The 115343-nt window shown below is 45.5% G+C and carries 94 protein-coding genes and 1 pseudogene (2 of these 95 running past the window's edge); 52 read left to right on the top strand and 43 right to left on the bottom strand.

What is annotated here, in order from left to right:
* The 7 genes from C1T21_RS11810 to C1T21_RS11840 all read left to right on the top strand — a co-directional run.
* A protein-coding gene (locus C1T21_RS11810) for a phosphoketolase family protein (RefSeq protein ID WP_103048385.1) crosses the window boundary here: on the top strand, nucleotides 1-2348 show its 3' portion. The gene continues 37 nt to the left of window position 1, outside the view; 2348 of the gene's 2385 nt are visible here — the last part of the coding sequence; its start codon lies off the left edge, out of view; it ends in the stop codon at nucleotides 2346-2348.
* 285 nt (nucleotides 2349-2633) lie between these two features.
* On the top strand, nucleotides 2634-3476 hold the full coding sequence (locus C1T21_RS11815) for an aldo/keto reductase (RefSeq protein ID WP_103048386.1): 843 nt from the start codon (nucleotides 2634-2636) through the stop codon (nucleotides 3474-3476).
* Nucleotides 3477-3660: 184 nt separating this feature from the next.
* Nucleotides 3661-4320 carry a PspA/IM30 family protein gene (locus C1T21_RS11820; protein ID WP_103048387.1) on the top strand — a complete coding sequence of 220 codons (660 nt, stop codon included), beginning with the start codon at nucleotides 3661-3663 and terminating at the stop codon, nucleotides 4318-4320.
* Nucleotides 4321-4346: 26 nt separating this feature from the next.
* Nucleotides 4347-5381, top strand: coding sequence for a TFIIB-type zinc ribbon-containing protein (locus tag C1T21_RS11825; protein ID WP_103048388.1), 1035 nt, complete (start codon nucleotides 4347-4349; stop codon nucleotides 5379-5381).
* Nucleotides 5378-6172, top strand: coding sequence for a TPM domain-containing protein (locus tag C1T21_RS11830; protein ID WP_103048389.1), 795 nt, complete (start codon nucleotides 5378-5380; stop codon nucleotides 6170-6172). Before C1T21_RS11825 ends, C1T21_RS11830 begins: the two co-directional genes overlap by 4 nt.
* A gap of 141 nt (nucleotides 6173-6313) precedes the next feature.
* The gene (locus tag C1T21_RS11835; RefSeq protein ID WP_103048390.1) at nucleotides 6314-7306 is read left to right on the top strand and encodes an SPFH domain-containing protein; all 993 of its coding nucleotides are present in this window, start codon (nucleotides 6314-6316) and stop codon (nucleotides 7304-7306) included.
* A 259-nt stretch (nucleotides 7307-7565) separates the two neighbouring features.
* Complete coding sequence (locus C1T21_RS11840; protein ID WP_103048391.1) at nucleotides 7566-11315, top strand: alpha-L-arabinofuranosidase C-terminal domain-containing protein; 3750 nt, start codon at nucleotides 7566-7568, stop codon at nucleotides 11313-11315.
* Nucleotides 11316-11417: 102 nt separating this feature from the next.
* Here the strand turns inward: C1T21_RS11840 and C1T21_RS11845 are convergent, their stop codons facing one another.
* Both C1T21_RS11845 and C1T21_RS11850 read right to left on the bottom strand, forming a co-directional pair.
* Complete coding sequence (locus C1T21_RS11845; RefSeq protein WP_103048392.1) at nucleotides 11418-12815, bottom strand: phytase; 1398 nt, start codon at nucleotides 12813-12815, stop codon at nucleotides 11418-11420.
* A gap of 110 nt (nucleotides 12816-12925) precedes the next feature.
* Nucleotides 12926-13801 carry a helix-turn-helix transcriptional regulator gene (locus C1T21_RS11850; RefSeq protein WP_103048393.1) on the bottom strand — a complete coding sequence of 292 codons (876 nt, stop codon included), beginning with the start codon at nucleotides 13799-13801 and terminating at the stop codon, nucleotides 12926-12928.
* 193 nt (nucleotides 13802-13994) lie between these two features.
* Between C1T21_RS11850 and C1T21_RS11855 the strand changes: the two genes are divergently transcribed.
* From C1T21_RS11855 to C1T21_RS11865, 3 genes are all read left to right on the top strand, one after another.
* On the top strand, nucleotides 13995-15938 hold the full coding sequence (locus C1T21_RS11855; RefSeq protein WP_103048394.1) for a glycoside hydrolase family 127 protein: 1944 nt from the start codon (nucleotides 13995-13997) through the stop codon (nucleotides 15936-15938).
* A 27-nt stretch (nucleotides 15939-15965) separates the two neighbouring features.
* Nucleotides 15966-17336 (top strand): glycoside-pentoside-hexuronide (GPH):cation symporter, encoded by a 1371-nt coding sequence (locus C1T21_RS11860; RefSeq protein WP_076295711.1) that lies wholly within the window; start codon nucleotides 15966-15968, stop codon nucleotides 17334-17336.
* A gap of 273 nt (nucleotides 17337-17609) precedes the next feature.
* On the top strand, nucleotides 17610-19001 hold the full coding sequence (locus tag C1T21_RS11865; RefSeq protein WP_103048395.1) for an MATE family efflux transporter: 1392 nt from the start codon (nucleotides 17610-17612) through the stop codon (nucleotides 18999-19001).
* A gap of 88 nt (nucleotides 19002-19089) precedes the next feature.
* Here C1T21_RS11865 and C1T21_RS11870 read toward each other — a convergent pair whose 3' ends face one another.
* A complete protein-coding gene (locus C1T21_RS11870; RefSeq protein ID WP_103048396.1) occupies nucleotides 19090-20079 on the bottom strand; it encodes a zinc-binding dehydrogenase in 990 nt (329 codons plus the stop codon).
* 135 nt (nucleotides 20080-20214) lie between these two features.
* On the opposite strand from C1T21_RS11870, the gene C1T21_RS11875 reads away from it, so the two are divergent.
* Together C1T21_RS11875 and C1T21_RS11880 are read left to right on the top strand one after the other, a co-directional pair.
* The gene (locus C1T21_RS11875; RefSeq protein ID WP_103048488.1) at nucleotides 20215-21087 is read left to right on the top strand and encodes a LysR family transcriptional regulator; all 873 of its coding nucleotides are present in this window, start codon (nucleotides 20215-20217) and stop codon (nucleotides 21085-21087) included.
* Nucleotides 21065-22213, top strand: coding sequence for an RDD family protein (locus tag C1T21_RS11880; RefSeq protein ID WP_103048397.1), 1149 nt, complete (start codon nucleotides 21065-21067; stop codon nucleotides 22211-22213). Before C1T21_RS11875 ends, C1T21_RS11880 begins: the two co-directional genes overlap by 23 nt.
* A gap of 141 nt (nucleotides 22214-22354) precedes the next feature.
* On the opposite strand, the gene C1T21_RS11885 is transcribed toward C1T21_RS11880, so the two are convergent.
* A complete protein-coding gene (locus C1T21_RS11885) occupies nucleotides 22355-24610 on the bottom strand; it encodes a glycoside hydrolase family 127 protein (protein WP_103048398.1) in 2256 nt (751 codons plus the stop codon).
* A gap of 130 nt (nucleotides 24611-24740) precedes the next feature.
* Here C1T21_RS11885 and C1T21_RS11890 point away from each other — a divergent pair, with 130 nt between their 5' ends.
* From C1T21_RS11890 to C1T21_RS11900, 3 genes are all read left to right on the top strand, one after another.
* The gene (locus tag C1T21_RS11890) at nucleotides 24741-25634 is read left to right on the top strand and encodes an AraC family transcriptional regulator (RefSeq protein WP_103048399.1); all 894 of its coding nucleotides are present in this window, start codon (nucleotides 24741-24743) and stop codon (nucleotides 25632-25634) included.
* A gap of 153 nt (nucleotides 25635-25787) precedes the next feature.
* Nucleotides 25788-26726: a YwqG family protein gene (locus C1T21_RS11895; protein WP_103048489.1), complete on the top strand. Its 939-nt coding sequence runs from the start codon at nucleotides 25788-25790 to the stop codon at nucleotides 26724-26726.
* Between the two features lie 229 nt (nucleotides 26727-26955).
* The gene (locus tag C1T21_RS11900) at nucleotides 26956-27774 is read left to right on the top strand and encodes an alpha/beta fold hydrolase (protein ID WP_103048400.1); all 819 of its coding nucleotides are present in this window, start codon (nucleotides 26956-26958) and stop codon (nucleotides 27772-27774) included.
* A gap of 181 nt (nucleotides 27775-27955) precedes the next feature.
* Here C1T21_RS11900 and lacZ read toward each other — a convergent pair whose 3' ends face one another.
* The 8 genes from lacZ to C1T21_RS11940 all read right to left on the bottom strand — a co-directional run bounded on the left by lacZ (nucleotide 27956) and on the right by C1T21_RS11940 (nucleotide 39469).
* Nucleotides 27956-31000: a beta-galactosidase, LacZ type gene (gene lacZ / locus C1T21_RS11905; RefSeq protein ID WP_103048401.1), complete on the bottom strand. Its 3045-nt coding sequence runs from the start codon at nucleotides 30998-31000 to the stop codon at nucleotides 27956-27958.
* Nucleotides 31001-31052: 52 nt separating this feature from the next.
* Nucleotides 31053-31877, bottom strand: coding sequence for a carbohydrate ABC transporter permease (locus C1T21_RS11910; protein ID WP_025722097.1), 825 nt, complete (start codon nucleotides 31875-31877; stop codon nucleotides 31053-31055).
* Complete coding sequence (locus C1T21_RS11915; RefSeq protein WP_013308301.1) at nucleotides 31874-32770, bottom strand: carbohydrate ABC transporter permease; 897 nt, start codon at nucleotides 32768-32770, stop codon at nucleotides 31874-31876. The genes C1T21_RS11910 and C1T21_RS11915 overlap by 4 nt, the downstream gene beginning before the upstream one ends.
* A 101-nt stretch (nucleotides 32771-32871) precedes the next feature.
* Nucleotides 32872-34161: an ABC transporter substrate-binding protein gene (locus C1T21_RS11920; RefSeq protein ID WP_103048402.1), complete on the bottom strand. Its 1290-nt coding sequence runs from the start codon at nucleotides 34159-34161 to the stop codon at nucleotides 32872-32874.
* A 404-nt stretch (nucleotides 34162-34565) separates the two neighbouring features.
* Nucleotides 34566-36380 (bottom strand): cache domain-containing sensor histidine kinase, encoded by a 1815-nt coding sequence (locus C1T21_RS11925; RefSeq protein ID WP_103048403.1) that lies wholly within the window; start codon nucleotides 36378-36380, stop codon nucleotides 34566-34568.
* A gap of 37 nt (nucleotides 36381-36417) precedes the next feature.
* Nucleotides 36418-37977 (bottom strand): response regulator transcription factor, encoded by a 1560-nt coding sequence (locus C1T21_RS11930; protein WP_103048404.1) that lies wholly within the window; start codon nucleotides 37975-37977, stop codon nucleotides 36418-36420.
* 259 nt (nucleotides 37978-38236) lie between these two features.
* Nucleotides 38237-38872, bottom strand: a complete 636-nt coding sequence (gene udk, locus C1T21_RS11935; protein WP_013308305.1) for a uridine kinase — start codon at nucleotides 38870-38872, stop codon at nucleotides 38237-38239.
* A gap of 75 nt (nucleotides 38873-38947) precedes the next feature.
* Entirely contained in the window at nucleotides 38948-39469 is a 522-nt protein-coding gene (locus C1T21_RS11940; RefSeq protein WP_103048405.1) for a ClbS/DfsB family four-helix bundle protein, read from the bottom strand.
* Between the two features lie 374 nt (nucleotides 39470-39843).
* Between C1T21_RS11940 and C1T21_RS11945 the strand changes: the two genes are divergently transcribed.
* Nucleotides 39844-41937, top strand: a complete 2094-nt coding sequence (locus C1T21_RS11945) for a pectate lyase family protein (protein ID WP_103048406.1) — start codon at nucleotides 39844-39846, stop codon at nucleotides 41935-41937.
* Between the two features lie 91 nt (nucleotides 41938-42028).
* Here C1T21_RS11945 and C1T21_RS11950 read toward each other — a convergent pair whose 3' ends face one another.
* The 9 genes from C1T21_RS11950 to C1T21_RS11990 form a co-directional block, all read right to left on the bottom strand.
* A complete protein-coding gene (locus tag C1T21_RS11950) occupies nucleotides 42029-42373 on the bottom strand; it encodes a hypothetical protein (RefSeq protein ID WP_023986544.1) in 345 nt (114 codons plus the stop codon).
* 147 nt (nucleotides 42374-42520) lie between these two features.
* Nucleotides 42521-45481: a DEAD/DEAH box helicase gene (locus C1T21_RS11955; RefSeq protein ID WP_103048407.1), complete on the bottom strand. Its 2961-nt coding sequence runs from the start codon at nucleotides 45479-45481 to the stop codon at nucleotides 42521-42523.
* Nucleotides 45478-47133, bottom strand: coding sequence for an SWIM zinc finger family protein (locus C1T21_RS11960; RefSeq protein ID WP_103048408.1), 1656 nt, complete (start codon nucleotides 47131-47133; stop codon nucleotides 45478-45480). The genes C1T21_RS11955 and C1T21_RS11960 overlap by 4 nt, the downstream gene beginning before the upstream one ends.
* Nucleotides 47134-47331: 198 nt before the next feature.
* Nucleotides 47332-48432 (bottom strand): GerAB/ArcD/ProY family transporter, encoded by a 1101-nt coding sequence (locus tag C1T21_RS11965; protein WP_258012437.1) that lies wholly within the window; start codon nucleotides 48430-48432, stop codon nucleotides 47332-47334.
* 17 nt (nucleotides 48433-48449) lie between these two features.
* Entirely contained in the window at nucleotides 48450-49604 is a 1155-nt protein-coding gene (locus C1T21_RS11970) for a Ger(x)C family spore germination protein (protein ID WP_103048410.1), read from the bottom strand.
* Between the two features lie 4 nt (nucleotides 49605-49608).
* Nucleotides 49609-51087: a spore germination protein gene (locus C1T21_RS11975; protein ID WP_103048411.1), complete on the bottom strand. Its 1479-nt coding sequence runs from the start codon at nucleotides 51085-51087 to the stop codon at nucleotides 49609-49611.
* 249 nt (nucleotides 51088-51336) lie between these two features.
* On the bottom strand, nucleotides 51337-52002 hold the full coding sequence (pgmB, locus tag C1T21_RS11980) for a beta-phosphoglucomutase (RefSeq protein ID WP_103048412.1): 666 nt from the start codon (nucleotides 52000-52002) through the stop codon (nucleotides 51337-51339).
* 25 nt (nucleotides 52003-52027) lie between these two features.
* Complete coding sequence (locus tag C1T21_RS11985) at nucleotides 52028-54310, bottom strand: glycoside hydrolase family 65 protein (RefSeq protein ID WP_103048413.1); 2283 nt, start codon at nucleotides 54308-54310, stop codon at nucleotides 52028-52030.
* Nucleotides 54311-54464: 154 nt separating this feature from the next.
* Nucleotides 54465-55472: a LacI family DNA-binding transcriptional regulator gene (locus C1T21_RS11990; RefSeq protein ID WP_103048414.1), complete on the bottom strand. Its 1008-nt coding sequence runs from the start codon at nucleotides 55470-55472 to the stop codon at nucleotides 54465-54467.
* A 242-nt stretch (nucleotides 55473-55714) separates the two neighbouring features.
* Here C1T21_RS11990 and C1T21_RS11995 point away from each other — a divergent pair, with 242 nt between their 5' ends.
* Together C1T21_RS11995 and C1T21_RS12000 are read left to right on the top strand one after the other, a co-directional pair.
* Nucleotides 55715-57379, top strand: a complete 1665-nt coding sequence (locus tag C1T21_RS11995) for a PTS transporter subunit IIBC (RefSeq protein WP_103048415.1) — start codon at nucleotides 55715-55717, stop codon at nucleotides 57377-57379.
* Between the two features lie 5 nt (nucleotides 57380-57384).
* Nucleotides 57385-58206, top strand: a complete 822-nt coding sequence (locus tag C1T21_RS12000; protein ID WP_103048416.1) for an endonuclease/exonuclease/phosphatase family protein — start codon at nucleotides 57385-57387, stop codon at nucleotides 58204-58206.
* A gap of 21 nt (nucleotides 58207-58227) precedes the next feature.
* Here the strand turns inward: C1T21_RS12000 and C1T21_RS12005 are convergent, their stop codons facing one another.
* Together C1T21_RS12005 and C1T21_RS12010 are read right to left on the bottom strand one after the other, a co-directional pair.
* On the bottom strand, nucleotides 58228-59427 hold the full coding sequence (locus C1T21_RS12005; protein ID WP_103048417.1) for an MFS transporter: 1200 nt from the start codon (nucleotides 59425-59427) through the stop codon (nucleotides 58228-58230).
* A gap of 204 nt (nucleotides 59428-59631) precedes the next feature.
* Complete coding sequence (locus C1T21_RS12010; RefSeq protein ID WP_103048418.1) at nucleotides 59632-60129, bottom strand: DinB family protein; 498 nt, start codon at nucleotides 60127-60129, stop codon at nucleotides 59632-59634.
* Nucleotides 60130-60441: 312 nt separating this feature from the next.
* Between C1T21_RS12010 and C1T21_RS12015 the strand changes: the two genes are divergently transcribed.
* Nucleotides 60442-61941, top strand: coding sequence for a monooxygenase (locus C1T21_RS12015; protein ID WP_103048419.1), 1500 nt, complete (start codon nucleotides 60442-60444; stop codon nucleotides 61939-61941).
* A 103-nt stretch (nucleotides 61942-62044) separates the two neighbouring features.
* Entirely contained in the window at nucleotides 62045-62548 is a 504-nt protein-coding gene (locus C1T21_RS12020) for a MarR family transcriptional regulator (RefSeq protein WP_103048420.1), read from the top strand.
* Between the two features lie 202 nt (nucleotides 62549-62750).
* Here the strand turns inward: C1T21_RS12020 and C1T21_RS12025 are convergent, their stop codons facing one another.
* Entirely contained in the window at nucleotides 62751-63680 is a 930-nt protein-coding gene (locus C1T21_RS12025; protein ID WP_103048421.1) for a response regulator, read from the bottom strand.
* A gap of 5 nt (nucleotides 63681-63685) precedes the next feature.
* A complete protein-coding gene (locus C1T21_RS12030; RefSeq protein WP_103048422.1) occupies nucleotides 63686-64990 on the bottom strand; it encodes a sensor histidine kinase in 1305 nt (434 codons plus the stop codon).
* Between the two features lie 211 nt (nucleotides 64991-65201).
* On the opposite strand from C1T21_RS12030, the gene C1T21_RS12035 reads away from it, so the two are divergent.
* The 10 genes from C1T21_RS12035 to C1T21_RS12080 all read left to right on the top strand — a co-directional run bounded on the left by C1T21_RS12035 (nucleotide 65202) and on the right by C1T21_RS12080 (nucleotide 76250).
* Nucleotides 65202-66455 carry a cation:dicarboxylate symporter family transporter gene (locus C1T21_RS12035; RefSeq protein WP_061831913.1) on the top strand — a complete coding sequence of 418 codons (1254 nt, stop codon included), beginning with the start codon at nucleotides 65202-65204 and terminating at the stop codon, nucleotides 66453-66455.
* 257 nt (nucleotides 66456-66712) lie between these two features.
* Nucleotides 66713-68224: a methyl-accepting chemotaxis protein gene (locus C1T21_RS28325; protein WP_103048423.1), complete on the top strand. Its 1512-nt coding sequence runs from the start codon at nucleotides 66713-66715 to the stop codon at nucleotides 68222-68224.
* Nucleotides 68225-68354: 130 nt separating this feature from the next.
* Nucleotides 68355-68717 carry a DUF1304 domain-containing protein gene (locus C1T21_RS12045; protein WP_103048424.1) on the top strand — a complete coding sequence of 121 codons (363 nt, stop codon included), beginning with the start codon at nucleotides 68355-68357 and terminating at the stop codon, nucleotides 68715-68717.
* Nucleotides 68718-68874: 157 nt separating this feature from the next.
* Nucleotides 68875-70494 carry an ABC transporter substrate-binding protein gene (locus C1T21_RS12050; RefSeq protein WP_103048425.1) on the top strand — a complete coding sequence of 540 codons (1620 nt, stop codon included), beginning with the start codon at nucleotides 68875-68877 and terminating at the stop codon, nucleotides 70492-70494.
* Between the two features lie 72 nt (nucleotides 70495-70566).
* On the top strand, nucleotides 70567-71517 hold the full coding sequence (locus tag C1T21_RS12055) for an ABC transporter permease (protein ID WP_023986565.1): 951 nt from the start codon (nucleotides 70567-70569) through the stop codon (nucleotides 71515-71517).
* Nucleotides 71518-71521: 4 nt separating this feature from the next.
* Entirely contained in the window at nucleotides 71522-72367 is an 846-nt protein-coding gene (locus C1T21_RS12060) for an ABC transporter permease (protein ID WP_103048426.1), read from the top strand.
* A gap of 59 nt (nucleotides 72368-72426) precedes the next feature.
* Entirely contained in the window at nucleotides 72427-73464 is a 1038-nt protein-coding gene (locus C1T21_RS12065) for an ABC transporter ATP-binding protein (RefSeq protein WP_103048427.1), read from the top strand.
* Nucleotides 73457-74419 (top strand): ABC transporter ATP-binding protein, encoded by a 963-nt coding sequence (locus C1T21_RS12070; protein ID WP_103048428.1) that lies wholly within the window; start codon nucleotides 73457-73459, stop codon nucleotides 74417-74419. Before C1T21_RS12065 ends, C1T21_RS12070 begins: the two co-directional genes overlap by 8 nt.
* Nucleotides 74420-74468: 49 nt before the next feature.
* Nucleotides 74469-74930, top strand: coding sequence for a hypothetical protein (locus C1T21_RS12075; RefSeq protein WP_103048429.1), 462 nt, complete (start codon nucleotides 74469-74471; stop codon nucleotides 74928-74930).
* Nucleotides 74931-75419: 489 nt separating this feature from the next.
* A complete protein-coding gene (locus C1T21_RS12080; RefSeq protein WP_103048430.1) occupies nucleotides 75420-76250 on the top strand; it encodes a TolB-like translocation protein in 831 nt (276 codons plus the stop codon).
* A gap of 39 nt (nucleotides 76251-76289) precedes the next feature.
* Here C1T21_RS12080 and C1T21_RS12085 read toward each other — a convergent pair whose 3' ends face one another.
* From C1T21_RS12085 to C1T21_RS12095, 3 genes are all read right to left on the bottom strand, one after another.
* Nucleotides 76290-76766 carry a L,D-transpeptidase gene (locus tag C1T21_RS12085; RefSeq protein WP_023986571.1) on the bottom strand — a complete coding sequence of 159 codons (477 nt, stop codon included), beginning with the start codon at nucleotides 76764-76766 and terminating at the stop codon, nucleotides 76290-76292.
* Nucleotides 76767-77224: 458 nt separating this feature from the next.
* On the bottom strand, nucleotides 77225-77440 hold the full coding sequence (locus C1T21_RS12090; RefSeq protein ID WP_258012438.1) for a helix-turn-helix domain-containing protein: 216 nt from the start codon (nucleotides 77438-77440) through the stop codon (nucleotides 77225-77227).
* Entirely contained in the window at nucleotides 77392-77724 is a 333-nt protein-coding gene (locus tag C1T21_RS12095; protein ID WP_103048432.1) for a hypothetical protein, read from the bottom strand. Before C1T21_RS12095 ends, C1T21_RS12090 begins: the two co-directional genes overlap by 49 nt.
* Before the next feature lie 1621 nt (nucleotides 77725-79345).
* Between C1T21_RS12095 and C1T21_RS12105 the strand changes: the two genes are divergently transcribed.
* The gene (locus tag C1T21_RS12105; protein ID WP_103048434.1) at nucleotides 79346-79837 is read left to right on the top strand and encodes a hypothetical protein; all 492 of its coding nucleotides are present in this window, start codon (nucleotides 79346-79348) and stop codon (nucleotides 79835-79837) included.
* A gap of 70 nt (nucleotides 79838-79907) precedes the next feature.
* On the opposite strand, the gene C1T21_RS12110 is transcribed toward C1T21_RS12105, so the two are convergent.
* From C1T21_RS12110 to C1T21_RS12120, 3 genes are all read right to left on the bottom strand, one after another.
* On the bottom strand, nucleotides 79908-80372 hold the full coding sequence (locus C1T21_RS12110) for a hypothetical protein (RefSeq protein ID WP_103048435.1): 465 nt from the start codon (nucleotides 80370-80372) through the stop codon (nucleotides 79908-79910).
* 408 nt (nucleotides 80373-80780) lie between these two features.
* Nucleotides 80781-81050, bottom strand: a complete 270-nt coding sequence (locus C1T21_RS12115; protein WP_258012439.1) for a helix-turn-helix domain-containing protein — start codon at nucleotides 81048-81050, stop codon at nucleotides 80781-80783.
* Entirely contained in the window at nucleotides 81002-81334 is a 333-nt protein-coding gene (locus C1T21_RS12120; RefSeq protein WP_039275274.1) for a hypothetical protein, read from the bottom strand. Before C1T21_RS12120 ends, C1T21_RS12115 begins: the two co-directional genes overlap by 49 nt.
* A gap of 280 nt (nucleotides 81335-81614) precedes the next feature.
* On the opposite strand from C1T21_RS12120, the gene C1T21_RS12125 reads away from it, so the two are divergent.
* The 4 genes from C1T21_RS12125 (at nucleotide 81615) to C1T21_RS12140 (ending at nucleotide 85454) form a co-directional block, all read left to right on the top strand.
* Nucleotides 81615-82172, top strand: coding sequence for a GNAT family N-acetyltransferase (locus C1T21_RS12125; RefSeq protein WP_103048437.1), 558 nt, complete (start codon nucleotides 81615-81617; stop codon nucleotides 82170-82172).
* A 252-nt stretch (nucleotides 82173-82424) separates the two neighbouring features.
* Nucleotides 82425-83723 (top strand): ABC transporter substrate-binding protein, encoded by a 1299-nt coding sequence (locus tag C1T21_RS12130; protein WP_103048438.1) that lies wholly within the window; start codon nucleotides 82425-82427, stop codon nucleotides 83721-83723.
* 38 nt (nucleotides 83724-83761) lie between these two features.
* Entirely contained in the window at nucleotides 83762-84634 is an 873-nt protein-coding gene (locus C1T21_RS12135; RefSeq protein ID WP_103048439.1) for a carbohydrate ABC transporter permease, read from the top strand.
* Nucleotides 84624-85454: a carbohydrate ABC transporter permease gene (locus tag C1T21_RS12140; RefSeq protein WP_103048440.1), complete on the top strand. Its 831-nt coding sequence runs from the start codon at nucleotides 84624-84626 to the stop codon at nucleotides 85452-85454. The genes C1T21_RS12135 and C1T21_RS12140 overlap by 11 nt, the downstream gene beginning before the upstream one ends.
* Before the next feature lie 10 nt (nucleotides 85455-85464).
* Here the strand turns inward: C1T21_RS12140 and C1T21_RS12145 are convergent, their stop codons facing one another.
* Nucleotides 85465-86295, bottom strand: coding sequence for a helix-turn-helix transcriptional regulator (locus C1T21_RS12145; RefSeq protein ID WP_103048441.1), 831 nt, complete (start codon nucleotides 86293-86295; stop codon nucleotides 85465-85467).
* A 138-nt stretch (nucleotides 86296-86433) separates the two neighbouring features.
* Between C1T21_RS12145 and C1T21_RS12150 the strand changes: the two genes are divergently transcribed.
* Entirely contained in the window at nucleotides 86434-87720 is a 1287-nt protein-coding gene (locus C1T21_RS12150; protein WP_061830753.1) for a Gfo/Idh/MocA family protein, read from the top strand.
* Nucleotides 87721-87831: 111 nt separating this feature from the next.
* Here C1T21_RS12150 and C1T21_RS12155 read toward each other — a convergent pair whose 3' ends face one another.
* A complete protein-coding gene (locus tag C1T21_RS12155; RefSeq protein ID WP_103048442.1) occupies nucleotides 87832-88671 on the bottom strand; it encodes a carbonic anhydrase in 840 nt (279 codons plus the stop codon).
* Nucleotides 88672-88888: 217 nt separating this feature from the next.
* Here C1T21_RS12155 and adhP point away from each other — a divergent pair, with 217 nt between their 5' ends.
* Nucleotides 88889-89905, top strand: a complete 1017-nt coding sequence (adhP, locus tag C1T21_RS12160; RefSeq protein WP_061830749.1) for an alcohol dehydrogenase AdhP — start codon at nucleotides 88889-88891, stop codon at nucleotides 89903-89905.
* Nucleotides 89906-89983: 78 nt separating this feature from the next.
* Here adhP and C1T21_RS12165 read toward each other — a convergent pair whose 3' ends face one another.
* Entirely contained in the window at nucleotides 89984-90349 is a 366-nt protein-coding gene (locus C1T21_RS12165; RefSeq protein ID WP_069292048.1) for a winged helix-turn-helix transcriptional regulator, read from the bottom strand.
* A gap of 187 nt (nucleotides 90350-90536) precedes the next feature.
* Between C1T21_RS12165 and C1T21_RS12170 the strand changes: the two genes are divergently transcribed.
* The 5 genes from C1T21_RS12170 to C1T21_RS12190 all read left to right on the top strand — a co-directional run bounded on the left by C1T21_RS12170 (nucleotide 90537) and on the right by C1T21_RS12190 (nucleotide 96940).
* A complete protein-coding gene (locus C1T21_RS12170) occupies nucleotides 90537-91733 on the top strand; it encodes an MFS transporter (protein WP_061830747.1) in 1197 nt (398 codons plus the stop codon).
* Nucleotides 91734-91764: 31 nt separating this feature from the next.
* Nucleotides 91765-92607 carry an aldo/keto reductase gene (locus C1T21_RS12175; protein WP_103048443.1) on the top strand — a complete coding sequence of 281 codons (843 nt, stop codon included), beginning with the start codon at nucleotides 91765-91767 and terminating at the stop codon, nucleotides 92605-92607.
* 168 nt (nucleotides 92608-92775) lie between these two features.
* Nucleotides 92776-93798 (top strand): LacI family DNA-binding transcriptional regulator, encoded by a 1023-nt coding sequence (locus C1T21_RS12180; RefSeq protein WP_103048444.1) that lies wholly within the window; start codon nucleotides 92776-92778, stop codon nucleotides 93796-93798.
* A gap of 180 nt (nucleotides 93799-93978) precedes the next feature.
* A complete protein-coding gene (locus C1T21_RS12185) occupies nucleotides 93979-95454 on the top strand; it encodes a glycoside hydrolase family 32 protein (RefSeq protein ID WP_103048445.1) in 1476 nt (491 codons plus the stop codon).
* A gap of 67 nt (nucleotides 95455-95521) precedes the next feature.
* Nucleotides 95522-96940, top strand: a complete 1419-nt coding sequence (locus C1T21_RS12190; protein WP_013308350.1) for a sucrose-specific PTS transporter subunit IIBC — start codon at nucleotides 95522-95524, stop codon at nucleotides 96938-96940.
* A gap of 193 nt (nucleotides 96941-97133) precedes the next feature.
* On the opposite strand, the gene C1T21_RS12195 is transcribed toward C1T21_RS12190, so the two are convergent.
* Nucleotides 97134-97922: a helix-turn-helix domain-containing protein gene (locus C1T21_RS12195; protein WP_103048446.1), complete on the bottom strand. Its 789-nt coding sequence runs from the start codon at nucleotides 97920-97922 to the stop codon at nucleotides 97134-97136.
* Nucleotides 97923-98101: 179 nt separating this feature from the next.
* Between C1T21_RS12195 and pyk the strand changes: the two genes are divergently transcribed.
* Nucleotides 98102-99517, top strand: coding sequence for a pyruvate kinase (pyk, locus tag C1T21_RS12200; RefSeq protein ID WP_013308352.1), 1416 nt, complete (start codon nucleotides 98102-98104; stop codon nucleotides 99515-99517).
* Nucleotides 99518-99598: 81 nt separating this feature from the next.
* On the opposite strand, the gene C1T21_RS12205 is transcribed toward pyk, so the two are convergent.
* The 5 genes from C1T21_RS12205 to C1T21_RS12230 all read right to left on the bottom strand — a co-directional run bounded on the left by C1T21_RS12205 (nucleotide 99599) and on the right by C1T21_RS12230 (nucleotide 105000).
* Entirely contained in the window at nucleotides 99599-99997 is a 399-nt protein-coding gene (locus C1T21_RS12205; protein WP_103048447.1) for a hypothetical protein, read from the bottom strand.
* Nucleotides 99998-100239: 242 nt separating this feature from the next.
* Nucleotides 100240-101361: a GerAB/ArcD/ProY family transporter gene (locus C1T21_RS12210; protein WP_103048448.1), complete on the bottom strand. Its 1122-nt coding sequence runs from the start codon at nucleotides 101359-101361 to the stop codon at nucleotides 100240-100242.
* A 303-nt stretch (nucleotides 101362-101664) separates the two neighbouring features.
* Nucleotides 101665-102870, bottom strand: coding sequence for a Ger(x)C family spore germination protein (locus C1T21_RS12220; protein WP_103048449.1), 1206 nt, complete (start codon nucleotides 102868-102870; stop codon nucleotides 101665-101667).
* A 36-nt stretch (nucleotides 102871-102906) separates the two neighbouring features.
* The gene (locus tag C1T21_RS12225) at nucleotides 102907-104502 is read right to left on the bottom strand and encodes a spore germination protein (protein ID WP_103048450.1); all 1596 of its coding nucleotides are present in this window, start codon (nucleotides 104500-104502) and stop codon (nucleotides 102907-102909) included.
* A gap of 153 nt (nucleotides 104503-104655) precedes the next feature.
* Nucleotides 104656-105000: a DUF805 domain-containing protein gene (locus tag C1T21_RS12230; protein WP_103048451.1), complete on the bottom strand. Its 345-nt coding sequence runs from the start codon at nucleotides 104998-105000 to the stop codon at nucleotides 104656-104658.
* Between the two features lie 424 nt (nucleotides 105001-105424).
* Between C1T21_RS12230 and abnB the strand changes: the two genes are divergently transcribed.
* The 3 genes from abnB (at nucleotide 105425) to C1T21_RS12245 (ending at nucleotide 108794) form a co-directional block, all read left to right on the top strand.
* Entirely contained in the window at nucleotides 105425-107860 is a 2436-nt protein-coding gene (gene abnB / locus C1T21_RS12235) for an arabinan endo-1,5-alpha-L-arabinosidase AbnB (protein WP_103048452.1), read from the top strand.
* A 386-nt stretch (nucleotides 107861-108246) separates the two neighbouring features.
* Entirely contained in the window at nucleotides 108247-108447 is a 201-nt protein-coding gene (locus C1T21_RS12240; RefSeq protein ID WP_007428290.1) for a cold-shock protein, read from the top strand.
* 131 nt (nucleotides 108448-108578) lie between these two features.
* Nucleotides 108579-108794, top strand: coding sequence for a cold-shock protein (locus C1T21_RS12245; protein WP_013308357.1), 216 nt, complete (start codon nucleotides 108579-108581; stop codon nucleotides 108792-108794).
* Between the two features lie 105 nt (nucleotides 108795-108899).
* Here C1T21_RS12245 and C1T21_RS12250 read toward each other — a convergent pair whose 3' ends face one another.
* Complete coding sequence (locus tag C1T21_RS12250; protein WP_103048453.1) at nucleotides 108900-109721, bottom strand: alpha/beta fold hydrolase; 822 nt, start codon at nucleotides 109719-109721, stop codon at nucleotides 108900-108902.
* A 188-nt stretch (nucleotides 109722-109909) separates the two neighbouring features.
* Here C1T21_RS12250 and C1T21_RS12255 point away from each other — a divergent pair, with 188 nt between their 5' ends.
* Nucleotides 109910-110254 (top strand): hypothetical protein, encoded by a 345-nt coding sequence (locus tag C1T21_RS12255; RefSeq protein WP_103048454.1) that lies wholly within the window; start codon nucleotides 109910-109912, stop codon nucleotides 110252-110254.
* A 51-nt stretch (nucleotides 110255-110305) separates the two neighbouring features.
* Here C1T21_RS12255 and C1T21_RS12260 read toward each other — a convergent pair.
* Together C1T21_RS12260 and C1T21_RS12265 are read right to left on the bottom strand one after the other, a co-directional pair.
* A pseudogene (locus C1T21_RS12260) lies at nucleotides 110306-110720 on the bottom strand (N-acetyltransferase family protein).
* Between the two features lie 207 nt (nucleotides 110721-110927).
* Nucleotides 110928-111497 (bottom strand): hypothetical protein, encoded by a 570-nt coding sequence (locus C1T21_RS12265; RefSeq protein ID WP_103048455.1) that lies wholly within the window; start codon nucleotides 111495-111497, stop codon nucleotides 110928-110930.
* Between the two features lie 213 nt (nucleotides 111498-111710).
* Between C1T21_RS12265 and C1T21_RS12270 the strand changes: the two genes are divergently transcribed.
* From C1T21_RS12270 to C1T21_RS12290, 5 genes are all read left to right on the top strand, one after another.
* Nucleotides 111711-112124: a GntR family transcriptional regulator gene (locus C1T21_RS12270; RefSeq protein ID WP_103048456.1), complete on the top strand. Its 414-nt coding sequence runs from the start codon at nucleotides 111711-111713 to the stop codon at nucleotides 112122-112124.
* Entirely contained in the window at nucleotides 112121-112834 is a 714-nt protein-coding gene (locus tag C1T21_RS12275; protein ID WP_103048457.1) for an ABC transporter ATP-binding protein, read from the top strand. The genes C1T21_RS12270 and C1T21_RS12275 overlap by 4 nt, the downstream gene beginning before the upstream one ends.
* On the top strand, nucleotides 112831-113598 hold the full coding sequence (locus C1T21_RS12280; protein ID WP_103048458.1) for an ABC transporter permease subunit: 768 nt from the start codon (nucleotides 112831-112833) through the stop codon (nucleotides 113596-113598). The genes C1T21_RS12275 and C1T21_RS12280 overlap by 4 nt, the downstream gene beginning before the upstream one ends.
* Nucleotides 113599-113638: 40 nt before the next feature.
* Nucleotides 113639-114124: a CcdC protein domain-containing protein gene (locus C1T21_RS12285; RefSeq protein ID WP_103048459.1), complete on the top strand. Its 486-nt coding sequence runs from the start codon at nucleotides 113639-113641 to the stop codon at nucleotides 114122-114124.
* Between the two features lie 352 nt (nucleotides 114125-114476).
* Nucleotides 114477-115343: the 5' portion of a stalk domain-containing protein gene (locus C1T21_RS12290; protein ID WP_103048460.1), read on the top strand. Its footprint extends 354 nt past the window's final position; 867 of the gene's 1221 nt are visible here — the first part of the coding sequence; it begins with the start codon at nucleotides 114477-114479; its stop codon lies off the right edge, out of view.

The raw sequence follows: 115343 nt of genomic DNA on the forward strand, positions 1-115343 counted from the left end.
AAACATATTTGAAAAAACTTGATGCATATTGGCGTGCAACGAACTACATTTCGGTAGGTCAGCTTTATTTAAAAGATAATCCTTTGTTGAGAGAGCCTTTAAAAGATTCAGATGTGAAGGTTAAGCCTATTGGACACTGGGGCACAATTCCGGGTCAAAACTTTATTTATGCACATCTAAATCGTGTTATTAATAAATATGATTTGAGCATGCTTTACATTGAAGGTCCTGGTCACGGCGGCCAGGTTATGGTTTCAAATTCTTATCTGGATGGAAGTTACACTGAAATCTATCCGCAAATTACGCAAGATATCCCAGGCATGAAGAAATTGTTCAAACAATTCTCTTTCCCTGGCGGTATTGCTTCACATGCTGCTCCTGAAACACCTGGATCTATCCATGAAGGTGGAGAATTAGGCTACTCTCTTTCTCATGGTGTAGGTGCCATTTTGGATAATCCTGATCTGATTTCGGCTGTTGTTATTGGTGATGGCGAAGCTGAAACTGGCCCATTAGCCGCTTCGTGGTTCTCTAACCGATTTATCAACCCCATCACGGATGGTGCAGTGCTGCCAATCTTGCACTTGAATGGCTTTAAGATTAGTAATCCAACGATTATGTCTCGTCAATCAAAAGAAGAATTGACCTCATACTTTAAAGGTTTAGGTTGGGAGCCGTTCTTTGTTGAAGGTGAAAATCCGGATCACATGCATCCAGAAATGGCGAAAGTATTGGATACGGCCATCGAGAAGATTGAAGCTATTCAAAAGAATGCGCGTGAAAATAATGATCTTACTCGTCCGGCTTGGCCGATGATTGTATTCCGTTCACCTAAAGGCTGGACGGGTCCGAAGGAATGGGACAACGTGCCGAATGAAAATTCATTCCGTGCCCATCAGGTTCCAATTCCGGTTGATCAAAAAAATATGCAGCACGCACCTGCTTTGTTAGAATGGCTGAATAGCTATAGACCAGAGGAATTGTTCGACGAAAACGGTCGTTTAAACTCTGAGCTTGCTGAAATTCTGCCTACAGGCGATAAACGTATGGGAATGAACCCTGCTGCGAATGCGGGTAACCTCATTAAAGACTTGAAATTACCGGATTTCCGTAACTATACGCTGGATAATTCCGTACCTGGTAAAGTGATTGCGCAAGATATGTCGGTTTTAGGGAAATACGTTAAAGATGTGGTTCTTTTAAATGAAGAAAATCGTAATTTCAGAATCTTCGGACCGGATGAAACGATGTCTAATCGCTTGGCTCCTGTTTTTGAAGTAACCAAACGCCAATGGATGGACCAAATTATTGAACCTAATGATGAATTCTTATCATCCTATGGCCGCGTAATTGATTCTCAATTATCCGAACACCAAGCTGAAGGATTGCTGGAAGGTTATGTATTAACAGGTCGCCATGGTTTCTTTGCAAGTTACGAAGCCTTCCTGCGTGTGGTTGACTCGATGATCACCCAGCACTTTAAGTGGCTGCGTAAAGCAACGGATCAAGGATGGCGTGCAGATATCCCATCACTGAATGTCGTAGCAACTTCAACAGTGTTCCAACAGGATCATAATGGGTATACACACCAAGATCCAGGTTTGTTAGGTCATTTGGCTGATAAAAAACCAGAATTTATTCGGGAGTATCTGCCAGCGGATGCCAATTCATTGTTGGCTGTTTTCGACACCATTTTAAACGACCGTCAAAAGATCAATTTGATTGTTTCGTCTAAACACCCACGTCCACAATGGTTTACTGCTGATGAAGCGAAGGAATTGGTGGATAAAGGGTTGAAGATTATTGACTGGGCAAGTACAGATCAAGGTGGAGAACCTGACCTTGTCATTGCTTCTGCGGGTACAGAGCCAACGATTGAAAGTTTAGCTGCGATTTCCATTTTGCATGAAAAACTGCCTGACTTGAAGATTCGGTACATCAACGTAGTAGATTTGCTGAAACTGAGAAGTCAAAAACTAGACCCGCGTGGATTATCCGACGCCGAGTTTGATCATTTTTTCACAAAAGACAAGCCAGTTGTTTTCGCTTTCCATGGTTACGAAGGTCTGATCAAAGATCTGTTCTTTGATCGTCACAATCATAACTTGCACGTGCATGGTTACCGTGAGAACGGAGATATTACGACACCATTTGATATGCGTGTATTGAATCAAATGGATCGTTTTGACTTAGTGAAGGAAGCTGTTCTAAATTTACCTGACGCTAGCAAGTACACGAATATTGTGGATGAAATGGATGCTACGATTAAGAAACATCATCAATTCATTCGCGAAGAAGGCATTGACTTACCTGAGGTAGAGAACTGGGTATGGAAAGGCTTGAAATAAAAATAAAGACGCTTCAACTTTGTGTTGGACAACCAAGCAATTCAGCATGAAGTGGATTATATGATTTGGTAGTGGTATACAAGTGCCTGACCCCTTGACTTCAAGTATGATTTCAATGGGGATCAGGCGCTTTTTGATTTAGCACACAGAGAACTTGGTAGGGAAGTTACGAGCTAGTGGGTATATACATATATAGGGAACGGAATGTATTGTATTGGATTGCTATATTTTGCCGGAGCTTTGAAGAGGTGTTACGTTTATGAGAATAGTAAAGGAGGCTGTAATATGAACCAACAAATTCCGGAGAAGGTATTGAATGATGGCGTTAAAGTGCCCGTCATTGGATTTGGGACAGCTGGATTGAAGGGTGCAGACGGAGTGAGGGCGATTACCAGCGCGATTGATGCAGGTTACCGTCTGATCGACACAGCGTTCAACTATGAAAATGAGGGTGCTGTTGGGAAAGCGGTCCAGCAGAGCTCTGTGCCCAGAGAAGAATTGTTGATTTGCTCCAAACTACCGGGTCGCCGACATGCTTACCAAGAAGCCATTGTAACGATCGAAGAGTCATTATATAGAGGAGGACTGGACTATTATGATCTTTATCTGATCCATTGGCCGAATCCCCAAATTGATCGATATGTTGAAGCCTGGCAGGCGTTGATTGAGGCAAAGAAAAGGGGCTATATCCGTTCCATTGGGGTCTGCAATTTCTTGCCCGAGCATAATGAACGTTTAATTCGGGAAACAGGTGTCACGCCGAGCTTAAATCAAGTTGAATTGCATCCATTATTTAATCAGGAACATCAGCGTGCAAAAGATGCTGAACAGGGCATCGTGACGGAATCATGGAGCCCCTTGGGTCGCGGTCACAGCATGCTGGAGAATGAAGAGATTGGGAAAATTGCTGCTGCTCATGGTAAAACGACTACACAAGCGATTTTACGTTGGCATATCCAACTTGGAGCAATCCCGATCCCTAAGGCCTCTTCTGTAAAACACCAAACGGAGAATCTAGATATTTTTGATTTTGAGTTGTCTCCAGAGGAAATGAACGTGATTTCGGCATTTAGCAGTGAGGATGGACGGATATGGGGGCAGGACCCCAAGTCCTATGAAGAACTATAATCAGGAACAATAAAATAAAGGGGTTCAAAAATCTGTCGCGGGTTTTTGGACCCTTTGCTTTTATAATAAAACGAACACACATCCGAAAGTGATCAGTGGGCCAGTATATAGAGCTATGATGAACATTTTTTACCGGATTTGATGTATGATATGGTGGAATGTAGTCCTTTCGAAGGAGGTCATCATGGGAATTTTGTCGAGGTTTAGGGATATTATGAAAATGAATATTAACGCCTTAGTGGATAAGGTGGGAGATCCGGAGAAGACCATTGACGATTATATGCGGAATTTGAACAGTGATCTAGGCAAGGTGAAAGCGGAGACGGCTTCAGTGTTGGCTGATGAGAGAAGGACGAAAAGAGCATTGGATGAATGCAAAGCCGAAATCAAAAAGCTCCAGCATTATGCCAGTAAGTCTGTGGAAACTGGTAATGAAGAGGAAGCTCGAAAGTTTCTGGAGAGGAAAGGTTTGCAGGCGGAGAAATTGGAACAATTACAAACATCCTATGATGTAGCTTCGACAAACGCCGTAAATATGAAACAAATGCAGGAGAAGTTGGTGTCCGATATGGGGCAACTAGAAGCGCGGCACGCTGAACTTAAAGGGAAGATGGCGGTTGCCAAAGCACAGCAAGCCTTGAACTCTATGGGCAGCAAGAATTCTGCTTTCGAAGTTATGGAAGAGCAGGTGAACAGAGCGTATGATGAAGCGATGGCTATAGCCGAGCTTCGGGCAGGAACGAAGGACGACATGGATGCCTTATTTGCACAATACGAGAAGAGTACGAATACAGAAGATGAATTGGCTGCAATCAAAGAAAAAATCAACCCTAAGGAATCATAACAGTATCTACATGAAGAGGTGAGCAGATGCCGGTTATCGAATACAAATGCCCCAACTGCGGCAGCGGCATGGTCTTTGACAGTGAGACAGGGAGGTTATCCTGTCATAGTTGCGGAAGAGAGGACAATATTGAATCTATTCCTGATCCTCTGATAAATCGTATTTTTTCAGAAGATGAGGCCCATGAGTATTATTGTAATAACTGCGGAGCAGTGATTATGACCGAAGTGGAGACGAGTGCAACGGTGTGCAGTTTTTGTGGTTCTGCCGTGGTTCTTGGAGACCGACTGACCGGGAAGCTGGCTCCGACGCAGGTTATTCCTTTTTCAATCAGTAAGGAAGAGGCCATAGTTGCTTTCAAAAAATGGTGCAAGAACGGCCGTCTGACGCCGAATCGGTTCATGATAGCAGACCGAATCAAGGGAATAACCGGGATGTATGTGCCCTTCTGGTTATATGAATTACATAATAAAATTGAGGTTCAAGGTGAAGGTACCCAAGTGAGAACCTATACGAGCGGAGACTACGAATATACGGAAACGAAGCATTTTGATGTATATCGGAAAATCCGTTTGAATTATGTAAAGGTTCCGATTGATGCTGCGGAGAAAATGAACGACGAGCTGATGGATAAATTGGAGCCTTTTCCATACGATCAGCTAAAACCCTTTAAAACGCCATATCTAGCAGGTTATATTGCGGAGAAGTACAGTTATAACGAAGAAGAACTCTTCCCGCGAGTTAAAGAGAAAGTGAAGGAATATATTGATGCTTATATTCATTCTACGGTGTCAGAGTATACGTCCGTGAGTTATACGGAAAAGCAAATTGATACTACATTAAAACAAGCGGATTATGTTCTGCTCCCGGTATGGGTCATACACTATGACTACAATCAATTGGAGCATACGTTTGCTATGAACGGACAGACGGGCAAGGTAGTCGGTAAGCCTCCGATCAGTAAGTTCAAAGTAACAGCTTGGTTTGCAGGCATTTTCGGCATTACTCTCTTCTCATTAAGATTAATCACTTGGCTGATGATGGGAGGGGAATTCTATTGAAAAAGCATAGAGCGATTATAGCCGTTTTGTTGTTCTTTGCTGTTTTTCTGGCGCTTCCTATGGAAATGAAGGGCGAACCAGCAACGATAGAAATGAAGCCATTGATTTATGATGAAGCGGGTCTGCTCAATCAGGAAGAGTATGATGTGTTGAACGCTATGGCTAATCAATACGGAGCGGAAAGAGAAACGGACATTATTATTTATACTACCCTTAATCCCGACAATATGGATGTTATGAAAATGACGCAGGACTTTTATGATGACCATGGCCCTGGGTATGACAGATCTCATGGGAACGCGGTCATTTTAACGATGGATATGAGAAATAGAGAGGTGTACTTGGCCGGATTTTATAAGGCAGAACGGTATCTGGATGATGACAGGCTTACTAAAATACGCCATGAGATTAGCCCGGATTTGACGAACGGCAACTATGGGCTGGCATTTCAAAAGTATATTCTAAGCGCGCACAAATATTTGGCCATCCGTCCAGGGGTGAATCCAGACAGCATATTTTTTAAAGGCTGGCTTCATTTGGCGGTTGCACTGGGATTGGCGGCGATGATCGTGGGTAAAATGGTTTCCAATTCTGGCGGTCGGGTTACGGTAAATCGACAGACCTACGAGGATGCGAACGCTTCAGGAGTTCTGGAGCATCGAGATCTGTACCTTCACACAACGACAACGAAGCGGAAGATTGAAAAGAGCAGCAGTAGCAGCAGCTCAGGCGGTGGTGGCGGAACTACCAGCGGCGGTCATTCGCATAGCGGCAGCAGAGGATCATTTTAACTGAGGATTTTGTAAAAATCCAATAAGCGACTTTCAATAAATAATATATAGATCGAAATGGTCTAGTTCGTCTATATATTGCACTTTGGAGCGACTGGAATCGAATTTTGCAAAATCCTAAACTGAAAGGATGGATACAGTATGGGGTTCTTCAGAAATCAATTTGCAAATGTTGTAGAATGGGAAGAATTTAGAGATGATATGATTTTCTGGAAGTGGAGCAATCGTGAAATTAAAAAAGGCAGTAAATTAATCATCCGCTCCGGTCAAGATGCGATTTTTGTAAATAACGGCAAGATAGAGGGTATTTTTGAGAATGAAGGGTCGTATAACATGGACTCTGACATTATTCCATTTCTATCCACCTTAAAAGGGTTTAAATTTGGTTTTAACAGCGGCATGAGGGTAGAGGTCTTATTCGTTAATACGAAGGAGTTTACGGTCAAATGGGGGACGCAGAATCCAGTGCTGATCCCGACCCCCCAGCTGCCAGGCGGTATGCCGATCCGTGCCAATGGCACATTTAATTTTAAAGTGAACGATTATGTTACGCTCATCGATAAGATTGCCGGAGTGAAGGACAGTTATCTCGTTGAGGATGTGAAAATACGGATTACTTCGGTGTTGGATCAGTTATTGATGAAGTGGATCAGCAGAGAAGGAAAGGACATGTTCAATCTGCAGGCGAATGCTTCTGACATTTCAAAAGGTATTCAAGAAGATCTGGATATGCAAGTGATGGACAATGGTATGACGATTACTGGCTTTCATGTGATGAGCTTCAATTATCCTCAAGAAATCCAAGATATGATTACGAAGACAGCTTCTCATGAAATGATCGGTAATCTGCAAAAGTACCAACAAGTGACGATGACGGACGGGATTGCATCGGGTAATGTAAAAGGCGGCGGTGCAGCTTCGGATATGGCGAGTATGATGATGGGGATGAATATAGCAAATGAAATGATGAAAAATTTAAACCCGAACCCAAAGCCTTCGGCTGAGACTCAGCCTACACCTGCTGCCCCCTCTCCATCTGGAGACGGTAAAAAGCCCAATTTTTGTCCGAATTGCGGTACAAAAAACGAAGGAGCTAACTTCTGTCCGAATTGTGGACAAAAATTGAACGGATAACCATAGCTACGACCAAGCTTCTTTATTTCGGAAAAGTTCCGACTAGGCCAAGTAATCCTGTAAGCCAAAAGGCAGTTGTCGCAGAGTATCTTCTGTGATGGCTGCCTTTTTATGTAGTTCGTTCAAGGATTTTCTTCATAAATCCGATTTATTGGATTGAAAAAGGTACTCAGGATAAGGTACTATAGCTATATAGTATGCATTTATATTAACTAATTAGTTATTACATTAATAAACTATAGGTATAGGAGCAACGAAGATGACCAAATTCCAAGATCAAATCATTGCGCGTTACAAGTTTGATGATGCAGAGAACGTCGGCAAAGATAGCTCAGGGCAAGGTAACGATGGGGTTGCTTCAGGCACAGTAACACCTACGATTTCCCATGCTACCGGTAGAGCAGCTTTGACGCTTGAGGGAGGCCCCAACGGTACATCGTATATCCAGCTTCCTTCCGATCTATTCAAAGATGTAAGCGATAACACCGGTGTGACGGTTACTGCTTGGGTCAACTTCGGCAGATTCACAGATATGTGGGAACGTGTCTTTGACTTTGGTAAAGCCCATACAGGGCCCTATATGTTCATGACACGGAATCTGCGCGGAACCCTTTTCACCGAGGCAGATTTGTCCGTAGACCCGGGAAGAGGTTTTGTCAGGGATGAGTGGATGCACATAGCCCTGTCTGTGATCGGCACGGAAGGCGGCACATTAAGCAGTGCGGGTCCGGTGGTATATGTCAATGGTGAGGTAGTAGCGGACGGTTCCATCAGTCAAACTTCCAGCGGTAACTATGCCAAGTTGCGTAAATGGTTCGAAACGTTTACAGACTCGTCCAACTACAGCAACAATTTCATCGGTCGCTCCCAGCATGCAGCGGATGTAGACTTTGCGGGCTCCGTTTCAGACTTTCGAATTTATAAAGCAGGCTTGTCGGCAGATGAAGTCATTGAGGTCATGTGCGATTCGTTGACAGATGAAGAGATCGTGAAGCTTGCCAGAGATAAATATTTGTCCTTTCCGACGACGATTGTAACCAAGGACATAACTCTGCCAACCGTTCTGATGGGCGGTAGAGTAGAAGTGACCTGGAAATCCAGCCAACCTAGTATACTCTCTGACAATGGGCAGGTGCAGGCGATTACCTCCGCACAAGGGGTTACCGTCACAGCTTTATTGACGAAGGGCTTAAGCCAGATTGAAGAGAGCTTTGAAGTATCCGTTCTTCCTGAACAGCTGCCTCCGTACACGCTGACCATTCATGGAAATAAGGAAGTACTGGATGTCAGCGAAGTGATGTACGGCTTGTTCTATGAAGATATCAATAACGCGGCAGATGGCGGGATTTATGCAGAACTCGTTCAGAATCGCTCCTTTGAATCTTTCGAGTTTGATACGTATTCCCATGCTTCCGGTGAATGCGGCTGCTCTACAGGACGGAACCGCAACCCGTTGTTTGCCTGGTCTGGTGATACGGATAAGATGACTCCACAACATAGCGGTGGATTAAATGAGTTTTTAGGCGCAAAAGACAAAGAAGTGAACTCTTATTATGTGACGGTAGCGGATGGTGCAACGATTCGGAACAAGGGCTTTTCCGATTCTAACCAGAATTGTGCCATGTCCATCCAAGAGGGCGCCAAGTATGAGCTTACCATCTGGGCGAAGGCCGATTCAGCGGGCACAATCACACTGCAACTGCAAGACTCAAATGAAAAGGCTATTAGTGATTCGGTTACGATACAGGTGGAAGGCGGCAACACGTGGAAGAAGTACGGCATCGATTCCAAGCTTGTACTGACAGGCTCAGCTACGGTTCTCGGGCAGCTGGCGCTTACATTTGAAGGGGACATTTCGGTTGATATGGTTTCCTTATTCCCACAAGATGTATGGGGCGCAGGAGAGGAAGAGCAATCCCCATCGGCACATGCTAACTTCCAGGGTAATCCTAACTACCGACTGAGAAAAGATCTGGTGAACGCACTGGTTGGCATGCATCCGAAGTTTTTGCGGTTTCCAGGTGGTTGTATTTCCGAGGGTTCATTTATATGGGAAAACGTATACGATTGGAAGGAATCGATTGGGGATATCGAGCTGCGCAAGGAAAACTTTAATGTATGGGGCTATATGATGACCATGGGTCTTGGTTATATGGAATATTTCCAGTTGGCAGAAGACCTGAATGCAGCTCCGCTTCCGGTTATGGCCTGCGGCGTTCTCTGCCAAGCCCGCTCGGATTATGCTCATCCCGCTGGAGGCGCATTGAGAGAATACTATATTAAGAACTTTACGGATCTGATCGACTTTGCGATTAGTGTGGATTTTGAACATAATGAATGGGCTGCTATGCGTAAAAAAATGGGCCATGAAGCTCCGTTCGATCTGCGTTATTTGGGGGTAGGTAACGAGAACTGGGGCACAGAATTCTTTGCCAACTTTGAAGTGTTCAAAACGTCGATTGATGAGTACATGGAGAAAAACTATCCGGGTTATGAGCTACACATCATCTCCACGGTTGGCGCTCAAGCAGACGACGATGCCTATCAGCAGGGCTGGAAGTTCTTAAGCGGTAATATGACCGGTTCGGCTAAGGTTGCTTTTGCAGATGGTAACCAGGTGACGGAGGAAACGGTAACCTGGTATGAGAAGCAAAAAGACTATATGGACACCATTGCAGACGAGCACTATTATCGTTCTAACGAGTACCTGCTGAATAACGTGGACCGCTATAACTACTACTACAGAGCTTATAACGTGGACGGCAGTATAAATTGGAAAGCAACATCAAAGGTTTTTGTCGGGGAGTACGCCTCAACGGATAAGAATACATTAGCAGGCGCTGTAGCAGAGGCAGCGGTGATGACGGGCTTCGAAAATAATGCCGATGTCGTTCGGTTGGCTGCCTATGCACCGCTGTTTAACAAGGTGCTGACAGATGGAACCTACAGATGGACGCCAGACTGCATCTGGTTCGATGACGAAACGGTATGGTTTACGCCGAACTACTATGTACAGCAAATGTATGCTAAATATTTGGGGAATAAAGTATTGAGCACTTCTTTCTCTACTTACAAAAACGGCAAGCCAACGGACCTCATTCCTCAGGGTGGAATTGAAATTGCAACAGGCAACGCTGAGGTTATGATTAAGCGTGTGACCGTTACTTCCAACCAGAACGGCAGTGTGCTGCTGGATCAAGACTTTACCCAGGAATTGAATTCGGCCTGGCAGGTCATTCCCGGTTCCGTGGGCTCAATAGTAGAGGAAGGCAAGGGGCTTGTGCTCAAAGCTCAGGATAGTGGTCTGAATGGTCTGTACATCTTGAACGACAGCTGGAGCAATTACAAGGTAGAGGTGGTCGCTTCCCGTATTTCCGGCACGGACGGTTTTTATGTGGGTGCGGGTCTCACGGATATTTCTGCGGAGAAAAAGGACGTTGTCGAATACGCGATCGGCTATGGCGGCAAGGCTACTGGCGTGAAGGTTTACAAGCAAGGCATAGAAGGCTACACATTGGGTGACTACTCTTCCAGTACAGCGGCAGGTAACTTGAGAGCAGCTAGCTATGAAGAGTTGGCTGACAACACGGACTACACCATAACAGTGAACTACGGCGGTGAAACGGGCAGCAATCTGATTTGCTCATACACCGACGGCGAGACAACCAGCAAAGTGCTGGACTACAAGCTGGAGGCCTACAACAGAGACGTGTTCAACTCGGTAACCCAAGATGCTGAGCATGTATATGTGAAGCTGGTGAATGCCGACAACGTGGATAAGGTAACACAGCTGAATCTACAAGATTTGAATGTTGAGTCCATCGCTAAGCTGATTACACTAACCGGCGATTCCTCGCTTGTTCATGTACCTAACGTGAACAAGAAGAATGATGAGAAGGTAGTGCCTACCGAACAACAGATCACGCTTCATTCGGATTCTGTCCTCTTAGACTTACCGGCCAACTCGGTAAATGTGCTGGTGCTGGATCTTAAACCTTTTCTCGCTTAAAAACAAAAAGGGGTGTCCCAAGTAGCCGTTTTATGGCTTTTGGAACACCTCTTTTTTTCTATGAATAGGGTCGGAATGTTGAGTTGATTTCCCCGAGGGGCATTACTTCGTGCTTCTGTTTACCAATTCACGCGGGTTGATGCCATCGTCTATCGTTAGCGGGGTAGGGGCTCCCGTAGCGATTCGCTCCCAAGGCACCATTTTAAAGTTCTGATTTAACTTTTTGCCGTTTTGAAGATTTTCGTCATCTTGTGCAACGAAGATACCATGAGGGAAATTCTTGCCTAATCCGTAGCCAAGAACATCAATACCGTCTGTGACAGACGTACCGTCAACAGTAGGGCTAGCGCTGATCGTAAAGTTGCTTATATATGCATTGTCGCCTTGTCGTTCATAGATCGCATAGCTGCTGTTTCCTTGACTGGAGGCCATGAGATACCCCTTGCCATCTTTACCGTAATACAAAGTAAGTCCTTCTATGTCATCGTGAAGCCTGCGCCCATCTGCAATATCAACACGTCGCAGCGGCTCGGATGAACCGTCTGGCTCGGCACTATACTTCCAAATGGCGTAATCCTCTTCAGCGATGTAGATCGTACCATATTCATCATCAGCAACCATGCCTTCGGATTGCGTATTCAGCTTGAACTGGCGGACAAGCTTACCTGCAATTTTGCCGCTTCCGTCATCAGTCAGCTCATATTGCTCAAATTCACCCTCTTTGCCCAACACGAGCGCGTAAAATTTATCTGTCTTGAGGCTATGGTATAAGCTGAATCCGTACACTTCTTTCATAGATGCTTTAATAGGTTTGCCAACCACGTTGGTCAGCTTTCCTGATGCACCGTCAATGGCAAAGATATCGATCGTGTTGTTGGTTCGATTGGTTGCCCCTGCGATATCAATTTTTTTGCCGCCCAACGTGAAACCGTAACGAAGATCCACGTTATTCATTTTTCCGACCTTCATGTTTTGCAGTTGTTTGCCTTCCAGATCATAGACTAAAATCCCGCCGCCTTTATTGGTTGCTAAAATTCTACTTTTCTCCGGATCGACCGGGTTGAGCCAGATTGCAGGGTCGTCGGCTGCGTCTTCTCCATCTTCCACAGCTTCTGTTTCGGCAGAGGGGATTACTTTATAGGTGGGAACTGCGTCCTTAGGATCTGCATATTTGCTGTTCTCTGCTTCAAGCGCTGTAAGAAGTTTTGTAGGAAGATATACATTTCCATTCACTATTTTAATTTCCCGGTCCGCTTTTCCGGTTAGTCCAGCTAAACGATATTGCTTCTCACCAACTGTAAAGGTCCCAACAATGCCATTTTTCAGTTTGACCAAAACAGACTGGTCATCACTGTCCCATGTAATTGTCGCCCCCATTTTATCTGCCTGTGTTCGTAGTGGTGCATACCCGGATGGCTGAATGTCTGCCGCATGGGTCAGTTCTGGTGATACCAGAATCCCCGTTAACATGGCTAATAATGCTAGTTTAGTTGACTTCATATGTATGCCCCTTTTCTGAAGTGAAAATGATATAACCGACTCAGTATAAAGCGAGAATATCAAAAGGATACAATGAAAATGTAAAAGGAATGTAAAGGCGATGTAAGCATTCAATGGACTGGTTTCCAGTATTGTTGTCTGTAATTCTTTGGAGACATTCCGAATTTTTCTTTAAAACATTTGGAGAAATAGCTTGCTTGGGAGAATCCCGTTTCCTCGGTGATTTGTTGGACAGACCAGTCGGTTTGTAGCAAAAGACTACGCCCTTGATCCAGTCGATAATCCATTAAATACTCAAGCGGTGTGCGCTGGAAGGCGACCTTCATACATCTGGCGAGATAGTTCTGATGTACGTGAAAATGGGTCTCCAAATCTTTATTGGTGATTGTATTTTTGTAATTCTGTTTTAGGTATATTTCGATCTGTTCCGCCAACTTAGAGGAGCTGTCTTTATTATTCTGATCATACTCCAAACTCTGAAAAACATTCACAAACGTCTGTTGGGCCTCCCATAGTGCCAGTTTTCTAGGTTTTAAAGTAGAGGCTAGTAAATAGTCTAATTTCGAAAATAGCTCATGTGGATTCACCACTTTTTGAATTTTGGGCAAATGAATGGTCGTATGTTCTGAATGAAAATGCAGCTCGGGAATGGGGGTACTGGGTATAATTGGATTGGGCGAGGATTGGGCGCACCACATGCTATTGGTTTGAAAATGGAACCAGTAAAAGGAGGTTTGTTCTGTACATGCCTCAATGGGAAAATGATGTTTATCCGGTTCAAGAATGAGCGCGTAATTTTCAGTTACCTTCCACACTTCGTTCTCTTCGCCAATGTGTAGCAATCCTTCTTTAATGATTATTACGTCAAAATAACCCAGATTATACCGATTCGGGTGCCAATCCCCTTTTTGATATGTAGTAAAATTCCCTTCAATGAAATAAGGCAGTGGAGGGACAAGGAATGATAGAAAGTCTGTTTTGCTCATGGAAGCCAGCTCCTTTGTGTGTGAAATCGTATAAGTTTTAGTTAAAGATCGCGATTTTTTTTATAAATTCAGGTTGATAAAATAAGGACTGTAGCAAGGGGAGATCAGGTTAGCTTGTACGATATTATCATTACTTTATCCTTATTTTTTCAAAAATGAAAGCGTTCTATTTCCAGGAAGGGATGTTTATCCAATGAAAACGGCAAAGCCAGTTAAGCATGTCATCGTTGACGATTTATTTTGGAAAAAGTATAAGCAGGTTGTGGCGGAAGAGGTTATTCCTTATCAGTGGAAAGCATTAAATGATGAATTACCAGATACAGAACCCAGTCATGCGATTGAAAACTTTAGGATTGCAGCCGGGGAATCCAGTGGGGAGTACTATGGAACCGTTTTCCAGGACAGTGATCTTGCCAAATGGCTGGAGACGGTTGCCTTCAGCTTAAGGGATCATCCGAATCCTGCGCTTGAAGAGCGGGCTGATGAAGTGATTGAATTGTTGGGCAGAGCTCAAGCTGAGGATGGGTATCTGAATACGTACTATCTGCTCAAGGAACCCAATAATCGCTGGACCAACTTAAGAGACAATCATGAGCTGTATTGTGCAGGGCATTTTATAGAAGCGGCTGTTGCTTATTATGAAACGACGGGCAAAACGAAGTTTCTTCACATTATGGAGAAATACGTAGACCTAATTCAGCAGGTTTTTGGTACGGAAGAAGGGAAACGGAAAGGCTACCCGGGACATGAAGAAATTGAGTTGGCCCTGATCAAATTATACGACGTAACTGCAAAGGATCAATATCTCAAATTAGCGCAATATTTTATTGAACAGCGGGGACAGCATCCTATTTACTTTGCAGAGGAACAAGAAAAGAGAAAACATATTCAAACAGAGCCCACCTGGAATGATGATAACAACATTAATTTTGGCTTAGGCTTCGAATATCAGCAAGCACACCAACCTGTGCGGGAACAAAAAGAGGCAGTCGGCCATGCGGTGAGAGCGGTGTATCTGTATATAGCGATGGCGGACTTGGCCGCGAAAACAGGGGATGCTTCCCTGTTACAAACCTGTGAAACGCTGTGGGATGATGTAACGAATCACAAAATGTACATCACCGCAGGGATCGGTTCTACTGTAAACGCGGAAGCGTTCACTTGCCATCACGATCTTCCCAATGACAGCATGTACTGTGAGACCTGCGCCTCTGTAGGGCTGGCCTTTTGGGCCAATCGTATGCTGCGCTTAGCGCCAGACCGGAAATATGCCGATGTGCTGGAGCGTGCGCTATACAACGGAACGATTAGTGGGATGGACCTGGACGGGAAACGGTTTTTCTACGTGAATCCGCTGGAGGTTAACCCTTTTCAAAAATCCAGAAAAGATCAGGAGCATGTAAAAACAGAACGGCAAAAATGGTTTTTCTGCGCCTGCTGTCCGCCAAATTTGGCACGAATGATTGCATCAGTTGAGGACAATATGTATACCCAAACGGATGATACGTTGTATACGCATCTGTATATTGCTAGCAAGGTGAGCATGACTTTATCTGGTCATGAGGTTGAAATTACACAAACTCATCATTATCCATGGGATGCGGATCTAACCTTTTCGATCCACGTAACAGAGTCGACTTCCTTCAAATGGGCACTGCGGATTCCGGGTTGGTGCAAGCAGGCAGAGGTAAAGGTGAATGGGGAAGCTATATCATTAGACCATCTGGAAAATGGCTATATCGAGATTCAGCGTACTTGGAAGGACGGAGATGTGGTAACTCTGCATTTGGCTATGCCGGTTGAGCGCATTCGGAGCAATCCACTGGTCTCCATGAACCAGCAGCAAATTGCTCTCCAACGCGGCCCAGTCGTGTTCTGTCTGGAAGAAGTGGATAATGGGGCGAATTTGGCAGGATTAAGATTGACGAAGGACAGCCTCATTACAGAAGAGTTCAGCGAAAACCTGCTGGGTGGCATTGTAAAGCTGACCATAGAGGGACACCGGCTAAAAAATTCGAATGCATTATATAGCTCGGAGCCTCCTGAATTTGTTCCTCAACAAATTACCGCCATTCCTTACTACGCCTGGTGCAATCGGGCTAAAGGGGAAATGCGTGTATGGGTTTATGAATCATAATTCATTCGCATGGGGAGAGGAAAGATCATGAGTACGAGAATTGTGAGTACGGAACCACCGGAAAAGGCAGCAAGTACCGTTCCTTTTCATCGTAAAATCAGCTATTCATTAACGGATACAGCAGGCAATCTACTATACTGTGTTATTTCCAGTTATCTATTATATTTTTATACAGATGTGTTCGGTCTTTCTATTGGGATTGCCGGGACATTACTATTTATCACCCGTTTTATCGATGCCATTGATGCCCCGATTTGGGGCATCCTGATTGACCGAACCAAGTCAAAATACGGCCAGAGCAGACCCTATTTTCTATGGTTAGCGATCCCGTTCGCTGTGTTCATGGTCCTTACGTTTACGACACCCAATTGGAGTGAGTCGGGCAAAATTGCATATGCCGCCATTACGTATATCATAGCCGGCATCCTGTACACAGGAATTAGTACGCCGATTACGTCTATTCTGCCTAATCTGAGCACCAATTCCAATGAACGCGTAGTCTTGAACTCCTTCCGCATGGTCGGGGGGAATGTGGGTTTCTTCATCGCCACGACGTTTACGTTACCTTTGGTCGCTTTCTTTGGACAGGGAAATGATCAAAAAGGATTTTCCTTAACACTCGTTTTATTTGGAATCATGGCGATTATTATGTTTTTCATAGCGTTTGCCGATTTGCGAGAAAATGCAGCAGTGAAAACGAAATCCGTTCCCATTGCTAAAAGCTTTACAGCCATCAAACGAAACTGGCCCTGGATGCTCGTTGTAGCTGCCAACTTGTGTTACTGGATTGGTTTGAATATTCGTTCAGCAACGCTAATCTTTTATCTGCAGTACAATCTGGACAGTAAGGACTTAGTGCCTTTAATCAATGGACTGACCTCCTTGCAGTTGATCTCGATGGTTCTGATTCCGTTTTTCGCCAGAAAATTAAGTAAAAATGCGATTATGATTATCGGATTGATATTAGCTGCGCTGGGTCAAGTCGTGATTTTAATGGGAAGTACAGACTTAACCCTCATTATTATCGGCTGGATTATTGGTGCGTTAGGATCAGGCTTTGCATGTTCTATGCCGTTTGCGATGTTGTCAGATACAGTCGATTACGGGGAATGGAAAAATGGTATCCGGGCAAGTGGCTTCCTGACCTCCATTGGAAGCGCATTCTGTATTAAAGCGGGTAGCGGAATCGGCGGATTATTGCCAGCATGGATCATGGGCAGCACCGGTTACATCGCTGGGAAAGTTCAAACTCCTACGGCGTTGTCTGGCATTCAGTTTAGCTTTATCTGGCTGCCATTTATCGTCTTCTTGATCGGAATCATTCCTATGTTTTTTTATAAAAAGTTCGAAAAGAATGAAGCTTCTATTCAACAAGATTTAATTGCAAGAAGATCATAGACATTCTTTTAACAAGGTTTTAATGACATATTAAAACATTATAATGCTGCTCCAAAACCTGTTCACTGAGCTGAGCAGGTTTTTTTGTTTTTTCTATTCAAATGTGAGTAAAAACATTGACAGGATTTTCTTTTGGAGTAATACTTCTATGTAGAGAAAGTGTACAGAATCAAGAACTAGACACATCTAGCCTTGCAACTTTATACATTTTTTCGCCATGAAGGCTCTTCTGTTGAAGGGTTTTTTTCAATTTGAGAAAAAGAATGTGATGATATGAGTCAACTGAGTGTAAGGATGAGAACACATGGCTTTCTGAATAAGCATTTTTCAGGAGAGTCTATTGATTATCGACAGATTATTGCGCTGTTTATCCCGCTTCTGATTGATCAGGCTTTTATCGTGGGTCTTAATTTGGTGAACACGGCAATGATTAGCTCGTCGGGGATGGCGGCAGTCAGTGCTGTAAATATGATCGATTCTTTGAATATTTTTCTGATTAATGTGTTTGTTGCAGTGTCTACCGGGGGAACGGTTGTCGTGGCACAGTATAAGGGGAGCGGTAACGACCTCATGGTCTCTAAAGCCGCATCCGGCACCATTTCCTCCGTTTCCTTGCTGGCTTTATGTATCAGTTTGTTTATGATCGTGTTGTACAATCCGATTTTAAGTGTTCTGTTTGGTTCCGCCTCGCCTGATGTATTAGCTAACGGTAAGGTATATCTGCTGGGAAGCTGTATGTCTTTTGTAGGGATTGCAATCGTTGAGGCAGTGTGTGGGGCGCTGAGGGGAATTGGGAAGACGAGGGCATCGCTGGCTCTTTCGCTCATCATGAACCTCTCGTATGTGCTTCTTAATGTGGTATTCATTAATGTATTGGATATGGGTGTGCTGGGCATGACGATTGCCGTCAATGTGTCCAGATATGCAGGAGCAGTATGCGCGCTGATCTATTTGGTCAGGGTAGATGATGATTTGCGTGTTCAGCTTAGAGATATGCTTTATTTTAATCTGGCTATGCTTAAAAAGATTCTGTTTATCGGGCTTCCCTTTGCAGCGGAACAGATGTTTTTCAATGGGGGGAAAATTTTAACCCAAATTTTCATTGTGAGCCTGGGGACTAATGCGTTGGCGACGAATGCCATTTGCTCATCCCTAGCTAACGTGTTCCAAATCCCTGCGAATGCTTTGGCACTTACGATTGTAACCGTGGTCGGTCAATGTATGGGGCGTCGAAATGTCGAGGATGCACGCAAGTTTACCAAATCGTTTATTTGGCTGTCGTCTTGTTCGTTTATTGTAATGGGGCTCATACTGATGCCTTTGTTTGAGCCGATGGTGGGGCTGTTTCATCCGCCTGCTGAAATCGTAGATGACATCTTTGTTGTCATACTGATTAATACGTTGGCCCAGATTCCGCTCTGGTCCATTGCCTTTATTACACCCTCTGCCCTAAGGGCAGCAGGTGATTCAAAATTTACGTCCCTCACCTCAATGCTGTCCATGTGGTTGTGCCGGGTGGTACTCGGGTATATTTTGGGCATTGTGTTCAACCTGGGGATTGTTGGTGTCTGGCTGGCCATGGATATTGAATGGGGCGTGCGGGGACTCGTTTTCCTTTGGCGCTTCCGCGGCAACAAATGGGTCCAGCATCGTTTGATCGATTGAATAGGTCCACTACCATAAAATTGACTTCTGGATGAAGGCATTTTACGGTAGTGGATTTTTTTCTATTCCTATACTTCGTTCAGGCCCCTTACTCCATCCTGATCCCTATATTGCCTAACTGCGCTCCCTGCTGCATACGGTGGAAGGCTTGTGTTGTGCTTTGTAGAGGAAATACGCTATCTATAATCGGATGGAGTGCATGGCGCTCCATAAACTGAAGCATAGCTGCGAATTCCTCGCCACTGCCCATAGAGGTGCCGATGATGCTGATTTGAGGGAAAAATATAGACCGTAGCGGAATCTCTACTCGATCTCCTGAGCTTGCGCCAAATGTAACGATCCGACCGTTCGGCTTGAGGATATCAAAATATTTATCGAACGTAGCAGGACCGATACTGTCAAGGACCAGATCCACGGTGTCTCCGTTCATATTTTCTTTCCATCCGCTATGGCTGTCGAATGCATGATTAGCGCCATGGGCGAGGACAGCCTGCCTCTTTGCTTGGCTACGTGATGTGACGCTGACCCGTGCACCTGCCGCTAAAGCCATAAGCATGGCACACGTGGCTACACCACCGCCAATACCGGGAATGAGGACGTGCTCACCCTCCTGCAATTGGCCTCTTGTGAAGAGCGCGCGGTAAGCGGTCAAAGCAGACAAAGGCAGTACCCCTGCTTCTTCCCATGAAAGGTATGCTGGCTTGCTGACGGCATTTTGGACGGGGATGATAACCGATTCAGCGAATGTCCCGTCCGAAGGTCCGCCCAGAATGGCTGGAACTAAGGGAACATGATGCGTATTCTCCCATCCGATACAGGGATTGATAATTACATCGGTGCCTACCAGCGAGGTTGGGACACCAGCACCCACAGCCTCGATCACGCCTGCTCCATCCGACCCCAGAATGAGTGGAGCATCGTTGGCTGTTCGATCTGCCATGAGGAATAGGTCCCGATGGTTCAAGCCTGCGGCTTTGAGTTTTACCTTCACTTCGTTGTGTCCCGGCTGTCTGTCCGTAATGTCTGTATACATCAGGCCCTCAGGGCCGCTTTTGCTGGCATGGATTACGGCTTTCATTTTAAAACCTCCCGTGGTTCGAGTTTAGATGTATTTGCATGTACATTGAATTGTACAGAGCGGCAAGCGTCCGGTAAAATGAACAAAATCGAACGTGAGTATCATAAATGATCATACCAAGCAGGTGACGTATACATGGAAAGCAGTGATTTGAAAATTTTTCAGGCTGTCGCTCGCGAGGGCAGTATCACGAAGGCTGCGCAAGCCTTGAATTATGTACAGTCCAATGTGACCTCGCGGATTCAGCAGCTTGAGGCACAACTGAACGTACCGCTATTTCGCCGATCTAATCGGGGAATGACGCTAACGTCGGCAGGAGAGAATCTGCTGGAATATGCGGATACCATACTGACCTTGCTGGACGAGGCTGTAAAGTCCACTCAATATTCAGACCATCCTGCGGGACCTTTGCGACTGGGGTCGATTGAGACGGCGGCGGTTACGCATCTGACTTCTTTATTGACGGAGTATCACGCTCAATATCCTGATGTCCATCTATCGCTTATGACAGGCATCACCCATGATCTCGTACAAAAGGTATTGAATTACGAATTAGATGGAGCGTTCGTCTATGGCCCCGTCGATGATCCGCATATAGAGTATGTTGCAGCTTTTGAAGAGGAATTGGTGCTCATCTCGGAACCAGGGAAAAAGGACATGAACGAGCTGCTTGCCAAGCCTATGCTGTTTTTCGACGTAGGGTGCACGCATCGTACAAGAGCGGAAAGCTTTCTGAGCGAAGCGGGTGTGGATGCCTATCAGGTTATGGAGTTCGGAACCTTGGAAGTCATTTTGGGTGGTGTAGCCTCTGGTCTGGGGGTGTCTATGTTGCCACAATCGTCGATTGCAAAGGCAGAGGAGGCGGGAAGTATTGCTTCTCATCGTTTACCTGAAAAATATCGCAAATTAGAGGTGTGGTTTGTTTATCGGCGGGATTCGGTTTACTCCAGTGCACTGTCAGGCTTGCTCCGCTGGATGAAAAAGGATGTTATACTTAACTGGGATTAAATTGACATCAGGGGTGTATCATTTGGAAGAACAAGATGTAACGAACAATCCATCTACAGTAGCTCCGGGACCATATGCGACGAATGGCAACTACCATCGACGAGAACCGGATAAGATGGCGGTATTATCAGAAACATACGGAGCCTCTATCTTCTTCAGAAGATGGGCGGCCTGGATGATTGACTTCATTCTTATCGTCTTTGGGTATGGAGGGCTGGTTTATTTTACAGCGAAAAAAGTATCTGAAGCGGCAACCCCAAATATGGGCTTGGTAGTGATGCTCTTCCTGATGGGCTCCTTCTGCTATTATCTGTTACTGGAAGGACTTACAGGCTATACGCTGGGCAAGTTTGTACTTCGCATTCAGGTCGTAAATGGAGAAGGGAAACCGCCGGGCATGGTTAAATCCTTGATCCGTACCCTTATACATTTGGTGGATACGAATCCGCTGCTTTTCTTCGGGCTGCCCGCTGGTATATGTGTGCTGGTGACACCTCGGAAACAACGGATTGGAGATATGGCTGCGAATACATATGTGGTTAAGGTACGGGATTTGGGGACAGTGAGCAGAAAAAAAACCGGAATTTTGTCCGGGGTAATCATCCTGATGACGATCATTTCGGTCATCTTCGCTGTATCCCTTATTTCTTCGCTCATCACACAAATGGTGAAGCCCGAGGTTTTTGTTAGTAAGGATGATCAGTTTGCGGTTACGGCTCCGTGGAATTGGTCACGAGATAACATGATTAATGAGGATGCGGACATCTCCATTAAAAATGAATTTACCGAAAGATATCTGATTGTATTGTCTGAACCGAAAAGCGATTTTGACAGCAGTATGACTCTTCAAGAATATAAAGGAATCATTGAGGATCATTTGGTATCAGGAATTATGGCCCCTGAATTGGGGAACCCTTCCGACATCGAGGTAAATGGATACCCTGCCATCGAATTTACCCTGAAAGGGGAAGTGGAAGGTACTCCAATTATGTATAACGTGACTACGATTGAAACACCTTCGCATTATCATCAGGTGCTTGCCTGGACCTACGCTTCCCGATACAGCAGGGCACAGCAAGAGCTACGCAAGATTAGAGACAGTTTCCGTGAAATGAACATGCTGTGAAGTGAACATGAAGCAATAACGATGATTCGAAGGTATAAGGCAGTAAGCAGAACAAGCAGACAGCTTATAGGAGCGTCTGCTTGTTGTTATATAAGCTTACTTTAAAAAATGAACAATTAAAACGGAGTAGGCGAAATGATGCTATAGGTAACTTTTGATCACTCGTAATCCAGCCACTTTCGCCACCTTGCCTTGTGGATGGGCTTTGAATTGAATCGTCACTTCATTCTTGTGGTTCGTCACAGATAGAGGAAGCTCATAGGTGAACGTTTCGAATTTATTCATTTCCTCAGACTCCAGCTTGCCTTCCCCTAAAATTTGACCATCCGCAGTGATGTCAAAGTCACTATGGGGACGGCTCAAGTCCTTCAAATAAGTGACCGCCAATTGGACAGGCTCATCCGGAAGCACCTTCATGACAAAGGAGAACCAGCCTCCAGGCCAGGTATCGCGATATTTGCGGTTATAGATGGACCCCAGACCTACGTGCTCTCCAGTAAAGGCATGATCCCGTTCTGGCTGCATTTCGGCAGGCTGCACAACGTCCACTGTAAGTCGTTCCAGCTCAAGCTGATACGCTAATGCGGTACGATATTCTGCCTCTGTTGCTGCCCATTCCTCCTGGGAAAAGAGATCCCAATAGACGGTATATGAACGATCATACATTTGATAAAACGGACGAAGCTTCAAGTCTCCGATATAGCCTAAGTCGGTCATATGGAATGTATTAGGCTCGTTCCCGTCAGCAATCAGCTTCGTTGTCAGGGAATCGCTCGCTCCGATCAGAACAGACGCAAGCAGACGTTCCTCGTTGAACTCCTGTTCAACAGGGCCAAGGTCCCCAGCCAGCACAAGCGGGCCGTACACAAAAGCAATTCGGCGCGGATTATCCGGCATTTCCTCGACTCTCACGGTCATAGGAATATCGTACTCGATCGTATCCCCATTGCTCCATTCCCGTTCCATTACAACGTAGCTGGTAGGACAGGCCTCTGTGACGTACTCTTCCCCGTTGATTTTAATCATCATCCCTTGCTCCGCCCAATGCGGGCATCTTAGCTTGATCGCGAAGGATTTGGGTTCCTTGCTGATGACGCGCAGCGTTCCCCGTCCATTTTGCGGAAAGAGAGTGTCTTGTTTGAGCTGTACGCCCATCTCGTCCCATGTCACGGTAGAAGGGACATATTGATTGACATAGATCGTTTCTGGCGTGTGAAAATAAATCGCAGTGCCGTACATGGAGTGGCTTTCCATACCGGAACCGACACAGCATGTGAAATCCTCATATTGAGAATTAAAGGACTTGTGTCCCCCCATTTCCAGCGATACAAAATAGCACACACGTCCATCTACAGGCTGCTGTGAAGCCAGGATATGATTGAACATCGCTCGCTCATAGTAGTCGGCATAGGCTGCATAGGCGTCCCACTCGAACATATGTCTTGTTAATTTCAGCATATTGTAGGTGTTACAAGTTTCACAGGTGCCTTCGCCCAAACGGTCATTCAGCTTGCCAGGTTCACCAAAATGTTCATTATAGCTATTGCCGCCGATCACGTAGGAATGCTTGTGAACAACCCGATCCCAGAAAAAGCGAGACAGGTCCGCATAGTGAGGTTTGCCTGTCATTTCAAATTGCCGTGCAGCGCCAATGATTTTGGGAATTTGCGTATTGGCATGTCGCCCTGCCAACGTATCTTGGCTATCTGCGAGATCATTTAGCACCTCTCCGTGATAAAAGCGTTCTGCCAGGCTCAAAAAGCGTTCTTCTCCTGAATGTTCCGCCAGATCCGTCAGTACCTCATTCATACCGCCAAACTCGCAATGCAGCACCTGCTGCACCTGATCATCGTCCAGCCCTTGAAGTACATCTTCCAGCCAGTTGCCGAGTTTAATTTCTATAGACAGGGCCTTGGGATGATGTGCCAGCAGATGTGCATCACGCAAGCCAGCAAAAAGTTTGTGCATGGTATATAGCGGAACCCAGCCGCCGTTCAGATCAAAGCCCTGGGAGCGGATATCTCCGGCTTTTACTTCTTCAAAAATCTCTTTCCCACGTGGAATGCCGGAAATGTATCCGTTTCCATGACTGTTTTGGCATATTTCCAGTTCGTCGACTACATAGTTCACGCGTTCCAACAGTCTTTCGTCGCCTGTGGAGGCAAACATCAGCGCACATCCGGACAGGTAGTGACCGAGTGTATGTCCGCTGATGCCACGCGCTTCCCAGCCTTCATAGTGAGCCGCTTTGGGCTCCAGTCCCGCATATTCACGAAAGCGTGATAATAAACGGTCGGGTTCCAAACTCAGCAGATAGGCTGTATTCAGTTCCATCGCATGTAAAAGTGGACCGGAATCAATTCTTACTTTATGCAAGTCAAAAGCTTTAGCTTTCAAAATCATCGCTCCTTAGCTAAGATAAAAGTGTATATTTCTCCACTACATTAGCATTGCAATCGCGGTATGTCAGTAGCTTAACCATACAATGGGTGGACAAATCCGAACATGAATCTAAAGAGGCGATAACATGACCTATCTGAAAGTAAATGTAGATGCTCCGATCCAACTGATCTCGGCAGGCGAGTTTGTTAACGAGGTACCATGGAAGCATATGAGTCGTTCCATTGAGAATTTTGAGCTGATCCTGGGTGTCCAAGAGACGGTATATATACGGGAGGAACGGGAAGATTTTGAAGTAGGCGAGGGAGATATTCTATTGCTGTACCCCGGTCGTACGCATAAAGGATACCGGGAATCGTTGCCGGGCGTGAAATTTTATTGGTTTCATTTCGATGTTCCCACGACCCCGAATGCACTATCTAATGAGGAAATGAAGCAGGAAACAAGTGCTTTGGATGGACGTTTGCAGCGTCACGGTGTGATGCGGGATATCTATTTACCGCAATGTGTACAGGCAGATAACGGGGATCGGATTCATATTATTGTCAATCAGATTTTGCATGTAGCCAACTCACATTATCTTACGTATCACAGCGCAAATTATTTGTTCACCTCGCTGCTGATCGAGATATCTGAACTGGCGCTCAGCTGCTTGCTTTCCAATCCTGCCAGTTCACAGGGGAATGTGAGTTTTAACAAAATTATTGAGTGGACCCGAATTCATGCTGAAGAGCCCCTGACCGTGACGGATTTAGCTCGAAAATTCAATTACAACAAGGATTATATATCTCGTTTGTTCAAGCAAAATACAGGCATGCGTCCCCTGGAGTTCATTCACAGTATTCGTATCAACAAAGCCAAAGAGTTGATTTCCCGTACAGATATGAGCATTAAGCAGGTTGCCGAAGAGGCAGGATATACAGATGAGAAGTACTTTATGCGTTTGTTCAAAAAGAGAGCCCATATGACTCCTTCCCAATACCGGAATGCCTATCACAAAACATTTATGAACAATGTCTAGTGCATTTCCACTAAAAGTTGGGTGCCACCGTCCATAGGGAGCAACTGGTGCAGCATTTGGTCAATTGACGGAGTCACTTAATATGGTAATCTGAGGTAAGGGTTTAAATGGTTGCAGGCTATGTTATTACTTGATGAAAAAGGGGCGAGCGAGATGCTACAACCACCATTAAAGGATGAACTGACTCGAATACTGGAAGGGTATTCACTGGATGAAGATTTAAAAGAAGAGATTCATCAGGAAGCTCAAGCTGCTATACAATTTCATGTGGAGCATGAGGAAAACTACGAACACATTGGAAATAGTCGGATCGCCGGCTATCCAGATCTGCCACCCACGATAGAGTGGCCTTGTAATTCAGACGGGGAATATTATACATTTATTGCTCAAATTAATTTGAGCGAGCTGCCTTTTTCACCATTTGAGGGATTGCCTCATCAGGGCATACTTTACTTTTTTCTTGGGCTGGATGAGCCCGCCTATGATATTGACCATAAAATCTTTTACTATAGCGGTGACAGCAGCGCTTTGAAGAAAACCATGCCACCGACCGGGAAGGTTGAAGTATGTGCCGAGGACAGGGATTTCACATCTTGTGCAATTTCTTTTCAGCCGATTGTTACCCTTCGGTCGGAGGGTGAGCTAGGAGATATTCTTGTAGATCAGTACGAAGAGCTTTATGAGCTTCTATATGAACATAGCGACGCGGTGTGGGGGCAGCATCAATCTTTTGCCGGGAATACCCGGCGGGATGCTTATCTACGCCGAAACGGGCTGGAGGGCCTTCTGTTTAACTGGCATAAGAGTGAGAGCCAGATTCATAAGGAAATCGAGCAAGCTATGCATAGGGGAAATACCGATTATGCGGAGCATTTACGATCCGAAGTGCTGCCTCAGCTGCAAGAATATCAGACGAATCGGGAAAAGCACGATCAGGCTTCGGAAAATTGGCATGTTCTGCTCTCGGTATCTTCTTTGGACGAGGTCGGCATGTGCTGGTGGGACGCAGGGTATTTGGAATTTTTGATCGATCAAAGGGACTTGAAGAACCTTGATTTCACGCGAACGTATGTCAATCTGGCTACGAGCTAGCTAAAGTTCTAGACTGGGAAAATAAAGTATTAAACGGACGTTGCTTCATTAAGCTCACGGGCAGGTTAGTTTAACTCTAGAAATAAGAAAAGGGAACGAGTGTTCTTTACATGTGTTATATATGAGTATATAATCAAAACGAACCGGAGATCTGTTTTTTTTGATAAAACAATGTAGATTCTTCTTTGGTGTAAGAATTTTATAAATAACTCAATTTTGGAGGGTCTGTATGCCATATTGTAAAGTCAAGAATGCCAATATATATTACGAGGAAATTGGTAAAGGTAAACCGATTATAATGATTCATGGTTTTACACCAGACCATCGGTTAATGAGTGGGTGCATGGAACCGATATTTGAAGGTAATTCCGATTGGCGTCGTATCTATCTTGACCTGCCTGGAATGGGACAAACAAAGGATTACGATCAAATATGTAATTCAGATGATATGCTAGAAGCAGTTATAAATTTTATTGAAACTCTTGTCCCAAACGAGGATTATCTCATAGCAGGCGAATCGTACGGTGGATATATTACAAGGGGAATAATTAATAGACATAAAGATCGTATTGGTGGAGCTGCTCTGATTTGTCCATTAATTATTCCTAAACACAAAAGAAGAATACTGCCCGAGCATTTTGTTGTTCATTGTGATCGCGAGTTTATGGGCACCTTAAGTGAAGAGCAAATAAGTGATTTTAGCGCAAATCAAGTCGTTCTCAATGAATATAATTGGAAAAGGTATTCTGAAGAGATAGTGGCAGGTTGTAAGATCGCTGACTACGATTTTCTTAGCAAGATTCAAAGAAACTATGGGTTTTCCACCAATATAGATAAATTAGTTTTTGATAAACCAACAGTATTTACTCTTGGGCGACAAGATGCAGTCGTTGGTTACATAGATGCTTTTAGAATTTTAGATAATTATCCTAGAGCAACCTTCGCCGTTTTAGATCGAGCAGGGCATAATCTTCAGATTGAACAGGCTCTATTATTTGAGTCACTTATGCGTGAGTGGCTTGAAAGAGTAACAGAGTTTGGATTTTAGTTGTATATTAATCCATGAACTAACGGGAAACGTTGATTCAATGAAACAACGACAACCTAGGACTTTATTTTCTGCTGACAGTATGATTGGAATGATAAAATGCAAAGGCCCTTCTGGCTTTCCATCAGGGAAGCAGCGGAAGGGCTTTTGTTATATATACTTGCCTATACGGGGAGTTTATTTATATCCGCTGCACGGTGAACTCGAATTCCAGCTTTTGATCGGCTGAAATTTGATATTCCTCATGTACTGGAGCACCCCAGCTGTCGTCGCCGCCTACGCCCATTTGCTTGCCAGCTACGGTGACAACGGTGTAATACACGTTGGGTAGCTCATATAGATGGTAGGCACTTTCCAGCTCAAACGCTGTATACGGCGAAATATTACATTCCACAGGCGCGGTGGCAGGTGCAGTAATGCGAATGCCTCGCTGGGAATCGTCGGTAATATCGACACGGCGCACGCCTGTACGATTGCCGGATTCCTGCGGCACGACATACCCGGATACGTTATCCGCAGCTTCGTTGTGGAATACGCCTAGTCTCGCGCCAAAGGCACGGTCGATGTAATTCTCTTCCGGTCCCATCGCGTACCAGTCCAGATGGTGGTAGTCCGCTGGAACCTTGAACGAAAGGGCAAAGATCGGCAGGTTAGGCAATCCTGAGACGCCTTTATAAGTCGATTTTACGTTCAGACTGCCATCCGCCAAGACGGTGTAGGCTACCGTTACCTGTACGTCAGCATGGATGCTCAGCGTGTAGCGGAATGTAACGATTACACAGTCTGTCTGCTCTTCCGTGACCTCAATGTCCACGCATTTACGTGTCAGACTTGCAGCGAACCAGCCACCGGCTTCAAAGCCTAGTGCGGTTCCCCGATCATTGTCTGTGGTCGCCCGCCAGAACAATGGGGCAGGAGGCATGGCGATCATCTCACGTCCGGCGTAGCGAAGTGAAGTCAGGCTGCCTGCTCCTTTGGAGAACATCATACTGAAATCTGCACCGTGAACGCCAATGTTAACATCACCATGCACCACTCGTAAGGCACCGCCCGTAGGGATCTTCAGCGGATTTGGATCTTCCACGATGAAAATATGCTGTCCGAAGGCCACTTCGTGTCCAGCCTCAGCCCAGAGCGTCGCTTCCTTCAAAACCAGAGCGGTGTGAATAACGTACTCACCAGGCTTTTCGTCCGTATTAGGGAACGTCAGTGGAATATAGGCTTCGGTCTGAGCCGCTACATCTACATGAATGGCATTACGTGCGATCTCTTGACCTTCATGCAACAGGCTGTATACCAGCTCATAGTCGCCCGTTCCCTCGAACAGGTTTTCGTTGCGCAGGGTTACACCGCTGCGATCCGGGGTGAGCTTCAGATTTTGATACAGGAATTTGACCTCCTGCATCTTCGGCGAAACCTTCCGGTCTGCATAGACAATTCCGTCCGTACAGAAGCCATAGTCTGTAGCACGGTCGTCAAAGTCGCCGCCGATCGCGAGGTACTCGCGTCCGTAGCGATCTTTTTTCATAACAGCCTGATCAATATAATCCCAAATAAAACCGCCCTGATACAGCTCGTATTTGTTCTCCAGCTCTGTATACTTGTGCATGCCGCCTACGGAATTACCCATCGCATGCATGTATTCGCAACTGATATACGGCTTTTGCGGATTGTCGTTCAGATATTGCTCGATATCTGCGGGTTTGGCGTACATCCGGCTCTCCATATCGCTGGTATCATCGTACGTACGGTTGTGAAACACGCCTTCGTAGTGTACCAAACGGCTCGGGTCGGTGGCTCGGAAATAGTTGGCTACATTGCGCAGCACTTCACCTGCATACGACTCATTGCCGCAGGACCAGATCAGAATGGACGCATGGTTTTTGTCCCGTTCCAGCATGGAAATGGCGCGATCCATGACGATATCCTGCCACTCAGGCAGATTGGCGGGAATATTCCACGATGGCTCGACGGCACCGAGTTTTTGCCAGGAACCGTGCGTTTCCAAGTTCATTTCATCAATTACATAGACCCCGTACTCATCGCATAGCTCATACCACAGAGTCTGGTTTGGATAATGAGAGGTACGAACAGCGTTCATATTGTTCTGCTTGAGCGTTCGGATATCCCACAGCATATCTTCACGGGAAATCGCACGTCCGGTGCGAGCGTTAAATTCATGGCGGTTCACACCTTTAAAGACGATACGTTTGCCGTTCAAATGCATGATCTTGTTGATCAGCTCAAATTTACGGAAGCCCATTTTTTGTGGAATGACTTCCACGAGCGATCCACTGGCATCATAAATTTGAATGAACAACGTGTATAAATAGGGTTTCTCGGCGCTCCAGCGCTGCACTTGCTCCAAGATTGCTGACAGCGAAGCTGTGCCATCCGTAAAGTCGGCTTTCAAAGAAGCTACAACATGGCCGGTAGCATCTTTCACATCGACAGTTGCATAGGCCGTTGCCGGCTTTTCCAAGGTCAATTTCAGCTCCAGGAGGCCCTGCGTGTAGGAAGCATCCAGATCCGCCTTGGCATGCAGGTCACGTACGTGAACCGTAGGGATGGTATAGAGATATACGTCTCTGAAAATACCGGAAAAACGCCAAAAGTCCTGATCCTCCAGCCACGCCCCCGTACTTCTTTGATATACCTCTACCGCCAGCTTGTTTTCGCCTGCTTGCAGGAACGGTGTCAGTTCAAAATCAGACGGTGTAAAGCTGTCCTCGCTGTAACCGACAAATTGTCCGTTCAGCCATACATAGAAAGCCGACTCGACGCCTTGGAAAGAAATGAACACAGGCTGTGCGTCGGAAGCCATATTTTCCGGCAAAACAAAGCTTTTGATATAGCTCCCGACCGGGTTGTGATCCTCCGGAATATGGGGTGGGCGAACGTCCGAATGTCCGTCCCACGGATACATCGTATTCACGTACTGCATTTGGCCAAAGCCTTGCGTCTGAATGTGACCCGGCACCTGAATATCGCTCCAGCCGCCATACTCAAAGCCAGGAGCATAGAACTCTACCGGACGGCTGGCTGGATTGGTTGCATAGTTAAACTTCCAGCTTCCATTCAGGCTATGGCGCCAAGCCATATCAGCTTGCAGCTCCGCTTCCTGAAGCGTAGCGTAATATTTGTGATCGGAATAGGCGGGCAGCCGATGTACAGCAAATTTGGTTACGTCGGTCAGCCAGTCCAGACTAGGGGTATGGATGGTCAAGGCGAACACTCCTTATTTTTAAAATGAAATGAAGAACGTACACAGAAATCTGTTATTTTACCGAACCCACCATGCCCGCTACAAAGTGTTTCTGCATCAGGAAGAATACCAGTGCAGTCGGTAGTGTGGACAGGACAATGGCGATCATGATGACACCGTAATCCGGTGCATAGCTGGAGCCGAGGTTCGAGATCAACAGCGGAATCGTTTGATTCTCCGGCGTTTGCAGCACAATCAGAGGCCAGAGGTAGTTGTTCCAGCTGGACATGAATGTGATGATCGCGGCAGCGGCATAGGTTGTTTTCATCGTAGGCATATACACCCGGAAGAACAGACCCAGCTCGGATAATCCATCCATACGACCTGCTTCCAGTAGATCCTTTGGAAACATCTTGGTGCTTTGACGGAAAAAGAAGATCAGGAACGCCGTAGTTACGGTCGGAATGACGACAGAAGAGAGTGTATCAATACCGATCCACGGTATGACATTAGAAATGCTGCCGAACATCCGGTAGAGCGGGATCATGATCGCCGCAAACGGAATCATCATAGACATCAGCAGGATATTGAAGACAACGTCTTTCGCTTTACTTCTGTAAATTTCAAAGCCATAACCGGCCAGTGATGCGATTAGCATAGCCAGCAGCGTAGTTGAGATGGAGACTTTTGCAGAGTTACTTAGTGCGGTAACGATGTCTACTTTTTCAAGCAAATTGTGCATGTTATCCATCAAATGGGAGCCAGGCAGAAGCTTGCCTTTAGTCACATCGACCGACAGGTTCGTGGAACTGGATAGCATCCAGAGGAACGGGAAAATCGAAACGAACGACACAATGATCAGAAAGGCGTACGTAAATGCTCTTTTTGTTTTCATCATTTTTTCTCACCTGCCACTTTGAACTGGATAATCGACAAGATAATGATCATAATGACGATGGAATAAGATACGGTCGCCGCATAACCAAAGTCGGATGAATATTTGAAGGACAGGTTGTAAATATATTGCGAAATTGAAGATGTCGCGTTCCCTGGCCCACCCTTGGTAATATTCATAATTTCATCGAAGAGTTGGAGTGTACCAATTGTTGATGTAATCGAAGTGAACAGGATAATCGGCTTAAGCAGTGGAACCGTAATGCTGAAAAACTGTCGGATCGGGGAAGCTCCGTCAATACGGGCCGCTTCGTAGATGGAACTGTCAATGTTCTGAAGACCGGACAGATAAAAGATCATATTATAACCAGTCCAGCGCCATGTGATCGCGATAATAATCGTAACCTTGGCCCAGAAAGGATCTGTAATCCATTGGATGGGCGTGCCAATCACGTGCAGATTCAGCAATAAGGAGTTTACCAGACCGTCGGACGAGAACAAGTACTTGAAGACAACCGAATATGCTACAAGGGATGTGATACACGGCAAGAAGATAGCTGTGCGGAAAAAGCCCTTGAATTTCAGGTTTTTATCATTCAACAATACCGAAATGAACAGAGCCAGAATGACCATCAAAGGTACCTGGAAAATTAAATAGATAAACGTATTCTTCACGGCGGTTATAAACATTTTATCGGTGAAGAGTCGCTTGTAGTTATCAATGCCGTTAAAGCTCAGATTAGACCCTGTACCTGTCTTAAAGGACAAGATAAGCGCCTGAATCATCGGATAGAAATAAAAAGCGGCGATCATGATCACTGCGATGGATATGAACAACCATCCTGTCATACCTGCTTTGAGACGTGTTGTAGTTATTTTGGGCGCGGCTGTCTTCATACCATGTCAACTCCCTGTGCAGCAATAAAACCTTGAACTCGCAAGCCCAAGGTTTTAAGTGCTTATCGTTTTATTGTTTAGCCTTGGCTAGATGGACTGTCTTATTTAAGCTGTGCTTCCGCCTGTCCTTGAGCATCTTTCAGAACTGCATCTACATCTTTTCCGTTCAGATAGTTTTGAATTTCAACGGTCATGATATCCTCAATGGCATACGTGTGCAGGCCATAATTGACTTTTGGAACTTGTTTAGTCCATTCTGCAAATTTCTTGTATACTTTGTCGCCACCGAAGTACGGATCTTCCACGTCATAAGCTTTACCGCTGGAAGCTGCGTTCAATGAACCAACAATTCCAATTTTGCTCAGCATATCTTGATACAGTTCTTGATCTGTTCCGAATGTCTCTTTCAGGAAATCGGCAGCGGTATCTTGACCGTCCGAGTTAAGGACATACCAGGAGCTGCCGCCGAGGCTGGAAGCATTCACGGATTCAGGTATATTTTTCAGCTTAGGGAAAGGAACAACGGCCCATTTACCCGATTGCGAAGCTTCTGCTTTGATCGAAGGTGTAATCCAGTTACCTGTAGGTACGGAAGCAACTGCACCGCTGTTGAATGCGGCTAGGAACTGACTCCAGTCGGCATTCATTTTAACAATGTTGGCGTCGAACAAGGATTTGTACGTCAAGAGCGCTTCTTTCAGAGCTGGATTACCAGCCAGGTTTGGTGTTTTACCGTCTTCTTTCAGGTACCATGAACCTGCAGTTTGGATCATACCACGGATCAGACCGAGGTCATTCGGATCTTGAGTCAGCATTTCTTTGCCTGTTTTTTGTTTTACGGCTTTACCGATTTCAATGAATTTGTCCCAATCAATGTTGGTCAGGTCTGCTACTTTGTAGCCGGCTTGTTCCAAATAATCCGTTCTTACATACAGTCCCATAACACCGGAGTCGAATGGAACACCGTATTGCTTGCCGTTGTAGCTAGTCGGTCCGATTTTATAATCAGCGAAGTCGGATGCTTTGATCGTGCTGCTCATATCATGGAAAGAATCGGGATAGGCTTGCAGGAAGTTCTGTGCCCGATAATCCTCGATCAGAACCACGTTTGGCAGTCCTTTGGTAGATCCGGAGTTAAGACCGGCATTCATTTTTTGTACGATATCGTTTTGAGCATATTCAACAATGTTTACGGTTACATCTGGATGTTTGGCAACGTAGCGATCTTTTGCCAGCTTCAGGGCTGCGATATTAAAGTTCGGGTCCCAAGCCCAGACGGTGATTTCTTTTTTGCTTGAATCTGTGGTAGTAGCTGCTTTCTCGGAATTGCTGGAGCATGCGGATAGCAAGATCAAGCTTGCAATCAGCAGAAGGAAAGTCATTTTTTTCATTTTGTTCAACCCCTACTCTTTTTTTATATGTTGCTTGCTAGTTCTAAACCTCTTGAATGAAAGCGGTTACCTTATTTATAAATCTAGTGTACCATCCATACTTTGTCGGCGTTAGGAATATCTTTATACGGATTGGTCTTATTATTATGATTTATCAAAAAAGGTACCGCTTACATTTGTATTTTGTTTTGGTTTAGGTACTTTTTTTAGGTTGAATTAAAGTTGTTCACGAAGCGCCACTGCGCGGCCGGATGGTGCTTCCCATCGCTGTTGTATCCAGATTTCTTTATTCAAATTATATAAGGTTGAAATCCGGATACAAAGGCGACCGCTACGCTTGTACAGCACCATTCCGCCCACTCCGTTCTTGTTCCACCTTCTTTGTTTAGTTCAGCCTATATTTTTTATGGGGTAGGAGGGGCGGGTTTTACGATCAGTGGGAGGGTCATTCTTACTTTGGTGCCTTCGCCTTTTTTACTGGAGATGGTCACGCCGTATTCTTCTCCATATAAAAGGGTAATGCGGTTGTGCACATTCTGGATGCCGATGCCTGTGAACAGTTGACGCTTGCTCTTGGGATTCGGCAGTCCGTCCTGCGCCGTATGCCCGTCCAAATCCATACCGTCTCCATCATCAACCACCTCACAGATCAATGTATCCTCCGTTTTGGACACCAATATATAGATGTGCCCTACATTTTTTTCATTAAACGCATGGAAGAAAGAGTTTTCAATAAAAGGCTGAATGATGAGCTTGGGCACATGGTACTCCAGACAATCGGGTGATACAAAATAATTCACTTGTACCCGCTGCCCGTAGCGCACATGGTTAATGAACACATAATTTTGCATGTTGGCCATTTCCTGCTCGATGGTGATCGTTTCACTCACATTACTGATTGTATTTTGCAGTAAGGAAATGAGTGCATTGATCGTCTCGGCGGCTGTTTCCTTGTTTCCTTTGAGCACCAGCATTTTGATCGAAGCCAGTGTATTGTACAGAAAATGCGGATTGATCTGCCGTTGTAGTGCAGCAAGCTCTGCGTTCCGTTGACCCTTTTGCGTCTCTAAAAGCTTACGGATATAGTCATTTAGTTCATCCAGCATGTAGTTGTAAGCATGACTTAATTGTCTAACCTCATAGCTGCCCGTTACCGGGATATAATTATCAAAATTTTTCTCGCGTATGGTCGACATTTGCTTCACCAGTCGAGTCAGCGAACGAATCAGTCGACGGGATATGAGAAAAACGATCACCAAAGCAATCAGTACGATGGCAATGCAGATCCATACAACGGATTTAACGTCTATAATTTGCCCAATGGCGGCTTGTCTGTCAATCATGTTCACCAGATAAAAATCAAATGAAGGGATATAGTTGGAAAGGAGGATACTCTCCTTATTCATCACATCCGCATTAATGTAGTTAAGTCCCTGTTCATTGATTTTTGTGGCATAGCCTAGCAGCTCACTGGAGCGTTGTCCGATCAGGTCCTGGCGGTTGCTCGATACAATTAATCCCGACTTGTCCAAAATAAGCACATCATTGCCGTTGCTCGTGAAATTGTTGTAGAAACGGCGAAATTCAGGCTCTCGGATAGCGATGTAGATCATGCCGTACAGGGTGCCGCTGGTCCGCTCCATAAATGGTTTGGAGGCGATGATATAGGGTGTTGGCTTTTGCGCGGTACTATTCATTTGTTGCTGAAACAATTCAGTATCCAATTGATACATAAGCTGTGCCGGTCGTGCTACACTTCGGGCTGTAATCGCACTGCTCTTAAGCTCTTCCGCAGTTACAGGCCAATAGGACGAGTCGGAGTAAAAGCTCCGGCCGTTCAGACCTGTTACAGCGACACCGACATCATAGGCATCGACGTTCGATTTAATTTGCTTCATTTGCTGTGCCATTCCGAAGTAAATCCTCGCCGAGTTAATCGAGTCAGATTGACCGCCAGTCAGATAGTTCTTGACCGTTCCATTTTCCGAAGCATGGGTTACGGCATTCACGATAGAATCATTGAAGGATTCAAAGCTGGATTGAATCTGGCTGAGTACCTTGGCATTTGTAATACTGAATGTCTCAGCAAAAAGTCGTTCAGACATCCGAATCGTCACCAAAGAGGTCAGCAAGGACACCGCAGTGATGCTGACCACCATAACAATAAAGATTTTGAAGAACAGACCTTGATATTTGATCTTATGGATATATCTTTTCATATCAATCTCTTTTCTACTGGCAGATGTGGCTTACTCTCTAATAGAGATGCTCCCGGCGGTACTGACTGGGCGAGTAACCCTTCACTTTTTTGAACACTTTGGTAAAATAGCTGGGGTCCGAATAGCCTACCGTGCTGCTAATATCCGAAATGGACATCGTCCCCGACCGTAGTAACTCTGCGGCTTTTTCAACCCGAATTTTGTTGAGATACTCGCTAAAACCTTCTGTATGGTGTGCCGTAAAATAACTGGACAAGTAGGAAGGGTTAAAGTGAAAATATTGCCCAAGTGTCGTCAAATTGAGTGTTTCAGCATGATGCTCCTCAATATACTCCAGCAGTTTTTTCATGCTTGCACTACTTCCTTGCTGTGTTTTAGCCATGATCTGTCTGTTCGCTTCCTCCAAAAAAGTCTCCAGAAGGCGCACGGCTTCATGTACATGAGGGGCATCATTAATAGTTTTGAAATAGGAATATTTCGCCGCATCCAGCTCCTTCATATCATACCCCTGATTCCCGAGCAAAATCGTAATGTTGAACACGATATTTCCGAGAAGCGATTTGAATTCAAAAGCGGTAGAGGTATAGTTGCCGGACATGGCGGCTACATAGGATCTCAAATCCTGAAAAGCTGTATCAAAATGCTCACGCTTCATCTCTTCTGTAAATTGTTTTAAGTTAAACGAGCTGTTCACTTGTACAGGCTGAGGGAGTTCGTCTTCTATTAACAGCGCTGTTCCTGGGAAATAAAAGCGGTAACTCAGCAGTTTTGGCAGTTCATCCTGATAGACGTCACTAATCTGATTGAACTCATCAAATAAATGGCTAACTGCCCAGCCTGTCTGTGGATCGACTCGCTTTGTCTCCTGAGCAACTTCCCTAACCGCAGCCATCCAGGCGTCTACTTCCCGTGGATCAAGATTGGCTAAAAACACAGCCGCATAGACATCAGACGGCAGTTGTCGCAGTACGATGTACTCACAGGCAGAGGATACTCGATCTGTAAGCTTGGAAAATAGGTCCGAGGCAGAGATGGAGCGCCCTTTATCCTGCTGTGCCAGCTGTTCTATACCTATGAGCGCAAAACGGGCATAAGGAAATGCTTGCTTCAGCAGCTCGGCGTCATAGTCCATGCTATACCCGGAGATCAGCTTTTCGATCACATGATCTATCGTAATTTGACTATTCCCGGCATTTGCTTGATATTGAATGGATGGAATTTTGCGAGCGGTTCTCTGGAGCACCTGGAGCAGCTCATCCGTGTCCAGCTTGGGCTTTAAAATATAGTCAGCAACCCCTTGCTGAAAGGTGGATCGCACGTAATTAAACTCGCCGTAACTGCTAAGTACAATGACTTCGATATCTGGATAGTTCTGTCTGACTATGCGCGTCAGCTCCTCGCCATCCATGATCGGCATTACGATATCTGTAATGACTATATGAGGGCGCAAGGTTTCAATTAGCTCCAATGCTTCTTTCCCGTTAGAAGCTTCACCTACAATTCGAAATCCATACTGTTCCCACGACAAGTGGTGTTTAATCCCTTGCCGTACTAATATCTCATCATCCACAATCAAAATGTTGCATAGCTCATTCATGGCAGCACTCTCCGTAATTATACCTATTCGAGGATTTGCAAAAATCCTGATTCAAAAAAGACCTCCATCACGTGGACGTCATATCATTTGAGGCACATATTTGACAACGCTTCCAACTTAGCTTAAATCTAAAGCATTTAATCTTTACATGCTAACATAAACCACACGGGGATTCCAAAAAAATTTAGTCCAAATGGCATATAAAACAACAAAAAAGGCAGCCGAGAAAATCTCGACAGCCTAAACAACCGGGATTACCTTATACAGTACCCCATGTCCGATCTCCTGCTAAATATTTCTCAGTCAAAATAGACAGCAGTTGAATACCAACCTCATTGTGTCCTCCCTCAGGAAGGATCAGGTCTGCGTATTTCTTGGAAGGCTCAATAAATGCCTCATGCATCGGCTTAACCGTAGTCAAATAGTGATCGTGGATCGAATGGATGGTGCGGCCGCGTTCCTCAATATCGCGAAGAACCCGACGGAGAATGCGCACATCAGGGTCAGTATCCACAAATACTTTGATGTCAAGCAAGCTGCGGAGCTTTTCGTCTGACAGTACGTGCAGACCCTCCAACATGACGATATGATTTGGCAGAAGCTCTACCGTCTCGTCCGTGGAGCGTGCATGAACCGTAAAGTCATACACTGGCGCTTGTGTCGCTTGTCCTTTTTTCAGACATTGGAGATGCTCAATAAGCAATTCGTTGTCAAAGGCAAACGGATGATCATAATTGACCAAAGCACGTTCATCATAACTCAGATGTGAATGGTCTTTATAATAGTTATCCTGAGATATGAAAGTCACTTTATTAGATCCCAGACGCTCAACGACGGCGCGTGCTACCGTCGATTTACCGGAACCTGTACCGCCGGCAATACCAATAATAAGCATGGCGTTTCACTTACCCTTCCCTAAATGTATCCCGATACAACTCAAGTATTGTAGCACAATGCACACTTTTTTTCATCACTGTTGAACTTTGTATTTCTTCCATTTCCGTATCTTGGCTCTGAATGTTTTAAACGGTGCCACCGAGTTGATGTGAATCCATCTTGCCATGGGCCAGTTCGGATTAGTACCCGTCCAGTTGTGAACGCCTTGAGTGAAGAGCTCTTCATGGCTAAGTGTGTCGATCCAATCCAGCCACTTTTGCTCAGTCAACTTGAACATATCGCGTAATTCACGTAAAGATTGGTGGGAGTAGGTCTTGTAAAATGATTGATATAGTTCACCTAGTCTATTCCACTTATAATTGGGGGCGGGCATGATGACGGTTTTTCCTTCCCGTTCGTCCCTGTCCCATGCCATGACAAGATGAAGCCATCCGAGCTGGTAGGCGATCATTTCTGCGGGTGTTTTATCTACTTCGGGGATACGAATATCCTTTTGGCTCTCGTCGATCTCCTGGAACTCACCGTCAAATCGTAAGTAGGAGGTATGAATGGCTTCTTTTAATTCCAATTTGGAAGCGTAGTCGTAGCTGGACATCTCATCGCTCCTTTAAATGATATGGATGATACTCACCCCTTTATATGTACCATTCCCAATATGACAACTGTATGTCTTATTCAAAAATAAAAAAATATCGTTTTTTGTGATTTTATGAAACAGCATTTGGCGTGTTCGCGAAACAGGATGCAAAATTAATAGAAAAATTAAGACAAAAGATAAGTAATTAGACATATTTTAATATTTATTTAAATGCCTATAATTATTGGAGTATAGCGATTGGGGCCCTCATTGGTGTTGGGACATTATTCCCTTCATCAGTACGTTATATACCGTTGGGGCATATCGTGCCCGATGAACGGTGCAACCTTTGCTTTAGTATTCATGAATCTAATCGAGAAGGGGACTGTTATATGAAGTCGAGTTTGTTAAAAAAATGTGCAAGTGTAATGTTAAGCAGTACGTTGCTACTGTCTTTATCCTTACCGTTGCTAGGTCATGCACATGCAGATGGGAATTTACAGATAAGTGATGATTTCGAGCAAGGAGAAGCTCAAGGCTGGACCGCGGGTTCGGGGAACTGGTCTGTGGTCAAGGGTGAGAATGGTTCTACATACCAACAATCTAGTCGAAGCGAAAGCCATTCCGTCAAAGGTAATGCCTCATGGACGAACTATAGCGTGCAAGCAGATGTATATGTAAATGATTTTAATGGCTCCAATCGAGTCTACGTTGCAGGTAGATACACAGATTCCAACAACTTCTATGCGGCTACGTTGTACAACAAGAAGGGCGGAGCTCTTGAAATTCGTAAAAAGGTAAACGGCTCTATGAAGACACTGGCTACCAACAAGAATTACAAACTGGACACGAATATATGGTACAGAGTCAAGCTGGAACTATCCGGTTCGGAAATCAAAATGTATGTCAATGATCAATTGGAGCTGTCCGCAACAGACACCAGCCTCACTGCTGGAGCCATCGGTTTGGTAACCTCCAAAGCAGCTGCCGAATTCGATAATGTGATTGTATCCGGTGCTTCTTCTGAGGTAGATCCAGGAACATTGCCTGTGAAACCAACACCAGGTACAGAACAACCGACTCCTGGAGTGGACCCTGATGTAACCTCCAAAAATAACTATAATTTGACTGGCTTTTCGTATGGTAATACAGGTGGTGGCAACATTGCAGATACAGATGCCAACTACAAAAAGGTTTACAACGCTGTAGATCTCAACGAAGCACTGAAGAAAGGCAGCAAAGTTAAAGTGATTGAGATTATGAACGATCTTGATCTCGGTTGGAATGAAATTCCTAGTGCTGCCAAAGTAATGCCTTTTAGTGCCAACAATCCTGTACAGACGCATCCTGTTCTGAAAAAGACAGGTGTGAGCAAAGTCTATATCGAAAATATGAATGGGGTTACGATTTTCTCTGCCAATGGCGCTAAGATCAAACATGCTGGCTTTGTCATCAAAAGAAGCTCTAATTTGATTTTCCGTAACCTCGAATTTGATGAGCTTTGGGAGTGGGATGAAGCAACCAAAGGGAACTATGATAAGAATGACTGGGATTATGTTACCATCGAAGGTACAAGTTCCAAGGTATGGATCGACCACTGTACATTTAACAAAGCCTATGATGGCTTGGTAGATGTGAAAAAAGGCAGTAACGGAGTTACGATTTCCTGGTCCTTGTTCAAAGGAGATGACCGCAGCTCCAACAGCTGGGTAACCCAACAAGTCAACGCGATGGAAGCAGACAAGTCTTCCTATCCTATGTACGCGTATCTGAGAAGCAGTGCAGTAGGTATGAGTAAAGAAGATATCATTGATATTGCAGCAGGACAAAAGAAGGCTCATCTGATCGGTGCTACGGAAATGGCTTCCGACAATGCAGACCTGGAGGTGACGCTGCATCATAATTACTACCTGGATATTCAGGATCGCATGCCTCGTCTGCGTGCTGGTAATGCTCATGCATATAACATCGTTATGGACGATGCCGGATTGGCCAGAGCCAAAAAAAGAATTACTTCTGACATGGCTAAAGCAATTGCCGCAAAAGGATACCATTTTGATGTCGTGGGTAATGGTGCAATTTCAACAGAAAACGGCGCGGTATTGCTAGAAAAGTCTTATTTAATTGATGTGTTTTCTCCAGTGCGAAATAATCAAAAAGATCCTAACAAAGCGGATTACACAGGTAAAATCAAGGCCGAAGACGTTATCCTTTCGGATAACGGTACCGTATTCAGAGGAGGCAGTGACGAGGCGAATAGCCCGTTAGCCCCTTATCCTGCGAAGGCCAAGAGCTTCTCTTGGAATGGGTTCACAACGTTGCCATACAGCTATACAGCCGAAGACCCTGCTAACCTGGTTGCTCAATTGCAGGCCAAGGATGGAGCGGGTGCAGGCAAGCTGAACTGGTCGAGTGAAAACTGGCTCAAAACGGTGTACAATACGTCCGTTACAAAAAATGCAATAGTGGAAGAAGATTCCGAATAGGTAGGCCATATAAAAAAGCAGCTAGGACAGATATGCTCTGTTTCTGGCTGCTTTTTTGGTTACCCACGTTAAGGTTGTGTTCGGTACGAACTTAACCGATAACGACAAACGAGGACACGCCAGCAGGTACGGTTCTAACCCGGAATAGCGTTCCATCGTCTCTAAAGGTACGCAGAATAAAAGCCTGGTTCGTAGGTGTACGGACTCTGCTGAATCGGGCAGTACCAAAACCATCGAAGCCTGCAGCTTGCACAAAGCTTCCATCTAGACGCCGGAGTATAGCAAAAAATCCGGTTGTGTTAAAAGGAACACCGTTTGTGTTAGCCCAGATGACCGTAAATCGGCGCAGGGTTTGTGTTGGACTCACATTGCGATATCTCGTAACAGGAACCTTCCTGCCCGTAGATTTCAATGTTTGTGGAGGACGAATGGCCACTTCAAATCAACTCCTTTGTTGTGATGAGATAGTAAATGCACACAAAGGAGTTTTGGACTGTGTTATAAACTACGACTTCTTAAAAATAGGTATATATCGAACTCAAAATGGCATTCCATGTACATTATAGTTCGATTTGGGACCTCCTTATGCCCAATCGCGTCGTAGCGTAAAGAGGTCTTTTAACGCGTCTGTAGACAGCTCAGTAATCCAGCCCTCGGTACTGGTTATGATTTGGTCGCTAAGCTGCTGCTTGCTCTCCAGCATTTCATCAATGCGTTCCTCAAGCGTGCCCAGCGAGATAAATTTGTGCACCTGTACATCCTTCGTTTGCCCCATCCGGTAGGCGCGGTCTGTGGCCTGATTTTCAACAGCTGGGTTCCACCAGCGATCAAAGTGAAAGACGTGGTTGGCGGCCGTCAGATTCAGACCCACCCCCCCGGCTTTGAGCGACAAAATAAACACGGAAGGCTGCTCGGCAGGGGGGAGCGTGTGAGATTGGAATTGATCAATCATTCGGTCACGCGCAGTTTTGGATGTGCTACCGTTCAGATAGAGCACAGGCTCTTGCAGCTCCTGAGCGAGTACCCGTTGGAGCATCTGACCCATACCAATATACTGTGTAAAAATAAGGCAGCGCTCGCCCTCCTCTCGCAGTTCCTTGACCATAGCTAGAATGCGCTCCAGCTTGGATGAACGGCTAATGACCGCTTCAAGATCAGACTGACTATAACCGGAAGCCGCGGTATCTGGGAGCGCCTCCTTCGTTAAGAGGGCAGGATGGTCACAAAGCTGCTTCAACTGGGTAAGGGCGGATAAAATGGCTCCTTTCCGTTCAATCCCTTCCAGCTTCTGCATCCGTTCCATCAACTCTTTGACAATCTGGTCATAGAGCGCGCCCTGTTCAGAGGTTAGGTGAATGTAGGTTTTCATCTCATTCTTGTCAGGCAAATCAAGCTGTATAGCAGGGTCCTTCTTTTTGCGCCGCAGCATGAAGGGCTGAACCAGCTTTTGCAAATCTATCGTGCGTTGCTCGTTATGTTCCTTCTCAATAGCATTAATGAAGCGATTGCTAAAGGCGCGTGAGCTGCCCAGATAATCTGGATTGATAAAATCATAAATGGACCATAGCTCGGATAAGCGATTTTCAATTGGTGTCCCGGTTAACGCAATCCGATGCCGTGCAGGAAAGCTACGCACGGCTGTGGATTGCTTGGTTTGCGCATTTTTAATATTCTGCGCTTCATCCAGGCAGACTGAATCCCAAGTCATGCTTTGTAGCAGCTCTTGATCCAGGGTTGCCGTAGCGAAGGAGGTCAGGATGACATCGGCCTGCTCGACTTCTTCGCGGAACAAGTCTCCCTGCTCCCGCTTGCTTCCATAGTGCAGCATCACCTTCAATGAAGGGGCGAAGCGGCTGAGTTCCTTCTGCCAGTTGCCCAGCACCGAAGTCGGGCAAATCAGCAGCGAACTGGAGCGGACGCCCGTCTCGGCGGCAATATCCTGTAGGTGAAGTAAATAAGTAATAAACTGCACTGTTTTACCGAGTCCCATGTCATCGGCCAGACAGGCACCCAGTCCAAAACGCCGTAAAAAGGCAAGCCATGCATACCCGTCCCGCTGATACGTTCGCAGCTCCGCTTGCAGCCCGTCCGGCACGTCCAATGCAGGCCATTCCGACTGCCGTCCGAGCTGGCTGATCAGCTTCAGCAGATGGGCATTCAGCTCGACTTCCAGTCGGAAGCGTGCCGCATCCTCCGGCTGCTCGCCCGAGGCGTCGCCCTCAGACTCGTCGGCGTTGCCGAGCAGATGTAGCTGCAGGATGTCCTGAAAGGACAATCCCTGAGCACTGTCGATCCCGGCCATGGCCCGGCGAATCTGCGCTAGCAGCGCGGGATCGAGCGCGATCCATTGCCCGCGGAAGCGCACCAAGCGCTCGTTGCGAGCGACCAGCTCGGCGAATTCTGACTCGCTCAGATCGGCATCGCCGATGGCAACACGCCAATCGAACTGGACAATCGAGTCCAGTCCGAACAGCGAGCTGCCCTTCGTGCGCTCTCCCGCCCCTTCGCCCGGGCGTACCTTGGCCCGCAGCTTTGGCTTCTTGCGGGTGGCTGCCTCCCACCAAGCCGGGAGCAGCACCTGCCAACCGCTTTCCAGCAAACGTTGGCTGTCGGTCGTCAAGAATTGCCACGCCGCTTCGTCGGAGAGCGGGCGATTCAGCACGTCATCGCGGCTTCCGGCACGCTGCCCGGCGGGCAAAATCGAGGTCAAGCCTTCTAGCCACCCGGCTGAGCGCTCACGGACATGTGCTGTCCAGGCATCGGGCCATGAGCCGGATGCGTACCCATCATCGGCGAGCTGTATAGACACCAGCAACGCCGGGTCCTGTTTATCCTGCAACACAAGCTTGAGCCGCCAGGAGGGCTCGTCGTCCTCCAGCTCTGGCTCCAGCAGTTGCAGAAGTGGCCGAAAGGGCGCGGTATCGGCTTTCCAGCCGATGGCGATGAGCCAGGCCCGCGCGTCCAGACCCGCCGTCGGGCGATTGGGGGCGAAGAGAATTGGATATTCTCTTCGCAAATCGGCGGCTTCCGCTTCGGTGCCGTACCAGCGCTGGAACACGGCGGCCGAGAACGCCGCTATCAGCCCTTCCTGCTCGTCCTTCTCCAAGCTGCCTAGCAAAGCAAGCTCTGCCGGTTGAATGTTTTCCAGTGCTTCCGCATCCCACTTCCATTGCAGCTTCCCCACCTGGAACGCCGTCAAGCTGGGCACATATGCTTTCGTTTCAATACAGTGAGCAAGTAAAGGGATCAGCCGAAGCCACGGGGCATGGGCCTCGTCCCAGATCCATTCGATATGCTTCAGAAGCTCGCACTCTGCCAGAAAAGGAATCACTTGCTCCGAGGGCAGCAGGATAATATCCGTGTCTTGAACATGTTGAATCTCCAGCTCGGTGCCATAAAACGAAGCCTCATGCCAAGCAAACAAACGCTGCTTCAGAATTTGGCCGGAAATGCTATAGTTCATGGAGGAATCGCCATAGATCAGCGCGTCCCCATAGGTAGTTAATTGGATATGAACGGTAATCGTTTCGGTATATTGATTCATGATAACAATTTCCCTTTCCGCAATTCCTCCTGTAGCGCCCGCAGGCGGCTATGACGGCTGGTGAAGGTCGTAAAGAACAGCTCCCAGCGTGATTCTTGCTTCATTTTCTTGTACAGCTTGAACAGCCGCTTTAACAGCTTGACTGCTGCTTTATAGCTGGCCCTGTTTTTTTCTAGCACATAGCGTTCTACCGCTTGATGGTAAAAGGGCAGTAGTAACTCAGGCGCGTTCTTTTCAATGGGCTGCAACACACTCACCCGAAAGCTCAAAGGTTCACTGCGTATGCTTAGCTGATAGTCGATCCATGACCGCCATTTTTCGTGAGCAAGCAGCGCCTCTTCATACATTCCCCCGGCAAATGGAAGCATACCCACCAGTGTGTCCCACATGTCCTGCTCCGCTTCTGGAAGGTGCTGCAAAACCAGATCCCAATCATGTATATAATCTTGTAAATGGTCATCCCGATGACTGTGAAGCAGGGGGCCGATATGCCGCAGTCCGTCCTTGAGACGTGCCCAATCCTCGGCTTTACGCAACGCCTGTAAGAACAAAAGTAATTGACTGGAAGAAATTTTTAGTGGAAAAGCTCGTTCCGCCTCCTGAAGCAGTGCCCAGGCTTCGTTATCATGTGATTGGAAAATATGCATCCAGCTGCGAGCCAACATCCACGGAAGTCTTGCTAAGGTTGTGCCGAGCTCCTCCTCAGCCGCCTGTAAATGCTGTAACTCCTCCGTATATATGCTGGAGTCCTGACTTTCGGGATGTACCCAGTGCAGCCAAAACTGATAATACGCGTCTGAAAAATAAGTACCGTTACGCGATTCTGTCAGCATTTTTCGGCGTAAATAGGCTAAGGTTTCTGCCATACGGGCTTCTTGCATCGGTTCATCGGTCAGCTCCGGTGGACTCTCAAAATCACGCTCGATCGCTTCTTTAAGCTCATCGGCAGCAATTTGCGTGTAGTACCCCATATAGGTATGAGAGGGATAGCCCGACATGGGAGACTGAGGTACCAGCTTTTCCAGCACACGCAGATGAGCATGCAGTCCGTATAGCTGTTGCATGCCGGGTGAAAGCGGCGGCTTCACAGCATAGATCGAGGCTAAAGCGCTTTGGACATATTGGGAATTTTGTGTGTTCACATGGTTAAGGGCGATACACTGATCGAACAGATCATGCCACTCTGAAATGGGCATGTCCGGTATTTTGCTTGCTGTTTTAATGAGAGCTTTTCTGGTTGTTTCCTTGTGATCCGGTGAAAGATTCGACCGGGAAGGAGGTGTGTTACGCGTATCAGCTTTTGCCGCCAATCGGGTGAATCCCGCCGAATGAGCGTTCACTAAAGCATGTACAGAACGTTCCTGTTCATTTGCGTAATTCAGTAATACGGCGATCATATGCTTGCAGTTGGTGTGAACCGGGCACGTACATCTGCTGGCAGCAAAAGCGCTCAAATGGAGATCCACCTCGTATAGCTCGCTTCCATCCACGACAGCCGCAATATGGTCGGCATCAGGCATTGCGAATTCTTTTACCTTTCCTTGCTTAAAATACTGGAAACCTCGTTTGATCGTCACATCATTAAAATGGTCAGCCACGTTTTGAATAAGTTGTTGCCACTGTATATCATCCATAAGATAGGTTGGTTTCATATGCATTAGTCTCCTAAGAGAAAATAGTTAATCCGATGACTGCTTAACTCTTCTATTATAACAGTTCGCGCACGTAAATTGAGGTGGAGGGAGCAGATGGGAAGTTTCGAAGAATAACATGTTGGGGAAAGTAAAAAGTCCCTTACGTTATAACGTAAGGGGGCATGAATTATCAGCAAATTTTTGGGGGGAATCCCCTTACTGTTTGCCATCCGGATTGCCTTTTCGGTGGAAGACCATGGAGATAATAAGAAGCACCAAGGGTACTGCTGCGCCCATAATAATTCCAAAATAACCCGATATTGTATCGAAATTTCCTATCTCAATAAAGCTTTGGGGATACATGCTCAGGGAAAATATTAAAATTAACGGGAGAAAGCAGATAAACCTGTTCCACTTTTGGGTGAGTTGGCTGATTCCGGCTACCATATAGAAATAATAATTTGCGGCGGTCATAAAAATTTTGATCGTCCACAAAATGATAAATAATATTTCAAACCGTTCCAGGAACGAGCCGGGGAATTCAATTTGCTGTGCAAAAGAAACGACCGGCCATTGCAATCGGGAAACTTCCTCAACCGACATACAGCCAACGACCATCGTTACCATCAAGAGATACAAACCCATTGCAATCGAGTAGCCAATCCACCCTGCCTTCCATGCTTTTTGTGGATTGACCATCACATTAGTTAATATAAGGAGGGATTCAAAACCTATTGTCGAGAAAGGTATAACCTTAAGAGATTCGAAGATCGGATGCCATCCTTTATGGAAAACAGGGCGCAAATTATCAAGATTAAAATGATTGATATTGAGGATGATCAACAATAAAAAAACAATAAGGGTTAAAGGAAAAAAAAGCTCGACCAATCGAACCATTGCATGGAGACCGCCCCAGGTCAAATACCCAATAAGCAGAAGAAACGGCAAGAGAATCATGCTTAATGGCGTTCTTTCCAATGCAAGGCCTTTGAGGAATTCCGCCATCATTCTGCATACAAGAGAGCAGATCATCGTGCAGTGTACAATAAATGCAATATTGATGAGAAGACCGATAAATTTACCTGCAATCACAGGATTGAGCTCATAGAACGTCTTCCCTGGAAATATCTGGCACAATTTAACGTTGATAAAAACGACGCCTACCCCAAGCAGACTTGCCAGCAAGAGTCCCTGCCACACGTCGGGCGTTTGAGTCTTCTCCGCGATGGTTCTTGGTAAACTGACAATTCCCACAGCATACACGGTCGAAGTGACTGTAAGTAAGGCTTGAAGGGTAGAGATTTTTTCCTGTTTCATGGAAGGTATGTTGGACATTACGCTCCCTCTCCTTTTGTATAAGCACCTGTTCGGTCAATCTGTACTTCAGCCTGAACGTCGATCGGTATTTGACTGAATGTATCTTGCCAATTTTCCTTTACCCGATCCCAGTAAGCGGGATAGTTCACTTTTACCTTTGTGCCGAAACCGACTACATCTGATCTCATTTTTTTTTGAAGCGTGTTTAACGATTGGGATACTGTCTGTTTGATTTCTTCTTGCGCCGCTTCTTTAGCGGTTCGAATGAACGGTTCCTTCAAGAGATCGGCATAAATATCCAAGTTTTCATTTAATTTAATGTTTGTTTTAATACGAACCGTAAAGGAAAGATCCTGTCCGTTGAGGTGGGGGATAAGTTTGCTGTGGGCATCCTCAACTTCAAAGACCATGGATTGTTCCGACTTCGGGTCCTCTGTTTTAATAATTGAACCCCGCGTTTTTCCCAGCATCCAGTTGATCCCGATGACTTCCTCTTCATCTAGCCAATTAGCCAATTTCTTCGTTTTGCCGCTGACCAAGGCTGCGCCTGAGAAGTGGTTGCCCTCATTGGTTTCTAGGCATTGAATGACGAAGTCAGCTCTTTGTGAAATATGGGTGGAAATTTCTCCTAATGTTATTTTATGAGGTATTTTGGAGTTGAAATCGCTATTTTTAGCCAATGCTTCAAGGTCAATGGAAGGTATCTCTTTATGTTTGCCGATCTTATTGAGCGCTTCTTTCGCACTGCCCTTTACGATCATAACAAGTGATTTTCGACTCGGTTTATAGGAACGGGTAAACGTATCTAACAATTGGTCGATTCTTGTTTTTTGTAAAGCTTGGTCACTAATCAAAATTAAGCGAATAAAACTATATAAGGGAGCACGGGACACTAGCTTTGCCTGTTCCCTGGAAGCAGTCTGAATGGAATTTTTGTTAAAGGTTGTTACGTTGCTATACATATTTTTTTTGGATTTCTGCGCTATTAAATGCTGGTAGGTAAGTTCCAGCAAATCCTGCTGATCCGTATCAATGGCGACGCCCTGGATGATACTCAAGTTATCGATTTCTCTGCTGTCCCAACAACCGGTGAGGAGAGCACATGCGATCCATACGGCAACGCATTTTTGTACCCATAGGATTCGACGAGACAGATAGATGAAAGCGATCATAGGCTTACTTCCTTTTCCTATTAGATTGTGTTTCGTCCTGTGTCTTTAGCATCATAGGACGCTTTTTGAGGTATTTAAAAGGAGCCCGAATTAAAGTATCTTGTTGATCTCTTAGCCGAATTGGGGCTAGAGGTGACATGTAAGAAACTCCAAAACTTTTGATCTGGACCATGTGCACACCCAAAAAAATAAAGGATAAAATCACGCCATACAGCCCATAAATCCCTGCAATCATCATAATGGGGAAACGAAGAAGGCGAATTCCAATACTTCCGCTGTACTGCGGGCTTGCAAAGGATGCAATTGCGGTGAGGCCCACGATAATAATCAGGAAAGCACTTACGACCGCGGCCTCAACAGCTGCTTGTCCAATAACAAGACCGCCTACAATACCGATGACCTGTCCTATCCCTTTGGGTAGCCGCAGACTGGCCTCGCGCAATATTTCCAATGCCACTTCCATAATTAGAGCTTCCACAAAAACGGGAAAAGGAATTCCTTCCCTTGAGGCAGCGATAGACATCACCAGCTCAGGCGGGATTAATCCAGGATGGAAAGAAATAAGTGCAACGTACAGCGAAGGCAGGAATGTTGCAATGAACAGAGCCGTTAAACGAAGCATACGAAAAAATGTTCCTAATGGAAATCGCTCGTAATAATCCTCTGGGGATTGGGCCAGCATCCAGAAGGTCATGGGAGCGATCAAAACAAAAGGCGTGCCATCAAGCATAATGACAACTCTTCCAGACATTAAAGCAGCTATAGCTTTATCCGAGCGTTCAGAGGCTTGAATCTGAGGGAACGGAGACCACGAATGTTCCTCGATCCATTGTTCAATAATCCCGGTATCGGAAGCATCGTCCACATCAATCGTTTCGACTCTTCGCTTCACTTCCTGAACCAGCTCCGGATTTGCGATATCCGATATGTACAAGATCGCTAATTTTCGGGAAGATCTTCTTCCTATAGTTATTTTATCTATTTTAAAACTGATATCTTTGATGTGCCGCCTTACCATTGCCAGGTTGCTTTCCAAATCTTCGATAAAACCTTCCCTCGGTCCCCTCACCAAAATCTCGGTGCTTGGTTCCTTGACACTTCGCTGAGGAAACTTGCCTGTAGAAGCAAAGAAGGCTTCATCGGTTCCTTCGATCAGCAGACAAGTATTTCCCGATAATACTTCAATTACGCACGCCTCAAGGTCTGTTCCTTCTTTCATATCGATCGTAAAAGCCGTCTGCTGTACCAGTTCTTCCTTCAGTTTTTGCGGATTAACTTGGGAGTGGTTTTCACGGATTCCAGTCAAAATGAGCGGCTTAACGATTTGTTCGTTAATCATACTTGTATCCGCGATGCCAGAGAGATAGACCATAGCTACATGAACTCCCGTTTGCCCCACATCCATCTTTTTGAAGACGACATCAGGAAGATGACCCAGGGTCTTTTTTAGATGGTCCAATTTCTCCTCGAGTGATCTTGCCATGACTCGTCCTCCTTCAAAAGCTTAAATCACGATATACATGTAATATGTGTAAAATGGTGATAAATATTCATGGAATGGTAATCTAACGTGTTCGACGATGGAGGAGCTGAAGACGCGAGAGACAGAGGGAGTTTTTTTGAGTATATGTAAACAAAAACGAACACCAGTGGTGTCCGTCGTTGGTCATACATATGAGGCGAGGGTGCTCTATCCCCGTGATAACGCCATATAAACTACTCCGAGTGGAGGTTACTTTTTGAACTCGTAGAAATGTGCCTCCAACATGCTCAGAGAAAGCTCGGCAGTAGTGGCTACCACGATATCCGCACCTTGCATTTGCGAAGGTGTTCCTACACCGACCGCAAACATCCCGGCACCCTTGATCGCCTGTATGCCAGCCTGTGCGTCCTCTATACCGATACAATCGGCAGGCTGAACACCCAAATTTGCGGCTCCGGTGAGGAAAATTTCCGGGTCAGGCTTGCCATGCCGAATGGCGGTAACATCCACCACACTGTCAAAATAGTACGCTAGCTCCAGTCGCTCCAGGATAAACGCTGCATTTTTGCTTGCAGAGGCCAGCGCGATGCCGATTCGGGCTTCACGAAGTTCTGTCAGAAGCGCTTTAATGCCTGGAAGAATGTCCGAGGGAGTTACAGCTGAAATGAGCCGCTGATACTCCGTATTTTTCCGTGTGGCCAGTTCTTGCTTGCCTTCTTCTGAAAACTTATCGGATAGGTTACCGCGCGCCAGTATTTTGTCGAGCGATTCCGTACGGCTGATTCCTTTTAACTGTTCATTAAATTCCCGATCAAAAGGAATGCCTAACGCTGCCGCCAAGCTGCCCCATGCCTGAAAATGATATTCTGCGGTATCTGTAATGACTCCGTCCAGATCAAAAATGACTGCTTTCATTTGGTTTCCCCCCTATCTGCCCGATTTATGAAACGCTGTTCGTCATTAACGACTGCCCACTGGTAATGTGCGTTGGCTCTCCATACAACTCCAGCGTCAGCGGTTCCCCGTCCAACAGGGTAATGATCACTTCATTTTCCTGTACGAGAATACTTAACAAGCGACCGCGATAGTTGATTTTAAACGTATATTTGTTCCAACCTTGAGGCAGGAAGGGGGAGAAGCTTAATGTTTCACGATACGTTCTCATCCCGGCAAATCCCTGTACAATCGCCAGCCAGCTTCCTGTCATGGAAGTGATATGAAGTCCGTCTTCGGTATCGTTATTGTAGTTATCTAGATCCAGACGGGCCGTTCGCTTATACATCTCGACTGCCTTTTCCTCCATTTTGAGTTCGGCAGCCAGCACGGCATGAATGGACGGGGACAGACTGGATTCATGAACAGTCATTGGCTCGTAAAATGCAAAATTGCGCGCTTTTTCTTCCAGCGTGAACTGGTCTCCAAAGAAATACAGTCCTTGCAGCACATCTGCCTGCTTAATGAAGCAGGAACGAAGGATTTTATCCCATGACCATTTCTGATTTAGTGGAAGGTTGCTGGGATCAAGGGAGGATACAGGCTGCAAATCCTTATCCATAAAGGTATCGTGCTGTACGAAGACTTCCCGCTCCTCATCATAGGGATAATACATGTGAGTGATGATATCCTGCCAATGTGCAAGCTCATCAGCCGTAACCGCTAGATGCATCGATTTTTCTGCTGAAATTTGAGGTAAGACCGATAATGTATATTTCAAAACCCATGCAGCCAGCGTGTTGGTATACCAGTTGTTATTGACGTTATTTTCGTATTCGTTCGGCCCGGTAACCCCGTGAATCATATACTGCTGCTGGCTTTTGGAAAAGTGAACCCGGTCGGCCCAGAAGCGGCTAATTTCGACCAGTACATCTATGCCGTACTGATGAAGGTAGGAGGAGTCCCCCGTATAGTTGGTGTAATTATAAATGGCATACGCAATGGCCCCGTTACGGTGGATTTCCTCAAAGGTAATCTCCCATTCGTTATGGCACTCCACACCTGTAAAAGTGACCATAGGGTATAGTGCACCCCGTAGCCCTTGCTGGGCTGCGTTATGCTTGGCACCCTCTAGTTGTTGGTGACGGTACAGCAGCAGATTTCGCGTTACGTCCGGGTCTGCAAGCGCCAGGTACATAGGCACGGCATATGCTTCTGTATCCCAATAGGTGGCACCGCCATATTTTTCACCTGTAAAGCCCTTGGGACCAATGTTCAGACGGGCATCTTCGCCGTAGTACGTAGAGAACAGCTGAAAAATGTTAAAGCGTATTCCCTGCTGGGCCTCTGTATCTCCCTCGATTTCTACATCTGCTTTGTCCCAACGTCGGGCCCAAGCTGCGACATGCTCCTGCTTGAGGGAGGTGTAGCCTTTGTTCACAGCCTCCACAGCGATGCGTTCAGCTTGTGGAATCAGTGCATCCTTTTCCATATCCCGTGAGGTGGTAACCGCCACAATTTTTTGCAGCTGGATACTGTCGCCCGGATCGACGCTGTATTGATAGTGGCGTGCAGCATACAAAAAGCTCTCTTCCGTCGTCTGCTGATCCTGTCCCTCGGTCACAATACCCATGGTAGCGTTTACGGTAAAGCGCGGAATACCGAAGGGATTATCTATAGTTGTTGTGGACAGGCTGATGAATTGTTCTTGAACCTCTCGGGCTTCCTCCAACCAAAAAACCTCGTCATAGTTCGTGTCTTCATTCTTCGTATTGCCGTCCAAATAAGGGACAAGCTCTATGGTTAGAGGCTGCTCGCTTATGTTCGTTGCTTGGTAATCAATCAGGCATAGCTCACGAGTGGTGATGCTCAGGAAACGCTCCGTAGTGATACGAACCTGATCGTTCACGGTGCAGGTGCGTCGCAGGATCCCCTGTTTCATGTCCAACTCCTGCACAAAATCGCTGATGTGTGCCGTAAATAAGTCTACTTCCTCTTGGTTTACGATCAGACGGATGCCGATGAAGTTCATGGCATTGATGACCTTGCCAAAATATTCAGGATAGCCGTTTTTCCACCAGCCGACCTTTGTTTTGTCGGGGAACCATACACCGGAGATATAAGTTCCCTGATGATGATCACCTGAATAAGCTTCTTCAAAATTGCCGCGCATGCCCATATAACCGTTGCCTATGGACGTTATGCTTTCCTGTAATCGCATGTGTGTGCTATGTAGAGTGTGTGTTGTCAGCTTCCAGCTATCTACGTCAAATAATCGGTTGTAAACCATGATTGCGTACCCCTCTCGGAAAATGAGATCGTTGTTTTAACGAAACCAATATATGAGCGAGTTCAGTATATAGTGCAACCGTTTGCCCTGTCAACGCAAAAAAACTGATTTTATGGGTTTCCACAAAATCAGTTCTTGTTCATTTCGCTAAGAATCATAGTAATTGGCTGGATTTGCGCTCCACGATTCGGTGGGGAACAATGATATGTTTGGTCAATTCCTTGGGGTCCTCGATTTTTTCAATCAGGCTTTTGGCTGCCTGATAACCTAGAGTGAAGATATCAATATCCACGGAAGTCAGAGGGGGATTCATCAGCTCAGCTAGCATTAGATTATTGAAGCTCACCATGGATAACTGCTCTGGCATGGACACGCCTAGCTGAGAAAGCATTTTCTGTACAGCCATGGCTACAAGGTCGTCGCTAACGATCATCGCGGTAGGCGGCGGGGTGGCCTGCAATAATGTGCGCATGTCCTCCAGATTAAATGGCTCCCTGACCACGTATTCCTTGGGTAAAGGCAAGCCTGCCTCTCGCAACGCATCCTGGTAGCCTCGGAGTCTTTCAATATTCACGATGTGTTCATGATCACCGCCAACATAAGCAATGTGCTGATGATTCAGCCCAGTCAAATAAGTGACCACATCCTTGGCAGCCTGGTAGTTATCATTGTCTACATGGGTGGTTTCACTGACAAATTGCTGAGGCTTACCGATTACGGTGTAAGGTATTTTTTCTTTATGAAGGTACTCCACAATGCTATCTTTTTGCTTGGAGTACAGAACAATATAGCCGTCAACACGCCCGGTCCGGGTCATCAGCTTCACGCGGGATAGCAATTCATCGCTCGTTTTTCCTGTGACAATGGACAGTGTATAGTTGTGCTCATTTACCCATTCGCTGATCCCGCGAAGGCTTTCTGGAAAGAACGGATTTTGAAAGATTGCCACATCCGATTCAGGCATAATGATGCCAATTGACTGTGTGACACGGTTAGCCAGACTCTGAGCTGAATAGTTGGGTTCATAGCCAAGCGCCTTCATTTCTTTACGGACACGTGCCTTGGTCGCTTCGCTGATTTTGGGGCTGTCTTGAATGACACGGGATACGGTGGAAGTAGCAACATTAGCACGTTTTGCGACATCTTTGATGGTTACTGCCATCGTCTTCGTCTCCTTTTGCTATCTCAAGCAGGAAATATTATGTTCTATCATACGATATTGCTCGAAAATCAACAAATTCACGGCTTTTTCGAGTATTTCTATGATCATTAGCCAAGATATTTACAATTAGGGTATTGCCAATAGAAAGCGATATCATTATAATAATTGTGCAACCGATTGCATAATGTTTATAGGGTACAAACAACGCTGTACATACTATAAGGGATGGGGATTGAAGGAGCATGAAAAAACTTCTATCATTTGATTTTTGGCAAAAGCTCGGGAAAGCACTGCTAGTGGTTGTTGCTGTTATGCCGGCAGCCGGGATTATGATTTCGCTTGGTAAAGTAGTGGCGATGTTGGCTGGTGATATCCATTTCTGGTTGACCGTCGGCGGGGTTATGGAGAATTTGGGTTGGGGTATTATCAATAATTTACACATACTGTTTGCCGTGGCGATTGGTGGTTCCTGGGCTAAGGAACGGGCGGGCGGAGCTTTTGCGGCCTTAATTGCCTTTATTCTCATTAATATTTCAACAGGAACGATTTTGGGTGTGTCCTCGAAAATGCTAACCCAGGAGGGTGCCACCACCCACACTCTTTTTGGTGCATCCATTCCGGTTAGTGGCTATTTCACCTCTGTCTTAGGGGCACCTGCACTCAATATGGGTGTGTTTGTCGGTATCATCTCCGGCTTTGTCGGGGCCGTGGTATTTAACAAGTACTACAATTACCGCAAGCTGCCAGACGCTTTAGCCTTTTTTAACGGCAAACGTTTTGTTCCTTTTGTCGTGATTTTATGGTCTGTCATCGTAAGCTTGATCATGTCTGCCATCTGGCCATTTGTTCAGGGGGGGATTAATCAGTTCGGTATTTGGTTGGCGACTTCAGGGGAGTCGGCTCCTTTTGTAGCGCCATTTGTCTATGGTACACTGGAAAGACTACTGATTCCTTTTGGACTTCACCATATGCTGACCGTTCCTATTAACTATACTCAACTTGGTGGCGTTTACACGACACTTACGGGTTCCGGGGCAGGAAGCGTCGTTGCCGGGCAAGACCCGCTGTGGCTGGCTTGGGCAAGTGACCTGAGTGCGCTTCGTGGTACCGATCCGACAGCCTACAATAGCTTGTTAGAAGGCGTGACGCCTGCCCGCTTCAAGGTAGGACAAATGATCGGTGGAGCAGGAATCCTTATGGGACTAGCGGTGGCTATGTATCGCCGTGTAGACAAAGATAAACGCAGCAAGTACAAGTCGATGATCTTTTCGGCAGCCGCAGCTGTCTTTTTAACAGGGGTAACGGAGCCACTGGAATTCATGTTTATGTTCGTGGCGCCTGTGCTGTATGTGGTTTATGCTATTCTTACCGGTATTGCGTTCGGAATGGCCGACATCATACATTTGCGTTTACATTCGTTTGGTATGATTGAACTGCTGACCCGAATGCCGTTGTCTATAAATGCGGGTTTGGTGCAGGATATTATTAACTTCGTGCTGACTTGTGTGGTGTTTGCGGTAGCAACCTACTTTATCGCGTATTTTATGATCGGTAAATTCAAAATGGCTACGCCGGGAAGACTGGGGAACTATACGGATGAGGAGCCTCAAGGGACTTCCGAGGCGGGGAGTACGAAGACAGAGGGTGTGGCAGCTGTTTCCACTCAAAATCAACTGGCTACGGATATCATCAAGACACTTGGGGGTGAGCAGAACATTGTCGAGGTGGACGCTTGCATGACCCGTCTGCGTGTGACGGTGAAGGATACAGATGCCGTTGGGGACGAAAAGACGTGGAAAGCGCTGGGTGCCTTGGGCTTGATAAAAGTAGATAATGGGGTGCAGGCAGTTTACGGACCGAAGGCTGATGTGCTTAAATCAGATATACAAGACATACTCAACAGGTGATTACTTTGAAGTTGTTAACCTTAAATGCACATGCTTGGATGGAAGAAAACCAGCATGATAAGCTAAAGCAGCTGGCTGCTTTTATTGATGAACAGCAGTTTGATGTCATTGCTTTGCAGGAAGTGAACCAGTCCATGGAAGAGACTCCTTTGTCGCCGGACGATTTGGGCGCTTATTATAGCGCAGATCCTGAAGTTGTTATTAAGCGTGATAACTATGCTTATGTGCTGAACGGGCTATTGTCCGATGCTTATCAGTGGACGTGGGCTCCCGCACATGTTGGTTTTGCCAAATACGACGAGGGTTTGGCGATTCTGTCCAAAACACCGATTACAGCTACGGTGAACGAATATGTTTCCTCGCTACAGGATTATGACAACTACCGCTCGCGTAAAATTGTCGGCATTCAAACTGTGGTGGACGGAGTGCAGGCCTGGTTTGTAAGTGGACATTATAACTGGTGGAATGATGAAGAATCCTTCCGTGGACTATGGGATCGTACAACAAAAGTGCTACATTCTTTTGCTCCGACTCCTGTGTTTATGATGGGTGATTTCAACAACGCGGCTGAAGTACGTGGAGAAGGATATGACTATGTACTGCAATCCGGCTGGTCGGACACCTATCCGAATGCAGCAGTACGTGATGAAGGCCACACGGTGATTAAAGCTATTGCTGGCTGGGAAAGTAACGCGGAGCCGCTCCGTATTGACTTTATCTTCTCCAATAAGGCCGCACAGGTTCAATCCTCAACCGTTGTACTGAACGGGAAAAATGGGCCAGTTGTATCGGATCATTTTGGGGTTGCAGTTGAGTTGGAGCTGTGAGAATAAAAGGAGGCCAGTTGCTTATGCAATTGGCCTTTTTCTTATAGATTTCGACTTGAATCGAATGACATATTGGATAACTATAGCGATCAACACCAAAATCAAATTGTAGTAAAAGGGAGTGTTGATGCTAAACTGTTCCATGAGTGCGCCTGCGATGATTGGAGAAACGATGGCCCCTAATTCTGAAAGGGATACGACGTTGCCGATAAATGTACTTCTGTTTTCCTCAGGAATAACATCCCCTAGTTGCGAGTAAAAAGAATCCAGGTAACTGGCTCCGCCAATGCCTCCGATGAACATCCCCAAGTATACGATCCACGGTTCTGTGAACCAAAGAAATAAGATGATTTCCACCATGATCAACAATAGACCGATGATACAAAGCATCAAACGGTCCTTAAGTAGGTCAGATATTTTGCCGATAAAGGGGGCTGATATGAAGGTTGATATGCCGATAATTGTAAAAGCTAAGCTGATTTCTGCGGGACTCCAATGGAGCTTGTAGGTTGCATATATGGAGAAGTACGTTAAAAAAATGGCGAATGCACTCATTTCAAGGAAATGAACGGTGGAATAGAGCAGTAGCTGTTTCGTTAGCATGGTTTTTCTTTTCGACTCATGAAGGGGTGCGTGCTGTTGCTGAGGTTTGGAAGAGAGACTGGGGAAGGTCATTCTGGAGACGGCAACGAAGGATATACATGAGAAAATAGCAACGAAATAAAACGGAATGGATAAAGAAAAATAAGAAACAATAGCTCCACTCATAAGAGGCCCCAAAATCATACCGGCACCTTCACTGCTGCTGATATATCCATTGATCGTGCCTCGATTATCTGCGGTGCTTATATGATTGATCGTGACTCTTACAAAGACGGTTAGCCCTATGGCTACCAAGCCTTGAAGGAGTCTTAGTATGGCTAGAATGATGAAGCTTGTTGCAATCGGAAACAGGAGCATACAAGCGATTTCGGCAATGAGTAAGCTCAACCCCAAGCGTTTTGCGCCAATCTTTTCATAAATTCGTCCTGCCAAGCCCCCACCAAGAAATCTCCCTACATAAAACAGAGAAAATAAAATGCTCATGCCGAGTACGGATATCCCGAATTGCTCTACATAAATAGCAAAGAGTGGAAGGATCATACTTCCACTCATGTTAGCAATAAGGCTGATCACGATCATACAGGCGATATTACGATTTAAATATAAGTGTCTCACCATAACCTCGAAACCTCTCTTTGATCTTGCATCATGGGAACCGTTATTCGGATTGCACCTGATTACGGGTAAACGGCTTCAGGTCGAGTTAGCGGGTTCCCATATAGGGTACGCAAGCGAGTTCCTCGCGGTGCCTAAATCCCAATGAATGATGGAGGTAAGAAGCAGCGGATGGGGGGAAATCTTGATTAGAGCGTGGTGTTGCCTTTAGGCTGGAAAGCCGCCTCCTGGTGGTGGCCAAGCTCCATAAATCCGGCGTAGCAGTACGATTTCACCCAAATGATATGAATTGTGGGAAGCGATATTCCGCAACAGTCCTGCTTTCGTTTCACCTGGAAAATGAGCTAGTGAATCATCCAGTTGCGCGGTTTCGGCAATCTGCACAGCCTGATCTACGCCCTGTAAAAATTCGTTAATGACAGCCTGCCATGCCTCTTCGCTTTGCGGTCCGGTCTCTTCGGGCCAGCTTTCCATGACATTGCCCGGAAGCTGGGGCTTCCGTCCTTCCAAATGCTCCAGCATGAACTGCTGCCAGTAAATCATATGCTTCAACAGTTGATAAATGCTGTAAGGCATTTCTGCATTTTTCTTCCCTGCCAGCTCGACGTCGATGTCTGGCAAAGCCCGAGCCACTCGAATATGTCCACGTTCTCCGATCAGTGATTTAACCAGTGCTTGACCGAATAATTGGTTTGCATCCGACATGTATCATCATCCCTTCTATGGAGAGTTTGTTTCTAGCCTATTCTCATTTAACGATTATACAATTATATTTTCCGAAATGAAAATGATCACGTGGTTTTTTGGAGAGGGACAGGAATGACTATTAAAAAATAGTTGATAATTATTCTCAATTAAACTAAAATAAAATTGTTTCAAAGGAAACTAAATGTCATAGTTAGATGTTCTTTTGTATATATACGGAAATGTTAAGGGGAGCTTTTCGTATGTATATATTGTTTCTAGAGAAACGATTAGGTGGTGGAAATATAAATTTTAGACAAAGGAGCGTGAAGCATGGATTACGAAGTGATTGTAGTAGGCGGCGGCCCTGTTGGGATGTGGCTAGCTGCTGAGTTGGCACTGGCGAAGGTAAGTGTTTGTGTAATTGAGCGTTTAGAGGAGCCTATTCCTCAATCGCGCGCGCTAACGTTACATCCACGGACGCTTGAGATGTTTGATATGCGTGGAATGAAGGAACGATTTATGAAGCATGGCAGACCTATACGTACGGGGCATTTTGCAATGCTGGATACCCGTTTGGATTTTTCCGTTCTTGATAGTTCCTCCAATTATACGTTGTTTATCCCACAGGTGATTACAGAGCAGGTGATTGAGGAACATGCGATCAAGCTGGGAGTTGTCGTCCATCGTGGCGAGGAAGTGGTATCTGTGCGGGAGCAGGAGCAAGGCGTAGAAGTGGTGAGTGTACGCGCATCCGGTCCACAAGCAAATGTATCGGTAATGACTGCGGCTTATGTCGTAGGAGCGGATGGGGCGGGAAGTATTGTGCGGAAACAGGCGGGAATTGCTTTTCCTGGCACGGATACTACTCTGACTGCTGTATTAGCGGATGTAGAGCTGGCCGTTCCTCCTGAAAATGGAATACGTTCCGAATACACAGAGCGGGGTGGGGTGATGATTGCCCCCGTTTCTCCGGATATTTACCGGGTTATTTTGACTACACCCCATCTGATGCATGTCCCGAAAGACGTACCTGTAACGCTGGAAGAAATGAAGACAGAACTGCACTATCTTCTCGGTACAGATCTTGGAGCATCCAATCCTCGTTGGCTATCTCGATTCGGGAATGCAACGCGGCAGGCAGAGACGTATCGTAAAGGGAGAATCCTGTTAGCAGGTGATGCTGCGCATATTCACTTCCCGGCAGGCGGACAGGGAATGAATGTTGGTTTGCAGGAGGCTGCGAATTTGGGATGGAAACTGGCGGGAGTGATTCGTGGTTGGGCTCCAGCCACGCTGCTGGATAGCTATCATGACGAACGTTATCCGGTTAATACGCAGTTCTTACGGAATACCGAGGTTCAGACCCGCTTATTGGACTTTACGCCTGCTGTATTGGCACACCGCCAATTACATGAGGAATGGTTCCGCCATCCGGAAATTAATCAATCTATGGCAGAGCAGATTAGTGCACTGGATGTATGTTATCCGGCGGCTGGCAATATACCGCAGCATCCACTGAACGGGAAACGGTTTGCTGATTTTGAATTGCATTTGCCTGACGGAATGACAACGTATGCTTACGATCTTCTTCATGAAGGCCGCTTTGTACTTCTCCATCTTGCACAGGATAATGAGGTATCGAATGAGTTTCGCCATAGCCCACTTTTACATATTTCATATGTGGAGGCCGTAGCCGAAGAATTGCCAGTGGGATGGAGAGATGTGCATACGGTTCTCATCCGTCCTGATGGGTATATCGCTTGGGCCATTTCTATGAAACAAACGGATATATTGAGTGTGATTAAGGACGGCATTGCCACATTGGTATAAAGGGGAAAGGGTATGTTCATAACATGACCATATTGTTTCTTGTGAAACAAATGTGGGCTATAATGAAAGGAGGAGTATGCCAAAGGAGTGACTACTTGTTCGTATGGAAAAGGCGACATCGGTTCAGCATGTCTATGATTTGCTTATTAAGATGAATCATCAGTGGGAGCAGCATCAGCAGAGAGAGAGCATGACCTTTCTCGAAGAAATCCGCGAGCATTTTGATGGAATGACTTCGCTCAATATGACGGATGTGCACGTTATGGATTGTATCGGGCGGCATGAGCCGATCAATGTTACAACCTTAGCGCAACGAATGGAGCTGAGCAAGGGTACAGTTTCAAAAGTCAGCACCAAGCTGCTCAAGGAAGGCTGGATTCGCAGAACCCAGCTGAACGACAACAAAAAAGAAATTTATTTTCGGCTAACCCCGTTGGGAAAAAAACTCTTTCTTGTGCATGAGCGGCTGCATGCTGAGGTACAGCAACAGTTATTTCAATTTTTAAATCGTTACAGCTCGGAAGAACTGAATGTCTTGAAACGTCTGCTGTCCGATGGTGTAGATCTCTTGGAAGCTATGGAGTGGCAGGACAAGAGTCTGGACTAAAGGGATATCGAATCATCAACGATGGGCACCTGTTAATCTCCAAGTAATAGATACATGGGGAGATGCAGGTGCTTTTCTTTTAATGTCAGTATTTTGCATAATTCGATTCCCAACGCTCGAGGGCACAATATATAGACGGACTAACCCGTTCCGATCTATATATTGCTGATTTGTGAATACTCTTGGGATTTATGCAAAATGCTTAGTGTAATAGCCGTTTTGCTTCCATATAGAGCACCTGTACGAACTTTTTCGTATTAATGCGGGCTTGGGACAGTGAAGGCTCCACATTGTTTTGCAGCTCCAGCATTTTTTTGCGGATTTCTGTAAAATCAAAAAATTTGGATGCATAATTTTCAAATTTAGGATGGGTATAGTCGGTCAATCCGAGCGATACTATATGGCTTAGCGTCTGGAAAATAGCGCGGCGGACACGTTGCTCGGATGCTTTGATTTCCTTACTCAGCTCTACTGCTGAGGCTGAAGCCCCCAACCGTTTGGATGCTACATTAGCAAATATATCCTTCAATGGCGGGAACAGATAGGGAGATAGATTGCCTGTTTCCTCCTCATACTGGTCCAGAAATTCCAGCATGTCCAGTAAATCCATACTCCCGGCTTCGCCGATCATCCCCATTTCGGAGAGCAGAAACTGCCCGGAAGTTACGATGTTTCGGGTCGGTTCAATTGTTGCCGTTGGGTTATTCGATGTGAACATCGACAACCCTTGAAGCGTGCGCTGGATATCCGTAATCGATTGCTGCATACGTATACGCTCAGCCACTTTATGAATAACTGCAATAATCTCCAGTCGATTCAAAGGCTTGGCCACATAATATTCAATACCGAGCGAGTATGCCTCGCCGATCATGTTTTTGGATTCGATGCGAGAAATCATAATGATTTTGCCGCTGAATTGATCGCCGAGTGCACGCACGGTCTGAATGCCGTCACGAAGCGGCATCAGCAAGTCAATCAGCAATACATCAATCCGGTTCAGCTCCAGGAGGCCGCTATTCACGTAGGTACCATCCTCCGCTTCCCCGATGACTTCTCCTAGACCTTCGTCTTCAATAATGTCTGCCAGCATAGAACGAATTCCCTGATCGTCATCCACAATATAAAAACGCATCCGGGCTATCTTCCTTTCTCCGTCAGTTTCCGTAAAGGCAATGTAATTCTAAAAGTGGTCTGTAATCTATCTGTATTCTCTTCTTCATCCTGTTGCAGTTCAATCATTCCTTCAAGGCTCTCCGCGACCTCACGCACATAAAACAATCCCATGCCGGTCGACGGCTGTCCTTCCTCATCATACTTTGTCGTGTACCCCGGTGTGAAGACCATTTCCCGTTTACGCTGAGGAATACCCGGCCCGTTGTCGGTGACACTAAAGGAAGCTATATCCTCTTTTCCCGGTAGACAGCGAATGGAAACGTCAATCCTTCCGCTGTCCCTCATTGCTTCAACCGCATTGGCTGTCAGGTTATTAATAAGTGTCAAAACGGTATAAACATGCAGCTTGGGCAACAAAGGATCGACATCTAGGGTAAACCGTATGGACTTGTCCAGCGATTGGGCGTATTTGCTGTTCGTTCGAATAATTAGCTCCCCGAGCTCTTGAGAAGCCATGTAATGCACTCCGCTTTCGGCATCAATCAGCTTGGACAAACCAGCAAAAATCCGCTGGCTGTCTTTTTTGATCTCGTGGACCTGTCCGGAAATACGAAGTGCCTGTCTGGCGTAATGTTCTCTATCCTTCAGAGATTCATCCTGCTGCAACTCACGGTACAGCTCGTAGCTTTCACGAGTGATTTGTTCTGCGTGCGACAGGGTCTTGCCTAACTGGACCGACTCCTCATACAAGTCCGATACAAGGAGTAAAATTCGCTCCGTCTGCTGTCTTTGTGCCTCTTCATGCTGAACCGATTGGTTCAAGCGAATCATATTATAGAACCCAAGCACGAAGAAGCTGCGAATCATAGCCATGAAAGCTACTTTGCTGATCTTAATGATGTCCCAGAAATCGCCGTCCATGCTCCACCGGACGCTAAGTTCCGACACACTTGCGGCAACCTCAATCCCTACAGAGAGGATGCCCACGCGGAGTGCGCGGTAAGGCTCAGCATTAATGTTAAGGACCTGGAAGAGCAGACCGTAGACCATGTAATAAAAAAAGGTAGGGCCGTGCAGTGTCAGCAACTCTTCAAAGGGAAGGCCGGGCTGAGTGTAATGATTGAGTAAGATGCGAAAGGCGACTACCGCTATCCCTGCAAGCACTCCCGATAATGCAGGCGGAATATGACGAATAGATAACAGAAAGAAAAAAAATACGGGCGTACCAAAGCTAAGACGGAATGTATTAGCGAACGGGTGAATATTCAGCTCACCTGCGAGCGGTACAAATACAAGCATGAGCAGGAAAAGGAGCGTATTCAACTTCATCCATATTCACCTCCTGGGTATTCAGTCAGAAAGGCAATGTGAGCTAAATTCACAGGCTTGTCGTTAAAGTTTGTGAATTTATAGAAAAAAATAAATGCAGCTGTAGATAATTGTCGTTTTTTATAGATCAGATTGTAGTATAAATAACATCATTTGAATATTAAGAACAGCATACTGCAAAAATATACAAATCAGCCAGGGGGGACACGAAGTGAAAAAGATTAATTTGACGATGCAAATCTTTATCGGTCTGGCTTTAGGTATTATTATTGGTGCCTTATTTTACGGCAATTCAGGGGTGGAAGTCTACTTAAAGCCAATCGGCGATATTTTCATTCGTTTGATCAAGATGATTGTCGTGCCTATTGTGATCTCAACGCTCATTATCGGCGTAGCCGGCGTCGGAGATATGAAGAAACTGGGTAAACTCGGCGGAAAGTCGATCCTTTACTTTGAGATTGTAACGACAATCGCCATCCTTTTCGGACTGCTTGTTGCCAACTTGGTTCGACCGGGTGACGGCGTGGACATGTCCCACCTGGCCAAGAGTGATATCCATTCCTATGTAGAGACTGCAGAGAAGTCAGGCCATAGCTTTATAGATACGATTGTGCATATTGTTCCTACCAATGTTATTCACGCCCTGGGCGAGGGAGATATGCTGGCTATTATATTCTTCTCCGTACTGTTTGGATTAGGGGTAGCGGCGATTGGTGACAAAGGCAAGCCTGTGCTGAATTTCTTTGAAGGCGTAGCCGACGCCATGTTCTGGGTAACCAATCAGGTCATGCGCCTGGCTCCGTTCGGTGTATTTGCCTTGATTGGAACGACAGTGGCCAAGTTTGGATTAGCCTCGTTATGGCCTTTATTGAAGCTCGTTTTGTCGGTGTACGGCTCCATGATACTGTTCATTGTGATTGTTTTTGGAATTATCGCCAAGCTTTGCGGTACCCGACTCTGGACCATGGTTAAAATATTGAAAAGTGAGCTGTTGCTTGCATATTCGACGGCCAGTTCGGAAAGTGTTCTGCCTAAGATCATGGAGAAGATGGAGAAGTTCGGATGTCCTAAAGGAATTACTTCCTTTGTCATTCCGATCGGGTATTCTTTTAATCTGGACGGTTCCACCCTGTATCAGGCACTGGCTGCGATTTTCATTGCCCAAATGTATGGTATTGACCTGCCAATCACGACACAAATCACGCTGGTGCTAGTTTTGATTATTTCATCTAAAGGTATTGCAGGGGTGCCGGGTGCTTCCTTTGTCGTTTTGCTCGCTACACTTGGAGCAGTGAACCTCCCACTGGAGGGTTTGGCTTTTATCGCTGGTATTGATCGCATTCTGGATATGGCGCGTACGGTAGTCAATGTATTAGGCAACTCGCTTGCCGCTGTGGTCATGTCCAAATGGGAAGGCCAATATGATAAAGAAAAAGGCGAGGAATACGTTGCTTCAATTAAATAAGATGCAACAAACTGAATAGTTGCCAGAAAGAGCACCTTTGCGAAGTAATGCGAAGGTGTTCTTTTCATTTCCAGAGTTATTAAGACCTTTCCTTTTTCGACATTTTTCGATGTTTTTTGTATGAAAATATAGGTATATGGACATAAAAATGATTCTTATTACCTATGCAATTTTAAATTTATTTATAATGATTCTTAATAAAATTCCGATATTAAACTATATCGTTTTATATATTGGCTTAGAAGGGAAGAGCATATATGTTTCTTAAAAAAAATGAGACCCACTCACTTGCTCCTTTAGTAGAAGAAAGCCGCAAACTTTCACAAAGAATACAGCAGAAGGATTATTCCGCCGCAATACAAGTTTCATCCAAATCTTCCGAGGTTCAAGAAATCGCAAACAATGTCAACCAAGCGCTTGAGTCCATGAAAAAGGATGCTCAACATGTTGACATCCGTCTGAAGCTTGTTACCAAGGCTATAGAGATTGGCTTATGGGACATGGAGGTGGTTGCGGGTGATCCCGTCAATCCAAGTAATACGTTCACATGGTCAGAAGAATTTCGTGCTATGCTGGGGTATCAGAGCGAAAAGGACTTCCCTAATGTGTTAAACAGCTGGGCATCCCGGCTGCACCCCGAAGATCATGACAGAGCATTGACCGAATTGTCGGATCATTTGCTAGATTTTACGGGAAAGACGCCTTATGACGTACAGTATCGTTTGAAGCTGAAGCATGGAGAATACCGCTGGTTCCGGGCTACCGGAACGACGATCCGCGATCAGCAGGGAGTGCCGCTTCGGATTGCGGGCGCTCTATTGGATGTGCACGACCAGAAGATTAAGTCCGAGGAGTTGCAGGCTCTAGTTACAAGATATGATCTCATCAATCGTGTTTTGGTGGAGGCTCCATATGATGTCATTCTGGCTGATGGAGACATTGAGAACCCGGATAATATATTTTGGTGGTCCCAGCAATTCCGCCACACCTTGGGCTTTAAGGATGAGCAGGACTTCCCGAGTGTACTAAGCAGTTGGAGCTCGCGTATACATCCTGACGATGCCGAGCATGCGTTTAAGGCTGTAGTTGATCATTTAAATGACTATTCAGATCGTACGCCATATGACATGGTGTGTCGCTTGCAAAGTAAAAATGGCGAATATCGCTGGTATCAAAACAGTGGAAGAAGCATACGCGATAGCAAGGGAGTGCCTATTCGTATTGCCGGTACCATTCGTGATATCACTGTCGAAAAGGAAAAGCAGGCTGTCGCGGATGAGCTGACGCTCAAAATTCAGCATCTCTCCGATTCCATTACGGAAATGGTGAACGGTGTTAACTCAGTTAGTAACCAGGCGCAGGAGCTGGCTACGGCTCAGGAGCAATCGACAGAGGCAGCGAATCAAGCCAAAGTCAGTGCAGAAGAGACGCAAAACATTTCCAACTTCATTAAAGAGATTGCGAATCAAACGAATCTGCTGGGTCTGAATGCTGCCATTGAGGCATCGCGTGCGGGCGAGCAGGGGCGGGGTTTTGCGGTAGTCGCAGATGAAGTGAGAAAACTCGCCATTCACAGTGCTGATGCGACCGGAAATATCGAGACCAGTCTGGACGAAATGAAGACACTCATCGAGCGGATTTTGCACAATATCGGTAATATGTCTACGCTGACACAGACACAAGCCGCGCTAACGCAGCAAGTGAATGCATCTACGGACGAGATCAACAGCATGTCCAAAGCTTTGTTGGATTTTGCGAGAACGATGTAAGGCTTCATGTAGAAATGAGGCCGAGCCTTAGGCTCGGTCTCTTTACTGTTTTTGGAAGATGAACTATACTTTTCGAGGATAGATCTAAAAATCACCTCATAGTAACTTTATGTGGAAAAGAGGAATATACTTGAGCTTACTTAGTTCAATATTGGTCGGAATTGTAGCTCTGGAGCATGTGTACATTCTAATACTGGAAATATTTCTGTGGACGACTCCGCGGGCGATGCGTACGTTCGGCACCTCGAAGGAGCTGGCGGAAGCAAGCAAATCCCTGGCTGCAAATCAGGGGCTGTACAACGGCTTTTTGGCAGCCGGATTGGTGTGGGGCTTGTTCTATCCGGATACTGTGTTCGGGCGGCAAATCCAATTATTCTTTGTCATTTGTGTGGTAGTGGCTGCGTTGTATGGTGCATTAACTGCCAATAAGTCTATTTTATTAAAGCAAGGCCTGCCTGCCATCCTGGCACTAATCAGTTTGTGGATACTCTGAAGACACCCTTAACGGGTGTCTTTTTTCTAGATTCGATCACATAATGTCTGGAATGCTAATGACAAGGGGAATAAACAGTTTTTGACCGATTGTAAATCCGACTATTCCGATTTATAATAAATTTATTACATACTAAGAGGACACGGGGGCTAGAGCGATGCGTCGTAATTTGACTGGTGTATTGGTATTTATTGTATTGATGTTGGTTGTAAGTGCATGCTCCGGCGGGAATTCTGGATCAACGTCTGAGACGAATGGGAATACACCCAGTACAGCTACCACAACAGCTGATAACGGACAGCCTAAAGATGGCGGCAGCCTGATCATTGGCGTACAAGCTGATCCGGTGGTGCTGAATCCGAATTATGCGGGTGATCGGGTAAGTCTGACGATAGACCAGGCGATATTCGCACCATTGTTTCAAGTGAACAATGGCAAAAAGACATTTTATTTGGCAGACAGTCTGACTCCTTCAGCAGACAAGCTGACTTATACACTAAAACTGAAAAAAAATCTGACTTGGCATGATGGCGAGAAGCTGACAGCTGACGATGTTGTTTTCACCATTAACAAAATTTTGGATGAGAAGCAGCACAGCTTTTTGAGAAGTAATTTTATGGTTAATGGAAAACCGGTTCAGGCGAGCAAGGTTGATGATACAACGGTGGATTTCAAGCTTCCTCAGCCAGCTCCTGCTTTTGAGGCAGCACTGGTACAAGTATCCCCGATTCCGAAGCACATTTTCGAGAATGAAGCGGATATTGAGAAAAGCACAAAAAACAACTCTCCGATTGGATCAGGTCCTTTTAAATTTAAAGAGTACAAAACCGGTGAGTACGTTACACTCGAACGGTTCGATAACTATGTTGGCGGAAAGCCGCATCTGGATTCAGTAACATACCGGATTGTTAAAGATTCAAATGCTGCGAATTTGGCCCTTCAAAATGGTGAGATCAATGTAAACTATCTCGATCCGCAAAATGTGGAGACCATTAAAGCAACAGATAAGTTTGACATTTTCCCTTACAGCGAAGGTCGCTTGGCTTATCTGATGTTTAATGAAAACAGTGATACGAAGCAGTTGAACAAAAAAGAAGTACGTCAGGCGCTTTCTTATGCATTGAATCAGGATGAATTGATTCAGGTATCCTATGGCTCCAAGGATTATGCAGATACTGCGAAATCTGCTTTGACACAGGACGTACTGTATCACACGAATGACGTTGCATTTTTCAATAATGATGTGAACAAGGCAAAAGAGCTGCTGAAATCGGCTGGCGCTGAAGGACTGAAGCTGCGCATTATCATTCCGGGCGGCAACAAGGTACAGGAAGCACAAGCGCTCTATATCCAGCAGAAGTTCAAAGATATTGGCGTTCAGTTGGACGTGAACAGCATGGATTCCTCGGCATGGTCGCAAAAATTCGTCGATACGAATGCCAAGGACTTCGATCTGGCGATCAGCGGCTATATCATGGGGTATGACCCTGACGCGTATCGTATTTTGTATAGCACCGGATCGTCCTCCAACTATTCGCATTATTCAAATAAAGAAGTGGATAAGCTGCTGGAAGAGGGCGCGGGTGAGTCGGATACGACTAAACGTGGAGAAATTTATAAAAAGGTACAAGAGCTGCTGGCTGAGGATGCTGTCATCTACCCGATTGCTTACACCAAAACGATTGTAGCCTTCGACAAGCAGTATGGCGGTATTGATCAGGCTGTGTTGAAGCCGGTCGTGATTTTCGAGGATTTGTCCAAAATTTATCACAAATAAGACAGGGTTTTCAAAAATAAGCTGGGCTAACCAGCTTATTTTTTTCGAAAACAGCAAGGGGAAGGGAAACGTATGAGACAACTCATCGCCAGAAGGTTGCTGCAAGTTATACCGATGCTATTTTTTGTGTCCATCGTCTGCTTCGGCTTGATCAAGCTGGCTCCAGGTGATCCGGTTCTCTCTTTTGTTACACCGAATATGCATCTGGAAGATATTGAACGAATGAGGCATAGCTTGGGGCTGGACCAGCCCGCTTATGTGCAGTACATATTATGGCTTAAAAAGAGCCTAACGGGTGATCTCGGCTACTCGCTAATTAATCACCAGCCCGTGCTGGATCAGATTCTCGATCGTCTCCCGGCTACAGCCGGGTTGATGGGTGCATCCATCATACTGGCTGTGCTGATTGCAATTCCACTTGGTTTGACGGCAGCGGCTAATCGGAATCGCTGGATCGACAAGCTCATTAATCTGATGTCGTACATTGGGATTTCTGTTCCACTGTTTTGGCTCGGTATTTTACTTATTTATTTGTTTGCGATTTATCTGCATTGGCTTCCGAGTACAGGAATGCGTACCATCGGTACGGACTCGGTGCTAGATGTAATCAAGCATGGGATTTTACCATGTTTTGTACTGGCCTTCGGCTTTCTGTCTGTGTATGTGAGGTACATCCGTTCCAGCACGATTACGCAGCTCAAGGAAGAGTATGTGCAGATTCAATATGCGTTCGGATCTGGAAAAAGACTGGTTTTGTTTCGACATGTGCTCAAGCATGTGCTGTTGCCCATCATTACGCTGCTTGGAATGTCGGTTGCGGACCTGGTGGCTGGAGCCATTGTGACGGAGACGGTATTTTCCTGGCCGGGCATTGGCTCGCTGGGCATGACGGCGGTAAAAGGGATGGATTATCCCGTCATCATGGGGATTACTTTATTTTCCGCTCTGCTGCTGATCCTGGGTAATCTGCTTGCAGATATCCTATACAGCATTGCGGACCCGAGAATTAAATCAACGAGGTGAATTCATGAATCGGAGCAAATGGCGCAACATCGGGATCGAGCTGATGACGAGCAAAATGGGCGCCGTCGCCCTCATACTATTGATCGTATTCTCGCTAGGGGCGATTTTCGCATTTTTGTCGCCGCAGGACCCGAATAAGTTGAACGTGCTGGAGCGTCTCCAACCACCGGGAGCGGCACACTGGTTTGGGACGGATGATTATGGGCGGGACTATTTTACAAGAGCACTGTACGGTGGACGTGTATCATTGCTGGTAGGCTTCGCGTCCATGGTTATTGCGACCAGTATCGGTGCAGTGGTAGGGATTGTGAGCGGGTATTTTGGAGGATGGATCGACAATCTGCTTATGCGGGTTTTGGAGCTGATCATGTCGATTCCGTCTTTCTTGGTTATTTTGCTGCTGAGTGTGTTTTTGAAGCCGGGCGTCGGCAATATCATTGTCATTATCGCCCTGCTCATGTGGATGAACATTGCCCGTGTGGTTCGTGCAGAGACAATGACGTTGCGCGAACGGGAGTATGTACTATACGCCAAAGCTTCGGGACAAAGTACGTTTGGTATTATTATGAAGCACATCGTACCGAATCTGATTCCGGTAATTATCGTAGGGGCGACGAACAATATCGCTTCAGCGATTATGATGGAATCGTCACTGAGCTTCCTCGGCTTTGGTGTTCAGCTGCCGAACGCTACGTGGGGCAGTATGCTGAATAATGCCCAAGGATATATTGCACAGGCCCCATATATGGCATTATTCCCGGGTCTACTTATTTTACTGACTGTGTTGAGCTTTAATGTTTTGGGGGATGTGCTGCGTGTAGGCTTTGAACCCAAATTAGTAAAACGATGATTCATAGCACAAATCCATTACAAATGGCTCCAGGAGCGACAGGAAGGAGCGAAAACACAATGACAGAACATCTACTGTCCGTCGAACAGCTAGAGGTCTCCTTTTTCACTCGTGAAGGGGAAAATCAGGCAGTTCGAGGGGTTAGTTTTCATATTGATGCTGGAGAAACGGTAGGAATCGTAGGAGAATCCGGGAGCGGCAAAAGTGTTACAGCGAAAGCGATCATGTCGATGATTGCCCCGCCGGGCAAGCGGCTGAACGGCGATATCTGTTACCGGGGACAAAGTCTGACCGCTCTGACGGAAAAGCAATGGCGCAAAATACGCGGAAACCAGATTGCGATGGTCTTTCAGGACCCGATGACCTCACTGAATCCGGTTAAAAAGGTTGGTTATCACCTGATCGAGGTGATTCGCAGACATCGAGGACTGAGCAAGGAAGCGGCTACGCAAGCAGCTGTAGAACTGCTGCGACAAGTAGGCATTACCGAGCCGGAGCGCCGAATGAACCAATACCCGCATCAATTCAGTGGCGGGATGCGCCAGCGGGTGATGATTGCCATGGCGCTCTCGTGCAGCCCGGAGCTGCTGATTGCAGATGAGCCGACTACAGCGCTGGACGTAACGATTCAGGCGCAAATCTTGGAATTGCTCAAGACGCTAAAGCAGCAATCTGACATGTCCATTGCTCTGATCACCCATGATCTGGGCGTCGTCGCCCAGGTGTGCAGCCGTGTCATCGTCATGTACGGCGGTATGGTGATGGAGGAGGGGCGCGTGGATGATATCTTCTATCGTCCGGGCCACCCGTATACGCAGGGTCTGCTGCGTTCTGTGCCCCAGCGCACGAACGGCTTCCGCGAGCGGCTGGTGCCGATTGAGGGCACGCCGCCAGACCTGCTGAACCCGCCATCGGGCTGTCCGTTCATGGAACGGTGCCCGCATGCGTTTGCCCGCTGTGTGGAGCGGCCGCCGATGGTGGAGCTGCGCCCGGATCAGCGAGCAGCCTGCTGGTTGAACGAGCCGGACGCAGTGCCTGCTGGAGTCTACGAGACGCCCGAAGCGGGCCAAGCGGAAGGGGGGAATAACGGTGAGTGAAACAAACGATGTATTGGGTGAGCAACAGCCCTTGGTGGAGGTACACCAGCTTAAGAAGCATTTTGTGATCGCAAAGGATTTGTTAGGGCGTAGCTCTGAGGTGCTCAAGGCGGTGGATGGCGTGAGCTTTCAAATCAAGCGTGGCGAGACGTTCGGACTGGTCGGTGAGTCAGGTAGTGGCAAATCAACGGTTGGACGCTGTCTGACGCGATTATATGATTATACAGAAGGTACGGTACGCTTTGACGGTCAGGATATTTCCAAGCTGAACGACAAACAGCTCAAGCCGCTGCGTCGGCGCATTCAGAGCATTTTTCAGGACCCATATTCCTCTCTTAATCCGGGTATGAACGTGCTTGACCTGATCGGTGAGCCGATGGATATTCACAGATTGCATCAGGGCAGTGAGCGTAAGGATGCTGTAGTGGCTTTGCTTGAGAAGGTAGGGCTGAAACGGGAGCATCTGTATCGCTACTCGCACGAGTTCAGCGGCGGGCAGCGCCAGCGGATTTCCATCGCTCGTGCTCTCTCCGTGAACCCCGAGTTCATCGTCTGTGACGAGCCGATTTCGGCACTGGATGTGTCCATCCAGGCGCAGGTCATTAACACGCTGGAGGATCTCCAGCAGGAGTTCGGGCTGACGTACCTGTTCATCGCCCATGACTTGTCGATGGTGCGACATATTTCAGACCGAATCGGTGTGATGTACCATGGGCGACTGGTAGAAGTAGCCGATGCAGATGAACTGTATGAGCAGCCCGCTCACCCCTACACGCAGGCGCTGCTATCCTCCATCCCTGTGCCTGATCCGAGAGCGGTCGGAGAGCAAGGGGGACTGGGAGGAGGCTTGGCCCAACCAGACGGTTCATTAGTATGGGACAAGGATAACAACAGTGCAACCGAGCTGAGAGAAATCAGTCCCGGCCATTATGTAGCATACCCGGTTAACCGTTAGGGTTAAGATCGGTTGTACGATGTGCATGACCCAAAGGAGGCAAAAAACGATGACTGAATCGACGACGAAAAGAGTACGTATTTCCCAATGGGACGCGCTCTTGCTGGAATCATTACGCTCTTTAGGCTGGTCCCAAGAGGAATTAATCCGTCGGGTGCAGCAAAATGAGCTGCCAACGGACGGACCATCCGATTTTGATTATGCGGAGCTTGTCACCGGGCTGGCGTCCAAAGAGCCGGAGGTGTTTGTTAGCGCGGTAACGGACGGATATCAGATCAAGTACAATACGATCCGGGGCATTCGTTCGTGGATTGCCGTTGCGTTCGGGCGGGAGCCTGAGCTGTCACTGGAGGAAGGAAGCGAAGCCGTTACATCCGAACTGACGAAGGCTGAGTATGATCGGCTAGAACGGGTACTTTCATTAGGCTGGGTCATCCAGGAAGTACGTCCCGCGGCTGGCGAGACTTCAGGATTATACCGAATTGTACCTGCTTCACAGATTAAAAGTTGACTTTGTAGGGCTCGCTCTGAAAATCAACAGAAGTGGAAAATGTTTAAGGTGAAAAGGCTACAGCCGATAACTGATGTACTTAGAGAACTTTATTTGAAGTCAGGGAGTCAATGTGCTTTTCCTGATTGCGTTAAACGGATTGTGATTGTGGATATGGATTTTACTAAACTAGATAAGTAACGGTAAGGCTGGGCGGTTGCTCAGCTTTTTTCTTTACGCATGGAGTCGGTATCTCTGTAATCCCGTGAAAGCGCGCTTGCCAGCCCCAATGTCGTCCAACCTTATGGCGGAATGTTTGACTTGGGATGGTCTGCTGGAGCGGGCGAAAGTATCACCCTTGCCTTAACGTTTTCCAATTGTTATGTAATTATTTTCAATAAACAAGAAACAAATTCACGATTTTCACGTCTATGTATATAGATATAGTTTTAGGAAAACATTGGATCAAGACCTGTAGAACAATAATTTTTTTACAAAGGAGCAATTAAAATGAAAAATCTAAGATTAAAATACGCTACTGCTTTCCTGTCGAGTGTAGTGCTTGTGGGAAGTGTAAGTGGTTTTTCTATTGCCAATGCTAATAGTACATTACGCCCTAATACGTATGTTCAAAGTTCAGTTAATGCTGTAAATCCATCTGTGTATCAGTCCATAACTAAGTTTAAAAAGAGCGAGACCCCAAATCAGTTGATTTGGAAGGAGAACAACATTTCGTTAGTGGCAAAAAAAATTGAGCTAGAAAATGCACCAAGTTCTGAGAAAAGTGTTATTACATCAATAACGATCAAAAAAGGAGAAAAGAGTTATACCATTAAAACAGATGGATATAATGATAAACTGCGTGATATATCGAGCGCAGTATTATCTCCTTCTAATACATGGTTGGCTATACAGGCACAGCGGAGTGCGGGAGATACGTTACTACTGATCAATCTTAAAACCGGAAAATCTACCATTGTAAATGATCTTTTAAAGGCTAAAGGCAAAAAAAATATAGAATCAATTACTGCTTATAACTGGTCACCTAAAGAAGATCAAATTGCCTTTTCGTACGGTGATACATCAAGCAGCTCCATAGCTATATATAACACAAATAAGGATGCCTTTATATATCTTCCTAGGGAAACGGATTACATCAGCACAAATCTGATTTTATGGCATAAAAATGGGAAAAATTTAGACTATATAAGTGAGTATCCATCTGACCAAAAGAAGTTATACAGATACTCAATAGACAGCAAAAAAGTGAAACCTGTTAAAAAAATTAGCCAGAGTGAATTTCAACAATGGTTCAAACTTGATAAATACAAATCAAATTAATACAAAAAAGGGCGGAGTTTTACCTCCGCCCTTAATTTTTTAGCTTTCGCTTATTGTGATCTTACCAGAACTACCGTTTTGCTCAAGAACTTGAATTAGTGCTCTTTGATCGCTGTTAGTAAGTCTAATGCAACCGTATGTTGGACGCAAAGGATACCATGTTAAAGATGTGCTCTTAGCAGGGTCTCCGCCATGAATCATAATTTCGTCGCGGCCATTATTTGTAGCAGTCAAGAAGTTCCCACTTACTGCTTGATTCAGCCACACCCGCTTATAAGGACCATAAGAGTAGTCAGAATCACCTTTAGCATAAACAATTGTTTTCGCGACACCCGTAGGAATGTCTGCATATTTAAGTCTCCAGTTTGTATGATCCTGACCGTTTTTTGCATCATTTGATCCACGGCCTAAAGCTTCTACAGGTCCAAATACCAAACTGCCACTATCATTATAAACTTTCAGTGTTCCTTTGTAATCTCGATTAGATGGAAAATTAGCAATAATGTGATAACCCATTGTTAAACGCCTCCATTAGTTTAGTTGAGAGTGGATTTGATGGAGTCGCTAACATCTAAATGGCTCCACATTCTTTGATGTTAGTCTTCAATTCCCTCTCACTTATGTAGGTGATTTAAGGCTGTGAATTACAACCAATCGTGAAAAATACGAATACATAAATTTTTTCAATTCATGTACTTTGCTCGATTATCCCCTACACTTATATAGGAGTTGGGGGCTGTAACTACACAACCTAAAAATGAACTTTTTCTAGATCAAGAAAATTCCTCTGTGAATTTGAATAGCCCCTCTAGCTAGAATAGATTCTGGGATGAACCTTTGGCTTATCCTGTATAATTTGAAATTATGGTCAAGATGTGAGAAGAGTGAGGAGTATATTCCGACTCGACCACGGCAAAAGTTAAATAAGCTGCTTCTGGTAAAGTAACCGGAAGCAGCTTATCGCCAAGGACTCATTATTTTTTCATGATGAACTCGAGAAGTTCAGTTTTCATACTCTGGATGGCATCCTCTTTTGGCATACGGATAAATTTACTTAATCGTGTAATATCTGGATCGAAATATTGAAAAATTGCATTCATAGCCTCTACGTCGGATTCGGTTTGGGCAAGTTCAACTAATTTCATAAACTCATCATCTGACATAAATCGTGGAGCGCCTTCTTTTTCCATTTGTTCACCGCCTGTTGTGTAATATGGAGTTCATTGGCAACTTGTACTTCTGCTTTATCGTTTATGTAAATTTCATAGATGACCTTTTTGCCTGTCTCAGATCTTAGTCTATTAATATATGATTGCATCATTATTTTGTTATCAGACTCTTCCGAAAATGAGGTTTGAAAGAGGTTAGGCTTAAATTCTAAAGAAATTTCACGTTTCCGATTTCGTTTTGTACGATACTGCATTCTCCAAGCAATTCTATAAAGCTCGCGTCGGTAATCTTCGATAGCACCCATCGGAAATTTCCTCCCTTATGTTCATATACGTACATATAAGGTAGGAGTTCTCAAAATCAATATAACAACCAATTTATAGAATTAATTTTCTTTTTTTGGCTAATATAATAAAATTTTGAATTATTTTGGAACTATCTGAAATTGCCGTGCAGAAACTCCTGAAATTCTATGAAGAACCCGGGCGATTATATCGGCTTGTGTTAGTTCTTTTTTTGTTGGAAAAGTGGGGTGTATCATCCATCTGGAAGTAAATACTCCAAATATCGGTGGGTATCGACGAAAAATTTGGTATTTAACAGTGAAGAGGCAACTCATGAAATGACTGTAGAACAGGCGTTTATAGATACGCGGAGGAATTTGAAGGGGCGTCAACCAATGAAAGTGGATCAATTTGAATAGGTGATGAGTGTATGGACTTGAAAGATCATGTTTTAAAGCACATAAATCATATAAAGGTATCTGATGCATCTGGCTCAGAAAAGCTGGTGGTTCAGGGGGATATATCATGGGATGGTTAGCAGAGGGCGTAAAAACGAAAAATTGACTTGACCATTCAGGAAGTTACTATAGTTGATGTTGGTTATAGTGGGTCAACCATGCGGATCAACAGTAGGTATCAATCTCACGTTTAGTTGTGAAGAGTGAAAGAAAAGATTCTTCATTGAATCCAGCAGTGCTGGTTTTATGTAGGTATATTTATGTATAAAATGATATATATTTTTTTCTTTTCTAGGCTTAATTCAAAAGGTTCATTAAAAAAAGCGAGCATCTTGCAGCTGTTGGTATATAACTTGTGCCGTGTCGTTTAGGTAATCAGACAGAAGAAGTATTTCGTCCCATGCATGCTCTGTAAATTTGAGATGTAGCAGCTCCACATTTTTGTCCATTGTATGATGATCAGACAAAATCCCCCATATGTCTTTCACCAGCGACGGCCACAGCAGGTGTTCGGACCGATTCCAGTTGCGGACAGTAATCTAAGCTGCATAAGAATATCTTTCTGGATACGTTGAACTGCTTTGAGTATTGTCCCGTGTAGGTGTGCTGTGGCATCTAAGGTAATCAACTCTCATCAACGGAATATGTAGAAATAGCTTCAGTCGTACGTACTGGTTTAGTAATTTAGTAATAGTCATAGATGTGTCCAGGTACAGTCCCATCGTAAAACAAGCCCCAAAAAACCTAGACAATCTAAATACCAGAGTATGGAATATGTATGTAGTTATTGTATAATAATTGTAAATACAGTGAGAGGGGAAAACGTGCTAAAGAATCCAATTTTTCTTATTTTGATAATTTTCTTGGCTACCCTAACAGTGCGAATTGTATATAATAATCCGCCCCATTATATTTATGATTGGTTGATGGGTATATACGCCATCCGTTTGATCGGTCGGACGTTGTACGAAAAATACCAAAATAAGCATAGGACCAGTAATGTAACCGATACGATTGTAGAGGTGATTATGGTTATGATCTCATTGGGAATTATCCTATTTTTATTTATGTCACAAGAAACATGGATGCATAAGTTGCTTTTTCTAATCGGAGAATCCTATTTCCTCATTTACAGTGGCTGTACTTTTAAAGAGATCATACTAAAAAATAAGGAAGTGAATTGATGAAGAATCGAACTATTAAGATTGCAGTTGTTATTGTTTTAGTACTAGCATGGGGCATTTATGGCACTTATTATTTTTTGAATTTAAATACCTCTATTCAAAAAGCTGTGTTGGATCAGGTCGATATGGATAATGTCTATCTTCAGATTATAAGAACGCACACTAAAATTACTAATGAACCAGTCGATTATAACGTGCATGTGATGGAAAAGAGTGGAGTTAAAGCAGTATTGGATAAATTATCTGGCATTGAGCTTAAAAAAACAAACGGAATGAATAACGGGGATAAAGTTCCTTTTTACTATACTATTATCATCCGCCCGAAAAGCAATCAGGATTCAACATTGAAGTATGAAATTACATTTAAGAATAATAAGTTAGTATCTATCTTTGATCAGGAAAAAAAATATAGGCAGGAATATATGATAACAAACGAATTCGACTACCACTCGTTCAAAAAATCAATCGATAAACTTTTCCAGAAGGAGTAGTTAGTTTGTATGAAAAAAGGTCGGTTGTCAAACTCAACCGACCTTTTTCTCAGTTATTTAGGAATCAGTCTTAGAAAACTTCCCATCCATTTCCGGAGTGTGCTTTTTGCACAACGCCATTACCCGAAATAAAACGGATAACGGTACCGTCTTGTAGAGTGTACTCAAGGAACGGGAATTTAATCTGATAAAGATCGTATCTTCCACCGTAAAGGGCAATTTGAGTGTTGATTTTATCAATGCCCGCAATACCGTCGCTAATGACATTTTCGGCTGTCGAACCCGTGCCTGAGGCAAATAGCGTAGAGGCGAGGGAAGCAATTCCCATTGCTACCCCTACTGGTGTACTTGCAACGAAGACCAGCCCCAGAACCGTAGCTGTTATTCCTGTCAGCCCTGCTACGATTGCAGCTGTGTTGGCAGAACCACCTCTGAAATTCCCGCTCTCTAATGCGACACGTTGTGCTTCACTCATTTTTAGTAATTGATACGGACTTGCCGTTACTGTTGCTGCATACTCTCGTGATCTTGCCATAATATATCAACCTCCTGATTTTTTGTGAGGAATTGATGGAGTCGCTGACATCTAAATGGCTCCACATTTATTTGATATCAGTCTTCAATTCCCTCTCACTTATGTAGGTGATTTAAGGCTGTGAATTACAACCAAATCGTGAAAATTACGAAGACATGAATCTTCTCTTATTCATGTGCTTTGCTCCGATTATCCCCCACACATATGTAGGAGTTGGCGGCTGTAACTACACAACCTGAACATGCATTTTTTTCTGGATAAAGAAATTCCCCTTCTGAGCCCCTTAGAATATATATTGGAATACCCCGCTGGTTTATCCGATATAATATCCGAAATATGGGCAAGGAAAAAGAAGAGTTGAGGAGTGTGTTGGATTTATTTTATAACCGATCTCAACCACAGCAAAAGCTAAATAAGCTGCCTCCGGTAGAGTAACCGGAAGCAGCTTATCGCCAAGGACTCATTATTTTTCATGATGAATTCAAGAAGTTCGGTTTTCATACTCTGGATGGCATCCTCTTTTGGCATACGGATAAATTTGCTTAATCGTTTAATATCTGGATCGAAATATTGAAAAATTGCATTCATAGCCTCTACATCGGATTTGTTTTGGGCAAGTTCTACTAATTTCATAAACTCATCATCTGACATAAATCGTGAAGCGCCTTCTTTTTCCATTTGTTCACCGCCTGTTGTGTAATATGTAGTTCCTTGGCAACTTGGCCCTCCGTTTTATCGTTTATGTAAATTTCATAGATGACCTTTTTGCCTACCTCAGACCTTAGTCTATTAATATATGATTGCATCATTATTTTGTTATCAGACTCTTCCGAAAAAGAGGTTTGAAAGAGATTAGGCTTGGATTCTAAAGAAATTTCACGTTTCCGATTGCGTTTTGTATGATACTGCATTCTCCAAGCGATTCTATAAAGCTCGCGTCGGTAATCTTCGATAGCACCCATCAAAATTTCCTCCCCTTGTTTAAATACGTACATATAAGGTAGGAGTTCTCAAAATCAATATAACAACCAATTTATAGAATCAATTTTCTTTTTTTAGAGAATATAATGTAATTTTTAATTATTATGAAACTATTTGAAATTTATTTAAAGAGAGCCTCTAAAATTTTGTGAAGGGTATGGGCGATATGGGGAAGCTACTAGAAGACCAAGTGAAGTCAGACGCTCATTTTTTATGCTATATTTTATACATAAGGAAAATTAGTGAGAGTTGAGGTGCAGCATGACATCAATGAATATTGTCGAATCATCCGTCAAACCAGGATTAATGGCTTTTCAGGCAAGCACTGAAGATCAGGAGCAGGTTCAGGAGTTAATTTTAAAGACGGCCAGATGGCTGCACAGCAAAGGCTCTACGCAATGGGGACGCTTACTAAAAGGAAAAGATGATCATAACCTAGGCGGTGCTATTGCACGCGGAGAAGTGGTTATTTTCCGAGCATCAGAGGATCATAGCCTGGCAGGCGCAGTGATCTTGCAGCAGCAGCCCAGTGCATGGGACCGTAAGTTGTGGGGACTAGACGAAACGGATTCTGAGGGAGGAACCTCAGTATATCTGCATCGTTTGGTTGTGGATCGCGATAGCACCGGGAAGGGGCTAGGCCGTGAGCTGATGCAATGGATTGAACAAGGCATCCACTTCACAGGCAAGGATCGAATCCGTTTAGACTGTATTGCGGGAAATGACAAGCTTAGCGAGTTTTACAGACAATGCGGTTATACGTATATAGGCGAAACGAACGGCTATAATATTTTTGAAAAGATGCTAATAAAGATTTAGAAAGTTGAATTATAGCTCAAGGAATACGAAAGAAGGAAGCAGGTGATCTGCATCCTTCTTTTTTTTGTTGTGGAGTCTTTACTTTCTCTTGGTTGGTGTCATATCAGAGCCCCCCAAAAGAAAAAAATTTATATAAAAATGAAAATGGGGATATCGTGTCTCCCCCTCCTACATATGATGATAGGGAAAGTTTTGTAAGCGCTTCAAAAAAGGATGACATACAACCATGCGAAGCTACAGGAGGCGGTTAAGGTGGACAATTACATGAGCTGGATAAAGATTGGATTTTTCCTCAGCGTTCTGTTTTTACTTGCAGCGGCATGCAGTACATCTCCCAAAATAGAGAACACAGAAGGGCAAAAAGTGCGACTTACGATGCAGGCTTGGGGTAATCCTGCGGAGGTGAAGGTGTATCAGCGGGCGCTGGATGCATTTGAAAAGGAAAACCCAAATATCGAGGTTAAGCTGGTGCCTGTACCGGGAGACCAATATGAGCAAAAGCTGTTGACACAGCTTCAGGGAAGTCGCGGACCGGATGTGTTTTATTCGTATGAATCGACGATTGCGCGTTTGATCGGGGCGAAGCAGGTACAGCCTTTGGGTGAGTTTTTAAAAAGTGATGCGAGTGATGTGAAGGCTGAGGATTTTCCGGAAGGATTGTGGGGACCGGCAAAGCGTGCTGGGGAAATCTATGGGGTCACTCCCGACTCCAACCCGATGGTCATGTATTACAACAAAAAGGTATTTAAGGAAGCAGGCGTGAAGACGCCGCAAGAATACTATGACGAAGGCAAGTGGAACTGGGATGCTTTTGAGGAGGTTACATCCAAGCTGAAGGCAGCCGGAAAGCAGGGTTATATTGCGGAAAACTGGTGGGCTCACTGGTATTCATGGGTGTGGTCGAATGGCGGTCAGATCTTTGATGAACAAGGCAAATATGTGCTGGACCACAATGAAAAGGGCAAGGAAGCCTTCAGTTTTATGTACAATATGGTAAAAAAGGGGAATGCGGTATATCTCGGCTCGCTTCCCAAAGGGCAAGGGGCTGACGCGATGTTCATGTCCAATCAAGTCGGCATGCTGGCGGCGGGAAGATGGCTGGAGCCCTTGTTTAGTCAAAATAAAAGCCTCGACTTCGATTATATCTACTGGCCATCCAATACCGGTAAGAATGAGCCCGTCGCCATTCCGGTTGCCTATGTAGCTGTAAACAAAAATAGTCCGCATGTGCAAGAGGCCATGAAGTTGGCAGCTTTCTACGTCTCTGTGAAGGGGCAGGAGGCCCGGCTGGTTGAAGGTGGGAATGCCATGGGTACGCTTGCTGCCGCAGATAAGAGCATTATGAAAAAGGCGACAATTGAGCATTCAAGCTATTTGACTGAGGGACGTAACATAGGGCATGCTCATGGATCTGCACTGGCCTATGATGCTCAGGTGCCAGGGCTGAACTCGGATATCACGGAAACCATCGACCTGATGTTCCTGGGCAAGCAGGATGCTGCGGCAACCATTGAAAAGTTGAATCAGATCATATCCAAGGCGGTCAAGTAGGCACGGGATGGGCCGTGACCGGGGAGGAAGGTGACAAGATGCAGAAAAAGCATCAAGCGCTGTGGGGCTATCTATTCATTGGCCCCCAGTTTTTGGGTCTGTTATGTTTTTCGCTGTTGCCGTTGCTATATGCGCTTTACTTAAGCTTTGTAAACTGGGATGGATTTGGCGTCCCCTTGTTTGTCGGCTTGGACAATTTCAAGGGCCAATTATCTGATCCTGATTTTTGGAAGGCACTCATGAATACGATGTACTATATGGTGCTGGTCATCCCGGCGGGGATTATATTGGCTCTGCTCGTAGCCATCGTGCTCAACAAAGTGAAGGGCAAGGAAATTTATCGCTTGTTCTTTTTCATGCCTGTCGTAACCAGTACGGTATCGGTTGGCGTCATCTGGATGTGGATACTGAACGGCGAATTTGGCATTTTAAACCATCTGCTGCGAGCGATTGGGATTACAGGCCCGATGTGGCTTACCGATACGCAGTGGGTGATTCCGTCGATTGCTCTTTTGAGTATATGGCTGGGCCTGGGATATAATATGGTCATTTTTCTAGCAGGACTCCAGGGTATCTCCAAAAGCTATTACGAGGCAGCCGAAATTGACGGGGCCAGCAAGTTCCAGCAGCTAAGGTATATTACATTGCCGCTGTTGTCACCGACGACCTTTTTTGTGACCATCATGATGGTCATCAGTTCTTTTCAGGTGTTCGATCAGGCGTTTGTCATGACGAATGGAGGGCCAGCCAAAGCAAGCTATACGCTGGTGTACCACATTTACGATCAGGCGTTCATTGACTTCACGATGGGAGAAAGTGCTGCGGCAGCAATGATTTTGTTCGTGATCATTCTCGTATTTACACTGCTGCAATTTAAAATGCAAAAGAGGTGGGTGCACTATGGAGATTAGTTCCAGAGGCAGGGTGTTCCTGCGCCATGTGCTGCTCGCTGTCGGCTCTTTAGTCATGTTTTTTCCATTCCTGTGGACTGTTCTCAGTTCCCTGAAGGATATTTCTCAAATTTTCGTCGTCCCACCTCAATGGATTCCTGATCCGTTCGTATGGAGCAACTATCCGGCATCGCTGGAGGCAATGCCCTTCGTGCAGGCGTATATGAACAGCTTTTACATTACGATGATCATCGTGACAGCGACACTGATTAGCGCGTCTATGGCGGCGTATGCTTTTGCTAAAATCCGATTTCCGGGCTCGAATATACTGTTTATCTTGTTCCTCGCTACGATGATGGTGCCCAAGCAGGTGACGATGATTCCGTTATATTTGGTGATGGATCGCATCGGTTGGCTGGATACACATTGGTCGCTGATCGTACCTGGAGCCTTGTTTAATGCATTCGCAGTGTTTCTGCTCCGCCAGTTCGTCATGGGTATCCCACGCGATCTAGAGGAAGCGGCGGTAATGGATGGGGCGGGCTACATTCGTATTTACTGGAGCGTCATTCTGCCACTCATTCGTCCGGCATTGGCGGCGATAGGAATTTTCACCTTTTTGGGTGCCTGGAACAGCTTTCTTGATCCGCTTATCTATCTCAATACACCGGAGAAATTCACGGTTCCGCTTTTACTTAACAATTTCAAAGGGTTATATACCGCCGATTGGTCACTGATGATGGCGGGTACCACCATTTCTGTCGTCCCGGTGCTAATCGTCTACATCATTGCCCAAAAGCAAATTATTGAAGGCATCACCTTGACGGGAATTAAGGGGTAGGGGCATCTCTCTACTCCTTTTTTTTTCGGTACTGTAGTGGGGTGTGCCCAGTAAGGTGCTTGAATACACGACCAAAGTGAGCGATGCTGTCAAAACCCGTTTTTTCAGCAATGGAAGTCACTTTCCAGCTCGTTTCTCTTAAATACACCCGAGCCTGCTGGACCCGCACATCCTGAAGATATTCTACTAAGGTAAAACCTGTTGTCTGCTTGAAAATACGGCATAAATACGTGCTGCTAATATAAAAATGCTCAGCCAGCTGATCTAGCGACAGGCTCTCGTCATAATGGGCATGCAGGTATGCGATGACCGAGTACACGCGCTGCTGCTTTTCGCTACGTTCCGGTGCAATGATATCGGCAGTGGCCGATTGTATGCGCCGGATGCGGATAAGGAGCTGGAGTAGCAAGCTCTGGAGATATAGCTGGCGGTAGGCATGTTCTTGGTGGTATTCATCTAGCATTTGCCGGAATAGATGCTCCAGCTCGCATTGTTCTTCCGCGGAGGGGCGAAGCAGAAAGCTTTTTTCTGGCAGAAGAAGCTGATTCTGATCGCTGGAGGGAGAGACGGTCATTGACGAGGCTGCAAATTCTTCATCAAAGTTAATCAAAATCCGTTCATGGCTACCGCTACCCTTGTTACTCGTACGGTGAAAATCATGTTTGCTAATCCAAATCAGATCGCCTTTCTGGAGCGCATATACCCGCTGATTAATGTAATAGTAGCGCTCTCCTGCCAGCAAATAATAGATTTCGTGCGCTTGGTGGACATGGTCGGCGGACATGCTGAATGGCACCTTCCGCAACGCTTGCTCGATGGCAAAACGGGGTGTAGCGATCATATCGATAGTCTCCTTTAATGAAAGAATGCATGAGGATAATATATGTATACTTTACGGGAAAAATCATAATAAAAGCGAAGATTTTGCTCTTTCTTATACTATAAAATAAAAGCAATTCATGTAAAGGGTGTGAACCAATTGGCTAAAATCAAATATGCACTTGTGGGTACCGGAGGAAGAGCCGAATTTTTTTACGGTGAAGTTGTTACCGTTTTCAAAGATACCTCGGAGCTGATCGCGTTCTGTGACGTCAATCAGACGAGAATGGATTATGCCAATCGGCTGCTGCAGGAGAAATACGAGCATGAGCCGATTCCGACCTATAAAGCTCACGAGTTTGATCGGATGATCGCGGAGACGCAGCCGGATATCGTCATTGTCACGACCATTGACCGGGTGCATCATCGGTATATTATCCGGGCGATGGAGCTGGGCTGTGATGTCATTTCTGAGAAGCCGATGACGGTGGATGAAGATAAATGCCAAGACATTTTGGATGCCATAGACCGCACGGGACGGAAGCTGCGCGTCACCTTTAACTACCGCTATGCGCCGCATAATACGAAAATCCGTGAGCTGATCATGGACGGAACGCTCGGAGAGGTGCTGTCAGTCAATTTCGAATGGCTGCTGAATACACAGCATGGCGCGGATTATTTCCGTCGGTGGCACCGGGACAAGCGCAATAGCGGCGGTCTGCTGGTGCATAAATCGACGCATCATTTTGATCTGATGAACTTCTGGCTTGGCTCGAAACCGGAGACGGTGTATGCGATGGGAGATCTGAAATTTTACGGCCGGGAAAATGCGGAGCAGCGTGGCGTGACGGAGTTTTATCAACGGGCTTACGGCAGCAAGGCAGCGGAAAATGACCCCTTTGCGCTACACCTGGACCGTAACGAGCATCTAAAAAGCATGTACCTGGACGCTGAGCATGAGGATGGCTATGTGCGGGATCAAAGTGTATTTGGCGACAATATCAGCATTGAAGATACGCTGAGTGTCATGGTGAAGTATCAGAACAAGACGGTGATGAACTATTCGCTGAATGCTTACATGCCTTGGGAGGGCTTTATCATCGTATTTAACGGCACGAAGGGACGGATGGAGGTTCGGGTATCCGAGCAATCCTATGTTAATTCCGGTGGCAGCAAGGCAGATGAGGGTGCGCTAAAAGAGAAGACCATCACCATCTATCCCCACTTTGCAGCACCTTATGAGGTCGAAGTGGAGGAAGGCCAGGGTGGTCATGGCGGAGGAGATCCAGTTATGCTGCGTGATATTTTTGATAAGCCGGCAGAGGATCGGTTTCATCGTGCGGCCTCACATATCGACGGTGCATGGTCCATTTTAACAGGCATCGCCGCCAACCGTTCTATGCGTACAGGTCAGCCAGTGAAGGTGGAGGAACTGGTGCGCTTGTAATGAGCAGTAAATTTAATACCCAAAAGCCCCCTCTAACTAGATGAATAGAGGGGGCTTTTGGGTTGTATTTATATATAGAGTGCACCTTACATCTTACGGCACTTTATTTTATTATTTATCGGCAGTCAGTTCCCGGGTTCCCAGTTGTTGTACAGGACGATGGTTATCGGGGAAAATGGCAGCAAACTGGTTGATTTGGTCTGCAGACATTTCAATAGGCTGTTCCAGCACTGTCCAATGTACATGTTCTGTGCATGGCGGGGTAGTCAGCGATCCGTTGTAGCGAACGGAGTGCAGGTCTTTTGGCAGCAGCGTAGCGAGATTTATTTCTTCATCTAGAGCCGCCGCTTCTTGGGAATTATCCTTTGGTAGTTTGGACCAAATGCGGTTGAAAGCCTTGTTTTCTTTGCCGCTTTGGATAAGAACCCCTAAGACAGCTGTGCTTCCGTTGCCGCTTTGATGGACAAAATGAAGCTCCATTTCAGCATTTTTACCATCTATTTGGTGTTCGCTCGGGTGATGAAAATGAAACTGCTTTAAAGTAAATTTAGTACCGTCCAGCATGATGCTATTGCTGGCATCGGCAACATTGATTTGCACAGTGTGCCCATTATTCAAAATGGATGCTTTCGTATTAGTGTAATGAACTTGCAGCGGTTGCTGCGTTTGCGATGCTTCCAAATGGGTATGCTCTATATTGACAGGAGATTGTTCGTGGCCATTACCACAAGCAACAAAATCTTTTTCCAGCTCTCCCCAATGCTCCGGTCCCTGATCTCCTTCATAGGACCAGTGTGGGCCTTTCTGAACGACTGCATGAGCGTTGGTAGCTGATGAGGATGAAGTGCTGGTGGTACTAGAAATGGCGGACTGTGAATTGCATCCTGTTACCGACACAACCAAGATAATGGAAAATATGCTGAACAGGCAACCTTTCCAGTTTTTTTTCATGTTTCTTTATCCTTCTTCCAAATAGAGTATGTGAAACTTTTTACATTGTAAATTATTGTACAAAGTTCCTACAAGGGTCCAAGGACTTAGAAAGAAGCGTTTTTGGATTAAATAGTTTTAAGTTAGATTTATATTTGTCCTTTTCGGGCAAAAATTACTATAATAATGGAGTGTGTATTACAAAATAATTCCATATCTATTTAAAGGAGAGATCTACATGAAAGCAGCAATTGTTACAAAAGACAAGAAAGTCAGTGTAGAAGAGAAACCTTTACGCTCCCTGAAGCATGGAGAAGCGTTAGTCCAAGTCGAATACTGTGGAGTTTGCCACACAGATTTACATGTGAAAAATGCAGATTTCGGTGATGTCACAGGCAGAGTTCTGGGGCATGAAGGTATTGGGAAAGTTATTGAATTAGGTGAAGGAGTAACCAGTCTTAAGATTGGTGATCGCGTAAGTATTGCCTGGATGTTCCAAAGCTGCGGTCACTGCGAATATTGCCTAACCGGGCGGGAAACGCTGTGTCGTGAAGTTAAAAATGCCGGATATACGGTAGACGGTGCAATGGCAGAGCAATGTATTGTCACAGCTGACTACGCGGTCAAAGTACCAGATAGTCTTGATCCTGCCGCTGCAAGTAGTGTAACTTGCGCAGGGGTTACCACATATAAAGCAGTTAAAGTAAGTGAAGTCAAACCAGGACAATGGATCGGTATCTTCGGCATTGGTGGCTTGGGTAACCTGGCTGTGCAATACGCCAAAAATGTATTCAATGCTAAAGTTGTAGCCTTTGACATCAGTGATGAAAAACTAGAACTGGCCAAACAAATTGGTGCTGACTATATCGTTAACAGCATGAAAGAAGATCCGGTCGCTCGAGCTAAGGAGTTAACAAACGGTGCTGGTCTGGATGCAACCGTGGTTACTGCTGTTGCCAAAACACCTTTCAACCAGGCCATCGACGTTGTGAAGGCCGGCGCGCGTGTCGTAGCTGTAGGTCTCCCAACCGATAAGATGGATCTGGACATTCCACGTCTGGTTCTGGACGGCATTCAAGTTATTGGCTCCTTGGTCGGCACACGTGAAGACCTTAAAGAAGCGTTCCAGTTCGCTGCAGAAGGTAAAGTTGTCCCTCTTGTACAAAAACGTCCGCTCGAAGACATTAATGAGATCTTCGAGGAGATGGAGCAGGGCAAAATCCAAGGACGCATGGTCATTGATTTCACAAATTAAAATGAAGTCCAATTCGTAACCCTTGGAATTCGGAGAGAGAAAGCGCCTGCTGATGTATTGCAGGCGCTCTTTTTGGCTTTACAAATTATTCAGAATGTTATCTTCCAAAACCGCAGATTTATCCCCGTATTCTTTAATAATATGTCTTTCTCCCCAAGCACAAAGAGAATCTAAAATGCCTTTCAGACTACATCCATATTCACTAAGCTCGTACTCCACCTTGGGTGGAACCTGATTATAGCTAATCCGATTGACAATGCCGTCTTCCTCTAATTCACGAAGCTGCTGAGTCAGCATTTTTTGTGTTATGGAAGGCATCATCCGTTTTAATTCGCTTGTTCGCATCTTTCCATGTGTCAAATGACACAGAATGACGCATTTCCATTTCCCCCCGATCACCTCTAACGTCGCCTCAACAGAGATATTATATTTTTTCTTCCCCAATGCCGATCCCCCCATGTGTATCGCTTCTGTTATACATACCTTAACAGCCTGTTTTAATTAAAAAGAACTTTATTTAGGGTACTTTTTAGTACCTATATCACTAAAAAGTACGTACTGTTCATATTTGCTTGAATAACTCATAATAACATCTGCTGGTCGAAGATTTCTATAGATAGGAGTGAAAAACATGTCGCCAGAATCAAAACGAAGCATCTGGCCATTACTGGCTTTAGCCGTAAGCGCCTTTGCGATTGGGACAACTGAGTTCATCAGCGTGGGACTGCTTCCCCTGATCGCTGAAGACTTGCACATATCTGTAACGATGTCTGCACTAACTGTAACGCTGTATGCATTAGGGGTCACCATCGGGGCACCTGTCTTGACCTCATTAACATCAAGTGTTCCCCGTAAAACGTTGCTGCTGTGGATCATGATTATATTTATTGCAGGCAACAGCCTCGCTGCGGTCTCTAGCGGAATTGCCTTGCTGCTGATTGCACGTGTGATCTCGGCGTTCGCTCATGGGGTGTTCATGTCCATCGGTTCCACCATCGCGGCCGATCTTGTGCCGGATGATCGGCGAGCGAGTGCGATTTCCATTATGTTCTCCGGGTTGACCGTAGCCACGGTTACAGGCGTACCTTTGGGTACCTACATTGGGCAGCAATGGGGTTGGCGGGCAGCATTTATGGCGATTGTGGTCGTCGGTGTAGTGGCACTCATCGCCAATCTGATTCTGCTGCCATCTACGCTGCGCAAAGGGAACAAGACTCCTTTCCGCGAGCAGGTCAAACTGGTTACCAATGGTCGCTTGCTACTCGCATTTATCATTACAGCTTTGGGGTATGGAGGCACATTTGTGGTATTTACTTATTTATCTCCATTACTTCACGACATAACCGGATTTCAGCAAAGTACGGTAACGTTTATACTTTTGCTGTATGGAATTGCGATTGCCATCGGGAATGTTATTGGCGGAAAAGCAGCAAACCGCAAGCCGCTTTCAGCTTTGTTTTACATGTTTCTGATTCAAGCAGTAATCCTGTTTCTCCTGTTGTTCACGGCACCTTTTAAAACGGCAGGACTGATTACGATCTTCTTTATGGGATTGCTTGCGTTTATGAACGTGCCCGGGCTACAGGTATATGTCGTCATGTTAGCCGAACGGTTTGCACCCAAAGCTGTCGATGTCGCCTCTGCTGTTAATATTGCAGCTTTCAACGCAGGGATAGCAATCGGAGCTTATGTAGGCGGGATTGTAACGGATTCACTCGGTCTCATTCATACGGCCTGGATCGGGAGCATTATGGTTTTCGTTGCGGTTTTGCTCACAGGCTGGAGTCGTATGCTCGAAAAAAGGGATACAACCCCCATTACAGGCTAAAGCTTTTAAAAAATAGAGAGGAAGATACAAAATGACACAAAACTTACAAAGCACAACATTGTTAAACAACGGAGTTCACATGCCTTGGTTTGGCATCGGGGTATTTAAAGTGGAAGAAGGTTCGGAGCTGGTCGATGCTATAAAGGCTGCTGTAAAGCATGGCTACCGCAGTATAGATACAGCTGCAATCTATGCGAATGAAGGCAGTGTAGGGCAGGCTATTCAGGAAGCCCTTCAGGAAAATAATCTGTCCAGAGAAGAATTGTTCGTCACGTCCAAAGTGTGGAATGCAGATTTAGGCTATGAAGAGACACGAGCAGCTTATGAAGCCAGTCTGGACAAGCTGGGTCTGGAATATCTGGATCTATATCTGATTCATTGGCCAGTTCAAGGAAAGTATAAAGAAGCTTGGAGAGCGTTGGAATCCTTGTATAAAGAAGGACGGATTAAGGCCATTGGAGTCAGCAACTTCCAGATTCATCATTTGGAAGATCTCATGAAGGATGCTGAAATCAAGCCAATGATCAATCAGGTGGAGTTCCATCCACAATTAACCCAAGCCGAGCTGTTGCAATTCTGCCAAAAGAACGACATTCAAATGGAAGCCTGGTCTCCGTTAATGCAAGGCCAATTGCTCGATCATCCGGTACTGCAAGACATAGCGACCAAGTACGGCAAATCGGTGGCGCAAGTGATTTTACGCTGGGATGTGCAGCAGGGAGTTGTCACCATTCCCAAGTCCACTAAGGCGCATCGGATCGTCGAAAATGCCGACATTTTTGACTTCGAACTGACGCGCGAGGATATGGATCGAATTCAGGCGTTAAATGCCGATCTTCGGGTAGGTCCAGATCCGGATAACTTTGATTTTTAAAATTACGTTCATCATGAGACGCCGTTTCCTTCTTCACTGAAGGGACGGCGTTTTGTGCATGATGGGTCTGGAGCTACAGCAATCCAATCCCGCCATATGGTATTATAGGGTTATATGAAAAGAGACGTTTTGGAAGCTTGTGAATATGAAAAATCTCCGGGGGACTTCATGAATAAGACGATTGCAGATATAGCCCAAATGGCTGGTGTATCCAAGAGCACGGTATCCCGTTTTTTGAACGGCGGGTCTGTCAGCTTGGATACGAAACGTAAAATTGAAAAAGTGGTTAAAGCCACGGGGTATGTGCCCAATGCCTTTGCCCAGAGTCTTAAGGCGAAGCGGACCAACATTATCGGCACCGTTGTGCCGCGTCTGGATTCTTTTGCGACATCCCATACGCTGATGGGGATTGATGAGGAGCTGCGTTCTCAGCATTATCAGATGCTGATCTCTAATACGAGTCAGGATGTACAGCGTGAAATCGAAGCCATTTATGAGCTGGGAAGACAAAAGATTTCGGGTATCATTTTGCTGGCTGCTCAAATTACAGACGACCATCTGACCGCGATTCGTGACATTGGTATTCCGGTGTTGCTGGTGGGCCAGCAACACGAGCAGCTTCATAGCCTTATCCATGATGACTATCGTGCAGGATATGATATCGGCACGTACGTTTTGTCACAGGGGCACCGCGAAATTGCCTACGTTGGTGTTACTGAAAAGGATGTTGCCGTCGGTGTCCAGCGCAAGGAGGGCTTTAGGCAGGCTGTTTGCGATGCATTGCCTGCTGAGTCTCATACGGACGATGCGATGCGAGCAGCAGGATATGATATCAGATACTATGAGACCGGATTTAAAATGTCCGATGCACGGATTGCTGCATCCGCCATTTTGGACAATTTCAAGCCATCGTTAATGGTGTGTGCTACGGATAATATCGCGCTGGGCGTAATCAATGCTGCTTATTCCAGAGGGATTGTCATCCCGTCGGATTTGTCGGTAACTGGCTTTGGGGGATACGATATTACGGAGGTCATTCACCCTGCCCTGACAACCGTTCAATATCCGTATATGGAGGCTGGACGTGTAGCAGCGCAAAATATTATGCGGCTGGTAGAACATAAATCGGTAGAAAAAGTGACGGTCATGAATTATTCTCTTATCGAAAGAGAAAGCGTTGACAAACGCTGAACAAGTGGATTATAATTTCTACGAAACCGGTTCCATAGCATTCGGGCACAAATGGAATCGGTTGCAAATCCATGGATGAGTATATTTTTTTAATCGCATGGGAACCGGTTCCGATATTTTTTTTCATTGATTTGGAACCGGTTCCTGAAGTGAAAGTTTTAATAAAAATGAGGTACACCTATGAAAATGACAAGAGAACAAAAGTATCGAATGATCGAGCAGGCAGAGCCCGGTGAAATAGCCAGCTTGGAGGAGAAAGTGGAGCAATGTCACTGGCGGCAGGCGTTTCATATCCAGCCACCGACAGGTTTGCTCAATGACCCCAATGGCTTTTCATATTACCAAGGTGAATACCACTTATTTTATCAGTGGTTTCCGCTCGGAACGGATCATGGGATGAAATACTGGTATCACCTGAAATCCAAAGATTTGGTCACATGGAATAGTGCGGGCATTGGTATCGCACCTGGGGATTATTTTGATTCGCATGGGGCTTATTCGGGCAGCGCACTGGAGCATGAGGGCAAGTTATATATGCTGTATACGGGAAATGCACGAGATGAAGACTGGATCAGACATCCTTATCAATGCATGGCTGTTATGGACGAGAACGGTCACATTACTAAATGGGAGCACCCCGTTATTTCCAATGTGCCAGAAGGGTATACAGACCATTTTCGTGATCCCAAGCTATGGAAAGACGGCGATAGCTTTTACTGTGTGATTGGTGCCCAGAGAACGAATTTAACAGGCTGCGCCGTCCTCTACCGATCAACCGACCTTCATACGTGGGAGTTTGAGGGAGAATTGTGCACAGGCCTGAAGTCGTTTGGCTACATGTGGGAATGTCCAGATTATTTTGAACTGAACGAAGCGGGAGTCTTGATCTTTTCTCCTCAGGGCTTGGAGCCTTCTGGGGATGAAAATCACAATATTTATCAATCGGGCTATGTAATCGGCAAGCCGTTGGATACCGGAACAAGAAGACTGGAGCACGGTGCATTCCACGAGCTCGATAGAGGCTTTGACTTCTATGCACCACAGACGATGATTGACCCACAGGGGCGGCGTATTATGGTGGCATGGATGGGTCTGCCGGATATCGAATATCCCACAGATCCGAACGGATGGGCTCATTGCCTGACATTACCAAGGGAGCTTACGCTTCATGAGGGCAAACTCTTGCAGCGGCCGATCCCTGAGCTGACTACGCTGCGTAGAAATCGTGAGGATCGGGTAGCTGACACGTTATTCTCAGAGAGCAAAACCTATGAAGGATTTACAGGTACGGCCTATGAGCTGATCTGTGAGGTAGATCTTTTGAGCGCTAAGGTGTTTGGTATTGAATTCCGTGCGAGTGAGACTGAGAAAACGGTGATTAAATATAATGCCGTCAGCCGCAAACTTGTATTGGACCGTTCGCAATCAGGTGAGCCTGTAGCCACTTCGTATGGTGAGGTACGGCAGTGTTCATGGGATAAAGATCATATCAAACTACATTTGTTTGTAGATACGTCTTCAGTTGAGATTTTCGTCAATGATGGGGAAGAGGTGTTCACCAGTCGTATTTTTCCGCATCCAGAGAGTGACGAAATACGCTTTTTTGCCGACAAGGGAGAGGCTCTCTTCCAGGCGGTAAAATGGGATTTTACATGAGTAGGCTAAAACATCAAGTGGTTCGTTAATCATCAAACATAACGGAATGAACGAGAGGATGAACATCATGGCGGAAAACAGAGAAATAGCTAAAGAAGTGATCCAGGCAATCGGTGGGCAAGAAAATATTGCATCTTTTGCTCATTGTGCGACGCGCTTGCGGATTATGGTGCATGACAAGGAGAAGATTGATCAGAAAAAAGTTGAGGAGATCGACAAGGTCAAGGGTGCTTTCTTCAATTCCGGGCAATATCAGATTATTTTTGGTACAGGTACGGTAAATCGAATTTTTGAAGAGGTCGAAAAGCTTGGCGTGACCGGTTCATCTAAAGAAGAGGTGAAGAGTCAGGCGAAAAAGGAAGGAAACGTCTTCCAACGCTCCATTCGTACCTTTGGCGATGTGTTTGTACCAATTATTCCTGTGCTGGTTGCTACGGGGCTGTTCATGGGGCTACGTGGCTTGCTCACTCAGCCACAAATTCTCGCTCTACTCGGCATGACGCCACAGGACATTTCACCCAATTTTCTATTATACACACAAGTATTAACGGATACGGCCTTTGCTTTTCTGCCAGCGTTAGTCGCATGGTCAGCCTTTAGAGTATTTGGTGGTAGTCCAGTGCTGGGTATCGTTCTCGGTCTGATGCTGGTAAACCCGGCCTTGCCCAACGCTTATAGTGTTGCGGACGGCTCAGCCCACCCGTTGACGATGTTCGGTTTCATTCCTGTGGTGGGCTATCAAGGCTCGGTACTGCCAGCTTTCTTCGTGGGCTTGATCGGAGCCAAGCTGGAGCGGGCGCTGCGCAAACGGGTGCCTGAAGCGCTAGATCTGATTCTCACACCGTTTTTAACACTGTTGATCATGATCACTTTGGGATTGTTTGCCATCGGTCCGATTTTCCATTCACTCGAAGAATGGGTGCTGCACGGAACAACGTTTGTGCTGGATTTGCCTTTCGGTATTGCAGGGATTGTCATCGGTTTCTTGCATCAGATTATCGTCGTTACAGGTGTGCATCATATATTTAATTTCTTGGAGATTCAATTGCTTGAAAAGAACGGCGTAAATGCCTTTAACGCCATCATTACCTGCGCTATGGCTGCTCAAGGTGCTGCCTGTCTGGCGGTTGGGCTGAAAACGAAGAATAGCAAGCTGAAAGCGTTGGCACTTCCTTCCTCGTTGTCTGCTTTTCTGGGGATTACGGAGCCGGCTATTTTCGGGGTCAACCTGAGATATATGAAGCCTTTTGTCATGGGCCTCATCGGTGGTGCGGTTGGCGGTTTTATCGCTTCGGTCTTCCATTTGGCGGCTACAGGTATGGCAGTTACGGTCATTCCAGGCACGTTGCTCTACATGAATCATCAGCTTCCGCTTTACATTTTGGCGAACTTGGCTGCTATGGTTGTAGCGTTTGTCCTGACCTGGATGTTTGGCTATAACGATAAGATGTTGGAAGAGGTCAAAACAGCGGGTTCCTCCAATTAACACCACCCAAGTAATGCGAATACACGCAGATTTATACGCGTAATTATAAATATGATGGTCGTTCTATATGGAACGCTCTTGGTCCCTAATCAAAAAGGACTGCTAGAGCAGGGTTTCAGGTGGAGCGACCATTTTTATTAACTAAGGATTTTGCAAAAATCCTGAACTATGAAATCCGCTCCAGGTCATCAAACTAAACGATTGAGGAACGTTCATCCAGAAATTCGGACGGCGAGCAGCCAGTCAACCGTTTGAAGATTCGATGAAAATAGGAAACATCACTATATCCCACATACTCCGAAATTTCACGAATCGTTAGCCGGGACTCGGTCAGCATGTAAATGGCGGTTTTAATACGTTGTGTATGTACATGCTCGCTGATCGTTTGGCGTGTTACCTCACGCAGCAGTGTCGCGGCATAATTGGGGGTTTTACGGATGGCGTCACCAAGCTCCTCCTTGGTTACCTTTTCACGGTAGTGATTCTGGATATACTGTTTCATATGTTCCACATGTCGCTCTCGATCGCAGGAAATGGCGCCTTTGTCCCATTCCTGATTCATATATATCATTGCCTCGGTCAGCAGACAGTCAGCCATCATGGTGTAGTAGCTTGGGTGTTCAGTCCATTGATAGTACATCGATTTGATCCGTTCACGCAGCATATCGTAGCATCCAGGTTTGATCAACAACGGCTTGTCAGTATTCAATATGGGAAGTGTGCTGTTCGTACATGTTTTGCGGCAATGTATCACATACTTGGTATGAAAAAGCGTAGGAATGCTCTTGCCATAGTAATCCAGATGACCGGGTAAAAGCAGTGTTTCACCCTTACCGAGAATGAATTTGCAATCGTTCACCCAATATACACATTTGCCAAAGGTGACCAAAATGAACAGTAAGTCATCGTTGTCGCTATTTGCACCAGCCTTTTCATACCAGTCCACACCGTTATCCTGCCGTATATCCATCAATGTAATCACGAAACTCACTCCCCGATGTCTTCAACTTTCGTTATACTGTAGTACATTCATCATACTATAGTTCATAGTCTTGGTGCACGGGTACAGGTAGAATAGAGCTATATAAGTTTAATGTAGATAGAGAAGCAAAGTGGAATAGAAAACCATACAGTAAAGACATTCAGGAGGATGACATTACTATGCTTAAAACGAAAATTATTTGTACTATGGGACCTGCCTGTGACTCCATTCATTTGTTAAAAGAAATGATCCAGGCTGGTATGACTGTAGCCCGCTTGAATATGGCTCACGGGGAGCTGGAAGATCACGTTAAACGTATTGAAAATGTGCGTCAGGCTGCGAAGGAAATGAATACCTTTATACCTGTCATGATGGATATTAAAGGACCGGAAATACGGATTGGCAAGCTGAGAGAGGCATCTTGTTTGCTGAAACCAGGTAGCCAGCTCATTCTGACCACAGAAGAGATTTTAGGGGACGAGCATCGTATTTCAGTGAATTACCCGGATATGCCGAAGGACATCAAACCAGGCGACCGCATTCTTATTGACGACGGTTTGGTTGATCTGACTGTAACCTCCATCGAAGGTACGGAAATGATTTGTAATATTGTAAGCGGCGGTATCTTGAAGCCGAGAAAAGGTGTAAACCTGCCAGGGATTCATACGACCCTTCCAGGCGTGACGGAGCGAGATGTGAAGCACATCCAATTTGGGGTGGAGCAGCGTGTTGAGCTTATTGCGGCTTCTTTTGTGCGTAAAGGCGACGATATCCGTGAAATTCGTGAGATTTTGAAGGGACATCATGCTGAGCATGTACAAATTTATTCCAAAATTGAAAATGCTGAAGGCATGGAAAACCTGGATGATATTATCGAAGCTTCCGATGGCATTATGGTAGCCCGTGGCGATCTGGGTGTCGAAGTGCCGATTCAAGATGTGCCTGTAATGCAAAAAGAAATGATCGACAAGTGTAATCTGGTCGGCAAGCCCGTTATCGTAGCTACCCACATGCTGGAATCCATGCAGGTGAACCCGCGTCCGACGAGAGCCGAAGTTAGTGACGTGTTTAATGCCGTTATGCAAGGAGCCGATGTTGTTATGCTGTCGGGCGAATCAGCTGCGGGTAAATACCCTGTCGAGTCTGTACGGACCATGGCCGCTGTAGCTGCCAGAGCAGAATCGCAATTCGATTATCAGGAGCAGTTCGATAAGCGCAGAGCACGTCAAAGCACCAACATTACGGAAGTGATTAGTCAGGGAGCAGTGAGTTCGTCCCTGGAGCTGGATGCGAAAGCGATTATTACGTCGACTGCCAGCGGATTCACGGCACGTATGGTATCCAAATATCGTCCGAAGGCACCTATTATTGCGGTTACTCCGAATAATACGGTATTCGCTAAAATCTGCCTGTTATCCGGCGTATTCCCGATCAAGGGGGATAAAGTAGCAACAACGGATGAAATGTTCGAATCCTCCATCCGTAACGCCCTGAATGCAGGATATATCCATAAAGGCGATACTGTAGTCCTGTCAGCAGGTGTTCCTGTAGCTGAGGCGGGCACCACTAACTTGATCCGAGTATATCAAGTGTAATTTAAAACAAAATATAGACAAGGCAAAAGGCGCTGGCCCCCATGGGTTCAGCGCCTTTTTCACATTCTGTCGTGTCACTGCTTACAGCCCGAACACACTTTTAGCAACGACCTGTGTCAATTCTGCCTTATGGGCTTGGTATTGCTCAGGCGTAATGCTCTTATTGGCCAGTCGTTGATCCAACTGCTCCGTTAACTGAGCTACCTGTAAATCAACAACAGCCTGGACGTCCTGATTATTGGTGTGTGCAATATCAGCCAAGGTTTGACCGTTATACAACGCTTCATATAATTGCTCATCCGAGGATGCGCCCAATGTTTTCAACAGTTCATCATCCTTGGAAGCTTCATTATCCTGTACCTGAGGGGCTCTCTCTGGAGCCAGTGTAGCAGCATTAGCCCGACTTCCCCAAGTAGAAGACTGCCCAATAGACAACGCTAGCAACAGTGTACAGATGACCAACATTCGTTTTCGATTCATAAGTGTAAAATCTCCTTTGTGTTTCATTCAATTTCTGACAGAGTGGAGCCTTATATGGATATCCAACGGGAGTAATGTTTATGCCTTTAGCCGATCCGGCTTATGTAGTTACCAGATTCTAATATACATCATACACACCCAATCTTAGCGCCAGCTTAATACTCGTTTAAAATAAACTAAAAGAGCAGGATATAAACAGGTAAAGCCAAAAAAAATTCACGGATGCGAATAATGGATGTGATTTACCCTTTGGATTCTGCCCTTTTCTTTGACCACATTGTTCGTATCCCATGAATACAGAGCAACAGTAAGGGGAACAACAACCCGATGGATAGTGCATAAGGAACCCACGTCTTTGTATCATAGGTGTGTTGGTAAGGGACATTGGGATACACGATGATGGACAGGATGACTAAAATCATCCCGAGAGGAAGCACCAATTGTCGGTCTTCTTTCAAACGGAAGATTTGGGCTATTGCTGTCACCGTGGTGTGCATATACAGCGTAATTCTAAAAAAGAGCGAAATAAACCACATAGTAGCCATGATTGCTTCGATGCGCTGTAGAAAATTGCCGATGCTAATTTTTTTGGCTAACGCATAGCTAGGATATATATTTCTTGCCGTTAATTCAGGACCTAATACCAATATTGCCAATGCAACCACCACGACCAACATCAATCCGCCAATCACGCTGCCTATGAAAAAAGCTTTACGGGTTTGATCGGAACGATTTATAGAAGCCGGGAAGATCATGAGCAAAATAATATGAGGCATAAACACAGTGCTACAAAAGGACAGGGCAGCAGGCCAAATAGGTCCAACTCCCGCCTCCAATACAGGTTGAACATTTTCCAGCTTAATATCGGACACCACTAAACCTACAAAAGAAATATAAAGCAGAGTAAATAACGGAAACAGCAGTTCAGCCGAACGGACCAGCACTTCGAGACCCAGTCGAGCAGCCAATACTACAATAAGCGCAAAGAGAATATTTACCGCTAAAATCGGTGTCTCCGGTATCATTTGAGTAGTCATAAAATTCCCTATATAAAATAAAACGGGTGCAGGGGCATTGATGAATAGTGTGATGAAAAACAAAAGACCGACGGCTTTGCCTAACCATTTTCCGAGCAGGGTTTCCATAATCCCAATCAGGGTCATATCTGGATACAGAGATGCAATCTTGCTGTACATATACAAGATAAGGAGCCCTGCCCCGACTCCAACGAGCGCGGCAATCCACGCATCTTGTTTGGCTACCGATGCCATGCCTGAAGGGACGATGAGGATTGCACTCCCGATCGTAAATAAAGTTGTTAATATCATAATTTGGCGTGCTGAAATTTTAATCTGTCCGGGCACCAATGTTCACCTCGTCTTATCTGATTAGACCGATATGGGTCAGGAAATCGCTAAATGGCCTATATACGGCTGTTATCCAATCCAGGGGAGTGGGAATAAGCCAATGTAATGCCTTGGCGCAGCTGATTCCGACCGCAACAAAGAGAAGGATGGAAAATAACCAAAGTTCTTTTTTTAATCCCTTTTTCCACATGTAGGGGACCTCGACCAAGCTGATTGCAGCAGCGATCAGTAATATACCCAAAACGTTCACCATATGAGACAGCATCTTGGAAAACACCTTCTTTTGTAGGGTAAGGGATTTTACTCCTTAATATCATTCAAAAATGAGCTGCCAATCGTACCCAAGCGCCGAATCTTGAAATCCACCTTGATATGTACAGGTAATTCTGTAAAGTATTCATAATCCCAATTTTTTTTAATGGATTTCCAGGTTCTCGGGTCAGCACGGTGAATGGCTTCACCGAATCCGAAAATATCAGCTTTGTATGATTTTTGAGCTTTTCTGACAGCCAAGTTCATAATCTCTTCTATCTTTTCTTCCTCTTTGTTTTCAAGGTCATAAATCGTCCCCACCTGGGTCAAATCCAGGCCAGTACATTCAACTTCCCCCACGTTGGCCTCAACCTGCATTTTTATATTAATCTGGGGCTCCCCCCTATAAACGCTCCCTTTTATAGAGGTTTGGGTTCGAATGATTTCCGAGACGACTTTGCCGCCTTCGGGGCAAGCCACAAAGCCGACAGAGCTCTGCACTTTGCCGAGGATGAAGTTGTAGCCCCTACTTTCAGTTTCATTTAACCAACCGATTAATCGGTCTTTTCTAAATACAGCAAGTCCGGAATACTGTAATCGGGCGGATGGGGCGATCTCTTGCACATTGCCGCTGGTTTCTCCCATTTCTTTATTGCCAACGATCCGGAGTCCTGTCAAGACAGGCTGCATTCCTTCACTGGTAAGTGCTGATACCAATTCATCCAAAGTTACTGTCGTAGTGGGCGACCAGTTTTTCTGTGATGTTTCCAGAGAGGAGAAAAGGTCATTTGCGGGAATCGGATCTAAAGGTGTCATAATTTTTAATGTATCCTCCGCACTAGTGCCCTTGGACACTACAATATAAAAATCGGTTCGGAACTGATGATATCTGGAGAGTAAATCTAAAGCTTTCGCCATTCCTTCGGTGGCCATCGACTCACCGATTACACATATACGCAGATGAGAAAAATACATTCTCCGGGGGCTAATCGTTGTTATTTTTCGGATCGCTTCAAATATGGTATCCGCTTCCTCTGTATACAAGGTGGCTGGAGCGCCGCCGCCTGATCCTTTTTTGGCCGATGCTTTTCCAGGGTCCACCACTTGGAGAGAGACCCGGAATTGATCTCCTTGTTTATCAATCCCCATCCCAACGACGATGGCAAGCTCATTCAACTCTCTGCGATTCCAACAGCCCGTCAGAAGTAAAACGAGTGCAAGAATCAGGAACAGAATCGCTTTCTTCCGCTTCATGATTATCCACTCCTTTCCGACTGTTTCTCTTTTCTTTTATTCCCTTGATTTGCGAGGTTGAGCGCTGTTTCGACGTTTGACATTCTTTTGATCGACTAACCGGGGACGTGAAATCATCATCCAGTGAGGAAGTCGAAATATGGTATCTTTGGTGTCCGTCGGTATTAGAGGTGCAAAAGGAGTCATATAGGGAACGCCAAACGAACGAAGGCTGCACATATGCAGGATCAGGGCAATGCCTCCAACGATAATTCCGAACAGCCCAAAGGAAGCGGCAAGTCCCATCAAGGGGAACCGCAGCATACGAAAAGCGATGGACATATTATAGGCAGGAAGCACAAAGCTGGAAATCGCGGTAATCGATACGACAATAACCATCGCAGCCGATATGATGCCCGCTTCGACGGCAGCTTGCCCGATGACGAGTGTGCCCACGATAGAGACGGCTGCCCCGATGTACTTGGGCATGCGAACGCCAGCTTCCCGCAATATTTCAAAAGTCAGTTCCATCATGAGTGCTTCAATAAAGGCAGGGAAGGGAACAGCCTCCCGCTGTGCCGCTAGACCGATCAGCAGTGAGGTCGGCAGCATTTCCTGATGAAATGTAGTGATAGCAACATATAAGGACGGACCGAGCAGGGAGATAAAAACTCCGGTGTAACGTAGAACCCGGATAAAGCTGCTAATGTCTGCACGCTGATAATAATCCTCTGCCGCATGCAGGAAGGAAACAAACAGCGCAGGCACGACAAGCACAAACGGGGTTCCATCCACCAGGATCGCGATTTTTCCTTCCAACAGCTCCGCGGCGATCACGTCTGGGCGTTCAGAGTTGTATACTGTCGGAAAAGGGGTAAAAGTTTCGTCTTGGATTAACTCCTCGATATACCCACTTTCGAGAATACCGTCCACATCAATGCGGTTCAATCGCTCATGCACTTCCTCAACCAATTTAGGGTTCGCAATCCCCTTGATATACATGACAGCGACATCGGTCTGGGTCACACGACCGATTTGTTGGGTCTCCAGCCACAAATTCGGATCTTTAATCTTACGCCGAATTAAGGCCGTGTTTGTGCGCAGTGTCTCAGAAAATCCTTCCTGCGGCCCACGGACGACATTTTCCGAGGCAGGCTCCGTGACCCCGCGATCCTTCCATCCACGTGCGCTGGCTACTATTCCCTGTGTTTCACCGTCAATCAAAATCACAGCATCCCCGGACAACAGCGCGTTATATAAGGTTTCAAAATCGATAATCTCCCGGATGCCCCCGATGGTTAGAGCGTAATCTTTTAATATTTGCATGACACTGGAGGAGTTCTGGTGCCTGCACTCTACGTCTCTGGACAAGCTACTATCCAGCATCATCGATTCCATAATGAAGTCGGAGACTATATTTTTGTCCGCCAAACCGTCCGTATAGAGGATTGCAATGAGCTGGTCACCATCCTTGCCGATACGAATTTCTCTTATGATGATGTCGGTGCTGTTACCGAGTGCTTGTCTGATTTGCTGAAGATTGCTTCCGATACTCGCACTGAGCTGCTCTCCTGAATGCTCAGGCTTACTTTCGCTGTGCTGGACTGGCGGTTTTTTAACTTTGTTCGGGGGGGTTCTTTTCCGAAAACGCATAAATGTTCTCCCTCTCCTTGAGGATACTTTTTATTCCAGTATGGACGCAGGGGTCTCCAGATAAACTTATTGCTGGAATTTCGATAGGGGAGATGCGGATATGAAAAAAACCTCCTTCACAAAAGTGAAAGAGGTTTTAGACATCTACAACCATTACAATTTAGGGTTTTTTCCATACTTATTGTCGCTAGGCTGACTGTCTTGGCAGAAGAATACAATCAAAATAATTGACCCTACCAGGGGAATCAGACTGATTAGAATCCACCATCCGCTTCTACCTGTGTCATGCAGTCTACGGGCCATAACGGCCAAGGATGGCAACAGGACAGCAAGAGAATAAATCAAAGTCAATACCGGTGATAAGCCTACAAGACTATCAATCAGGCTGACTACAAAGCTAGCGATTGCACTAAATAGTACAAACATCCAATACTCTGTACGTCTTGCTCTGCCTTGAAACCCTACATAGTTCTTTAAAGCATTTAAATACCATTGCATATATTTTCACCTCCTCATAAAATTTAAATGTTTCTATACACGTAAAATTGTTCTTTTAGGTATATCGGCAGGAAACATATAAAATTTAACTTGTAAAATTATAACTTTAAACTAGAAATTTACGCAATACTTTTATTAATGTTAATAATTAAATAAATAATTTATAAAAACATAAAATTGCATATTGAATTTTCCATATCTATTGAATAATATAGAGGTACGGTTAACCGCCAGGTTTGAATCGGCCTTCTTAACAGAAGGTGATTTTGTTTTTCAAATAAATTGAAAGCGCTTTAGTTATGAATGGGAGGGATAAACAACTTTAAATTCGAGGGTGAAGAAGTTAATACAAACATAATCCTGACTGCTTTCTCAATATTGTTTTATGTTATCAGGTATGTTCAAAACGAGAGGAGATTGATTTATGAAGCAATCATTTGTTCGTAAAGTAACGGCAGCTTCACTCGCAGGTGCGCTGTTGTTGCCTGCTTCTTTGGTAGGCGCCGAGCAAACACTCAATTCAGATACAGATGGAATTCAAAATGTGGTGCAAACTTCCCTTCAAGCTCAAGACCTAGAAAACTTTTCAATTCAAAGTAAAAAGGCTGTCTCTTTCAAGGAGACTTCCGTACATGATCCATCCATCCTGAAAGTGAAAGACACCTTTTACATTTTTGGCTCACATCTGGCGGCTGCCAAGTCCAAAGACCTCATGAATTGGGATACGATTGCTACAGGAGTGGCGAATGGTAATGCATTGATTCCCAACGTCAAAGAAGAATTAAAGGAAGCACTGGATTGGGCACAGACAGACACGCTGTGGGCAGCGGATGTCATTCAACTGGCAGATGGCAAGTTCTATATGTATTATAACGCTTGCAAGGGTGACTCACCGCGTTCAGCAATGGGCCTAGCAGTTGCTGATAAGATTGAAGGGCCTTATAAGAATAAAGGCATTTTTCTAAAATCCGGCATGTGGGACCAACCGAGTGAGGATGGGACGATCTATGACGCAACCAAGCATCCAAATGCCGTAGACCCGGACACCTTTTATGATAAGAACGGCAAACTGTGGATGGTATATGGCTCCTACTCAGGAGGCATCTTCATTATGCAGATGGATGAAAAAACAGGGAAGCCGCTCCCTGGTCAAGGCTACGGGAAAAAGCTCACAGGCGGTAATCATGCTCGTATGGAAGGGCCGTACATACAATACAGTCCGCAAACGGACTATTATTACTTGTTCCTGTCCTATGGCGGATTGTCAGCGGATGGCGGATACAACCTGCGTGTCGCTCGTTCCAAAACACCGGATGGTCCTTTCTACGATGCTGAAGGCAATGATATGATCAAGGTTAAGGCAAATCCTGATAAACCACTTTTTGATGACGCTTCCATTGAACCATATGGTGTCAAACTGATAGGTAATTACCTGATTCCAAGAGAAATTGGTGATCCGGGTACTGGACTGGGTGCAGGCTATGTGTCGCCCGGACACAACTCGGCTTATTATGATCCCAAGACGAAAAAGCATTTTGTCATTTTCCATTCCCGTTTCCCGGGGAGAGGCGAACAGTTTGAAGTGCGGGTACATGAAATGTTCATGAACGTTGACGGTTGGCCTGTGGTTGCTCCTTATCGTTATTCGGGAGATGAGGATTCACTGAAAAAGCTGTCAGAAAAGGATGTCCTCGGTCAATATTCGTATGTAAATCACGGGAAGGAAATTTCGGCAAATATTAAGCAAGCCGTTAACGTCAGTCTGGATAGCGGCGGCAAACTGTCCGGTGGAGTGAACGGTACATGGAAGTTGGGGGCAGGTAATCAGCTGGAAATTACAGTAGAGGGCACGAAGTACAAAGGTGTATTCCTGCGGCACCGTGATCCAGACACAGGTGCCAAGACACTTGCTTTTACCGCGTTGTCCTCCAAGGGTGTTGCGGTATGGGGTTCGCTAAAGCCTGATCTGAAGGCCAGCAAGATTGTAGCTGCTGTGCAGAAGGATCTGAGCCTGGGCGATACGAGCAATGTTCTTTATAATCTGACGCTACCTACTCAAGCAGCACAAGATACCACTATTTCATGGGAGTCCACCCACCCGGAGAATATTTCTGTGACAGGTGAAGTATACCGTCCAGAAGTCGGTTCTCAGCCTATAACAGTTACATTGACGGCGACCATCAAAAAGGACAAAGCCACAGCTAAGAAAAGCTTTACAGCCATTGTTCCTGGACAGGCCCAAGGTCCTCAGCTCGCACGCTATTCGTGGAGTGAGGATCAAGGAACTTCGGTTGTCGACAGCACATACAATCAATTCGATGGTAAGACCTATGGTGGTGCTGCATGGGATAAAGACGGGAAGCTTGGTGGTGCGCTTGTCCTAAACGGTAAGGATGGTTACGTGCAACTGCCAAATACAGTAACAGATGCGAAGGATTTTACCTTTTCCGCTTGGGTGAACTGGAAGGGCGGTGCAGCTTGGCAACGGATTTTTGACTTCGGCAACGGCCAAGCCCGGCATATGTTTCTTACCCCTTCCCAAGGTAGCGGTGTACTCCAGTTTACAATCCATGAGGGTACGGATCAAAGCTTGCTTTCCAAATCATCATTACCGCTAAACCAGTGGACGCATGTAGCGGTTACACTGGAAGGGAATACAGGGAAATTGTATGTAAATGGTGAGGAAGTAGCTGTTAATGACGGTATTACCTTCAATCCCGATGAGTTGCTGACGAGCGAGGCTTATCTCGGCAAAAGCCGTTTTGCCGCTGATGCTTACTTCAATGGCAGCCTGGATGAAGTTCAATTGTATAACAAAGCGCTGACAGCAGAGGAAATTAAAGCACTGGCAGAATTGTAGTTCAAAATAAGCAAATAAACGCAGGAGATGGGCTTTTATTAAGAAGTTCGTCTCCTGCGCAATGTTTTGTATATTTATTTCTTGATTGCTGGTATAATAGGAAGCAACTACGGATATAATGTTTTAAGTAGGAGTTAATGACTCACTCCCGCCGAATGAACACAGCTTTGAAGCAGCAATAGAGAACATAAGCACTCTGCATAAATTAAATTCACCAGTGCTTGCGTTTTCAATACACTTATGGTAATATGAGTATATTGAGATTGTGACCTGAGATTCGCATATTGTAGAGGGCTATTGTTTTAGGTTGAAATAACCTTGTGCAATATGTGAATTTTTATTTGTAAAAAATAAAGGTCATATAAATACATTTTGGAGGTAATTCCATGCAAACAGGTACAGTTAAATGGTTTAACGCAGAAAAAGGTTTCGGTTTCATCGAGGTTGAAGGTGGAAGCGACGTATTCGTACATTTCTCCGCAATCCAAGGCGAAGGTTTCAAATCTTTGGACGAAGGCCAACGCGTAGAATTCAACGTAGTTGAAGGAAACCGTGGACCACAAGCTGAGAACGTTGTAAAACTGTAATTTAAAATTACAGCTTATTTCAGATGCCCCGAACATAGCGTTTGGGGCATTTGTTTTTATCTGTTCACAAGACCGTTTTTGAACTGATTACATCTTATCGCTTTATAAATCATGAAGAAAGAGGGATGTTTATGTACAATTCACGGAAAAAGCCAATGGATGAGATTCCTGAGGAAATTACAACTGTCTGGAATTGCGCCAGCGATACATGTAACGGCTGGATGCGGGATAACTTCGCTTTTTCTGTCGAGCCGACATGCCCCATTTGCGGTTCTGCCATGGTGAAGGGCGAGAAAAAGCTGGCTGTTTTAAATAATACGAGCTTCAATCATACCAAACAATCCTAAGCGGATAAATGTTTGTAGTGAAAGATGCCCCATAGCCATTAACGGCGCTGAGGCGTCTTTTTTGTTTTTTATAAATATAAATTATACATAAGGATGAACAGGTTTTCAATTATGTGTGGAGGGTGGGGCTAGTATGCTCAGTAAGATAGAGTTAAATTCGGGTAGCGCTTCGTAAAACACACCGTGGCCGCTTCGTTCGAAAGGAATAAGTCTTGATCCGGCAATTCCTTTTTGAGTTTGGACAGCCAGGGGGAAAGGACAGACCCGATCCAGCTTGCCGTGTAGAATCCAGGTGGGCACGTGTATACATGGCAAATCAGGGCGCAAATCAGAGTCACGTAGTGAGTACAAAGTACAAGCCATGCTATGAACTGTTGCCGCAAAGCCCTGGTCACGTAACCAGTCGCGTAAGCTCTGGCTGACGGGATTAGCAAACAACATTTCGCCAAAAGAAGTTACCAGTTGTGGACGATCTGTATAGGCTTGTTTGATGAGTTTATCTACCTCTGTGACAGGAGTACCATAAGGAAAGTCGCTGGTTGGGGTGAATCGAGGCGTAGCTGCTCCGATCAAGATCAACTGATTGACGCCAAATCCCCGGTGCCTGCTCATGTAGCGTGTGACTACAGCTCCCCCCATGGAAAAACCGATCAGCCGTACCTGATTTAACTGTAGCGCCTGCATAACAGCCAGTAGATCGTCCGCCAATCGATCATAATTGTATCCATGCCATGGTCGATCAGACTTGCCGAACCCCCTAAGATCAACCTGAATACAGCGATACCCGTAAGCAGGCAACAAGGCGGACTGGTATTCGTACATTCGGTGATCCAGCGGCCAGCCGTGCACCATCAGAACAGGGATGCCTTCTCCAATATCCTCGACATACAGCTTCACGCCGCGTTCCACCTCAATATAATATCCCATCGTGTTCACCCCTTTAGAAATCAACGGAATTTCGTTCTCTCTCACATATATGTAGCCAGGGCTTAGCTCATTCGAGAAAGGGATGGGACTGTCACGATATAAGCATATAGTATGTTGAAAAATGTATGTCATCCTGTATAGGGATAGGATATAATTATGGAATGAAACAGCATCGGGAGAGTGGAACAATGACACCATCAAAAACATTAAAATGGATTACAGGCGGATTGGAGCTATTTTTAGCTATTCCCGTTTTGGGCGGGCTACTCGTCGTAAATTCCGCGTATACTATATTGTTCTTTATGCTGATTTTCCACATTGTTACGTTGGTACTATCGGTGACGAATAGAGAGTCTTATTATGGATCTATTTTAGGGATCGTGACCTCGGTTATTGGATGGATTCCGATTGTGGGCTGGTTGATGCATTTGATCTCAGGCATATTTTTGATGATTACCGCAGCCCAGCAGCCGCATGATCAGTATCGTAATCGCAATCGCAATCGCAATCCTTATGATGATTATCGCTACTAGGGGATGTGTCGCGATGCAAAGATGAAAGATCCTGTTGAACAGGGTCTTTTTTTATTTATAAAATCTCCCCATGATTATGGTGTTGTAGTATTTGCCATCTGAAAGGACCTTATCGTTTTTTAATAACCCTTCGATTTCAAATCCATGTTTTTTATAGAGATCAACGGCTTTATCATTCGTTTCCAAAACTTGTAGAGTCATTTTCTTGATGCCATTGGAGTCAGCCCAGGAAATAGATTTTTTTTAAAACTAAAAATAGATTTCTGTTATTCTCTGTATCCGTTTTAATGAGCTGTTCAAAACCGGATGTACTTATAAACGCTTCTCCCTTCTCTCTATCTAAATTTTCAGTTTCTCCATCAATCAGCAAGCGGATTTCAGACAAATTCTTCGCATCTTGAATCATGGCAGATCTGATTGTATAGCTCATTCCTTGCACATCAAATTCCTGTTGATTTATTTTCATTACATTCACCTTTTTATGAATTAGAGTAAAAAATGACCTCTGGATTATGTTAGTCTACCACATATTATCTTGTTTACATGACAAATAAGCCTGTCTCCTTCTGTTGTATCGCAGCAGGGGACAGGCTTATTGTCGTCTCTGTTCGTACAGGGAAGCCGGACGGAGATTTATTATACATGAGTGGATGTGCCCAAACGGGAGCTGTAGCTATTTCTGCTTAGTAGAGGCTTTAGCTGCATTGGTTTTAGCAGGAGCCTGGGCATCTCCTTGAGCAGGAGCTTTACCTGCATCCGCTTTACCGCCATCTACTGGTGGCTTGGATGGTTTCACGCCATTTACCATGTCTGTCATCATTTGTTTTAGATTAGAGACGCGTTGGTTATATTCAGTTGCCGTAATCTTGCCGTTTTGTTTTTCCGTAGCCAGTTTCGCTTTCATATCTGAAACCATTACATCAATAACGGAATTTACGCTCACGCCTTGTGCTTTGGCGATCGTAGCAAGGGATTTACCTGCTTTCAACTGTGTATCCAACTGACTGGAGGATAATTTCAATAACTTCAGGAGGGCTTTGTTCTCAGCATAGTTTCCTCCTGCGATTTTAGGGCCATTAGCATCGCCGGGATTCCCCTTAGGTGCCTGTGCTTTGTCTGCGATGGGAGCCTTCTCAGGTGTAGTTGAAGCAGCATGGGCTGCGCTTGTGGAGTACAGTGCCCCGCCTCCTAAAAATGCCAAGGCCATCGTTCCAGCCAAAATTGCTTTCTTGGTGCTCTTCATCTTCATTTTCCACCTTTCGGTTATGGTTTGTTTGGTACGTGATACATCATAAGGGATCAACTTGAATGCTATCTGAGCGCAAGCTGAGCATTTACTGAATGGAATTTGGGTGACATGACTAAAATTTCAGCTAAAATAAACTTGTATTACGTGTATTAAGTGATATAATACACTACAGGCACGAAAGATTCAGCCGATTAGGGGGAAACACCCATGGAAGAACAACGGGTTGGCTCGTTCCGATTTTTAATTGATTTTAGCCAGCCATTATATGAACAAATATTAAATCAAGTACGTAGCTCCATTGCTAAAGGGGAGATCGAAATGGGAAGCAAAATGCCATCTGTTCGTGATCTGGCGCAGGAATTACGCATGAATCCGAATACCGTGATGCGGGCGTATCAGGAGCTGGAGCGGGACGGATTGACTGAGAAGCGGCGCGGGTTAGGCACTTATGTTACTTCGTCCAGTGAACGGATTGCCAGCTTTCGGGAACAATTGGCTATAACATATATTGATCAGTTTCTCGGACAGATGAGTAGCCTGGGGTTATCGTGGGAAGATGTACAGCAGTATATACGAAGCAAACAGGCCGGAAATGACAAGGAAGGAGGCGATAAGGCATGACGGAGTCTGTTGTGGTTGCGAATCATCTGGTGAAGCAATACGGCAGTAAAAAAGCACTGGATCAATTAGATGTCATCATTCCGGCAGGACGTATTGTAGGCGTGCTTGGACCCAATGGCTGTGGGAAGTCCAGCTTCTTTCGAGCGATCACCGGATTGATTCAGTCAGATGGGGGCGAGCTTCAGGTGTTGGGCCGACAGCCTGGTTGGGAAACCAACCGGGATATATCCTATCTTCCTGACCGGGCACGCTGGTACCCCAATCATACAGTTCAGCAGACGCTGGAATGGGGGAAGTCTTTTTTGCCTGGCTTCAATATAAAAGACGCGTATAAACTTGCTGATCATATGGACGTCGAGCTGGAACTTAAAATGACTGGGCTGAGTCGCGGACAGGAGGCACGTGTGCTACTGATTTTATGTCTGGCACGTGAGGTTCCACTCATGATCCTGGATGAGCCGTTTGCGGGTATTGATGTCCTCTCCAGAGAGGCCATTGTAGCCGGGATTATTGATTATTTGGAGGATCGGCAGCAGTCGATACTCATTAGCACGCATGATATTCAGGAAGTGGAAGGCTTGTTTGACTATACGGTCATGATGGACCGCGGACGGATCATATGGTCTGGTGATTCGGATGATCTGCGTGCAGAGCATGGCTCGCTGAATCAGGTGTTCCGCAATTTGTACAAAAAGGAGTGGAGGGCGTGAATTCATCAGGGCTGTTCAAAGATTTGATACGCCATGAATTTCGAAATAAAGGAAGCTGGAGAAAGCAAAGTCGCAATCGACTGCCCAGATCGTGGAGACTCGTGTATTTCTCATTATTTCTAATTGCGGCGTTCGCTATTTCCTTGTACTTCGCACTTCACAACCAGCTCGAATTGACAAGGCTGTGGTATGTCACCCTGGGCCTGCCGTACATGATCATTTTCATGGGTGTGGGAAGCTTGAGAAGAGAATGGGAAAATGACACCTACGGATGGTGGCTGACCCTTCCCTATCCGCGCATATGGCTGATTAGCGCCAAATGGATTGCGGCTATTTTACAAACCATTGTCGTAATATTGCTTCTGTTTGTGGTGGGTTCTCTGTACGCGTTGTTCATCTCATCAACCATACAGCCTTATACGTTTGCGGATGCAGCGTCTTTTATTGTAGCCGGATTGAACTGGTTTGTGATGATTATCGCCTTCACGCCGTTGGTTATTGCGCTGGGTCTATTGACGGCCAGTACCAAATACAGCACCTTGCGGCCGCTTAACCCGATACTGTGGATTCTTTTGATGGGTGGCGGGAGTGTCTTTTATTGGTCGGGCGATCAGGGGCTTTATGAGCAGTTTGATCATGCTCAAACAGGACAATGGTTTCCGTTTACCTGGCATTTCCCGATTGCGGTGTTGATCAGTTGGGTTGCTGCATATGTATTAATCCGCTTGAGCGCTTATCTGCTGGAGAAAAAACTGTCGATTTAGGCTAGCGTATCTATATGATCTATGAGGAAGGAGTTTCACCATGACGACGATATTTATATATGCATTGTTGGCTGTTTTGGTGGGGCTGATGATCTGGTTCAGAACCAAAAGACGAGGGGGGCCAGTAAAAGGAAACGGAATCCGGATTCTGCTCCCCTTGTTTATCGCATTCCCGCTTATGATGATGTCTGTGTACCAATTAATGCATATTCCCGGTCAAACGTACGCGCCCCCCGCCTTTTGGGAACTGCTGGTTGCCGGGCTATTAGGGGCTCTGTTTGGCTATGTTATTTTGCTGCATACGGCGTATGAAAGACGGGATGACGGTCTTATTTATCCCAAGCCGAACCAATATTTTAAATATATTATTATCGCTATTATCTTGATTCGCGTTGTTTTGACCCAGTACCTCAGTAGTTTGGGCACGACCGAAATTAGCATGCTGGCGATTACAATGGCGCTGGTATATATCTCAATCTGGCGGATAGGGAGCTTCATCAAGTTTCGGAGAACGTTATCGGGATAAGCATTATCAATGGTGTAAAGAAGCGGCTTGCTATTCAAAAGCGTTCATTCGCTTGGCGATAGGAGCCGCTTTTTTTGTGGTTTCATCATAAATTCATTTGTAAGACATAAGCATACATTGTTATTAGTCCCCATATCCTTTATTCTAAGGCTGTAGCTTGCTGCATAACGGGCTATGCATATAGAATTTTGAAAGGAGGGGTATTGAGGTTTCAAGAGATTCAGATGAGGGTTAAAGATAAGGCAGGACGTGAAAAGTTCATTTTTTGTGATTAGGTGTAACTTAATTAGTTACATAAAAGGGAATTGTTTTCAATTTTCTATTTTTTTTATGTTGAGAGGGGCTTACATTCATGAAAAAACATACGGTTACTGCCGCACTCGCTGGCTTGCTCGTGCTATCTTCTGCTGTACCGGCCTTGGCGGCCGAAGCAAAACCCGCTACAGGTATTCAGGTTTGGGTAGATGGCAAGAAGGAGGCTTACAAAATTGCGCCTATCGTGAGAAATAAGCAGGTCTTAATTCCCTTGAGACAATTGGCCTCCAGTTTGGGGATTCCGCTGGATTCCAAGCATATTACGTTCAATACGGCGCGTCAAAGCACAACCATTCGTTATGACCAGGCGACGGTTGTACTGGTGTCAGGCAGCCCGGAAGCGCAAATCAACGGGATTAAGGTACCACTGTCCACCTCGACCATCTTGACTAAACAAGGGGTAACCTATGTACCGGTTGATGTCATAAAAGAAGCGTGGGGCAAGCAAGTGATTTGGGACCCGGCCAGCCGAACCGTGCAAATCGGAGTGAGTAATAAGGATAAGGTTGTAGAGATTCTGAAAAGTTTTGAAACCGGAGATACGAAAGCAGCCGAGAATTGGATCAGCAAGGATCAGTACATTCAGCATAATCTGAGCTTTGCTAGCGGAAGAGATGTGTTGCTGCAAGGGATTAGCCAGTCGAAGGGAGCCAATGTACAGGTTGAAATCCAACGTGTAATTCAGGATGGCAATTATGTAGCGGTTCATTATAAAAAGTCCATTGCAGGGAAAACGAGCATTGTTTTTGATATTTTCCGCTTCGATAGCAATGGTAAAATTGTTGAGCATTGGGACAACATGCAGGACTCGGCTCCAGCCAATCCAAGCGGACACACCATGATTGATGGAACAACACAGATCACGGATCGCAACCAAACTGAGACCAACAAAACACTGATCCGC

The organism is Paenibacillus sp. F4, from assembly GCF_002894905.1.
Taxonomy (GTDB): Bacteria; Bacillota; Bacilli; order Paenibacillales; family Paenibacillaceae; genus Paenibacillus; species Paenibacillus polymyxa_B.

What these genes read in the sequence shown, in the direction of transcription:
- C1T21_RS11815 (WP_103048386.1), top strand. Translation starts at nt 2,634, where the DNA reads ATGAACCAACAAATTCCGGAGAAGGTATTGAATGATGGCGTTAAAGTG.
- C1T21_RS11820 (WP_103048387.1), top strand. Translation starts at nt 3,661, where the DNA reads ATGGGAATTTTGTCGAGGTTTAGGGATATTATGAAAATGAATATTAAC.
- C1T21_RS11825 (WP_103048388.1), top strand. Translation starts at nt 4,347, where the DNA reads ATGCCGGTTATCGAATACAAATGCCCCAACTGCGGCAGCGGCATGGTC.
- C1T21_RS11835 (WP_103048390.1), top strand. Translation starts at nt 6,314, where the DNA reads ATGGGGTTCTTCAGAAATCAATTTGCAAATGTTGTAGAATGGGAAGAA.
- C1T21_RS11840 (WP_103048391.1), top strand. Translation starts at nt 7,566, where the DNA reads ATGACCAAATTCCAAGATCAAATCATTGCGCGTTACAAGTTTGATGAT.
- C1T21_RS11845 (WP_103048392.1), bottom strand. Translation starts at nt 12,815, where the DNA reads ATGAAGTCAACTAAACTAGCATTATTAGCCATGTTAACGGGGATTCTG.
- C1T21_RS11850 (WP_103048393.1), bottom strand. Translation starts at nt 13,801, where the DNA reads ATGAGCAAAACAGACTTTCTATCATTCCTTGTCCCTCCACTGCCTTAT.
- C1T21_RS11855 (WP_103048394.1), top strand. Translation starts at nt 13,995, where the DNA reads ATGAAAACGGCAAAGCCAGTTAAGCATGTCATCGTTGACGATTTATTT.
- C1T21_RS11860 (WP_076295711.1), top strand. Translation starts at nt 15,966, where the DNA reads ATGAGTACGAGAATTGTGAGTACGGAACCACCGGAAAAGGCAGCAAGT.
- C1T21_RS11865 (WP_103048395.1), top strand. Translation starts at nt 17,610, where the DNA reads ATGAGTCAACTGAGTGTAAGGATGAGAACACATGGCTTTCTGAATAAG.
- C1T21_RS11870 (WP_103048396.1), bottom strand. Translation starts at nt 20,079, where the DNA reads ATGAAAGCCGTAATCCATGCCAGCAAAAGCGGCCCTGAGGGCCTGATG.
- C1T21_RS11875 (WP_103048488.1), top strand. Translation starts at nt 20,215, where the DNA reads ATGGAAAGCAGTGATTTGAAAATTTTTCAGGCTGTCGCTCGCGAGGGC.
- C1T21_RS11880 (WP_103048397.1), top strand. Translation starts at nt 21,065, where the DNA reads ATGTTATACTTAACTGGGATTAAATTGACATCAGGGGTGTATCATTTG.
- C1T21_RS11890 (WP_103048399.1), top strand. Translation starts at nt 24,741, where the DNA reads ATGACCTATCTGAAAGTAAATGTAGATGCTCCGATCCAACTGATCTCG.
- C1T21_RS11895 (WP_103048489.1), top strand. Translation starts at nt 25,788, where the DNA reads ATGCTACAACCACCATTAAAGGATGAACTGACTCGAATACTGGAAGGG.
- C1T21_RS11900 (WP_103048400.1), top strand. Translation starts at nt 26,956, where the DNA reads ATGCCATATTGTAAAGTCAAGAATGCCAATATATATTACGAGGAAATT.
- C1T21_RS11910 (WP_025722097.1), bottom strand. Translation starts at nt 31,877, where the DNA reads ATGATGAAAACAAAAAGAGCATTTACGTACGCCTTTCTGATCATTGTG.
- C1T21_RS11915 (WP_013308301.1), bottom strand. Translation starts at nt 32,770, where the DNA reads ATGAAGACAGCCGCGCCCAAAATAACTACAACACGTCTCAAAGCAGGT.
- C1T21_RS11920 (WP_103048402.1), bottom strand. Translation starts at nt 34,161, where the DNA reads ATGAAAAAAATGACTTTCCTTCTGCTGATTGCAAGCTTGATCTTGCTA.
- C1T21_RS11925 (WP_103048403.1), bottom strand. Translation starts at nt 36,380, where the DNA reads ATGAAAAGATATATCCATAAGATCAAATATCAAGGTCTGTTCTTCAAA.
- C1T21_RS11930 (WP_103048404.1), bottom strand. Translation starts at nt 37,977, where the DNA reads ATGAATGAGCTATGCAACATTTTGATTGTGGATGATGAGATATTAGTA.
- udk (WP_013308305.1), bottom strand. Translation starts at nt 38,872, where the DNA reads ATGCTTATTATTGGTATTGCCGGCGGTACAGGTTCCGGTAAATCGACG.
- C1T21_RS11940 (WP_103048405.1), bottom strand. Translation starts at nt 39,469, where the DNA reads ATGTCCAGCTACGACTACGCTTCCAAATTGGAATTAAAAGAAGCCATT.
- C1T21_RS11945 (WP_103048406.1), top strand. Translation starts at nt 39,844, where the DNA reads ATGAAGTCGAGTTTGTTAAAAAAATGTGCAAGTGTAATGTTAAGCAGT.
- C1T21_RS11955 (WP_103048407.1), bottom strand. Translation starts at nt 45,481, where the DNA reads ATGAATCAATATACCGAAACGATTACCGTTCATATCCAATTAACTACC.
- C1T21_RS11960 (WP_103048408.1), bottom strand. Translation starts at nt 47,133, where the DNA reads ATGAAACCAACCTATCTTATGGATGATATACAGTGGCAACAACTTATT.
- C1T21_RS11965 (WP_258012437.1), bottom strand. Translation starts at nt 48,432, where the DNA reads ATGAAACAGGAAAAAATCTCTACCCTTCAAGCCTTACTTACAGTCACT.
- C1T21_RS11970 (WP_103048410.1), bottom strand. Translation starts at nt 49,604, where the DNA reads ATGATCGCTTTCATCTATCTGTCTCGTCGAATCCTATGGGTACAAAAA.
- C1T21_RS11975 (WP_103048411.1), bottom strand. Translation starts at nt 51,087, where the DNA reads ATGGCAAGATCACTCGAGGAGAAATTGGACCATCTAAAAAAGACCCTG.
- pgmB (WP_103048412.1), bottom strand. Translation starts at nt 52,002, where the DNA reads ATGAAAGCAGTCATTTTTGATCTGGACGGAGTCATTACAGATACCGCA.
- C1T21_RS11985 (WP_103048413.1), bottom strand. Translation starts at nt 54,310, where the DNA reads ATGGTTTACAACCGATTATTTGACGTAGATAGCTGGAAGCTGACAACA.
- C1T21_RS11990 (WP_103048414.1), bottom strand. Translation starts at nt 55,472, where the DNA reads ATGGCAGTAACCATCAAAGATGTCGCAAAACGTGCTAATGTTGCTACT.
- C1T21_RS11995 (WP_103048415.1), top strand. Translation starts at nt 55,715, where the DNA reads ATGAAAAAACTTCTATCATTTGATTTTTGGCAAAAGCTCGGGAAAGCA.
- C1T21_RS12005 (WP_103048417.1), bottom strand. Translation starts at nt 59,427, where the DNA reads ATGGTGAGACACTTATATTTAAATCGTAATATCGCCTGTATGATCGTG.
- C1T21_RS12010 (WP_103048418.1), bottom strand. Translation starts at nt 60,129, where the DNA reads ATGTCGGATGCAAACCAATTATTCGGTCAAGCACTGGTTAAATCACTG.
- C1T21_RS12015 (WP_103048419.1), top strand. Translation starts at nt 60,442, where the DNA reads ATGGATTACGAAGTGATTGTAGTAGGCGGCGGCCCTGTTGGGATGTGG.
- C1T21_RS12020 (WP_103048420.1), top strand. Translation starts at nt 62,045, where the DNA reads ATGGAAAAGGCGACATCGGTTCAGCATGTCTATGATTTGCTTATTAAG.
- C1T21_RS12025 (WP_103048421.1), bottom strand. Translation starts at nt 63,680, where the DNA reads ATGCGTTTTTATATTGTGGATGACGATCAGGGAATTCGTTCTATGCTG.
- C1T21_RS12030 (WP_103048422.1), bottom strand. Translation starts at nt 64,990, where the DNA reads ATGAAGTTGAATACGCTCCTTTTCCTGCTCATGCTTGTATTTGTACCG.
- C1T21_RS28325 (WP_103048423.1), top strand. Translation starts at nt 66,713, where the DNA reads ATGTTTCTTAAAAAAAATGAGACCCACTCACTTGCTCCTTTAGTAGAA.
- C1T21_RS12050 (WP_103048425.1), top strand. Translation starts at nt 68,875, where the DNA reads ATGCGTCGTAATTTGACTGGTGTATTGGTATTTATTGTATTGATGTTG.
- C1T21_RS12055 (WP_023986565.1), top strand. Translation starts at nt 70,567, where the DNA reads ATGAGACAACTCATCGCCAGAAGGTTGCTGCAAGTTATACCGATGCTA.
- C1T21_RS12060 (WP_103048426.1), top strand. Translation starts at nt 71,522, where the DNA reads ATGAATCGGAGCAAATGGCGCAACATCGGGATCGAGCTGATGACGAGC.
- C1T21_RS12065 (WP_103048427.1), top strand. Translation starts at nt 72,427, where the DNA reads ATGACAGAACATCTACTGTCCGTCGAACAGCTAGAGGTCTCCTTTTTC.
- C1T21_RS12075 (WP_103048429.1), top strand. Translation starts at nt 74,469, where the DNA reads ATGACTGAATCGACGACGAAAAGAGTACGTATTTCCCAATGGGACGCG.
- C1T21_RS12080 (WP_103048430.1), top strand. Translation starts at nt 75,420, where the DNA reads ATGAAAAATCTAAGATTAAAATACGCTACTGCTTTCCTGTCGAGTGTA.
- C1T21_RS12085 (WP_023986571.1), bottom strand. Translation starts at nt 76,766, where the DNA reads ATGGGTTATCACATTATTGCTAATTTTCCATCTAATCGAGATTACAAA.
- C1T21_RS12090 (WP_258012438.1), bottom strand. Translation starts at nt 77,440, where the DNA reads ATGGAAAAAGAAGGCGCTCCACGATTTATGTCAGATGATGAGTTTATG.
- C1T21_RS12095 (WP_103048432.1), bottom strand. Translation starts at nt 77,724, where the DNA reads ATGGGTGCTATCGAAGATTACCGACGCGAGCTTTATAGAATTGCTTGG.
- C1T21_RS12105 (WP_103048434.1), top strand. Translation starts at nt 79,346, where the DNA reads ATGAAGAATCGAACTATTAAGATTGCAGTTGTTATTGTTTTAGTACTA.
- C1T21_RS12110 (WP_103048435.1), bottom strand. Translation starts at nt 80,372, where the DNA reads ATGGCAAGATCACGAGAGTATGCAGCAACAGTAACGGCAAGTCCGTAT.
- C1T21_RS12115 (WP_258012439.1), bottom strand. Translation starts at nt 81,050, where the DNA reads ATGGAAAAAGAAGGCGCTTCACGATTTATGTCAGATGATGAGTTTATG.
- C1T21_RS12120 (WP_039275274.1), bottom strand. Translation starts at nt 81,334, where the DNA reads ATGGGTGCTATCGAAGATTACCGACGCGAGCTTTATAGAATCGCTTGG.
- C1T21_RS12125 (WP_103048437.1), top strand. Translation starts at nt 81,615, where the DNA reads ATGACATCAATGAATATTGTCGAATCATCCGTCAAACCAGGATTAATG.
- C1T21_RS12135 (WP_103048439.1), top strand. Translation starts at nt 83,762, where the DNA reads ATGCAGAAAAAGCATCAAGCGCTGTGGGGCTATCTATTCATTGGCCCC.
- C1T21_RS12140 (WP_103048440.1), top strand. Translation starts at nt 84,624, where the DNA reads ATGGAGATTAGTTCCAGAGGCAGGGTGTTCCTGCGCCATGTGCTGCTC.
- C1T21_RS12145 (WP_103048441.1), bottom strand. Translation starts at nt 86,295, where the DNA reads ATGATCGCTACACCCCGTTTTGCCATCGAGCAAGCGTTGCGGAAGGTG.
- C1T21_RS12155 (WP_103048442.1), bottom strand. Translation starts at nt 88,671, where the DNA reads ATGAAAAAAAACTGGAAAGGTTGCCTGTTCAGCATATTTTCCATTATC.
- adhP (WP_061830749.1), top strand. Translation starts at nt 88,889, where the DNA reads ATGAAAGCAGCAATTGTTACAAAAGACAAGAAAGTCAGTGTAGAAGAG.
- C1T21_RS12170 (WP_061830747.1), top strand. Translation starts at nt 90,537, where the DNA reads ATGTCGCCAGAATCAAAACGAAGCATCTGGCCATTACTGGCTTTAGCC.
- C1T21_RS12175 (WP_103048443.1), top strand. Translation starts at nt 91,765, where the DNA reads ATGACACAAAACTTACAAAGCACAACATTGTTAAACAACGGAGTTCAC.
- C1T21_RS12180 (WP_103048444.1), top strand. Translation starts at nt 92,776, where the DNA reads ATGAATAAGACGATTGCAGATATAGCCCAAATGGCTGGTGTATCCAAG.
- C1T21_RS12185 (WP_103048445.1), top strand. Translation starts at nt 93,979, where the DNA reads ATGAAAATGACAAGAGAACAAAAGTATCGAATGATCGAGCAGGCAGAG.
- C1T21_RS12190 (WP_013308350.1), top strand. Translation starts at nt 95,522, where the DNA reads ATGGCGGAAAACAGAGAAATAGCTAAAGAAGTGATCCAGGCAATCGGT.
- pyk (WP_013308352.1), top strand. Translation starts at nt 98,102, where the DNA reads ATGCTTAAAACGAAAATTATTTGTACTATGGGACCTGCCTGTGACTCC.
- C1T21_RS12205 (WP_103048447.1), bottom strand. Translation starts at nt 99,997, where the DNA reads ATGAATCGAAAACGAATGTTGGTCATCTGTACACTGTTGCTAGCGTTG.
- C1T21_RS12220 (WP_103048449.1), bottom strand. Translation starts at nt 102,870, where the DNA reads ATGAAGCGGAAGAAAGCGATTCTGTTCCTGATTCTTGCACTCGTTTTA.
- C1T21_RS12225 (WP_103048450.1), bottom strand. Translation starts at nt 104,502, where the DNA reads ATGCGTTTTCGGAAAAGAACCCCCCCGAACAAAGTTAAAAAACCGCCA.
- C1T21_RS12230 (WP_103048451.1), bottom strand. Translation starts at nt 105,000, where the DNA reads ATGCAATGGTATTTAAATGCTTTAAAGAACTATGTAGGGTTTCAAGGC.
- abnB (WP_103048452.1), top strand. Translation starts at nt 105,425, where the DNA reads ATGAAGCAATCATTTGTTCGTAAAGTAACGGCAGCTTCACTCGCAGGT.
- C1T21_RS12240 (WP_007428290.1), top strand. Translation starts at nt 108,247, where the DNA reads ATGCAAACAGGTACAGTTAAATGGTTTAACGCAGAAAAAGGTTTCGGT.
- C1T21_RS12245 (WP_013308357.1), top strand. Translation starts at nt 108,579, where the DNA reads ATGTACAATTCACGGAAAAAGCCAATGGATGAGATTCCTGAGGAAATT.
- C1T21_RS12250 (WP_103048453.1), bottom strand. Translation starts at nt 109,721, where the DNA reads ATGGGATATTATATTGAGGTGGAACGCGGCGTGAAGCTGTATGTCGAG.
- C1T21_RS12255 (WP_103048454.1), top strand. Translation starts at nt 109,910, where the DNA reads ATGACACCATCAAAAACATTAAAATGGATTACAGGCGGATTGGAGCTA.
- C1T21_RS12265 (WP_103048455.1), bottom strand. Translation starts at nt 111,497, where the DNA reads ATGAAGAGCACCAAGAAAGCAATTTTGGCTGGAACGATGGCCTTGGCA.
- C1T21_RS12270 (WP_103048456.1), top strand. Translation starts at nt 111,711, where the DNA reads ATGGAAGAACAACGGGTTGGCTCGTTCCGATTTTTAATTGATTTTAGC.
- C1T21_RS12275 (WP_103048457.1), top strand. Translation starts at nt 112,121, where the DNA reads ATGACGGAGTCTGTTGTGGTTGCGAATCATCTGGTGAAGCAATACGGC.
- C1T21_RS12285 (WP_103048459.1), top strand. Translation starts at nt 113,639, where the DNA reads ATGACGACGATATTTATATATGCATTGTTGGCTGTTTTGGTGGGGCTG.